The sequence below is a fragment of the Bacillus sp. HMA207 genome (genome assembly GCF_003402455.1).
Classification (GTDB): domain Bacteria; phylum Bacillota; class Bacilli; order Bacillales; family Bacillaceae_G; genus Bacillus_A; species Bacillus_A cereus.
Genome location: NZ_BEZT01000001.1, coordinates 3,225,312 through 3,340,654 on the forward strand (window position 1 = coordinate 3,225,312; position 115,343 = coordinate 3,340,654).

Sequence of the window (115,343 nt, forward strand, 5' to 3'; positions counted from 1 at the left end):
TAACTTAATTAGCAGTCTTCAACCTTTATTTTGAATGCGATAAAAAAGGCTCCTATAATAGGAGCCTTCACAATCTCTTAAGAATATGTTTCTTCTTTCTGTACTTGCTCATTTACAAGCTCTTTCAGTAACTCTATAATTTCATCATTTTCTTCCTTCAAACCGACAGTAATACGAATACCATCATCGATACCAAATGCAGCACCAGAACGAACGATATATCCTTTTTTCATTAATCGTTCGAAAGCTTCATTACCTGGTATACCGAGTTTTAAGAAAATGAAATTTGTTTGAGATGGATAATAGAATACGTTATATTCTTTACAAAATGCATAATACTGATTTAAACCTTCAGCATTCTTTTGCACACAATCTTGTAAAAAGGCTTGATCTTCTAATGCAGCAAGTGCTACAGATTGGGCTACAGTTGATGTATTGAATGGTAACCTAGCTACTTCTAGCTGTCCGATTAACTTCGCATCCCCAATCGCATATCCGATACGAAAAGCAGCTAAACCATATGCTTTTGAAAACGTGCGTAAAACCATAAGATTTTCATACTTTTCAAGAAGTGGTAATGTTTGCGGATAGTCTTCTGCTTCCGCGTATTCATAATATGCTTCGTCCATAATAACGAGAGCCGACTTAGGAACTGATTCTAAAAATGAAAGTAATTTTTGTTTCTCAACATATGTACCTGTTGGATTATTCGGATTACAAATCCATACAATTTTCGTTTTCTCATCTACTTGCTCTAGCATTGCATCTAAATCGTGAATACCATCTTTAAGTGATACTTCACGAACTTCTGCTCCTTCAATAACAGCATGGTGATGATATTGTGAAAACGTAGGATTCGCCATTACAACGTTTGTTCCTTCATGTAGTAACGCTCGGCTAATCATTTGAATGACTTCATCTAATCCACTACCAAATAGTAGTTGTTCTGCTTTTACACCTAAATGTTCCGCTACTTTTGTCCGAAGTTCAAAGGCATATCCATCTGGATAAAGGGCATATTGGCTCGCTAAAGAAGTTAATGCTTCTGTCACACGTGCTGAGCAACCGAATGGATTTTCATTGGATGCTAATTTCACAATTTTTGATAAACCATATTCTCTTTTTACTTCTTCAATGTTTTTCCCAGGCACATACGCTCTCAAAGTTAACAATTGCTCTTTCACTCTCATTTTTCTTCCCCCAGTCATTTCATTCAATTTGATTACAATACGGTTATAGCCCCTTACTGTAATCTTTTGTCATAACCATCACTATTACGAGAATACCTCTAAATGAGCACTTCACAGCACTTCGCTATCATTTTAAACCATATCTTTTTGAAATGCCTCTAACGCAATATGAACAGTCTCATCTGAAATAGATACGACATTCACTACCCCATATTCCTGCATAAGCACCATATGAATTGCTCCTGCATTTGCTTTCTTATCTTGTTTCATCAATTGAACGAGGCGCTCTACATTCAAATCTCTTGGCATTTTTGGATAGCCGTATTTCAAGAACCACTGCTTCATATCTTCATAAGCAAGATCAACCTTGTACACTTGCTCACTTAAAAATATGGCGAATAACATTCCAACCGCTACACCGTCACCGTGAGTAATATTTCCATACCCTAGCTCTTTTTCAAGAGCATGTCCTAACGTATGTCCAAAGTTCAAATGAGCACGTACACCCTTCTCTGTTTCATCTTGTGACACAACATTTGCCTTTACAGGAATCGCCTTCGTTAATATATGGATTAACTTCTCATCATGAAGATCCGCTAATGTTTGCACTTCTTCTTTTAACCAATGGTATAGCTCCACATCACCGATAAGAGCATGCTTTATCACCTCTGCATAACCTGAACGCCACTCTTTTTCAGGAAGAGACTGTAAAAAAGGTGTATGATATACAACTGCTTCTGGCTGATGGAATGCACCAATCATATTTTTACCTAACGGATGGTTAATCGCTACTTTCCCACCCACTGCGCTATCGTGCGCTAATAAAGTTGTCGGAACCTGCACAAAGCGAATACCACGCATAAACGATGCAGCAACAAAACCAGCTAAATCTCCAATCATTCCGCCTCCAAGTGCAAGAATTAAAGAATTTCTATCTAATTTATTTTCAAGAGCTGACGTATGAGCCGCATAGAAATTTTCGAAAGACTTCTCTTTTTCGCCACTTGGTACAACAAACGAAAACACGTGCTGCTCTACTTGTAATGCATCGATAACTGTCTGTAAATGTAGTGATGCAACAGTTTCATCTGAAATGATCATTACGTTAGATACCGCTGGCTGCATATTTTGAACGATCGTTGTTAAGTTTGACAACACTTCTTTACCAACATGTACATCATATTCTTTTGATTTCGTTTGAATATGTATGTTTCCCATTAAAATCCCCTCGCATATTCATTATGTTTCTCAATATTTTCACGAATTAGTTCCATACGATCTAATCCGAATTGTTCTATTAAAGCTGTCGCTAATTCCCAAGCCACAACCGCTTCTGCAACGACACTAGCTGCTGGCACTGCACAACTATCTGAACGTTCAATGCTCGCTGTAAAAGGCTCTTTCGTATCAATATCTACACTTTGAAGAGGTTTATAAAGTGTAGGTATCGGTTTCATCACACCGCGCACAACAATTGGCATTCCAGTCGTCATACCGCCTTCTAATCCCCCTGCATTATTTGTTCTTCGTGTATATCCATGCTCCTCATTCCACAGAATTTCATCATGAACTTCACTTCCTGGTCTATGCGCTGCTTCAAAACCAATTCCAATTTCGACACCTTTAAAAGCATTAATACTCATAATTGCAGCTGCTAATTTCGCATCCAGTTTTCGATCATAATGCACGTAGCTACCTACTCCAATTGGCATCCCTTCCACAATTACTTCAACGATTCCACCAATTGAATCACCATTTGCTTTCGCATCATCAATCGCTTTCATCATTTGGTTACCAGCTTCGTCATCTAAGCAACGTACAGGAGATGCTTCGGTAATACTCTTTAATTCTTCAATTGAACTATACGTAATCTCCTTAGCTTGTACACCGCCAATTTCAATTACATGGCCCGCTACTTTAATACCAAGTTCTGCTAACACCTTTTTAGCAACCGCACCAGCAGCAACACGCACCGTCGTTTCGCGCGCTGACGAACGTTCCAGTACATTCCTCATATCTCTATGACCATATTTAATCGCACCATTTAAATCAGCATGCCCAGGCCTTGGTTTTGTCACTTTCCTTTTCATCTCTTTTTCTTCTTGCTCAGTTAAAGGCTCCGCCCCCATAATTTTTGTCCAGTGTGCAAAATCACGATTTTCAACAACAAGTGCAATAGGGGAACCTAATGTTTCTCCATGTCTAACACCACTTAAAATTTGCACTTGATCCGTTTCAATTTGCATGCGTCTACCGCGCCCATATCCCTTTTGCCTTCTAGCTAACTCTTCGTTTATATCATCTGCTACTAAAGACAATCCTGCCGGAACACCTTCTATAATCGTTGTAAGTTGTGGACCATGAGATTCACCAGCTGTAATATATCGCATACGTTATTCCTCTTTTCGTATATGTATTTATCTCACTATATTAACTTTTATCATTCTAAAAATATTAAAGAAATTATATCATAAATCGACCATTTTCTTATTCTATATTTCCGATAGTCCTAATTTAAATATCAACATATCATAACAGTTCAAACTTCGTAACTAACTGAAAATAAAAAAGTGCAAGAAGAATACCCCTATTCTCCTTGCACTTTTTACTATTATCACAGTGATTAAAGCGTTTACAAATTATTTCAAAATAATTAGTAAATCCATTCATTCATTAATTTTGAGTAGTCAACTAATTCTTCTTCTTTAAAGAAAATAGCAATCTCGCGCTCTGCGCTTTCTAAAGAATCAGAACCATGGATAATGTTTTTCGCAACAGTTACACCGAAATCTCCACGAATTGTTCCAGGAGCTGCTTCATGTGGTCTTGTTTTCCCCATCATGTTACGAGCTGTATCTACTACACCTTCACCTTGCCATACCATTGCGAATACAGGTCCAGATGTAATAAAGTCTACTAACTCACCAAAGAAAGGTTTTTCCTTATGCTCAGCGTAGTGTTGTCCAGCAATTTCTGGAGTGACTTGCATTAATTTTGCACCAACTAATTGAAAGCCTTTTTTCTCAAAACGAGCTACAATTTCCCCAATGAAGGCACGTTGTACACCGTCTGGTTTTACCATTAGAAATGTTTTTTCCATAAAAAATCTCTCCACTTCTGAATTATGTATGTAATTGTATATCCCCACACACATATTATCACCCTTATCACAATTGTGCAATAGTTTTGAAATAGAGAGATTATTTTATTTTTTAGAATAAACCTTAAAATTTTCGTTTTCCAATATACTTTGCAACATTTTGTAATGCGTACTTTGCTTTTCCACGTGGGAGTGGTTTTATTATTTCTAAAGCTTTATGTAAATAACGTTCACTAAACGCAAATGCTTGATCAATTGCTGTACTATTTTTTACAGCATCAATAATTTCTTGCATTTCACTTGCTGTTGAATTTTCATGTACAGATGTGATTTTCTGACGAAGTACGGGATCTTCCATCGCATATAAAGCAGGAAGTGTAATATTCCCTTGTAGTAAATCTCCACCAGCAGGTTTTCCAAGTTTCTCTTCTGTAGAAACGAAGTCTAAAATGTCATCAATAATTTGATAAGACATTCCTACAAAATACCCATACCAAAATAGACGATTTACCGTATCACGATTAGCACCAGCAGCAATCGCTCCCAATTGACAACTCGCGGCAATTAATAATGCTGTTTTTCGCTTTATTCTTCTTAAATACGTTCTTAAATTTTGGTCATAATTGTATTTATCTTTAATTTGTTCAATTTCACCTTTACAGACTTCTAAAATAGTATGTGATAACGCTTGATGTGCCTCTGGAATTTCGATATTGGTTATACATTCAAGAGACTTAGCGAACAGATAGTCCCCTGTATACATCGCAATACGATCTCCCCATTTCGCATTCACAGTCGCACTGCCGCGTCGTAAAAATGCAGCATCAATAACATCATCGTGAACAAGAGAAGCCATATGAATAAGTTCTAACGCAACAGCAACATGCTTAATCGCATCTAACTTATAATCTCCAAATTTCCCTGCAAGCAACACAAATACAGGACGAATTCGTTTCCCACCAGCTTCAATAAGCTGTAATGCTGCCTCTTCTACTAATGGCTGTTCAGAAGCGACTGTCTTTTTTAATTCTTTTTCTATCACATTAATATCCGATCGTAAAAAAGAGTACATAAGTTGTAACTTCATATTGTTCACCTTAACCTAAAACTTCTTTTTTCTATTTTGATTCTGGTTTAATACCTAAATGCATTGCTGCTACCCCAAAAGTAAATGGTTTCACTTGCACACGTTCAAGTCCAGCTTGCTCAAACATTTGAGCCAATTCTTTCATCCCTGGGAACGTACTAGCAGATTCTTGAAGCCATGAATATTCTTTATAACTTTTCGCAAACATCTTTCCAAATAATGGCATGATATATTTAAAGTATAAAATATACCCTTGTCGAAAACCAATCATTGTTGGTTGAGATGTTTCTAAACAGATTACTTTTCCACCTGGTTTTACTACACGCGTCATTTCTTTTAATACGTGCGTATAATCCGGTACGTTACGTAAACCAAACCCAATCGTCACATAATCAAACGTATTATCTTCAAACGGAAGTTCCATTGCATTCCCATGTAGAAGTTCTACTTGTTTTAATTGTAACGCCTCTACCTTTTGCTTACCGACAGATAACATATTTTCACTGAAGTCTAAGCCAACAACCTTTCCTTGCTCACCTACGGCTCCAGCTAGCGCAATTGTCCAATCTGCGGTTCCACAGCATACATCAAGCGCTTGACTGCCTGGTTGTACATCCATAATTCGCATCGTTTCTTTCCGCCACGCTTTATGTCTTTGAAAACTAATTACAGAATTCATCACATCGTATTTATCAGAAATCTTTTCAAATACGTCATGTACTCTTTCTTCTTTTGATTGTTGCATGCTCGTACCTTCTTCCAATGTAAAATTGCTTATGTCTTCTATTTATTCCTTAACACAGAATTTATTTCATTTATGTCTGTGTGATTTTCTAAAAATTGTTTTTCTTTCTTTCTCAATTCCTTCATCCAACCATTAATCACTACTTCTGCTTTATCCCCTAAAGCATCTTGCATAGCTTGAAAAACAGGTGAATGTTGCTTATCAGCATACAATTGAATTTCTTTTTGAAGGCGATTTCCACCTAATACGTATGTGATAAATGGCTTCCAATGTGATAACTGAAAATGATCACATGTTTTTTGAAGGAGCGCAGACTCAATCGTTACTATGCTTTTCATTATGTCATCCGTCGTTTCATGCGCTTTTTGGTATAACATAATTTTGTGTTCATTTATCTCTTTAATTCCTTCAGCAAGTGCACGAATTAAAACAATATCACGATTCATAGACAATAAATAATAATATAGTCCACTATAGTAATCGCCTGCAAGTACTGTTAATTGACGACATTTATGGAATCCAATCTCTTCCTCGCCTGCTTTATTTGATACCCTTTCATGCGTATCAAGCGCAATTTGTACAAGCATAATTGTTACTACGTAATGCTCAATTTGTTCTATATGTAAGTTTGCACTCTTTAAAGCACCATATAACAATGCTATCTTTTCTTCATCAATAAATGGTTCTTCAATATAGTTTATAAAATAAGGATGGCGTAATTTCTCCATCAATTTTTCTTTTATACCCGCATACCCTCCGTAGATGTCACACACAAAAAATCACCCTTGTTTTCTAATTCATAAAACTTATTATAACACATACACTCTATTTTCTATAACCAAAACTTGGCTACACCTACCATTCATGTAAGCAATCTTTCTAATCTCACTCTGTCTAGTTAAAACTATATCATTTATTTACTAAAAAAAAAAAAGAAAAGCAGTTTCCCGCTTTTCTTTACTTCGTTTTAATAAACGATAAAATTTCACTGCGCGCTGCAGCATCATTTTCAAGCACACCACGCACTGCTGTCGTTACTGTTTTCGCACCTGGTTTTTTCACACCACGCATCGTCATACACATATGTTCTGCTTCTACTACTACCATTACACCATGAGGCTCTAGTACTTCCATAATAGAGTTCGCTACTGTTGATGTAATACGTTCTTGCAGTTGTGGGCGACGTGCAATTGTATCTACGGTACGAGCTAATTTACTTAACCCTGTTACCTTTCCACCTTGCGGAATATATGCAACGTGAGCAACTCCATAGAATGGTACTAAATGATGCTCACACATCGAATAAAATGGTATATCTTTTACTAGTACAAGCTCTTCGTGATCTTCTCCGAATACTTTATGCAAATGCTCTTTCGGATTTTCATGCATACCTGAGAACACTTCTGCGTACATTTTTGCAACACGCTTTGGTGTATCAAGTACTCCCTCACGATTTGGGTCATCCCCAATCGCCTCTAAAATAAGGCGTACTGCATGTTCAATTTGTTCTAAATTAACTTTTGCCATCCGCTAGCCCTCCCGAAAACCTAAAAGTGATACGAACACATTCTAGCATATTTATGTTTTTAAAAGCAAAAAGAAGAGTTCCCAAAAAGGAAACTCTTCTTCCCTGTTAATATGTAAGGATTATTTAACCGCATCTTTTAACGCTTTACCAGGTTTGAATGCAGGTACTTTACTTGCAGCGATTTCAATCTCCTCACCTGTTTGTGGGTTACGACCTTTACGAGCCGCACGCTCACGAACTTCGAAGTTACCGAATCCGATCAGTTGTACTTTATCACCTTGTTTTAAAGCTTCTAAGATAGAATCAAAAACAGCGTCTACTGCTTTTGTTGCGTCCTTTTTAGAAAGGGAACTTGCTTCTGCAACAGCATTGATTAAATCTGTCTTGTTCATGCCATTCACCTCCTCCCAAAGATAAGACTGTATAATGATCATAAAATGAGTCTTACTTTCATTTGTAGGCAATTTTTGCAAATTCTATACTACAAAGATGTAGATAAATCATTATCAACGCCTATATTATACGATTCTCCTTTATAATTCAATATTTTTAAGGAAATTGTTACTCTTAAAATGTGAAAATCTGATGAAACTTGACAATTTACAACAATGTATTAGATAATGACTGTTTATTTTTCTATTTTATAATAAAAAAAAACAAAAAATCCCTCTACAATGAGAGGGATTTTTTCTTATAGTATAATCGCAATTAATCCGCCAGATCCTTCATTAATAATTCTTTCTAGCGTTTCTTTTAATTTATATCTAGCATTTTCTGGCATTAAAGATAATTTCGCCTGAATTCCTTCTCGAACAATCGAGCTAAGTGAACGTCCAAATATATCAGAATTCCAAATTGATAACGGGTCATCTTCAAAATCTTGCATTAAATAACGAACTAATTCTTCACTTTGCTTTTCAGTACCAATAATCGGCTCAAACGTTGACTCTACATCTACTTTAATCATATGAATAGATGGCGCTACCGCTTTTAACTTCACACCAAACCTTGAACCGTGACGAATAATTTCTGGCTCATCTAAGCTCATATCCGCTAATGCAGGTGCTGCTACACCATATCCTGTTTGCTTAACCATACGCAGTGCATCCGCCACTTGATCGTACTCTATTTTCGCATGAGATAAATCGAGCATAAGCTTTAATAAATGATCTTTCCCTCGAATTTCTACTCCTACTACTTCTTTTAAAATCTGATCATATAATTCATCTGGCGCATATAAATCAATCTCCGCCACACCTTGCCCCATATCAATGCCAGCTAGGCTCGCTCGATCAATAAATTCATATTGACTAAACTGCCAAACAACGCGATCCACATCACGAAGACGTTTTATATCCTTCACAGTTTCTTGAACTGCTTCTTGATAACTTTGACGCAACCAATGCCCTTCATTTAGCACCATTACCCAACTCGGAAGGTTCACATTCACTTCTAATACAGGGAATTCAAATAGCGCTTCACGAAGTACATTATATACATCTGTTTCTCTTAAACTCTCCACACTCATTGCAATAACCGGGATATCATATTCTTCTGATAAACTTTGGCGTAATTGCTCTGTATCTGGATGATACGGCTGTACCGTATTAATTATCATAATGAAAGGTTTTCCTACTTCTTTCAACTCATTTACAACGCGTTCTTCTGCCTCTATATAATCTCTTCTTGGAATTTCACCAATTGTTCCATCTGTTGTAATTACAACACCAATTGTTGAATGTTCTTGAATTACTTTACGCGTGCCGATTTCTGCAGCTTCATGGAATGGAATAGGTTCTTCATACCAAGGGGTATTAATCATACGCGGGCCATTCTCATCTTCATAGCCCTTCGCTCCAGGAACCGTATATCCAACACAATCTACTAATCGAATATTCACTTCAAGTCCTTCATCTACTTCGATAGAAACCGCTTGGTTTGGAACAAACTTCGGTTCCGTCGTCATAATTGTACGACCAGCAGCACTTTGAGGCAATTCATCCTGCGCTCTTTGACGGTCAGACTCATTCTCAATATTTGGAATAACTACGAGTTCCATAAATTTTTTAATGAATGTTGATTTCCCTGTTCGAACAGCTCCTACAACTCCAAAATAAATATCACCGCCTGTTCGTTCTGCAATATCTTTAAAAATATCTACCTTTTCCAAGTGATTCCCTCCCTCAAAATTTTTGGGAATAATTCCGCGTTTATAGTCAACTAATACCTTCTCTAACGTTGCCTATAATATCTGATATAATATAATGGTATTCTAGAAGTTCGGACAATATATCATATAATTTTGTCCAATTTCATATGACTATTAAAAAATATCTTTTGTTTGCATCGTAAGTTGTATAACATAAAAAACCTTTCTTCTAGAACTTATTCACTAAAAGAAAGGTTCATGACTTATCATTTTAAAAAAATTGGTTCTCCGTCCTTTACTGTGTACGGTAAAGAATAAGCTGGTACAAACGGGGAACCTTTCGAAAGTATATTTCGAATATCTTCTCCCTCTGTAAACTGCCCTTCATTTTTTTTCAAAGCGTCATATAAGTCGATTCTATAATCAACAAAAACTTCTCCTTTTTCATTAATTACAAAAGGAAGTCCTTTACCAGAATATGGACTTGTCACTTGTGGCACATCTTTATATCCTAGTTTTTTGAAATCCAATTCATATACACCATCTGAAATTACTTTTTTAAAAGGTGGATATTGATGTTCATCACGATACATCCTAAGCTTTAAAGATAGTTCCTGAATTTGTTCAGCCATCCTAACATCAATTAACTTTACTGTCGGATTTGTTTCAACGTCTATTAATACGTATTGATATACTCCTCCACTTTCATACGCATTCCCTGGCGCTTCTTGTATGTAACGCGGGGCAATCTGTTGAAAATCGATTGGATACTTTTGATAAATAGGTGTACTCATATCCCTCGTCTTAATTGGCAATATCCCATCATTTTGCTCCTTAAATGTCACAACAGCTTTTTGAACAACCTGTAGCTGATCTTCATAAGGAACCGCATTTTGCTTCATATTTTCTTTCGGATACAGACACCCCGTTAAAAGGCTCATACAACAAAATATTAAAATAATATGGAATTTTTTCACTAGCATCACCTTTTCATACTAATCTAATTTGCTCCGTATGTAGTATTTTCGAGACCATTCCATTTACTGCTGTACAGGTCCACTAAATACAACAAGAAAAATAACAATTCCTGACACAATCATAAGGGTGTACGCTACTAACGCTGTAATCCCTTTCAAAAATTTATTCTTTATTCTATGTCTACTTAATAAAATAAAACTTACTGCAAAAAACATAAATCCAATTGCCCCTAAAGCCAACCACATTTTCATAAGCCCTTCTGACATATACACACCCCTTTTTATTAATCTATTTTTATACTATTTTAACAAATTAAAATCTTTAAACAAATACAAAAAGAACATTTTACTACAAATCGCGAGTATGTAACTTTAATCAATAGGTTTTCCAGCATTTCTCACCAATCTAGGCAAAAATAAAACCGAAGCGATTGTATCTCTCGCTTCGGTTGACCAAATATGCCCAAAAACAGCTCTATTCCCATTCTTTCATGGCTATCATATGCAATCTCCAAACTCTTTGTTTCTCATAATTTATTTTTTAAACATTTTGCTTAACGAGCCAAAATCTGTTGGCATATTATTATTAATAATCGCTTTTACAATTTGATCCTCTTGCTCTTTCGGCACTTCACGTCCCGCCATAAGAGCCACTTGATGAATTAATTGACGAAGTACAGTTTCATCACGTAAATTCGCATTTTGCACGGATGATGCTAATTTAAAAATATCCTCTTTATTTACTTTCGCTTCCTTCTCAATATTATTAAAAATATTATTATCCATTCTTTTCACCCTCTCCTCAAGTTACTCTTCATCCTATGCAAAAATGAAAAAATGGTGAAAAGACCCAAAAAATAAAAAAGCGACAGAAGTACAAATGTACTTCTGTCGCTTTTCTTTACAGTAAATCAGGTATAGCTTCCACTTCATGTTTTCGAACACGTCCCATCAATGAGCCTACTGCATCTTTTACGTTATTCCCATTGAACAGCACGTCATATAAAGCAGCTGTAATCGGCATTTCAACTTCCATTTTCTCTGCCAATTCATGAGCAGCTTTCGTTGTTCTTACACCTTCCACAACCATACCCATGCTTTCTAACACTTCTTCTAAAGAGTGTCCTTTTCCAAGCATATTTCCAGCGCGCCAATTTCGGCTATGAACACTTGTACAAGTTACAATTAAGTCTCCCATACCAGTTAGACCAGCAAACGTTAACGGATTCCCGCCCATTTTTCTTCCTAAACGAGCAATCTCTGTTAAACCACGTGTCATCAATGCCGCCTTTGCATTATCACCTAATCCAAGACCATCAGTTATACCAGCAGCTAATGCGATAATATTTTTTAACGCACCACCAAGTTCAACTCCAACGATATCTGGATTTGTGTATACACGAAAATAACTATTCATAAATAAATCTTGTACTTCCTCAGCCGCTTCCATACGCTTTGCTGCAGACGTAACTGTTGTCGCTTGTCGTAAACCGACTTCTTCAGCATGACTCGGTCCAGACAGTACAACAACATCTTTAATTAAGTGCTCTGGAATTTCTTCCTCAATCACTTCCGAAATACGTTTTGACGTACCAGGTTCAATTCCTTTGCTCGCATGAATCCAAGTAATTGGTTCAGTAACAATTTCTTTCATCTCTTGTAATACATCTCTGTACGCTTTCGTTGGTACTACTAGCAGTACTGTATTTACATCTACTAATGCTTCTTCTAAAGAAGAGTAGGCTACGATTGTGCTTGGCAATGTAATGCCTGGGAGATATCGACTATTCTCATGTTTCGTATTAATTTCATCCATAAGTTCTGGGCGATTTCCCCAAATACGTACATCATGTCCATTGTCAGCTAATACCATCGCTAACGCTGTTCCCCAGCTACCTGCTCCTACTACTGTGATTTTTGTCATAAAATCACATCCTCTCCATTAGTCTCTTGCTCTAGCGATAATGTGAATCGGCGTTCCTACGAAGCCAAATGATTCACGTAAGCGATTCTTTAAGAAACGCTCATATGAGAAGTGCAATAATTCTGGATCGTTTACAAACACAACAAATGTCGGTGGTTTTACCGCAACTTGTGTTGCATAGAAAATTTTCAGACGGCTACCATTATGAGTTGGCGTCGGATTCATCGCTACCGCATCCATAATTACATCGTTTAATACGTTCGTTTGAATACGGATACTATGACTTTCATTTACCTCATCGATAACCGGTATTAATGTTTGTGTACGTTTTCTCGTTTTTGCAGATAAGAACACAATTGGTGCGTATTCTAAGAATTGGAAATGAGCACGGATATTTTCTTCAAATGCTTTCATTGTTTTTTCGTCTTTTTTCACTGCATCCCATTTATTTACAACGATAACAACAGCTCGCCCTGAATCATGAGCATATCCAGCGATTTTTTTATCTTGCTCAATAATTCCTTCTTCACCATCTAAAACGACTAAAACAACGTCAGAACGTTCAATCGCTCTTAGCGCACGAAGTACACTATATTTTTCTGTACTTTCATACACTTTTCCTTTTTTACGCATACCAGCTGTATCAATAATTACATAATCTTTTCCATCTTTACTATATGGTGTATCGACAGCATCACGAGTTGTTCCTGCTACATTACTAACAATTACACGCTCTTGACCAAGAAGAGCATTTACAAGTGATGATTTCCCTACGTTTGGACGTCCAATTAAAGAGAAACGAATTGTGTCTTCATCATATCCGTCTTCTTCAATCTTTGGAAAATGTTGTGCAGCTTCGTCTAGTAAGTCACCTAACCCTAATCCGTGTGTACCTGAAATTGGGAATGGTTCGCCAAATCCTAATGCATAAAAGTCATAAATGTCACTGCGCATTTCCGGATTGTCCACTTTATTTACTGCAAGTACAACCGGTTTATTTGAACGATATAAAATTTTTGCAACTTCTTCATCAGCTGCTGTTACACCGTCACGACCGTTTGTCATAAAAATGATAACATCCGCTTCATCAATTGCTACTTCAGCTTGTTGACGAATTTGTGTCAAAAACGGCTCGTCTCCAATATCAATTCCGCCCGTATCAATAATGTTAAATTCATGATTTAACCATTCTCCAGCGCTATAAATACGATCGCGCGTTACACCTGGAATATCTTCTACGATTGAAACTCTTTCTCCAACAATTCTATTGAAAATAGTAGATTTCCCTACGTTCGGGCGACCTACTATCGCTATTACTGGTTTCGGCATATACTTTCATCCTTTCAACTTGCTTCTGTTTATTATGTAAAAAACCCTTCTTTGTGCAAGAAGGGATTTGCATTCCAGAATATTTCTCAACGTATCAAAACACCTCACATTATAACACACGTTGCTAATGTTTCACAATAATATATACATTCTCTTGTAAGCGATGTGCAATACCATCTAAAATTGCTTCTAAATTATTTGCAACAAATTCTAGTTCCTCCGTCGATTCGCAAACGAATAAAGGAGCACCACCTGCAAATTTTTCTGGAGTCGTTGTTATAACTGCCAGAATAACACTTTCTAACATCATCTCTTATCTCCCCTTCCTTTTGGGGCTTCCGATGACATATGGACAGCACTTTCTAACGTTGGTACATTTCCTATGACACCTATCGCTTTCTCTGCATCTTGATCTTGCGGCAGGACAAAAATCCCAACCCTGCCATCCTCTAAATCACGCTTTGCTAACGGTACAAGCGCTGGTGTACCAGAATCTCTATAAATCCCTAACGCTACTGAAACATCGTGTAAAATAGCTTGTCGTTGCCCTAAATTTGAGATTGTAACCATCGCATCAATTGATTTCGGCTTTAAAATAAAACCCATACCATATTTCATAATTTCTTCTTGTCTTGCTGGCAATCCAATATTCATAATGTAAATATTGTCAATATAAAGCCCTGCTCCTTCAAAACGAAGCGGAACGTGCTCAATTTCAACAAGATCATGTAGCCTTTTACCAGACATTAATTTTTTCGCGATAAAAAATGCGATTATAGCCATAATTACTCCTGCAATCCATGAACGGAATCCTATATACGCAAACGTCGTTGCAAACGACGTTAACATTGCCAAATAGTTGCGACTTTCAAAAACCAATGCAATTCCTTCAATGTATGTATTTCCACGCGGTACGAGCTCATACCCATCTAATTGTTGAAGCGTATTTCTTTCCATATTACGTACATCACGAAATTGTGTCGCTGCTAATGTAAGAAATGTAATGGCAGAAAAATCTTTTTTCAAAATAGACGGGATTGCAATCGCTCCTAAAGCAGCTGCAATTAACCCCATTGCAATATGAATAATTTTCCCATGTAGCCTCGTCGGATATTGCCGCGTATCCGTCCGAAGCATTAGCACCCTTGTAACTGTCCCCGCTATTACGCCGCATAAAATGGCTGGTGTATATTCAGTCATGTATTACCCTCGCCTTTCTTTTACGTGTTTTTCTCTTAAACCGTTCCATGTATACTGATGCTTTTGCAATCCAAAACAATATTGCCATGAATAATGTAGAAATGGCGACGATATCAAAAAATGCTAAACTACCGTAATCATATGGAAAATTCAATTTCCTAAAAATAAATGTCACTAGCAGCTCTCCTTGTAACATCCCTACATATAGAGAACATAATCGTAATATGCGATCCCCATGCAATAACACCGATGCATACACAAGAGCACTACTTAGCAGAAACACTCTATCCACCACAATCCAAATCGGATCATATATTTCTAACAGATGAAAACTTGTATATAACATTACAATAATAAGTGCCGAAAGTAAGCTATACACTTTTTTCCAGACAGAATATAGCGTGATCCCTATAAAAGAAATAATACAAAGTAAAAGAGCATTTACTGATACCACGAATGAGGCAATCGTTACATGTAACGGAGAGCAAATTATAAAAATCAGTATACAAGCGCCTAACTTCCACCGGATAGGGTCCTTTTTCATAAAAAAGGTTACAATGATCCACCCTATCCAAGCTACAAAATAAAAAGTACTTCCATCCATCAACTTCACCTCCTATGTTTTCCATTATGGGAACTTTTTATGAAAGTTAATCCACTTTATTTACGCATAGTTTTTTCTTATAACAGCAACACTTTTAACAAGGAGGTGTTATTCATTATGGGTAAAGATCGCCAAGAACGAAAACTACGAGAATCACGCCGCGTTGAATCCGATCGTGATCAATCACTACAATATCCAGGTGCAACTGGACTTGATACACCAGAACAGGCTCGAAAACAAAACCAGCACTAATTAATACAAAAAGACGGTTTCTATATTGTACGAAACCGTCTTTTACATAATCAGTTTAATGATTTCTATTTATATTGAAATAATATTTCGCGCACTATATCCTCCCATTACTTCTTTTTACCTTCACCTATTCCCATTAAAAATTAAGTTCTCTCCAGTAATTCGACAACACACCACCTACATTTTTCAACCCTTTTTCAATTACAATTTTTACGAAATGATATTTTTATATAATACTAATTCCATTCTCCACTTTATATTACGAAAAAGAATAGAACAAAAAAAATCAACCGAATGGTTGATTTTTTATCTCCTACTATAATGCGCAGTATCAATACCACGCTGCATTAACCAATGATATGTTTCACCCTTTACAACAAGAGGTACAGATTGCAACTCTTCTATCGTCTTCGCACCAAGAGCTGTCATTATAAATTTCAAATCTGTATGTAGAAGCTCAATTTCATCTACTAACTTCTCGATACCATCTTGCATTAAAATACGTAAAAAATAACCAGCAAACGCAGTTGTATTCGCCCCTAATGCGATTGCTTTCGCTACGTCAAGCGCTGTTTGTATACCCCCAGATGCAATAAAAGAGAGGTTATTATTTGTAGAGGTTGCTTCAATAATCGAGGTTGCTGTTTGTATGCCCCAGTTATTAAAATAAGAAAGCATTCGCTGTCTTCTTTCGTTTTCAACAGCAGCAAAATTCGTACCACCTTGCCCACCAATATCAATTGCTGTTACACCTACGTTCACTAACTGTTGCATTGTTTCCTTACTCATCCCAAATCCAACTTCTTTTACAATGATAGGAACTTTACTATTTAAAACAATTTTCTCAATGCGCTGAAGTACTCCAGTAAAATCACGGTCTCCTTCTGGCATCGTTAACTCTTGTATGACATTTAAATGAATTTGTAATGCATTCGCTTCAATCATATCAACGGCGCGCTCTGCCTGCTCGATAGTTGCCTCACTACCTAAATTAGCAAAGAAAATACCATTTGGGTTTACCTTTCTAATCACCTTATAAGAAGCAGCTTCACTTTCATCTTTTAACGCCGCCATTTGCGAACCTACAGCCATAGCAAGGTTATGATGTTTCGCTACATATGCTAATTGCTCATTAATATGTAACGTTTTCTCTCCTCCACCACCAGTCATCGCATTGATAAAAATCGGCGAACTTAGTGAAAGTTCGCCGATTTTTGTTTCACATGTTATTGTGTCATAATTTGAATTTGGCAAGCTTTGATGCACAAAATCAATATCATGAAAGCCATGCGTACGAGACTGACCAGTAGAAAGAGCGTATTCAATATGATCTAATTTACGTTTTGCCCTTACCACTTGTACCCCTCATTATTTCTTTAATTTTTTCAGTTGTTCACCAATAATATCACTTAATTGGAAAGTAGCAGAATCAGCATTTGGCTCATACTGACTATAATCTTCAGTTACATTATTTTCCTCAAGCGCTTCTTTTATACTTAAAGAAATACGTTTCTCTGCTACGTGAACTTCAAGTACTTTCACTTTTACTTCTTGTCCCATTTCCAATACTTCATTCGGATTTTTCACGTGACGATTTGCAATTTGAGATACGTGTACAAGCCCTTCAACGCCCGGTAAAATCTCAACGAATGCACCAAATGTAACAAGGCGTTTTACTACTCCCTCACGAATATCTCCAGCTTTTATTTCGCCAGCAACGTTTTCCCAAGGTCCTGGTTGAGCTGCTTTAATTGATAAAGAAATACGTTGTGTATCAGCATCAACAGATAACACCTTTACCTTAACCTTTTGACCTTGCTCTAACACTTCAGAAGGTTGCTCTACACGTTCGTGTGAAATTTGTGAAATGTGAACTAAACCGTCCACTCCACCAACGTTAACGAATGCGCCAAAGTCAGTTAATCGTTGTACTGTTCCTTCAACAACGTCCCCTTCTTTTAATGAAGAAATTGCTTCTTTTTTCTTAGAATCTAGTTCTAATTCTACTACCGCTTTATGCGAAAGGATTACACGATTTTTTTCACGGTCTAATTCAACAATTTTCACCGCTAATGTTTTACCTTTATAGTCAGTAAAGTCTTCTACATAATGTACTTCTACAAGTGAAGCTGGAATAAAACCGCGAACACCAAGGTCCACAACTAATCCGCCATTCACAATATCTTTTACAGTAACATCAAATACATGACCAGAAGTAAATTTCTCTTGTAGTTCTACCCATGCTTTTTCTGCATCAACAGCACGTTTAGATAAGACAAGATCATCTTCTTCTAATTTAATAATTTTCAACTCTAGTGTTTGATCTAATTCTACAACATCGCTTGCTTTTTCAATATGAACGTTAGCTAATTCACTAATTGGAATTACGCCATCTGTTTTGTATCCAACATTTACAAGCACTTGTTTCTCTTCAACCTTCGTTACAGAACCTGTAACAACGTCACCAACTTGTAATTCTTTTGAATCCATAACTTCTTCATTCATTTTCTCTACCATGGAAATACCTCCCTACAGAATTGACAAAGCATTTTTTATGTATATACGAAATGAAAACAAAGTTTTCATTTGCATGTTTAAGAATTTCTCATCACATACTCTTTTTCAATAACATTCACAAGAAAATATATTAAACCTATATAAATAGTATACAGCAAAACCAGCTTGAAAAAAGTATGTTTTGAAATATAATAGCGAATATATTCTGACAGTTTCATTCCTCTTTAACTAACTTCTTACAAATCAGCTCATTTGTCAAGGAAAGAGACTCACAATTCACGTATCCTTTACATTTCTATTTAAACAAAAAAAGAAAGAGGACTATCCCCTTTCTTTATTTCGCAAACACTCCAGAAACAATGCTCATAATTTTTTGGACAACTTCTTCAATTGATAAAGAAGTCGTATCTAATTCCAATGCATCATCAGCCTTTTTTAGTGGAGAAACTTCGCGTTCTGAATCTAATTTATCACGCTGAGCAATTTCTTCTTTTAGCTGCTCTAAATTAGAATCGAAACCTTTATTTAAATTTTCTAAATGTCTTCTTTCCGCTCTTTCTTCAACAGAAGCAAGCATAAAGATTTTCACTTCAGCATCCGGTAATACATGTGTACCAATATCACGGCCGTCCATTACAACGCCGCCTTTTTTCGCTAACTCTTGCTGACGACGTACCATTTCTTCACGAACAAGGCGATGTTTCGCTACAATAGATACTCGATTCGTCACATCAGGTGTACGAATTACTTCAGAAACATCTTGTCCATTTAAAAATACAAGCTGTGTATTTTCTCCTTGCTGAAACTCAATATTTACATTCTTTACAACTTCCATTAACTGCTCTTCATTTTCAATGTCTACTTTTTGTTCAAGGGCTGCATATGTAAGCGTACGGTACATTGCGCCTGTATCAATATAAACGTAAGAAAGTTCCTTCGCAACAACTTTTGCCACTGTACTTTTCCCAGCAGCTGCTGGACCATCTATAGCAATTGAAATTCGTTTATCCATTGTAACACCTCATTTTTTCACTTATAAAACAAAACGAAAAGCAGGTGTTCACCCTGCTTCTTCTCATTTGCTTCACGTCATTAAATCCTCAATTATTGTAGCATAATCCTTCATAGAAGAAAATGAAAACTACCTATTCACCTGCAAGATTTCCACTTTGTTTTTTACCATGACACCTTCATAATAAACAATTTTAGATAAATATTTCACTGATGACTTATGTATAAATAACAATTGCACAACAGAAAGACAAATGAATTGTATTATTAATATACGAATAAAAATTCTCTCCATCTTTTTCACCGGAATTCTTCCCTCCTATACTATATTTGCACATTTCGTTTCATGATTTTATACATCGTACATATAGCAGTTAATTTTATTGTCATTTTCGAGGCATACTTTTATACATTTCCATTGTCGAATTTACTCAAAACATGTTATGTTCTAAATGTATTTTTTTACTTGAAAGGGGTATAAGCATTGAAAAGAATCCTAGTTTTACACACAGGTGGAACAATTGCAATGGAGGAAGATAAAGAAACTGGGGTCGTACAACCAGGTGAAAAAAATCCTCTTTTAAAATTCATTCCTGATTTAGAAGGCGATGTTGATTTAATCGTTGAAGATGTGTTCCACCTACCATCTCCTCATATGACACCGAGCGAAATGTTACAATTACAAGTCATCATTGATGAAAGAGTAAAACAAGACAACATTCATGGCGTAGTCATTACGCATGGCACGGATACATTAGAAGAAACAGCTTATTTCTTAGATTTAACAGTACAAGCAACTATTCCGATCGTAGTGACAGGTGCAATGCGCTCTAGCAATGAGTTAGGTGCTGATGGTCTATATAACTTCTTATCAGCTGTAAAAGTTGCTAGTTGTGATGAAGCTGCAGAAAAAGGTGTTTTAGTCGTATTAAACGACGAAATTCATTGCGCTACAAATGTAACGAAAACACATACAAGTAATGTTGCAACATTCCAAAGCCCACAATACGGACCAATTGGAATGGTAACAAAACGCGGCGTTGTCTTCCATCACGCTTTAGTACATCACGAAACATATACGATAAACAAAGTGTCTAAAAATGTAGTTGTTCTAAAAGCATATGCTGGCATGGATGATACATTATTAGCAGCAATCGAAAATCTTCCTGTAGACGGCATTGTTATCGAAGCTCTTGGACAAGGTAATCTCCCTCCAAGAACACTACCTAGTCTAGAAAGATTATTAAATAGAGGTATTCCTGTCGTATTAGTTTCTCGCTGTTTCAACGGTATCGTTCAAGACGTATATTCGTATGAAGGTGGCGGTAAACACTTAAAAGATATGGGCATTGTATTCACATACGGCTTAAATGCACAAAAAGCACGCATTAAATTACTTGTTGCATTAGAGAATACAAATTCTCATGAATCCATTCAAAATATGTTTATGCACGAATAAAAAGGAGCTGTCGAGGTTTTCCCGACAGCTCCTTTTTATTTTTCTCTTGATGCAATGGTTTGCGCAATCGCATCTCCATGAAATCTCCCGTTCTCGATAAATATTTCATTTGCATTATTTCCAGCAGCAATGACACCTGCAATGAAAATATTTTCAGCATTCGTTTCCATTCTATCCTCTGTATAAATTGGACGTCCTGTTTCTTCATCAATCTGAACACCCATCTTCGTTAAGAAGCTATGATCAGGATGATAACCAGTCATCGCAAATACAAAATCGTTTTTGATTGTAAGAGCTTCACCATCAACTGTAAACGTTAATGTATGCTCAGTAATTTCTTTCACATGAGCCCCAAAATGCATTTGAATTGTACCATTTCGTACTAACGCCTCAAATTCCGGCAAAATCCAAGGCTTTATGCTTGGTGAATACTCACTTCCACGATACAGTACCGTTACACGTGCACCAGATTTAACAAGTTCTAACGCGGCATCTACACTCGAGTTTTTCCCACCTATAACTACTACATCTCGATCAAAATAAGGATGCCCCTCTTTAAAATAGTGAGCTACTTTCTTCAATTCCTCACCTGGAACATTCATATAATTTGGATTATCATAATATCCAGTTGCTACAACAATATATTTCGCTATATATATTTCCTTACTTCCGTCACGCTTTGTCGTCTCAACCTGAAAAACTTCTCCATCTTTTTGAACTTTCTCCACTCGCTCAAAAGCATTTACACGTACAGATTTACGTCTTACTACTTCACGATAATACGCAAGCGCTTGATTTCGAACTGGCTTACGATTTTCTGTAATAAAAGCTACATCACCAATTTCTAATTTTTCACTAGAAGAGAAAAATGTTTGATGAGTTGGATAATTATAAATGGCATTTACAATGTTTCCTTTTTCAATTACTAACGGATTTATCCCTACCTTTTGCAACGAAATTGCAGCCGCTAATCCGCACGGACCGCCTCCGATTATAATAACTGTTTCTTTCTGCATACTCGTCCACTCCTAGTCTTCTACCAATACACTATTTATAAAAACAAGAAAAAACCTACTTACAGCAGTAGGCACCTATCTTTATTGTATTCATTTTTCATATATTTGTCATCTAAACGAAACGTACATCCGATAGACATCTGCTAAAAACTGCTGAAATTTAATACCTTGTTTCCCTAATACATTCTCAGGATCAATCTTTCTAGCTGGATCAAGCGTTTTATGTGACACGATATCTTTTTTCGGATTTAAGCCAAAGTTTTGGCATAAATACGCATGATACCATGTAAAACGATTATATGCTTCCCAAAAGTTAACATCACCACCATAACAAAGTTCCACTCCAATGGCCGCCTTATTCGCGTCATAGCCATATAAGTCATTATCCGTCGGCACACCATATCGAACATGATACGCAACTTCATTTATAGGAATAATCTCCAATATTGTTTTATCATCTATAAATGTATGCGCCGAAGCTTTCGGTTGTAATTCATTAAAGTAATCTCGATTCCCTATCGCATTGCTTCCAGGATTCCCCGTATCATGGCTTACAATAAATCTCACTTTAGTCAGAGGAATCCCCGGTCGTGAACTTCCATATCCAATATAGTTGCGCTCTATAGGAAACATCGCCATTGCTACCAACTCCCGCTCTAGAAGATTACCTTACTTCCTTATATATGTATTCGGTAGCAATGTCCTTATCGCATATTTCTTACGCGAAGAGAAAATCGAAAATATTTGAAGTGAACACCATAAACAACAAGATACTTACAGCCACTCCATAAAAACCGTAAAACCAAACACAATCTTCTTTCGTATCTAAACCGAAAAATTTATTTACCGATTGTAATAATGTGCCACGCTTGCTTTGTTTGTTTCGTAATACTTCCACTCGCTCTACAACATCTGCTGGCATCATAAATCTTTGGTCTACTGTCATTTTCATCATTTATCTCTCCTTAAAATCATTTCCGTTTTGTTTATCTAAGGAGAGTATAGCACGTTTGTTCGTATAGAACAAGCGTTCTTTTTATTTTTATTTTATTTTTCAGCAAGCCAAGTAAAAATCGAGATTACAACGGCAATAATCGGCCCTACTACAACCACACCAAATACCAAAAACAGTAGCCCTTCCCCGAACATCCGAACGGTACTTATTTTTCGAGCTTTCATCGTTCTTGCAAGTTCTCCCTCTAACCTCTTAACCTTCTCTTCTAATTGTTCTACTCGTTCCAGCATTTCATTCTCCATATACAACACCTCATTTAATACTTCAACAAAAAAACGTGATTCCCTCGAAAGGAAATCACGTTTTCTCAAGATATAATATTTTATACCCAACCTCTGAAGCGGCTTGCTTCAGCCATTTTACGAACACCAACCATGTACGCCGCTAAGCGCATGTTCACTTTACGAACTTGTGCTGTTTCATAAATAGAATCAAATGATCTTACCATTACTTTTTCTAAACGTTGTTCTACTTCTTCTTCAGTCCAGTAGTAACCTTGGTTGTTTTGTACCCACTCAAAGTAAGATACTGTTACACCACCAGCACTTGCTAACACGTCTGGAACAAGCAAAATTCCGCGATCTGTTAAAATTTTAGTCGCTTCTAATGTTGTTGGACCATTTGCAGCTTCAACAACGATTTTTGCTTTAATATCATTAGCATTTTCTTCTGTAATTTGGTTCTCAATTGCAGCTGGTACTAAAATATCGCAATCAAGTTCTAACAATTCTTTGTTTGAAATTGTATTGTTAAATAGCTTTGTTACTGTACCGAAGCTATCACGACGGTCTAATAAATAATCAATATCTAATCCGTTTGGATCATGTAACGCGCCGTAAGCATCTGAGATTGCAATAACTTTCGCACCTGCATCATGCATAAATTTAGCTAAGAAGCTACCAGCATTACCGAATCCTTGAACAACAACGCGTGCACCCTTAATATCAATGCCACGTTTTTTAGCAGCTTCGCGAATACAAATTGTTACACCTTTCGCTGTTGCTGTTTCACGTCCATGTGATCCACCTAATACAAGCGGTTTACCTGTAATAAATCCTGGTGAATTAAACTCATCAATACGGCTATACTCATCCATCATCCACGCCATAATTTGAGAGTTTGTGAATACATCTGGAGCTGGAATATCTTTCGTCGGACCTACGATTTGGCTAATTGCTCGTACATAACCGCGGCTTAATCTTTCTAACTCACGGAATGACATTTCACGTGGATCACAGATAATTCCACCCTTACCTCCACCATATGGTAAATCAACAATACCACATTTTAAACTCATCCAGATTGAAAGTGCTTTCACTTCGTTTTCTGTTACATTCGGATGGAAGCGAATTCCACCTTTCGTTGGACCAACAGCATCATTATGTTGCGCACGATATCCTGTAAATATTTTAACAGTCCCGTCATCCATACGAACTGGTATTTTCACTGTCATCATACGAATTGGTTCTTTTAATAATTCATATACTTCGTTTGGATAACCCAATTTTTCTAACGCTTCACTAATAACAATTTGTGTTGAATTCAATAGTTCAAAATGTTGTTCCCTTTGTTGTTGTGTTTTTGTTTGAGTTCCCTTTTCGGCTACCATAGTAAGTAAACCCCCTGTAATTTCACTTGTTTAGTAAACCTTCATTGCCTAGTATACACCCTTAAATTTGGAATGCAATAGAAAACGCTAACAAATATATACAAACTATTTTCTGTTGCAAGCGTTTTCACTATTATTATAGTCCTTTTATTACTTTTAGAAAAGTAAAATACTTAAATATTTAAATATTTTTTATTTTCATCAACCACACTCCCATAAAACTGCATATTTTATTTTCAAAAAGTATGTTCGAGTATTTACAATCATCCCTTCCCTTCTCCAAATAAAAACAAAACCTCAGCTATGTTGTATTAGCTGAGGTTTTGTTTTTTCACAAAGTAATTGTGTATTTGTTCTATCGCGTTAACATCCATTAATTCTTTACCGTACTCCATGATGCGATAAATGGTTGCTGTAGACGGATTACCGTATTCCGCTAAAATAGCTATAAAATCCGCCTTTAACAATTGAATTTGTTCCTCTTCTTCCACCCAAAGATAGAAGCGCTCATCCCACGTATATAGCTTTCCGCCAGTTACACCAAGGTTATATAAGCGATTCGACAGGTTAATTACGTCATCTAGAGTAGCAAACTCATATAATATATGCTCACTTTCATCTAGAGTCACTTGCATTTCAATAAACTCGTCACGGAACTCATCATCTGTATCCATTTCTTGATTTTCTTTCGTTACAATTACAACCATCCCTTGTGCTTGTAGAGAAAACACTTCAACTGCAATCGGACCATCTGCTTCAAACCCTAATTCCTTATTTGCTTCTTGCATCATATCACGAAATAATTGCTGTACTTTCGGTGCATTTCTCCATAAATCTTCTTTCGTTAATCCTCGTTCAGATAAATCATCAAATGTTAGAAAAATTTTTATCTTATTGTAATTTAATCGTTCCAGCCTCATCTCATACCCTCCCTACGTAACCAATGCATCTAATTTTTATTATATGAAATAGAAAATAGATGGTTCTTTTCGAACAACTATTCCGACATTTTTAACCATCCATCCCATTCTTCTTTCGTATCACCAATTAAGATTGTTTCAATGTCCAACTGGTTTAGAACGCCTAGCTTTCCGATAAATCCAACAGAAAGAGATTCCCTTTTTTCTTGTAATAAATTTATAAAGTTCATCGTCTTTTTCATTTCTTGTTCGTCAGCAAAAGATATAAATACATATTTCGGCTGTATTTCCTCTACCGCTGATAACATACCATCTTCAGCTAAGCTTGTCCTAATATATATCGCCTCATATCCTTTTAAGCGTAAATAAGTTGAAAAAATAAATCCTTTCAATGCATCCTTTTCTAACACAATAACTTTGTGTAAAGAGGAAAACATTGAGGCATTGTGATACACCATCCCTAGACGCGTTTGTAAAAATGATAGTGCATATTGAAATTGCACCATTAAAATCTCATTATTATTTTTTGACGTTAATAATTTGTCTGTCACTCGAAGAACGATACTGGCAACAACCTTTTCAGTTGAATATATACTAAAAGCTTCGTTTAATAATGCAGCAATTGTAATTTCATCAAATTTTAACAAAGCTTGTAGCAAATCGTCCACTAAAACAACTTCTTTATCGAAATGTATCTCTTTTTGAACTGTACTCTGCAAACGATTCTCTTCTAATAACTGAACTGCTTGTCCAATCATCATACCGGAAGAAACTTTTTCCATTAACCATTTTAAAATTTGAATATGCTCTTCTGTATATAAGCGATGCCCAGCTTGATTCCGCTTTGGGGCAATAATTTGATATCGTCTTTCCCATGCACGAAGCGTACTCGGCTGAACTCCAATTATATTCGAAACGGCTTTTATATTATATTTCCCACTAAAAGTTGGCATCATTTCCCTCCGCACAATGTAATGATATGTGTTTGAGCAGGTGCTCGGAAACGAAGTGGTATCAATGTTGTTCCATACCCATTACTAACAAAGAGAATCGTATTCAAATGGTTATATACGCCACCTTTTAAATATTTTTTAGATGGGAATAATCGGATTTGTCCTCCATGCGTATGTCCACTTAACACAAGTGAAATCTGTTCATTTCCAGACATTTTTTTTATTATATCAGGGTTGTGACTAACTAGGATACGAAAACCATCTTCTTTACAATCCGCCAATGCCAAATCTAGACGATCACGGTGCAATCCAACATCATCTATACCGAGCAAACAAATTTTCTCTCCTAATTCAGACTCAAATACCACTCTTGTATTATCTAAAACTTTTACGTTATTTTCTAATAATAACGCATCTAATTCATGATATTCTATCTCATAATCATTGTTTCCCCACACAAAATATACAGGACCTATCTCTCTTAACTTTTGAATATTCGCAGAGATTTTTGATAAAGAGACACCTTTCTCTGCTAAATCTCCTCCGATAATTACGAGATCTACTTTTCCTTTTACTTGTTCAATTAACAAATTCGAAATGACCCTTCTATGAATATCAGAAATAAAAAACACATTTACTTTTTGAAAACTTTTCGGAAATTCTTTAAATACTAAAGTATGTTCCAACACCGTATTACGCATCGCTTCTTTATACATCACAAAAAGTAATAAAATCCCCATGCCTATGAGAGTACTGAATAATATAATCCATATCATATTTTTGACTCCCTCCTCATAAAGATAATCCTAGGCTTTTATAACAAACTGTGATCGCTTAACTCGCTAGCTTTCTTGCTTTGTGGACTTATCTTTTATCGGAATTTTTAATTCTTGACCCGCACTCACTTCATCTTCTTGCAAGTTATTATACTTTTTAATTACTTCAATTCCATTTCCATCTGAAAAATATTGCTTCGCTATACTTTCTAAAGTTTCTCCCTCTTTCACAGTATGCGTTATTACTTTTTCAGAATGTTTCTGCGACTCAGATTTAGCTGAATCAAAGAAGATTACTTCAAACGCACTTTTTCCAGCATTATTACTATCACCCTTCACCTGAATATATTTATCCGTGTACCACAAAATACTAATCGGCAGCAGAATGAATAGAAATGTTAAAACCCGGACGAAAATGTGATTTATTTTAAACTTTTGTTTTTTCTCTTTATTTCTATGAATTTCACTACGCGGCGGTAAACTTTCTTTTTCTTCCACTCGCTCAACTTCTAATTCCTCTTCAAAATCAGGAATTCGTTTCCTCATGTTGTTCACCACCACCTTCCATTTATTTTCTTAATTGGAGTCCCATTATAAAATCAACAAGAAAGTGTGCAAAGATTGTTATAAACAAATTTCCTGTCCATTCAAATACATAACCAAAGACAAAACTAATGAAACAGACGAAACAAAACAAAAATGGCTTTGTTATATAACGAATATGTAACACTGCAAATACGAAGCTCGCAATTACAATTCCAAAATGAGTCTGTACTACACCTCTAAATAAAAATTCTTCTGCAAAACCAATCAAGAACGTAATAACGAGTAAGTGTAGAACGGACATTCCTCGAAACATCTTATCGTTAATACCACCATCATCAAACCAAGACTCCGGAAACACTCGCATTGCAACATAATCTAATAACACAATACCAATCGCTAACAAACCACCTATAATAAGTATAGATACTGGTTCCCATTTCCATAAATTAAAGACTTCTTTTACATCTTGAAATAATATATATGCCAGTAAACAGCCAATACCGATAATAATTAACTGTGTTATGTATAGATTCAGCCTTATTTCCTGCGGACTCATATCTTCAACATTATGCCTTTGAATGTTCATCATTCCCCCATCTTTTCTAGGCCGAAAAGCTTTTGTAACTCTGTTTCCCAATTATAGTCGAAATCCGATTGTTGCGCTCGTCTTTTTTTATAATCTTCTTTGGTAATACCGCAATAATCGCAGCAATTCATTAACTCTTGCTCTTTCCTATAACCGAACTGTTGCAGCACATATTCACGTCTACACCCTTTAACTTGTATCCATGACTTCATATTTTCTAGCTCACTATATTTATTACGCAACCTTATTTCTACTTCAGCTATTAATCGGTTCATGATTTCATCTGACAAACCTTCTAATAATAATCTTCGTTGTTGTATAATTCCAACCTGTTCGAGATGATAACGAACGAAACGCCAATATTGCTCATTAAATCTTGCTGCATTATAACAAATTTCTTCTACATCTTCTATTGGTAATTCCTTCGTTTGAAACATTCTTTCTTGTAGTAAAGAAAATAAAAATTGTATTTGTGACTTACTTGGCAATTCATCCTCAATGATTGAAATTGGTAAATCATGATCCAACGGACTACATAATAAAATAGCTATACTCGGTTCGCCATCTCTTCCAGCTCTTCCGATTTCTTGTAAGTAAGAGGCTATATTAGTTGGATAATGAAAATGAATAATATATCGCGTATTCGCCTTATTTACCCCCATACCAAATGCACTTGTGCATATTACAAGTTGCAATTGATCGTTCATAAACTGCTGTTGAATTAACATACGCTCTTCATGTTCCATACCACCATGATAAAAAGCTACACCAGTAACACCTTTCCCTCTCAAGTATTCCGTTAACCTTTCTGTCCACGCTCTACTTGAGCAATATACAATCCCCGGCCCTTGTAAATACATCACCTGCTCTAAAAGCGCCTCTTTCTTTTCTTCTATCGTCTCTACAAATTGCACATCCATTGCAATATTAGGACGATCAATAGAGTATACATGTTCCGCGGCATCCTTTAAATTTAAACTATCTGCGATATCCTGCAGTACCCCTTTTGTCGCTGTGGCTGTCAATGCTAATACTGTAGGAGAACCAATATTTTCAATAACTACATTTAGTTTTTTATAGTCCGGTCTAAAATCATAACCCCATTGAGAAATACAATGAGCCTCATCAACAACAAATAATGAAATATGAATTTTCTTCAATTCCCTAATTAATAACTCCGACTGCAACATCTCTGGTGAAACAAAAATAAATTTATATGAAGATAATTTTTTCATCGCTTCTCTTTTTTCATTTAATGTCCGAAAACTATTAAATGCTATCACTCGGTTTTTCACAACATACTTTAATTGTGTCACTTGATCTTCCATTAAAGATAATAACGGTGATACAACAAGCACTGTTCCTTCTCGCATAAGCCCCGGAAACTGATAGCACATAGATTTCCCTCTTCCAGTCGGAAGCATTGCTATCACATCTTTTCCTTCTAATAAATCTGTAATTACTCCTTTTTGACCTGGACGAAATTCAGAATATCCAAACCACTTATATAAATATTCTTCAAGTTTCATTTACACCCTCCATCCGCGCTAATACAAGACGAACTTCAAAATAAGAGATATCTTCTCCAACCGCTTGTTTCAAAACACGTAACTTCCGCGTTTGCAATGCTTCAATTACTTTTATTACTTTGTCTATCTTTTCTTTTTCCATAAACATTTCAATAGAAAAATCTTTTTCTCGCAAAGCAATTTCAACAAAATGATCTTCTATCGTTGCAACCTTTAAATTCCGAATCGTCGCTATTTCTTCTAAAGAACGTCCTTGTCTCCAAAAATTATATGTTTTTTTCGTGGATAAACTAAATAATTCAGCTCTCTCATTTGGATAAGATATAATTTCAGCTAATAGTGGAAATTCATTTTCTTTATCACGAACTTCTTGTATAAAGAAATGTATTGTACCCCAAAATAAAAAATACACCCTGAATATATCTTGTTTCGTAATTTCTGCTAATTGTTGCAATGTACAACCAATGCGTTCATAACCTGTTAATCGATATGTTACAATCGTCGCTTCTATCGCATTACTCTTTTCTAAAAGATTATGTACTTCCGTCCATAGTTTTCTCGCCAACTCACTTCTCTTATATGGCCTTCCTGTTAGAAAACGTTTCACCCACATCATTATTTCTGTATCTTGCTGAATTGGAATAAACCTCGTATTATTCTGTTGTAAATTTGATATGGTTTGAATAATTAATGATAATCTTTTCCAAAATGTTTCACCTAATTCACCATAATGTAAACCATGCAAATGCGCCGGAAAAGCATAAACTTCCTCCCATTTATGTAACTGCATTTTACCCGTAGGTGTTAACACATATGTATTTTCATGTATTTCTTGAATAAAATCCGCTTGCAACAACTTTGCAACTTCACCATCATAGTCATTTCTATTTAATGATTTATATATTCCGAACAAAAAAGAAATTCGGAACATATTTCCATCTTGTAAAGTTTGCGAAGAACGTTTGCCCTTTAGTAAATAATAAATAGAAGAAACGGTTCTTTCACCATTCAATTGTTTTAAACAATGCAACAAAGTATATTGTATTTGCATGACCGCTTCCACCTTCCAATCTTAACTTCATTCTTTTCAGTACAATTACACTATCTACTGTCGCTCATTAAACTTATCATATAAGAACTATATACTTGTATATATTCTATTGTATCAAACGAAATCATATTTACGTATTTTGAAAATCTTATGACATAATTCAAAAATAAGTTGACACTCTAATTGATAAGCATTATCATTATAATTTTATGTTGAAAAGTTTTACAAACCGTTTTACAATAAGGTTATAATTTTTATGGCGAGCTTTTCACATACATATTATCAGGAGGGAAAAAAGATGGCAAAATATACAATCGTTGATAAAGATACTTGTATTGCATGTGGTGCTTGTGGCGCTGCTGCACCAGACATTTATGACTATGATGATGAAGGTATTGCATTTGTAACATTAGATGATAACCAAGGTATCGTTGAAATTCCAGATGTATTAATTGAAGATATGATGGATGCATTCGAAGGCTGTCCAACTGACTCAATTAAAGTTGCTGACGAATCATTCGACGGAGACGCTTTAAAATTCGAATAGTCTTTTATTAACTTCAAAAAATGCCCCTCATATTGATGAGGGGCATTTTTTGTATCTAAACTTTATTTTCCTTAATAAAAAACCATTAGTAGTTTCACACTACTAATGGTTTTAGTATATATTATGCATTTTTCATTTTTGCAAACACCCATACTTTCAGGCGTGAGAATAATGCTACAAATACAATTGTTACAACAATCCCTTTAATTAAATTAAATGGTAAGATCGCCGTTACAACCGTTGTTCTTATAGCTTCGCTAGACATAGCCGGTGAATTTAAAAACCAAGTGTAAGCCGGGAATATGATGATGTAGTTTAATACACTCATAATAAGTGCCATTGTAATTGTCCCTAGCATTAATCCTGTAGTTAAACTCTTCACAGTACGATACTTTCTAAATAAGAAAGCTGCTGGTCCAATAAATAAACATCCTGCAATAAAGTTTGCAATTTCTCCAACTGGTACTCCCGTTAAACTTCCTTGAATCCCGTAATGTAAAATGTTCTTTATCGCCTCTACAATCACTCCTGCTACTGGTCCAAAGATAATTGCTGCAATTAGAGCTGGTACATCACTAAAATCAATTTTCAAAAATGGCGGAAGCCCTGGGAACGGGAAATCCAACATCATTAGTAAATATGCAATACTACTTAGCATCGCTACACTCACCATCTGCACTACACTGTTTTTTTGTTTCATCTTTCTCTCTCCTTTTCCATCGATCATCTCATGGAAAGTGGAAAGGTTCTGCTATGCCTATTTTTTCATAGAACGAAAAAACCCTTTGTGTTTTACACAAAGGGAGAATTTAAGGCACATCAAACAGACGTTCAAATCCATATCTTTTTTGAACGCTTGAACCTCCATCTTCTCCCATCCAGACTATACTGTCGGCTTTGGAATCACACCAAATCCTGCCTTAACGGCTCGCGGGCTTAGAACAAAATCATAAATAGTTCATCACCGCCGGTCGGGATTTTCACCCTGCCCCGAAGATAGACCGATATTCTATTTTCCCCTTCATTATACAACAACCTCATAACATTGTGAACTAAAAAATTGTAACTTATTTAAAATTAGTTATTTATTTTTCGTAACAAAAAATAAATTGCGAGATATTTTACAATACAATCCATATTTTTTATTATTCGGCATTTCTCTTTTGAATTACCTAGTCATATATAATTAAAAGTGATAAGATATTGAATTGTTAAGATAAGAACATTTTCTGAGTTATGGAGGAAATGTCATGAAAAAAGACAAGAGACATTCTATTCGAGAAGCAATGAAAAAAAACTTAAGAAAAGAATACTTTTACTTAAAAAAAGAATTACTTTTCTACTGCCCAATTGATTTAGGCACATTCTCAAACGAGACATACTATGCTACTTTCGATGAAGATGGCATCAGTATTTATCAGTATGATAAAAAAACAGAAAGTAAATTAAAATTGTGTGAGCGTCATCCGTGGAAGAGTTGGAATAAAGTGAAGATTGATCACTATTTGACAACTTCTCAATTTATTTTTCAGGGTGAGCGAAATTGGATCTTATCTCTTTTTCAAAAAGGAAAAGAAGCTCAAAAAATTATTGAAGAGCATACATCTTTACAAACAGAAGTTGTTTCCCGCTCTTTCTTAAAAAAACTTCCTGGTTTTCGTTCTAATACACCACTGAATAAATACATCGGTAGTATTTGTTACACTGCACTTATTGCATTTTTATTAAAATGGATGATTCCATTTCAAGCACCACAAATCGCCCTGTATTCTATTTCGATTGGTTGTATGCTTCTTGGCCTACTTTGTTTGACAATCGGTTTAATTGAACCGACTATCGTACTGTTTCGAACAAAAGAGAAAACAAGAACAAAAGTTTTTTACTTATATAGCTATTTAGCTATTTCTGGATTTATATGTGTCTTTATTTTTTGGTAAAAGAAGCCGTCCCAAAATAAATTTTGGGACGGTTTTCTTTTAGATATAGATGCTCTGATTCACTCAATAGTTCTAGCAAAAGCGCCCATATAATTTCATTTACATTGAATCTTATTTAAAAAGAACATAAATTTGTTCAAAGTTTAATTTTTGAGGCGTTTCCTTTACTTAACATATAATTGTTGATTAGGATAAATTAGCTCTTGCTGCAATCCATTTTTTTCTTTAATTTCCTTAAGTGTCATACTAAATTTCCGTGCAATACTAACTAAAGTATCGCCTTTTTGTACGACATATAATGACGAAGAAACAACTTCATTTCTTTGTTCACTTAAAACAAGCAATGGGTTCATCGCATTCTTTTTCGCCATCGTCCATCTTCCTTGATGAAGTTCTAGATGTAAGTGCGCACCTCGCGATTCTCCCGTGTTCCCTACTTCTCCAATTTTTTCTCCTTTGGAAATATAATCTCCTTGATTCACATATCTCTTATTTAAATGTGCATATACAGCCTCATATTCTCCGTGTTTAATAAATACAACATTTCCATAACTACTTGAATAATAAGACCTCGTTACCTTACCATCTTGGATAGCTGCCACAGGCGTTCCAATCGGCGCAGCTACATCAACACCATAGTGTTTTCCATGCCTTGTCCCAAAATAATCACTTATCTGACCTTCAACAGGCCATGTCCATCGATTTTCTTCTGCATAAACATGTAATTGAGATACAAACAGTATACTCAATAACATGACACCGCATTTTAAAACTTTCATATACATCCTCCGTTTTCTAATTACCACCATACCTTCTCTATTTTGGTATATTACAGAAAAAAGTATACAAAAAAAGAAAGTGAATTACTCCACTTCCTTCTCTTTTTTATCACGAAAAACTAATGCACTACGGTTATACTCCACATCTTTCACTTGTAATCGGGCATTTATTACTCGAGCTATCGCAAACAAATAATCAGATAATCTATTTACATACTTTAATACAACTTCATTTATTTTCACTTCTTTTTGCAATGATACTATAGAGCGTTCTGCTCTCCTTACAACAGTACGTGCAATATGAATAGTAGCCGCCGCCTCGCTACCACCTGGCAAAATAAAGCGTTCTAGTGGCGGGGCTTCTTCTATATATAAATCAATCTTTCTTTCTAAACTTTCAACCATCTCAATTGTCACTTTATAAGGAATTTTTTGTTCCACTATTGCCAAGTCTCCTCCACAATCAAATAGTTCATGTTGAATATTTTCGAGCTCATTGTAAATATCTATAAAAGCCCCACCTTGAAGCTTAGTCATTGCATATCCAATATGAGAATTTGCCTCGTCTATTGTTCCATACGCTTCCACACGGATATCATCTTTATCAACCCTGCCACCTATTACACTTGTCGTTCCTTTATCTCCTGTTTTTGTATATAATTTCATTTCTTCACAGCACCTCTCTTGTTATTCTTTATTCGAGCAACATAGAAAAAAGTTCTACCATTCTTTATTTAATTGAGTTTACAAAAAAATAAAAAACAGCAGAACTTTATTCATTATCAACTTTAAAAACGCATATCTAAATTATACGATTCGGTAAATATACAGAGAATGTAGTTCCTTCTCCAACAACACTTGATACAGAAATTTTACCATCATGGCCTTGAACAATATTTTTCGCAATCGCAAGCCCGAGTCCTGTTCCACCCTTTTTCCCACGTGTTCTTGCTTTATCAGCTTTATAGAAACGATCAAATAAAAATGGAATATCTTCTTCTGGAATGCCTGCACCCGAATCTTGTACTTCAAAAATAAGACCGTTATTTTTCGTATCAATTACAAGCGTTACATGTCCGCCTGCATTCGTATGACGTATTGCGTTATCAATTAAATTCGTCAATACTTGTTCCATACGATCTGCATCAAACGGGTATTGTTCAATTGGATCTTTGAAATCAACCGTTAACGCGACCTCTTTATCCTTTGCAATCCCTTGGAATTTACGACCAATTTTTTCAACAAACGGATGTATATCCACTTCACCAATATGTAACTCTACATGACCGCTTTCCATACGAGCTAAATCTAACAATTCATTTACAAGTTTACCTAAACGAACAGATTCATCATAAATAATTTGAACAAACTCATCTATTTCCTCTTTCGTTTGCACAATATCATCTAAAATCGCTTCACTATACCCTTGCAGCATGACCATTGGTGTACGAAGTTCATGTGATACATTCGCAATAAAATCTTGACGCATCTTTTCAAGACGACGTTCTTCCGTCATATCTCGCAGCACTGCTACAGCTCCACGAATTTTCGTTTGATTGTAAAGCGGCGTCATAAGAACTACATAGTTTCCTTTTTGTAAATTAATTTCAACAACTTGTTGTTGTTCGCTTTCTACAACGAGATGGAATAATTCCACAAGTTCAGAAGGTAATTTTTTACTTAACTCTATCTCTTTTTCTTCTTGCCAAACTTGTAAGAAATGTTCGGCCGGCGGATTGATTACAACGACTTCACCTTCTTGATTTAACGTAATAACCCCATCTGCCATACTACTCAAAATACTTGCTAACTGCTCTTTTTCTTGTTGCAAGGCGTTCATATTAAACTTCAACTGTTTTCCCATTTGATTTAAGGCCGTTGCAAGCTCACCAATCTCATCCTGAGATACCATAGGAGCCTTTGCATCAAACTTCCCACGTGACACTTCAAAAGCAACCTCACGCATTTTACGAAGCGGTGCTGTAATCCGAGTAGATAAGAAGAACGCAAAGAAAGTTGTTAATATGATCGCAATTCCAGCCGATAAGAAAATAAAATCAGTTGTTCTTTCCATACCTTGTATCGGTACTTGTAAAGATTCATATACGAACACTGCACTTTGATTTTTTGATTGCACTGGTTTTCCGACGATCATAATATCATTTTCGGTGTTTTTATTCTTCCTACTATTAGACGCTTTTCTAATATTATTCTTAATTTCTTTTTTGTCTGTAAACACAGCCGATAATTCTTTATCTTCTTTTAAGTCATCCATTGTAAGAGTGACTAACCCTTCTTGTTTCGGTGAAGAAGAGATTTCTTTACCATCTTCTACAATAATAATCCTTGAAAGTGGGTCAGAGAATTTGTAAGCGATATTCTCAATCGTTTTTACATCGGCACCTTCTTCAATTAACTCTGAAACACTTGTTGCAACTTTTTGAAGCCTAGCTTCACTCATATCAACATAATACGTTCTAAAAAACTGTGAAAGTAAAATCGCAACAAATCCAAGAACAAACGAAACGAGAAGTAATATGGTCATCCATAACTTCCCTACTACACTTCTCCAAAGCATCAGTCGTTCACAACCTCAAATTTGTAACCTACACCCCAAACAGTAACGATCATTTTCGCAGCATCTGGTGATTTTTTGCTTAACTTCTCACGTAAACGCTTTACATGTGTATCAACTGTACGTAAATCTCCGAAGAATTCATATTGCCATACTTCTTTTAACAGTTGCTCACGATCGAATACTTTATCAGGAGCTTTCGCTAAAAATAATAGTAACTCATATTCTTTCGGCGTTAAGTTTACTTCATTACCATCTGCAGTAACACGGTGTGCATCGTTATCAATTGTTAAGTGCGGGAATACAGTAACATCTTTTGTCGTTGTATCTTGTGTAAAGAATGTTGTTGGTACAGCACGACGTAATACCGCTTTCACACGTAGTACGACCTCACGTGGACTAAATGGCTTTACAATATAATCATCTGTTCCAACTTCAAATCCTTGTACTCTATTTACTTCTTCACCTTTTGCTGTCAGCATAATAATTGGTGTCGCTTTCTTCTCACGAACCCCTTTACATACTTCAATGCCATCTTTACCAGGCATCATAAGATCTAATAAGATTAAATCGTAATCATTTTGCAACGCCATTTCTAAAGCTGTATCACCATTATCTGCTTCTTCAATCGTATATTGTTCTCTTTCTAAGTACATTTTCAATAAACGACGAATACGATCCTCATCATCTACAATTAAAATTCTTGATTCATTTTCCATCTCTACCCGCTGCGCACTCTCACCTCAGCGGTTCACACCTACCCTTCTTTAACTATTATGTTGCGCTATTCTTGTTTATTTAAGCAATCTTCTAAATGTTTCACTTCCCATATTATGCTTCACAAGAATAATAAATTTTGTTCAATTTTTTTCCAAAACTATGTATTTTTTTTGAACAGTATATAATGTCCTCGACATCATTTTACAAAATCAACCGCTACTTTGTCATGTTTTTCTCAAAAAAGAAGAAAAGTTGACAAAAATAAAATAGGAAAGTGACATGCACTCCCCTATTTTATTTCTCTATGCATATGAATGTAAACCGGCAATAATTAAGTTTACTACAATAAAGTTAAACATAATGATTGCAAAACCAATTACTGCAAGCCAAGCTGATTTCTCTCCATGCCACCCTTTAGATAATCGTAAATGTAGTACCGCAGCATAAAAGAGCCACGTTATAAGTGCCCAAACCTCTTTCGGATCCCAGCCCCAAAAGCGCGTCCACGCTATTTGAGCCCAAATCATCGCAAAAATTAACGCTCCTAATGTGAACACTGGGAATCCAATTGCAATAGATCGATATCCGATTTCATCTAGTAGATCACTATTCGTATTCTTTACTAACGGCTGAAGTGCCGCCGATACTCGCTTCCGTAAAACAAGTCTTAATACAATATACAGTAATGTTCCAACTAACACTGACCAAATAACAGTATTTAATTTTTTCGCATTTACAATTGCTGGAACTTCAACTGCCGGTTCTAATTTATTTTCTGTCAGTAACTTCCCTTCATGCGGTCCAACTAAAGCCGGAAGATTGTACTTCATTTCCGCTTGCTGTTCATTTTTGTCAATCCATTGAAACTTCGCTTCATATTTCATACTAGAAAATACCGTTGTTACCCCAATAAATCCAACTGTACAAACAAGTGTAAATACTACCGTCTCTAGCCAAAATGTACGTTTACTTCTCGTCGATTGATCTACATTTTTCAATAAATACATAACGCCTGTAATAAAACTAATCGCTAAAATGGCTTGTCCTGCTGCTGCAGTCGTCACGTGAATATGTAACCAATTACTTTTTAAAGATGGAATAAGCGGAGATATTTCCCTCGGAAACATACTTGCATAGGCAATTAATAAAAGCGCAACTGGTAATGCAAATAGACCGATTATGCTTACACGGTACATAAAATACATAACAATAAATGCTCCTACAAGCATCATGCCGAAAAATGTACCGAATTCAAAAAAGTTACTAACTGGCGCATGCCCTGATGCAATCCACCTTGTAACAAAATATACTGTTTGTGCTATAAACCCTAAAATTGTAATCGTTATTCCTACATTTGCCCATTTATGACCCTTTTCTTTAATGGCTCCCCCAAAAAATAGAGTCGCAATTAAATATAAAATAAATGCGGTAAAGAGAAAGTTACTACTTATTTGCACCATATCGTTTCCCCACCTTAACTAATTTTTTTATCAATTACTTTATCATTTGGCTGTGGAATTGCTGTACCTTCTATTACTCTTTCAATATCTTTCTTTAAACCGAACCAATTTTTATTTGTATGCCCTGCAATCCACCATTCATCATTAACACGTTGTATCCAAATACGGCGATGATTCCAATACATACCTTGAATGACACCAACCATAAATATAAATCCTCCAATGCCGAGAATCCAAAGCGTTAAATCTTTTCTTACAGTAAGTGCTGTTGCATTTTGCATTTCAACACCTGCAAACGACATTTTATATTTGTTGTTTCCATCTGGTTCTATATTTTGCTGAATACCAACAAAACTCACTTCACCATCTGGTGTTTCAGGTGTAAACATTTTAAATACAAATGCAGGATTGTTTGGTAATTTCGTTTTTGTATTTGGTTTTCCATTCTCATCAAAATAAAAATCAGGAAAATAGCTTAATAGTTCTAGAGAATAACCATTTCCTAAATCATATTTTTCCTTAGGATTCGTTAAATCTACTTTAATTGGTCCCCACTTTTGATTATTTTCTTTATTTTGCAAGTTAAAGGACATACTTTTAAATTCACTTTCTTTATAAGAAACTTGATACACTGCAAATTGATCAAATTTCAGTGGTTCATTCACTCGAATTTCCGCTTCTTTTACTTTTTCTAATTTCGGTTTTTGTCCTGCTATATTTTCTCCTACCGCTTTATATAATACGGCATTCGTTTGGAAGTTTTTCGCAATCATTTTATCGCCTACACGATCAATCGCTTCATCAAAAACTTCCTTGTCCTTACTTTTATCATAAACTTCTTTTATAAATTTCTCGTTTTTTAAGTAGTATTGTCCATCCGTCCCTGGTATTTCTTTCGTTTCACCGTCACGTAACCAAAGTGCTTCGTCTACGTACATACTCGGTAAAAAACGAAGCATCGCACCGAATAAAAAGATAATAAGACCGATATGATTTACATATGGACCCCAACGCGAGAAGCGTCCCTTTTCTGCTAAAACGTTTCCGTCTTCCACTTTCACGTTATAGTTTCTTTTCTTTAAATTCTCTTGCACTCTTTCCAGGTCACCTTCTTGCGGTGTACCAGTCCCATATAATCTCTGTCTCTTTAAAAAACTAGGATGTCTTTTTACGCCTTGCTTTTTTAAAGCTTTATAAAGTGGAATAACGCGGTCTAAACTACATATCACAAGTGAAATACCGATAGAAGCAATCAAAATCATATACCACCATGAACCGTATAAATTATTAAACCCTAATTGATAGTATAATTGTCCTAAAAATCCGTATTCTTGTTTATAATATTCAGCTGGTGCAATACCTGGAGTTATGTACATTTCTTGCGGAAAAATAGTTCCTATCGCTGATGCAGCTAAAGTTATTACGATTAGCCATACACCTACTTTTACAGAAGAGAAAAAGCTCCAAATTTTATCGACTATCGTTTTTGTCTGCGTGAGAGATCTCCGTGCACTCCCCTCATAGCGCATATCCAATAGTTTTGCATTTTCATTGCTTTCAAATGGTTTCCCGCAAGCTTCACAAAAAACGGTTCCTATCGGATTAACATGTCCACATTCACATTTAATTTCTTTCAACACTCTCACCGCCCCTGTATCTATATGTACTATTGTATATTCTAACCTCGAGTTACCGCAATACTCAGAATTTTTAAACCAGAGGCACTATAAACACGCACCCCTTATGTAAAGGCTTTCTTTATTACGGAGTAATTTTCTTTAAATACCCTTCTAACTGTTCTTTCGTTTGTTCCCCTATAATTTGCTCCACTACTTTTCCATCTTTATCAATCAAAAAGCTTGTCGGTAAAGGACCTACTCCATATGTTCCTATAATCTTTTGTCCTTTATCAATGGCAACTGGGAATTTCAAACCATATTGGTTCACAAAGTTCTTTACTGCAATATCCGTTTCATCTGCATCTAACGCTATGATTTCAACGCCTTTTTCTTTATACTTTGGATATAATTCATTCATATAAGGCATTTCTTTTTCACAAGGTTTACACCACGTGCCCCAAAAGTTTAAAAATACACCTTTTCCCTTTAAATCTTTTAGTTCAATTTTCTTTCCTTCTAAATCCGTCACAATAAAGTTAGGTGCTTCTTTTCCGATTTGCATTTTCTCTTTATTAGCAAAGAATCCTTGATAAAGGGTAAATCCTACAGCACCACATAAAATGAGTAGAATAATAACGCGAAATAATAAGCGATTTTTCTTCATATTACCTCTCCTCTCCTCGGCAAGTGTTATGTATTATCTTCTGTAAATGTTGTATTGAATAAATCACCAGCAGAGCACTCCACTGGTGAATTTTTAACTCTATAGCTTATCTTGGCTTTGTAGAAGCAAGCGCGCGTAATTGTTTCACCTCATGTGGTGTCAATTCTCTCGCATCACCAGGTCGCAGGCTTCCTACTTCTAAGAAAGCATAACGTTCACGTTTTAATTTCACTACTTTACAGTCTAACGCTTCAAACATACGACGTACTTGACGATTACGTCCTTCATGAATTGTTAATTGTACAATAGCCATCTCTTTACGCTTGTCCCAAGAAATAATTTTCACACGTGCTGGTGCTGTTTTACCGTCTTCTAACGTAACACCGCGTTCTAACATGCGAATTTTCTCACCTGTTAATGGCCCTTTTATTTTTGCAACATATGTTTTTTCAACTTTATATCTAGGATGCATTAATACGTTTGCGAAGTCCCCATCGTTTGTCATTAATAATACGCCAGACGTATCATAATCTAAGCGTCCGATTGGGAATAAACGTTGTGTAATTTCCGGGAAAAAGTCCGTTACAACACTTCTTCCTTTATCGTCTGATACACTTGAAATTACGCCAGTTGGTTTATATAGTAAAAAATAAACAGGTTCTTCTTTTTCAAGAGGGATATTATTTACTTCTACTTTATCTTGAGGAGTTACTTTTGTCCCTAACTCTTTCACTATTTTTCCATTAACTTTCACTTTTCCTTGCTGAATTAATTCCTCAGCCTTTCTTCTCGATGCAATACCTGCTTGCGCAATCACTTTTTGTAATCGTTCCATTTCTTTTTTTCACCTCGAATTTATCTTACCTTACATTAGAAAGACTTGGCAACCGCATACGCTTTACGGCTATTCGCTTCATCTTACTTAAACAACATAGCGATGATAATAAACATATAAAGGTCAAATCATGTTTTTACCCTTTATTATTGTCCATATTTTTCATATTTCTCACAATAAAAGTTCATCATTTTGTCAAAAATACCACATAAAAAAACCACTATTAAGCTACACCTTAATAGTGGTCGTATACGTATTATAAGCGAAATAGCGTAAAAAATGAATAGTATTACTGAAACAATAAAGAAACGAACACAATTGAGCATATAATCCCGATTAAATCTGCAAAAAGCCCTACTTTTAGTGCATCCCCCATTTTTCTAATCCCAACCGCTCCAAAATATACAGTTAAAATATAGAAAGTCGTATCTGTGCTCCCTTGCATCGTAGAAGCCAATCTCCCAATAAACGAATCTGGCCCATATGTTGCAATTAAATCGGTCGTAATACTTAAACCAGCAGATCCTGAAATAGGGCGTATAAGTGCTAAGGGTACAATTTCTGCTGGAACATGGATCAAATCTAACATTGGCTTCATTACCGATATCATTGCATCTAACGCACCTGAAGACCGGAATATAGAAATAGACACAAGCATTCCAACCATAAACGGTAAGATGGAAATTGCAATTTGAATCCCTTCTTTTCCTCCCTCAACGAACGATTCATACGTCGGTACTTTCTTTATTGTGCCATATAAAAGGATAAAACCAATTACACAAGGGATTACCCATAAGGAAATTGTATTTACAATGCTCATTTTTTCCGCCCCTTTCTACTCCTTCTTCGGTAAAAATAGCGGTCAATCCAAATTGCCCCAATCATAGAAAGTACTTGTGCAATAAATGTTACCCCAACAATTTCAGTAGGATTCGCTGATTCATACGTCATTCGAATGGAAATGACTGTCGTAGGAATTAATGTAATAGCTGATGTATTTAATGCTAGAAACGTCACCATAGAACGGCTCGCCGAATCCTTTCCTCCATTTAACTCTTTCAGTTGTTCCATCGCTTTAATACCAAGAGGGGTCGCTGCATTACCTAGACCAAAAAAGTTTGCCATCATATTTGATAGAATAAATCCCATAGACGGATGATCCTTTGGTATTTCTGGAAACAACCTTTTTACTATCGGCATAAAAAGTGTAACTAATTTTTTTAACAATCCGGCTTCCTCTGCAATTTTCATTAAACCGAGCCAAAATACTAAAACACTAATAAGTCCTATACAAATCGTTACCGCATCTTTTGCTCCGTCAAATACAGCTTTATTCACTTCTTCCATCGTTCCATTTATCATGGCGTATACAATCCCAATGACAGCCATCGCTACCCATACGAGATTAACCATCGTTCCCAACACCTATCATGTAAGAAAAAATTTCTTTCACATTATTCCAGTAAAGTCCCGTTGTAGCTACTAACTTTCGTTTACTATAAAATAAATTCCGTTCTCCAACTTTTTCATTACCAACATAAATGTCTGTCTTCCCAACCTTTACTCCATCCGTAAGTTTTGTACTTTTATCGAGTTCAACTTTTAATACTACGTTCTTTTTTTCTTCTTCAGTTAACGGTACCGAAAAACTATTTTTCGTATAAACATGGTTGGCATACTTCTTTTCATTTATTTCAGCAATTGCTCCTTGTCCTAAAACTTTCGTTTGTTTGAAACGGTCAAAACCTTTATCAAACAAATTCATATGATCATCCCAATCACTAGAGGCACTCAAAGTTACGACAATTAAATCTAGTCCACCTTTTGATGCCGTTGTAACAAGCGTTCGCCCAGCTTTCTTCGTAAAGCCTGTTTTTCCCCCTGTTGCAAATTCATAATAAGACGTTACCAGCTTATGTTTATTTTTCCACGGGTAATCCCAAGAATCTGATTTATATGTTTTGGTTCCAAAGATTTTCTTAAATGTCTCGTTTCCCATTGCATATTTCGTTAATAATGCCATATCGTAAGCCGACGAATAATGTGATCCATCTCCATCTAAGCCATGAGGGTTTGAGAAGTGCGTATCTTTCATTCCAATTTCTTTCGCTTTTTGATTCATTAAATATACGAATCCATCTATACTCCCACCCACACTTTCAGCAATTACTTGCGCTGCGTCATTACCAGATCTAAGCATGAGTCCGTATACTAAATCTTCTAACTTCACTTTTTGTCCAGGCTTTAAATAGATTGCCGATCCTTCCACCCTCACCGCTTCATTACTAACTGATACCATTTCTTTCATCTTCCCTGATTCAGCAGCTAATAAGGCGGTCATAATTTTTGTTATACTAGCAATTTTTTGAGGCTCATGTTCTGCCTTTCCGTATAATACACGACCAGACTGTTGCTCCATTAATACAGCATTTCGAGCACTAACATTGCTGTTCATCTTTGCATATGTAGGAATCGGCATAACGCTTGCATACATCATAAGAAGCGTAATGATTACACAAATTCGTCTCATATTTCCCCCCACGTCCTTTTGGCACTTTTTGTACAAGTGTATGCTTGGCCTTTTAAAATATGAACGAAATCTTCCTTCTACTTCCATTAAAAAAGACGCAGAGAATTTGCGTCTAATATGGTGTCCATTCAATTTGTTTCGCAGTTTCAAACCTTTTTTCTACATCAGGCCAATTTACAACATTCCACCAGTTTTTAATATATTCATCTTTTCGATTTTGGTATTGTAAATAATACGCATGCTCCCAGACATCTAGTACAAGGAGCGGTATCGTATCCCATTGTGTAAATAATTGATGAAGTGTACTTTGCAAAATTTCTAACCTTCCAGACCGGGGTACCCAAACGAGAATTGCCCAGCCTGAACCTTCTACTTTAGAGGCTGCTTCTGTAAAATGTTTTTGGAAACGTAAAAAGCTCCCAAAATCTTGTTCAATTTGTTGTGAAAAAGTTCCTCTTGGACTTCCACCACCGTCTTTTTTCATGTTATTCCAAAATATCGTGTGTAAGTAATGACCTGACCCATGAAAAGCCGCTTCCCTTTCCCAATGCTTAATTAAATCAAATTTATTTGTTTTTCTCGCTTCTTCCATCATCTTCTCTGCTTTATTTAATCCTTCCACGTAACTCCGATGATGTTTATCATGATGTAACATCATAATTTCTTTAGAAATATACGGTTCTAACGCATTATATGGATAAGGTAATGGCGGGAGTGTATGTCCTCCAATTGGGACAGCTCGTTCACTATCCCCTCTTTCATATAATTCATATTCCTCTTCTTCTTGCATAAATACTTCCTGCAAGTGATGCTGAATATGTTCTACATCATCGCTTATTTCATACATAAACTCTGCATCTGTTTCATACTCATGCTCTTTCATACGCTCTAATAACGTCTGAATTTTATAAGCAAGCATATGGACATCATACACTTCCATTGCGCGACTATCTAATACGTGAAGAACACTTTCACACCAATTTTCTACTTCATGAAAGTAATCTGTAAATACACCTTGCTGATTCATGTTGCACCTCCCTAATGCTATCCACTTAACTATATTCAATGAAAATCCCTTATATAACTGTACAAAAGGAAAAGAAGCTAAGTCACCTTAGCTTCTTTTCCTCAATCAATATTTGTGTAACATCTTTGTCTGATAATCCGTCTCATAATATTCTAGTTCTTCACGCATCAATTGAAATTTACCTTCTAAACTCTTCATCACTTGCTCTAAAGATGCAGGTGGTGTTTGTTGAAAAACGATAGAATTTTTCCCTGTATATGCAGACCGACTATTTTCATACCAATGATCACTCTTCGGTGAAAAAAACTCTGCAATTACTTGATGGTAAATCTTATATAAAATTTTTTCAGCTGCTGTTTTTCGAAATGGCTGGCTATTCAACAAAACAAAACATGCATCCTGTCCTTCTTCGCAAAAAACGAGAAGTCGTCTCATTGATGCTAATAACCCTTTATAATATCGCTCATTCCCTGCTGGTGTTTCCTCTAATAAAGAAGGTAACGTATGATAATTTACATAATTGGTTATCAAATTAATAGCATCTTCTAAAAATATAGAAACTTGTTCTGTTTGATTTTCAACCATCAAATTAGACATTTTTTCTCTCTCCTTTGCCATTTCACGCTATTTCTACTCTTTTATTTTTATGTAATTCAGCCAATATTTCTTGTACTTTCGACACCGTTCCCTCATCAAAATATTGTTGAAATTCTTCCATATTATTTAAATACAAACGTTTTTGCGCACGAAGCTCCTTATCTTTCATTAAACAACATATCGCTACAATATCGCGCAAATATATGTTTTGTTCTTCTACTTTATACACTGGATTTCCTTCAAAAGGAGTAATTTCTTGTAAAACTTCTTCAAAATATCGAACGTATAAAACCGAAAAAGTTTTCTCTTTACCATTTAATATATATGTCACTTCAGATCTGTTAAAAAAATCTTCTGATGTATTAGGTTTCTCTTTTTCTAACTCATATCCTACGTAACCTTTTATAATCATATACTCCCCCCCTCACCCTTCTTTCACCTTATTCTAACTTAATTTTCCGATAAACAAAATATTCTTTTAAATATACCTATATAAAAAATAGCTCCCCTATACAGGAAATTACCTTTTTATTTTTCTTGAAGTTTGTCATAATAATATTATTGTCTCAGTTTTCTTATACAAGGAGAGTTGTATTTATGTCGTTTTCATGGAAACGTTTCTTACAAATCGGGAAAATTATCTTCCCATTTGTTGTATTAACAATTGTATTCTTTCAAGCAAAAAAAGAATTAGCGGGCATTTCTTTTTTAGAAGCGATTGATACAATTAAAAACATTCCAACTGGAGGAGTCTTTTTAGCAATTACACTTGGTGCATTCGCTGTATCAACAATGTTCTTTTATGACTATGTTATGCTTCGTTACTTAAAAGCTGATATTCCTGTCCAAAAGATTTTCCGTATCTCGTGGATTGCTAATACTTTAAATGGATTTATCGGGTTTGGTGGTCTTGTTGGAGCCGGCGTACGCACAATGCTTTATCGTCCATATATAAAAGAAAATGGAAAACTTATTAAAAGTATCGCTTGGATGACAACTGCCTTTATTAATGGATTAGCCATTCTTTCATTTCTTGGTCTTATCGGAATATTAGACACGAGATTTATTTTGCATGAAAAACCATGGCTATGGCCTGTTCTTATCTTCTTCGCTCTTTTCGTCCCTATATATATCGGATTTTCTAAATTAAAAAATAGAAAAGCGACGCAAACAGAGGAACAAGAAGAAGAGGAGAAAAACCCAACTGTTTTATACTCATTAGTTTCATTAGTCGAATGGGTATCTGCTGGTATTGTTATGTACGTCATATTACTATTATTTGGCATTGAAATCGAATTCCAAAAGTTTTTAGGCGTATATGTTATTGCTGCTTTAGCTGGTGTCGTTAGCCTTGTTCCTGGTGGCCTTGGATCATTTGATCTTGTCTTCTTAACTGGGCTTGGGCAATACGGCATCGATACAGGTGTTTTACTCCCTGCTATGTTATTATATCGTCTCGTCTATTACATCTTGCCCTTCTGCCTTGGTCTCATTTTTGCAGCTTTTGAAATGACAGGAGTAGCCATTAAAAAGTTTGAAGATAAACCTTTTATTGCGCCTGCATTAGAGACAACTGGTGTTATATGGACTTTGCAGCGTGACTTTCTAGGAAAGTTAGGTTCTTGGGCATCTGCTGCTTTAACAGTATTTGCTGGCTTAATGGTTATTTTATCAACCATTCTACCGACAAGTATAAATCGGGCACACGCCTTACATATTCTAGCTCCAAAACATCTTATTCAATTTTCTTTTAGCTTATCCCTAACATTCGGTATTCTCCTCCTCATTCTTTCGCGGGGGATATATTACGGAACAAAACGTTCTTATTATATGACGATTGTTTCTTTAATTGGAGCGGCTATTTTTAACACACTAAAAGGAATTGATGTTGAAGAAACTTTTATTTTATTAATCGTACTCGCTGTATTGTATATGCTTCGTAAAAGGTTTGTACGTGAGAAAATGGAAGTCTCACTTTCCGATATCGTAAAAGTTTTTATATTCCTACTTGTAACGTTATATTTATATAAAAACTTAGGTATTTTATTTGCAGGTGCAAAAGAAGCTTTCAAACCTGATTTTGTCGTTCGTAATATTACACAAGTGAAACGAAGTGCATTAGCAGCTGCCTTTTTTGTTCCTACTTTTTTACTAATTGGTTCACTCATTGCAAATCGTTATCGAAATGAATTTCCGGGGCAACCAGCTAATGATAAACGATTACAAAACTTCTTAGATGAACATGGTGGAAATGTGCTTAGTCATTTAGGTTTTTTAGGAGATAAACAGTTCTTTTTCAGTAGTGATGGAAAAGCACTCATTCTCTTCTCAATAACTGGAAAACGGCTTATTGTACTAGGTGATCCAATTGGGGACCCTTCCTCCTATCGTACTGTATTGCAAGAGTTTTTAGCTGAGGCTGATCGATTTGGATACATTTGTGTATTCTATCAAATTGAAAGTAAATGGATGAGTTTATACCACGATTTTGGTTATAACTTCTTTAAGCTTGGTGAAGAAGCTGTTGTTGATTTAAATACCTTTACAATAACAGGAAAGAAACGCGCTGGCATGCGAGCTACTTTCAACCGTTTTGAAAGAGAAGGCTATACATTCTCTATTCATGAGCCACCTTTCTCCGACGAATTATATGAAGAGTTAAGAAAAGTTTCAGATGCATGGCTTGGTGGAAAAAAAGAGAAAGGTTTTTCACTCGGATACTTCGATCGTGAATATATTAGTCGCGCTCCTATCGCAACATTATCTGATGCGGATGGAAAAATTATTGCATTCACAACATTCATGCCTGTATATCAAAACGGATCATTATCTGTCGATTTAATGCGATATTATCCAGATGCGCCTAGCGGCATTATGGACGCAATTTTCATCCACTTATTCCAGTGGGCAAAAGAAAATGAATACCACTCCTTTAATATCGGTATGGCACCACTTTCAAATGTTGGTTTATCCACACAGTCTTTCTGGTCTGAACGAGTGGCTGCTGCAATCTTTAATAACGTTCGTTATACGTATAGTTTCAGCGGATTACGACATTTTAAAGAAAAATATAAACCAGCATGGAGCGGTAAATATTTAGCATTTAGGAAGAATCATTCTTTACCAATTACAATGCTCTCTGTAACAAAATTAATAGGAAAAAGAAAAAACAGCTAAATTCTTAGCTGTTTTTTCTTTTTTGAACTTGTACAATAAATTCTTTTTCATACTTCTTACCATTTATATAGAAATTCCCCCACATTTTATACGTGCCCTCGGCAGGAAATGTAATTCGGTATTGTAATTGCTCATCCGTATCTACAGGCATAGCGTATAAAAAATTCTCCTTCGTTTCATCCACTATATAGAGTGACTCTACTTCTCCTCTCTCTGAATGCAATTTCAATTTTTCACCCTTTTTCGCTTGAAACTGAAATGTTAACGTAACTGGTTCATTCGGATGTAATGCGCCAAATAAAAGAGAAACTTCATACTCTCCTATTTTTTTTGTAAGTACACTGTCGATTGGAAATTTCACTTTTTTCTTATTGTTCTCCTCTTTCGTTCTACCAAAATCTTTCTTAGCGAATGACTCTACGGACTTATTTTTGTCTTCGTATAAAAATATTGTATATTCTTCGTCTTTCGCTATTTTGGAAGATAACTTATATGACCCGTTCCCTGCAAATGTGGGTTTAATTTGTTGTATGTTTTTTAACTGTCCATCTACAATCACTGCCCGCATTTGATCATTTACACCACGAATTTCATTATTCTTGTTGTTTAACAACTGAAATACAATATCTACTTTCTCATTTCCCTTTCCATTTGAAACATCCCACTTTACTTCCTGAACATCTCCTACAGTCTCTTCATTTTCTTGATATTTTTTTATGTAAAATCCTCCTGCCACAATAAGTACTAACGCAATAAGCCCAATGACAAGATTTTTCAAAACATCACCTACCATTTTTATTGTCTCTATTCATACAAAACTTCTTAAGATATATATTCTAGATTATGATTTATGAAATCCTCCTATTTTGCACATATTACAAATAATAAAAAGATTTTAATTGAAAGGATTCGTAGTGTATAATGCAAATGATATTGATTTCTATCAATACATTATAAGGAGGACTTTTTTATGAGTGTACATATCGAAGCAAAACAAGGCGAAATCGCTGAATCTATTCTATTACCTGGTGATCCATTACGTGCAAAATATATCGCTGAAACATTTCTAGAGGACGTTACTTGCTATAATAATGTGCGTGGTATGTTAGGTTTCACTGGAACTTATAAAGGAAAACGTGTATCTGTTCAAGGTACAGGTATGGGTGTTCCTTCTATTTCTATTTATGTAAACGAATTAATCCAAAGCTACGGAGTTAAAAATTTAATTCGCGTTGGAACTTGCGGTGCAATTCAAAAAGATGTAAAAGTTCGTGATGTTATTATCGCAATGACGGCTTGTACTGATTCTAATATGAACCGTTTAACATTCCCAGGATTTGATTTTGCACCAACTGCAAACTTTGACCTTTTAAAGAAAGCTTATGATGCTGGAACTGAAAAAGGATTACACGTTCGTGTCGGTAACGTTTTAACAGCAGATGTGTTTTATCGTGAAAGCATGGACATGGTTAAAAAACTTGGAGATTACGGTGTATTAGCAGTAGAAATGGAAACAACTGCTCTTTACACATTAGCAGCGAAATACGGTGTAAATGCATTATCTGTATTAACAGTTAGCGATCACATCTTCACTGGCGAAGAAACAACATCTGAAGAGCGTCAAACTACATTTAACGAAATGATTGAAATCGCTTTAGATGCAGCAATTCAACAATAATACACTAAAGAACTTGTCATACGTCTGGCGAGTTCTTTTTATGTGACTTTTTATAAATAACTACTTTATAAAGAGACAGATTTCTCCCCTCTACTTTCTTGTAACGTTTGTTATAATGAAGTGAAACTTTAATCAGTGGAGGTTTTTTCCATCCCCCACTGATTATTAGTTGAACCAATCGGATTTTACGGGCAATTGATCTCCCGCCTAACTCCCTTGTATTCGCCGAATTTTGAAGTGGGAGTCTTATTGCCCGTTAAAGCGGGATAAAGAAATCATTTACAGTATTTCTCATAAGAGGTGACGCAGTGAAAAACAGAAGTATCGTCTTTAAACTATTTTTATTAACATCCACTTTATTTACAATCATATTCCTACTTTTTTTCCTAGGACAATCTCTATTTTTAGAGAAATTTTATATTAATAAGAAAGTAAAAACAGTCCAAACTGCTTTTGAAAAATTCGTAGATAATTATGATAAAAGTGATAAAAGTTATGAGCAGGTTAGAAAACTAAAACAAGAATTTCATGATAAAACAAATGCCGATATGCAGTTTTTGGATTCTAACGGTATTATTAAAAGTGATAACAATTACTATATCGATGTATTTAATCCCAACAATAATAAACAGTATTCCATTCCACTCAATAATCTTTTAACACCAGAAGAATATAATAAATTCGAAAATTTAGGTTTAAAAAAAGATGTAATAATCAATGTTGATGGAGTCGTACAAGAGAATAATATAATCACACCACAAAAATTAGGAACGAATTATAATCAATGGCAGAACGAACATTTCTATTCGGATTTTCAGTCAATTAATGGTAACCCTTCTAAGAACAGACTTGCAAGCCGATACAAATCTACAACTCGAATCGTCTTTACAGGTGTTATAACTAAGTTACAGCTCCCATCCAAAGCGGAGGTTCGTCTTGCAAATGATATTGAAACATTACAAGCCGTTCAATATTTTGCAGATATGATTAGAGAGGGAACTTCTAACTCGAACCAATTAAGTACTTTCATATTAGATGGTGGAGAAAATATAAAAAATAGTATCTTTGTAAAACCGATTATAGAAAATGGAAGGATTACAGAATACGCTTTTGCGATAGCATCTTTGCAGCCTGTTAATGAAGCGATGCTCGTTTTAAAAGATTATTATGTCTATGCCTTAATCATCGTGTTTCTCGTAATTATTTTGTTATCCTTCTACTACTCAAAAATCATTGTTAAGCCATTAATTAAAATAAATCGTGTTACAAAAAAAATGGCTAATTTTGATTTCAGCGAGAAATTACCTGTTACAGCTGACGATGAAATTGGCGGGCTTTCTGGCAGTATCAATACATTATCTGTAAATTTAAAAGATCGCATCGATCGATTAAATGTTGCTAATACAAAGTTACAACAAGATATTGAACGTGAACGTCAATTAGAAAAAACAAGAAAAGAATTCATTTCTGGCGTATCACACGAATTAAAAACACCGCTAAGTGTAATTAGAAGTTTTGCAGAAGGAATTAAAGATGGTGTTAGTAAGGATACTTCGTATTATACTGATGTTATTTTAGAAGAAACAGAAAATATGAACAGGCTGATTGTTGAAATGTTAGAATTAGCAAAGTTGGAATCTGGTACTTACAAACTAGATATGACGACGTTCTCAATCGGTGAATTAACGCAACAAGTCTACACAAAATTATTATTTAGCATGGAAGAAAAACATTTACAAGTGAACATCGATGCAGACCCTTCTATACTTGTTAAAGCAAATCGCAGTCGCATTGAGCAAGTAGTTGTGAACTTACTAAGTAATGCAATCCGTTATACGCCAGAGGGAGAAAAAATACAAGTCTCCATTATAGAAGCAGAAGATACCGTAAAAGTCGAAATCGAGAATACAGGAAACCCTATCCCTGAAGAAAGTCTTGAAAAAATTTGGGATCGCTTCTATCGTCTAGATGCATCACGTAGCCGTCACACTGGAGGTACCGGTCTCGGATTATCTATTGTAAAAAACATTTTAGACCTCCATCATGCCGAGTATGGTGTGTATAATACGACTAACAGTGTTGTATTCTATTTCAATTTACAAAAAGTAAAAGAAGTCAAATAATTTGTCTTAATTTCACTAGGAGTTCACATGAAATTCACACTCTCCCTTTATAGTAAGAAACAAGTTAATCCTTTCCTTTACACATATAAAAGAGGAGAGTGCGTGAAATGAAACAAGCAGGACAACCTATTCAAAATGAAAAACAATTAGAAACTATCAAAAATATACTTTTACAATCTTCGAAACGTGATGGCTTATTATTCGTATTAGCTGTAAATTCTGGCTTAAAAGTAAGTGAAATCTTACAATTAAAAGTTAGTGATGTAATCGATGAAAATGAAAATGTTCGCCATTCCATTTTATTTTACAATGAAAAAGTGAAGAAACATAAATGGTTTGCTGTAAATGAAGACTTACAGCACGCAATCGAAGACTACATGAAAGAACGTAAAACTTGGAAACGTAATGAACCATTGCTAAAATCTCAAAAAGGAACAAAATCTATTACGAGACAACATGCATGGTACATTTTAAACAAAGCTGCAAAAGAAGTTGGATTAGAAGGGATTAGCTCACATACACTTCGAAAAACTTGGGGTTATTGTGCATACAAATCAGGTGTTGATATTGCGTTTTTACAACACTTCTTTGATCATAGTACTCCATCAAAAACTTTAAAGTATATCGGTATTGCTTAATAACTCTTATACATAAAAAAGGTTACCATTTGAAAATTTGGTAACCTTTTTTATATTTCATATTCTCTTTTCTTGTCTCTCCTATACTGTAGTGGTACTCTAATAATAAGGGGGAGAAATTATGAACACACTTACAATTGAATTACCAAAAGAAACGGCTGAAAAACTTGATTTATTAAAACAAGCTTATGAAAAGAAAACAGGTGCTTCTATCTCTGAGAGCACTCTCGTTCAAACACTTATCTCAAAAGAATTTATCCAAGCGATAACTCCTTTTGATTTACAACAATTCGTCAACGGAAAAGAACAGCATTAATGCTGTTCTTTTTTTATCTCTCTTTAAAATATACAAAGTTTTTAATATATTTTTAGAAAAACCATTGACAATGATAATGATAACCATTATCATTTATTATGAAGCCAACAATTGATGAATCAACCAAACGCTCAGTAACATTGTTACCCCTCTTTTTCATATAGAAAGGCACTGTACATTCCCCCTGTTTGTACAGTGCCTTTCTTGTTTATTATCATTCAAAAAAATTTAATTGCTCCGGCTTCGGCTCACCATATGTAATGTTCATCATTTTCATAAGCTGTTTCGCATTATCTGCTGCATCCCCACCTGAATTGTTGTTAAACAGTACGTATATATCCTTTGTTTTCTTTTTTAATTGCTCTAGTCGTTCAACCCATTCTTCCAGTTCTTTATTGTTGTAGCGATATAAACAGCGAACCGCTCTCCAATTTTCCCCTTTATCAAGCCAACCATGAACATTTCGACCGTGAAAACGTATTAATGCCATGTCTGAATTCGTAACCTCTAACACGAGTGGCACAGAACCTATCCCAGCCTGTGGTTCATCACAAATTGTATGAACCCATTTCTCCTGTTCTAGAAACTGTAACGTCTTATCTCTCATTTCTGGATAAAACCATGTTTGATTTCGAAATTCTATCGCACACGGCAAACCTTCCATTTTTTCTTTTGTATATCGGAGAAAATCTACATTTTTCTTTTTGCAATCAAACCATGGTGGATATTGAAATAAAATTGTTTTTAATTTATCAGCTTCTATTAAAGGAAGAATAGACTGTTTATACACATCAAACATCTCATCGAACGTAGAAAAAGGAATTTCACCTTTCATATGTCCCGTCATTCCTTGATACGCTTTTACGACAAAAGAAAAATCTTTCGGCGTTTCCATTGCCCATTTTATATAATTTCGTGCAGGTTGCATCGCGTAAAATGAACTATCCACTTCCACAATAGGAAAATACTCGCTATATGTTCGTAATTTATTTCTATTTTCATAGGGATTTATGTATAAAGAATCATGATCTCCCCATCCTGTCACTCCAATAAACAGCACATATACCTCTCCCTTTTTAACTTCATCTTCTATTCACTTTCCAAACACTTTGCATCATGTAGCCTTTTCTTTAAGAGTATCCTTATAAAAATATGATATACTATATGGAAGAATTTTTAAAATGAGGGGTTATTTATTTATGCTTCCAAACGATGCTACTGTATCTCATGAAAAACGAATTGAAGAACTAGAAAATAAAGTACGTTTTTATGAAGAACTTGTGAATCAATTACCACATCATTTCACATACAAAAATCCACATATTGGTTTACGAATAAAGAAAACTAGAACAACCCATTCCATTCAAGAAATACCAAAAGAGAATAAAGAGGCTCATTTTCAACTTACTTGTGATTCATTATTTTTATTTGAACAACTCGAAAAACACTTTGTACATATTTTTGATGCCTTTTCACATCATGTAACCTTTGTCGATAGTAAAGGGAATATTACTTTATGTAATCAAGTTGCTGCAGATGATTTCGGTGTAATACGAAATGATATTATCGGAAAACCGATTCAACAATTACTAAACTTGCCGGAAGAAAAAATTAAAGCGATTGAAACATTAAAAACGGGAACAGAAATATATAATGAAGAAGTTTTAGACAAAAACTATGGCATTATAAATAACCGAATTATTCGCGATTATAACGGGGAGATTTTTAGAGTTATTAGTGTCTTTCATTATTTAAATACAGAACGTGATGCAGAGAAGTTTTCGTTAGCAGGGCGAATCGCAGCTGGAATTGCACACGAAGTACGAAATCCTCTTACAACAGTACGAGGATACTTACAATTTTTACAAGAAAGCGTTTCTCCATCAAATAAAGAGTTATTTAAAAATTTGCTTATCCCTGAATTAGATCGTGCAAATAATATTATTACAAAATTTTTAGCCATTTCAAAAACACGGGAATTTACAAGAGAACCGTTTCCCATTAATACATTTTTACGTGACTATATTCAACAGTTACTAGTTAGTGAAGTTTCCTTGCATAATATTTCAATTGATTATAACTTCTCTAATGAATTAGATGATATTTTAGTCAATATTGATCGACATGAACTTGTTCAAGTGTTTTTAAATCTATTTCAAAATGCCATCGATGCTCAAGGCGACAAACCTCTTTCTATTCAAATTACTAGTTATCGCCTTGATAACTTCGTTCGGATTACTTTCACAGATAATGGAATTGGTATTCCTCCAGCTATTCAAGAATATATCTTTGATCCATTCTTCTCAACGAAGGATTCGGGAACAGGACTAGGCTTGTCAGTAACAAAAAAAATCATCCAAAATCATAACGGCACGCTCAAAATGACTAGTGCTTCAAACGGTACAACTTTCACTATTTCTATTCCAATCTTACCTAAAACAACCCTTGAAAAATTAAATCAATGTAAATAAAGGACTAATGCACGAACTACATGCCAATTGTTAAACACTCCCAACAATTAGCATGTAGTTTTTTATGTTGCACTTTTCTTCTTTACATTATATAAACCTTTCTCTATATCTTACTTATTTCTTTCTAGGTGGGCCAATTTCTTATTTTTTTAGAAATGGTAGTTTGTCCATCACGAATTTAGTATAAATTTCATTTTAATATATAGTAATGACTAATGATTCTATGAAAGAAAAGAATGAAAAGATGAACAATAAAAAATAAAGGAAAAGTATTTTATGGTAATGATTGTTGCGAAGTAAGAGCATGTAGCCATATTAACATCCCTAAGTCAGAACTCACAGAATTTGTTAGACTTCTTCAAACTCTTGGTCAAGCTATTCTAGTTCAATATGGATCTGGTTGCCTAGGCGGAGGAACTACGGGGACTACTGGTGCTCAAGGGGCTCAACAAGGACCTGCGGGCGATACAACTGCGACACTATCTGTCTTCCGAATTTACTAACCACAATTTCCGAAAATATTTTGGGAGGACTAAGCACATTTATAAGTAATAGATGTGATTTTGATTGACTATTAAATCTCTCTTTTAATAAAAAGGAGCACTTGTTTGGGAGGATAAGTGCTCCTTCTTTACGTTTCTTTACCTCAAATTTACTCTATCTTAATCCTCATTTTGTATGATAAATAATGAAGTCAAAGATATGAAAGAGGGATGAAAAATGAGAGTTATGTCACCGATACGCATTTGGATTGCTCTTATGATATGCATTATTTTATGTGTAGGATTTTTTTTAACTCTAAAATATTCCACTATTTCAAAAGCAGAGAGAAAAACAGTTCCATACACACTTTTGTATACGAAACAAAACAACATCCTTTATTCCAATTCCACAAATAATGAAAAAAAAGTTATAAAAGGAATGCTTATTACGGAAGCTCCTAGTTACGAAACTCTACTTCAAATTGCTGAAACGATTAAAAATCAATATATAAATAAAGGAATTGATGAAATCACGCTGTCTATCCATAATGAAAATAATGGTAGTTATGAAGAAGAATTACTATACGAACCGATTAGTAAAGGAACAATAATCATCACATACGATTCCCAATCCTTTGGCAGTACGAACATTACTCTTAATGAATAGTAGCATTTACCTCACAAATTATGAGCAAACTTTATTTTTCACATGAGAAAGAGGCGAATAACGAAATTCGCCTCTTTTTTTACCATAATGATGGAATCCACTCTTTCACTTTATTAAACCACTCTTGCTGTTCTTTTTTCCTTTGTTGTTCTTCTTCTTGCCTTTTCTTTTCTTCTTCTTTTCTTCGCTTTTCTTCTTCAATTGTTTGCAATTGTTTTTTATAGTCCGTTTCAGATATTAACGACAATTGGAACGCTTTTTGGGCTGGGTTTGCATTTGCTTTTTTCATGATATCCCGGAACATCGTCGTTGTAATTTGACTACCACCTGGAACATAATGCTCGCTATCTGTTTTGTCATATCCTACCCAAATCGCACCTACTAAATCTGGTGTGTATCCTACAAACCACGAGTCCTTTGCCCCTACGCTCGGACCATTTACAAGTTGAGTAGTCCCTGTCTTTCCTGCTGTATCAACATTAGTAACTTTCGCTTTTCCACCTGTTCCCTTTTCTACAACACCTTTTAATAAATACGTCATCTTTTGAGCAATTTTCTCACTCGTCACTCGTGTCTCTTTCTTATACCATTTCCCTATTATTTCTCCTTCAGCATTTTGAACTTCTCTAATTGCATGAGCCTCTACTTGAACCCCATCATTAGCAAATGTACTATATGCTTGGGCCATTACAAATGGTGATGTCCCTACATGCATCCCACCTAAAGCAATTGGATACGTACGGTCTTCTGGTACTAATGGAATACCAAATCGCTCTAAAGATTTCAATCCTTTATCTAATCCTATTTGTTCTAATAGCCACACAGCGGAAACATTATACGACTTTGCTACCGCTTCATACATTGTCACATTACCATGAAAAGCCTGATCACTATTTTTCGGTTCATATTCTTTAATATGAAATGGTTCATCCTTTAATATATCGTATACTTCATACCCTTGTTCTAAAGCGGGTACATATACAGCTAGAGGCTTTAACGTTGAACCTGGTTGTCTTTTTAATTGCGTAGCATGATTAAATTGTAAAAACTGATATGGTCCTCTACCACCAACTAAAGCTGGAACACCGCCTGTTTTGGGATTTATAAGGACTACACCCGTTTGCATAAGTTGATCTGAGCCACTATCTTTGAAATAACTATCATTATTCACAACGTCTTCTACAGCTTGTTGTTTTTTCGGGTCAAGCTCTGTATAAATACGATAACCACCCGCTAAAATTTCATTTTGTGTTAATTCGTACTTTTCCATCGCTTCTCTAACAATATAGTCTACATATTGAGAGTATTTTCCCTTGTATTTATCATCAACGCCACGTTTTAACACAAGTCCGCTCTCTTTTTCTTTATTATACTGTTCGTCAGAAATATACCCTTGCTCTTTCATTAAACTTAATACGACATTACGTCTTTCAATTGACTTGTTAAAGTTTTTATAAGGTGAATACGCAGATGGTGCTTTAATCAAGCCCGCAATCGTTGCAGCTTCTGAAATTGTTAAATCTTTTACATCTTTATCAAAATAAGATTTAGCTGCCCTTTTTATACCCCAAGCACCTTCACCAAAATAAATTTGGTTCATATACATTTCAATGATTTCATCTTTCGTATACGTGCGCTCTATTTTTTTCGTTAAAAAATATTCCTTTATTTTTCGGGAGTATGTGCGGTCTTGTGTCAGAAATACATTTTTCGCAAGTTGTTGTGTTATTGTACTTCCCCCTGCTACAACTTCTCCTGCTGTAATATTTTTAAAAACCGCACTTATAATTCCACTATAATAAATACCATGATGGTTAAAAAATTCCTTATCTTCTACTGCAACAATTGCCTGAACCATAATATCAGGAATATCTTTTCTTTTAACGCCTTCTGTTTTCGAAGAAGCTAATTTAGTTGCGACCTCATTATTTGCATCATAAATTAAAGTCGGTTGTGGAACAGCTTGTTTTAATTCAGATATGTCTTGAATGGAAATTATTATATTTACAGCAATAAATAGAGTAACGAATACACTTCCCAATACAATTAATGAATTACGAAGTTTCTTCCTCTTATTGAACCACTCAAGCATTTTTTTAAAATGAGTGTTCTTCAATTTCATTCGTTCACTTCCTTCATTTATTTACACTCTTCTTTTTAAAAGGAAGAATATACCGCCTTTTAAATTTATTATAATAACGTAGTCATTCCTATAGTGTAAAGCTTTTCTTTTGCATTCATACTTTTTGCAAGAAAAGGACATTCTACAAGTAAGATATTCACTATTGGATATTAATATTATTAATAGAACAACGAGAGTTATGTTAAGTTTTTGTAAACTTTTCGATAAAATGTTTTAAAAAACGACAGTTTTTTGTTAGAATTGATTAGCCAATATATTTTACATATATTACTTTTGTGGGGGTAACAATAATGGTCTTTAAATCAAAAAAAGATAAATTTTCTGAAATGCTAATGAATGTTTCCGAAAATTTAAAAGAAGGCGCGCAGTTTTTCGTGGAGTATAAAATTAAAAATGCTAGCGATTTAAAAGAGTTTTCTATGCGCATGAAAGAGTATGAGTCAAAAGGTGACTCATTTATTCACGAAATCATTATGGAGTTAAACAAAGCGTTTATCACTCCGATTGAGCGTGAGGACATCCTACAACTTGCAATGAGTATGGATGATGTATTAGACGGATTAGATCACAGTGCTGGTCTGTTCGAAATGTATTCTATTACAGAAGCTGATGAATACATGATTAAATTCGTAGAAGCAATTAATCAATGTGCGATTGAGATTGCAAACTCTGTTGAATTAATGTCTAACAAAAAATTAGTCGACATTCGTACAAATGCGATTAAAATTAAGGATTATGAATCACAGTGTGATGATATTCGCCGTCATGCGATTAAGAACTTATTCTCTCGTGAAAAAGATCCGATTAAGATTATTCAATTTAAAGAGATTTACGAAGAGCTTGAAGAAGTAGCTGATAGCTGTCAAAGCGTTGCAAACGTATTAGAAACAATTATTATGAAGAACGCGTAAGGAGTTTGATCATGGATACACTCTTGATACTGACCGTTTTAGTAGTCATTTGCGCTTTAGCTTTTGACTTTATCAATGGATTTCACGATACAGCAAACGCTATTGCAACGGCTGTTTCAACGAAAGCTCTAAAGCCTAGACATGCCATTATTATGGCGGCTATTATGAACTTTTTAGGCGCAATGACATTTACAGGTGTAGCAAAAACGATTACAAAAGATATCGTTGATCCATTCGCCTTACAAAATGGTTCTCTTGTAATTTTAGCTGCTTTGCTTGCGGCAATAGCTTGGAACTTAATTACTTGGTACTACGGTATTCCAAGTAGTTCTTCGCATGCAATTATCGGCTCAATCGCAGGTGCAGCAATTGCGGCCGCTGGGATTAGCTCGCTAAATCTTAAAGGATTTATTAAAATTATTGAAGCTTTAATCATTTCACCGATTATCGCTTTCGTTATTGGTTATACCGTATACAGTATTTTTAAAGTAGTATTTAAAAACTTTAACTTAACAAAAACGAATAAGAACTTCCGTATATTCCAGATTTTCACTGCAGCATTACAAGCCTACACACACGGTACGAATGATGCACAAAAAGCAATGGGAATCATTACGATGGCTCTTATGGCTAATAACTATCATACTTCTAGCGATATCCCGTTCTGGGTACAATTATCTTGTGCTATCGCAATGGGGCTTGGTACTTCTGTCGGCGGATGGAAAATTATTAAAACTGTCGGTGGACAAATTATGAAAATTCGTCCTGTAAATGGTGTAGCTGCCGATTTATCATCATCACTTGTTATTTTCGGTGCAACATTCATTCACTTACCGGTTAGTACGACGCACGTTATCTCTTCTTCTATTTTAGGGGTTGGTGCTTCTCACCGTGTGAAAGGGGTAAAATGGGGAACTGCAAAACGCATGTTAATTACATGGGTTATTACACTTCCTATTTCAGCTTCTTTAGCTGCTCTGTTTTACTACCTATTACATTTTGTTTTCTAATCAAAAGTCGTCTTCCTTATTTTTCTAGGAAGACGACTTTTTTGTGAACAAGCCTATTTCTCATTAAAAAGCGTGTATAATAATTGGTGGATAAGTTATTTAGAGGAGTTGGCAATTTTGGAATACATCATGTTACTTTTCATCGGACTAATCGCCGGAACAGTCGGCAGCCTAGTTGGGCTTGGAGGCGGAATTATTATTGTTCCGTTATTAATTGGATTACACAGTTTATCACCACAACTTGCAGTAGGGACTTCTATGGTAACAGTCGTTTTCACAGGACTATCTTCCACCCTTACTTACATGAAGCATAAGCGAGTAGATTATAAAAGTGGACTTATTTTATTTATCGGAAGCGGCCCTGGTGGTATTATCGGATCATGGGCAAATAAATTTTTAAACCAAGACACATTTTCTTTATACTTTGGGATTTTCCTTATATTCGTCTCAATTCTACTTATGCTTCGAGACAAATTAAAACCTCTTTCCCTCTCAAATACGTCTGTAATTAAGCGTTCTTTTACAGATAATGATGGAAATACTGTACACTACCAATTCCCACCGTTTCTTGCTATCTTTATCGCCTTTATAGTTGGGTTTATATCTGGATTATTTGGAATTGGTGGCGGTGCCTTACTTGTTCCAGCAATGATGCTTCTTTTTGCATTCCCAGCACATATTGCAGTAGCAACTTCAATGTTCATCGTATTTCTATCAGCAATTGTAAGTTCTGCAACTCACATCTCACTTGGAAATGTCAGCTGGATTTATGCATTAATCCTGATTCCGGGTGCATGGATTGGCGGAAAAATCGGGGCTTACATTAATACAAAACTAAGTGGTAACGCCGTAATTAATTTATTACGTATTACGTTGATTATTCTTGGAACTAGATTAATCATTATTTCCCTTTTATAACGTATTCTTTTTAGAATGCGTTTTTCTTATACACATGAATATAAAAATCCTCCGAGGAGAACAAATAAAATTAAACAAACACATAATAACATATAATTTGAAATATGTACTTTCTTCAAGTTGACCACTCCTATAACTGCGACTGTTATCTTTATGATAGCGAAAAAATAGTTCACTTGCAGTTACAGAGTGCTAACAATGCAAAATCAATTATTACAAATTTTATCCTTATATTTCATTTCTTTGTATATTCTATCGATTTAATAAAAAAAGATGTCATATTGACATCTTTTTTAATGAAGAAGTGACCACCCCATGAAGTCTTCATGTACTTGGCACGCCCTCTTATCGTTTCGATCATATAATTCAGCATAGCTATCTGTTTCTTCATCATAAGCCATCGTATAAATAATTTGGCCGTCTACTTCAACGGATAAAACGACTCCACCTTTCATCTCTTCTACATGAATGATAGCATTCGCCGGAATTCTCATATCCGTCATTCTCATCGCATCTAACAATATACTAAACCCCCTACAGCGTATTCATTGCTAGTACTATTACACACTAAATAGTATACTACTGTAATAGCATACATTTCGTCAATGAAATTGCTGTTGAAATAGCATATTGTCTATATACATATACGCTAAAATAGAAGAAATAGAAACATATTAATGGGGGGCTAACATTGATTCTACACAAAGGAGATGTACTATTCCGTCAAGGCGAGGACGGTCCTTTATACTTTATAAAAACAGGCTTATTAAAAGTAGTTCGGCTAGAAGAAGACGGAACACCATTTTTATTCAACATTATCGTTCCAGGTGAAACGATACCTCATCATTCTTTAATTTCACCGAAAGAATATCACGGTACAGCTATCGCTTTAATAAAAACAGAAGTGGAACCGATCACTAGTAGTGAATGGTACGAGAGACTTCAAGCAAATCCCGAATCGTATGCTAACATCGCTATGGAATTGCAATCTAAATTAAGAATGATGCAACAACGAATTGATCAATTGACAACCGTCTCTCCGAAAGAACGTCTTCATCGTTTACAAGAATGGTTCACCCTATATTTAGGTGACATTCCTATATATGAAATATTAACACAAACCGAAATTGGTCAACTGATAGGTATACGTCGTGAAACAGTAAACCGTTTATTACGAGAACAAATAAAAAACGAGGTAAAATAAATACCTCGTTTTTTTGCTTATTGTAAGCTTGTTGCTGGGCCGAAAAATTCATAATGAATATGCTCTTGTTTCACACTTAAATCAGTTAGTGCAGCATTTATATGCTTCATAAATGCTACTGGACCACAGAAATAAAACTCTGCTTCAGTTGTCGGAATAATAGTTTTTAACCATTCACTTTCAATGAAACCTTCTTTATCAAAGTTCTTCATTTCTAAATCTTTTTCAGTCGGTGCAGAATAACAAGTATATGCTTTAACTTGTTCATATTCATTTTCTACTGTCTTAACGTGTTCTTTCATTGCATGTGTATTACTATTTATTGCTGCATGAACAAAATATACATTACGTTTTGAATCTTGTTCAATTAACGTATTTAACATACTCATCATCGGTGTAATCCCTACTCCACCACTAATTAGTACAACTGGTAATGTTGAATCCATATTTAACACGAAATCTCCCGCTGGTGCACTTACTGGTAAAACATCTCCTTCTTTTACATGTTCATGTAAGTAATTAGACACTTTACCGTCTGGTGTATCTACACCTTTTTCTTTTTTTACACTAATACGATAATATTCTTTCCCAGGAGCATCGGATAAACTATATTGACGATTATGTGTATATGTCTCACCTTCAATATTGATTTGAATCGTTATATATTGACCTGGGATGAATGAAGAAACTTTCCCTCCATCTTCAGGTTTCAAATAAAATGACGTAATAACATCGCTTTCCTTCACTTTTTTAACAATCACAAAGTTGCGGAAGTCTTTCCATCCACCTTCTTTATGTGCAGCTTCTTCATACATCTCTGCTTCAATGCTAATGAATGCATCAGCAATGACACCATATGCTTCTCCCCATGCATTTAAAACTTCATCAGGTGCACCTGCGACCTCTTTAATGGCACGTAGTAAACATGTACCTACAATCGGATAATGCTCTGCTTTAATACCTAAACTTCTATGCTTATGACCAATTTGTTTTACAACTGGAATAATAGCTTCTAAATTATCAATGTACGTTGCAGCTGCATAAACAGCATTCGCTAACGCTTGTTGTTGTCTTCCCTTTTTCTGATTTGTATGGTTGAAAATATTCAATAACTCCGGATGTTCCGAAAATAAAATTTCATAAAATCTCGTTGTAATTTCAACGCCTTTTTCTTGTAATAATGGTACTGTTGACTTTACGATTTCAATTGTTTTTGCACTTAACATTGTATCCCACTCCTCTATTTCCTTAACTGTTTTTAGTTTAACTGAATCTTATAATGCAGATTGTGATTTTAATCACTATTAACACGGTGTTTTTGTGAATAATATATGAACATTGCATTTACAAAAGAAAATAAGCTAACTAGAATTCTAGCTAGCTTATTATTTTATTTGTATAGCTTGTTCGATTACTTTTATATCTTTCCCATCGCCAAACTCCGTATACCCCCAGATATTCGTTTCACCTCTATATTTATTTACGATAATATCCAAGTCATGATATACACGGTGAGCATACACTACATACTCAATATTTTGAAGTTCCACACCTTTTTTTACAATTTCATAGCTTCTATTTACATCGCGTTTTATTTTTTCATTCTTTATTTCCGTATGTATATTTTTTAAAGATTGTTCTTGTTGTTGAAACCATTGCTTAAATTGATTCCAATCCCCATCTGTATAATTCTCTGCTTTACCATAATTTAAGAAATTATTATAGCTTTCATGTGTCATTCGAATAAAATCTAGCACTTTTGTCTCTTCTTGCACATCTTCTATTTGAGCTATTGTATTTACCTCAGCAGGCTTATTTGCATAATGTAACAGCACTTTCATAAGACTATAACTCGCAATGATCATCACGATAATAATACCTAATACATTTAACAATTTCTTCATACACAGAACTCCTTCTCTACTAAAAATATTACAACGTATGACTATACTTGTAACATTCTCTCGTAGAAATATAATTCCTGTATTAATTCTTCCTATCATTTCGACAATATTTTTCTATACATTTCTCGTTGGCAAATGTTCTTGTAAAACAATATATCCTTCATAAGCTGTGTAACCGAGTATAACCATTAATCCGATATAACAAGCAAATACTGTCCATTTCGTTTTCGCATCCACTTTATAATAGTTTTCTTGTTGTTCCTTTTCTGTTTTCCATTCATTTAATTTTCTTTCTGACGCTTCAAATGCTTCCCTTATGTAAATTGTATACTCATCTTTTTCATCTTCATATGGAACATAATCTAACGGTTCGAACTTCGGTAAAAGATACTCTAACACTTCCATTTTTTGAAGTTCACCTATTTGTAACTCTTTTTCCCGTTCTCTTTGTCTTAATGCATTCATCTCATGATGCATCACGTATATAGTCCGATGTACAGCACCCGTTTCTTTTAATTCCTCTTCAAGCCTAGTAACATATTCTTTCATCCCATCAATTTTATGCCCTAATTCCTTAATCGGCTCATCTCTCTTTATTACTCTATATAACTCCATACAACCGATAATAACAATAAATCCTCCCAAAATACTTTTAAAGTAAATTGAATAGCCAAGTAATAAAATAAGGCCTGCTCCCCAAATTTTAGTACTGACAACTGAAATAATTCGCCCACCATCTAGCGGTGAAACGGGAATTAAATTAAAGAAATTAATCATACTTCCAAGCAAAATAACAAGCGCCCAAAATGGCTCTTTCGTCATTATATAAAGCGGTATCGCCGGTAAAAATGACAGAAGTCCGAAAAGCGGACCCATATAGGCAATGTAAGCTTCCTCTTTCGCATTTTTCGGCATCTCTTTCATTCCAATAAGAGCCCCCATAAATGGAATAAAGATTGCTGGCGATGTTGGGATCCCCTTTCTTTTCGCAGCCCATAAATGGCCCATTTCATGAACAAACAACAAATAAATGAGCGCTACTCCAAATTTCCAACCATATAGAACTGCGTATGCGCCAAGCGATAGAAACATACTAAATACCGTTGAAAACTTTGCTAATTTAAAAATTGCAAATACCCACTTTAACTTAGACAGTAAAAATAGACCTATCGCAACAATAATTCCCCATAATCCTTTTTTATTATTTTTCATATTCCTCTCCTTTATCTCTCATTAATGAATCATATCATTCATCAAAGCTTGTTCTTTTCTCTATTATGACATATTTTTTTCTATTGTTAGAAATAATGTTTATATAATCCATTTTCAGCCAAAAATATAAATAAAAGGAGGTGTACACAAATGAATTTACAATCTCTTATAATAGGTGCTCTATCGTTTTTAGCTTCAACTCTTATTTTTTATACCGTTAGTTACGTATTATTATTAGATTTGTTGCCCAATCACGTATTTATTGCCCTTGTCATCCTTTCCGCTCTTATGATTTCTTTTCTTATTACACGAAAATCAATGAATGAGCCATCTACAAAAGCAAAGTAATAGAGAGGGGTGCTTTCCCCTCTCTATTATCATTTCCTAGGAAAGGTCATATAGATTTGACGAGTTTACATTCATTCCAATCCGTAAGGGCTAATTAAAGTCTCACTTTATCTTTGAAAATTCATTTTTTCACCATAATCTTTAACAATCTGAATTATATTTTGAAACACACCTATTTTTTCTTTTTCACTGTTTAATATTTTCAAATCATAATTTTCGTAATATGTTTCTAATGATTTTAATTGTGATTCTGAAGCGCTTTTTATCGGAACAGTAGCATGCAATTCATATTGCTTATACCCTTCCTTTACTTTTTCACCTAAAATTATTTCACTCTCTTTTGCTCCAATTAATTTTTGAACTTTTTCTGGAAAATTGAGTTGCAAATAATATTCTTGCTCCTTCACTAACTTATTGTATAGTGATTGTGAAATCGTATACCGTACCGTATAATTCACGTTTTGATCGCCTGTTTTAATATGAAATGCGGTAATCTGCAAATCTTTTTTTGTTACTTCTGTTAAAGGACTTACCTGCATCTCATCTTCTTTTTGTTCTGAGACATTTGGAAATATATCCAAAAGCTTTTCCGTATCTTTTTCATTCAACATATACATAGCTTTCTTATATTGCACCCATCCTCGTCTATCTTCTCCCCTTAACCATGCATAATAAGTTTCTTTTTTCCCATCTCTACTAATTTGTATTTCATATTCAGGTTCACCGAAGCTTCCTGTTATTTCTTGTTTCTCAGCTTTATTCAAAATGTCTATTACTAACTTCGCTTCTGATTCCTGCAACTTTTTCTCTTTATGTTTTTTTTGTATAACGGTTACCCCTATTGTTTCTTTCACTTCATTCACCGTCTCTTCTACTTTTTTTGTTTCTTTTTTCGGCTCAACTTGACCACAAGCTGCTAGTAACATAACAAACAACAACACCAATACATATTTCCCTTTCAAATTAATCCTCCTCTTACGATAAGAAATCCTTATAATCTTCATACATAAAACAAAAACGTGACATCCTATTAAATACGCTATACTAATCATTGAAAGGAGGTCTTTATCATGTCCATTAATTTTCATGATGAAAATAATAAGTACACATATGCAATAAGAAACGCTCATATTTCTTGGGCTGAAATGGTAAAAAACATTACAGAAATACAAAACAAGCAAATAATTGATATCGGCTGTGGTGGTGGGATTTATACGAAAGAACTCGCTCTTATGGGAGCCAAAAATGTTGTGGGACTTGATTTTTCAAAAGAAATATTACAAGCTGCAAAAGAAAATTGTAACAACTTTTCAAACATTTCATTCATCCACGGTGATGCACATAATATCCCATACCCTAATGAAACATTCGACATAGTTATTTCGCGTGCAGTTATTCATCATTTACAAGACATTCCTACATTTTTACGTGAAGCTTCTCGTATATTAAATAAAAACGGTGTACTTATTTTACAAGATCGAACAATTGAAGATTGTACAATTCCAGGAAGTCCCGAACACATTCGCGGATATTTTTTCTCTCTATTTCCAAAACTTATTGAAATAGAGTCAAAAAGACGTCCAAAAACCAACACTATACAGACAGAATTACAAAAACATTCTCTTCATGTACTTCCCGCACAAACACAATGGGAAATACGAAAAATACATGATTCTGTAGAAGCATTATTGCAAGATTTATCTCCTCGAACAGGTCGATCCATTCTATATGAGTTAACAGATGATGAACTTTCTCAACTTCTACAACATATACAGACCGCATTACAAAACGTCTCTCCTATTATTGAAAGAGATCGATGGACAATTTGGAGCGCCATGAAGTTGTAAGGAAGGAAGCCTCACAAAATAATGTGAGGCTTCCTTTCTTTCATAATCTAATTTTGCAACACTCTTGATATCCTCCACTTCTGGCCTGTGCACTTCCACACTTCGGACATACTAAATATCTAGACTGATTTGTCAACAAACTACCTTTTTGAAAGAGTAAAACTTCTGCTTGTTTAAACGAACGCGAATAATATAACCACATAAAACCAATTATAGCAATAATGCCAAATAATACTCCCATCGCAAGCATTTCAGTCACCTCTTTTGGTTTGTTCTTTCCAGCAAGTGGATTGTTGTATTATTCTCTGTAAATTCAAATAATCCCTTCTTTACTCCTATAAATATCAACTTTCTCTATAAATTTTACAATTCTCCGCAAATTTTTACTCCTATTTTACAATTCATTATTCCTTTTGCAACAACGAATATCACTTTCGATATTTCCGTATATAAATATATCTTTCAAAAAACATATTGACTTTCTAAAAAAAACATGCAACAATACTGTCAGAATACTTGAATAAAAATTCATTGACGAGAACGAGTACGTTATAGAACTGTTCCCCAGAGAGTTGGCGATTTGCTGAAAGCCAACGTTCAGTGCGTAACCGAAAATCATCTCCGAGAAGTAGAACCGAATGTTACAGTAAGTTCTTACCGGCCGTCCCCCGTTACAAGGAACACGTATCATGTTGTACGTTGCAAAGCCGTATACATATAGATTTATTTCTACATGTGTAAATTAGGGTGGTATCGCGGGTAAATATAACTCGTCCCTTTCTTTAGGGACGAGTTTTTTGTGTTCTTACAAATGAATGAAAAAGGAGGAAAAACAATGAACACTGTATCAAAAAAACATATTTTTTTCACGGGTCTTATGCTATTTTCTTTATTTTTTGGGGCAGGTAATTTAATTTTCCCTCCCATGCTTGGCCAAAACGCAGGTGAAAACTTTTGGCCAGCAATGATTGGATTTTTACTAACAGGAGTTGGCTTACCACTACTAACTGTTATCGCAATTTCTCTATCAGGAAATGGAATGCAGCAACTTGCAAGTCATGTTCATCCATTATTCGGAATTTTCTTTACAGTAATTGTATACATTGCTATCGGTCCATCTATGGGCATCCCACGTGTTGCAAATGTCGCTTATGAAATGGGTGTTAGTTCTTTCTTACCAGAAACAATCCGCTCTAGCAGCCTAGTGCTATTTGTATATACAATCATCTTCTTTACTATCGTATTTTGGCTGAGTTTGAATCCATCTAAACTTGTTGATCGTATTGGAAATGTATTAACACCTATTTTATTACTCTCTATTTTCTTATTATTTGTTAAAAGTGTATTTACACCACTTGGGCAATCAGGACCAGCAATGCCAGAGTATCAAACTTCTCCAATCTTCAAAGGCTTTATGGAAGGCTACTTAACAATGGACACTATTTCAGCACTTGCATTCGGAATTATCGTTGTAAATGCAATTCGCTCTAAAGGTGTGAATGATCGTAAGTCCATTGCCATCGCCACAGCAAAAGCAGGGCTTATTGCCGCTACAGGGCTCGTACTTGTATACGGTGCACTCGGCTGGCTTGGGGCAACTAGCGTCTCGCTCGGATATGCAAAAAATGGCGGACAGCTACTTACTGTTATCGTACAACAATTATTCGGTCCATACGGTTTGCTCCTATTATCTCTTATCGTTACACTCGCTTGTTTAACGACATGCGTTGGACTCGTATCTGCGTGCAGCCAATATTTTTCAACATTATTGACTACATTTTCATACAAAACGTTCGCGAGTATCATTTGCGCATTAGGATTACTAGTTGCCAACTTAGGTTTAACGAAAATTATCGCAATCTCTGTTCCAATTCTACTTGTTGTGTATCCAATTGCGATTGTACTCGTACTACTATCATTACTTCATAAATACTTCGGTGGATATCGCTCTGTTTATGTAGGTGCTTTAATTGGAGCAGCTGTAGTGAGCGTATTTGATGGATTAAAACAAGGTGGTATTTCAGTTTCATTTATCACACCATATTTTGAATTTATTCCTTTATATAATGAAGGAATCGGCTGGCTAATACCAGCATTAGTAGGAGCTCTTATTGGTCTTGCAATGGCTAAGTTAAGCGGTACGAAAAAAGTTCCATTAGTAACCGAATCTCACGAAGTAAAAGCCTCCTAAAAAAACTCCCAAAAGGGAGTTTTTTTACATTTGATACGCAGTATGATTAAAACTGCTTATTTTATAAGCCTTCGTATAATATTCAATATTCGTATCAACTGTTTCTACCTTGACAACATCATAGTGCTCTTCTTGCTTTACTAAAAATAAATAGTATTCCTCTGTAGCCTCAATAATCGCAATTTTATCTGTTTCAACATTATATTGTTCACAAAGCGCTTGTAATGCGTTCACATAATCCCCTAATTTTTTAGACTTATCCATTCCGAATATAGTTTGAACTAACATATACATTCTCCCCTTTATATGTACTGTTAACACCTCAATGATAACGCTTACATTATTTGTCGTCAATAAAAACATTCAATTGTTTTAACGCCAAATCTATATTGCATCGAGCCAATAATCAGCGAGGAATTCCCCGCCAATTAAAGTTTTACTTTATCCCGCATTAACTGCCCGTAAAAGTCCGATTGGTGAGGGCTGATAATCAGTGGGAGAGGAACAACCTCCCCACTGATTAAAGTTTCACTTTATCACTTCGTTAATTGATGCCTAAATGCATAAATAACCGCCTGAGTACGGTCACTTACATTCAATTTATTTAATATATTACTCACATGTGTCTTTACCGTTTTCAGTGCAATAAATAACTCGTCCGCAATCTCTTGATTACTTTTTCCCTCTGCAATTAATAACAAAATCTCAAACTCTCTTTCCGTTAAATCATCATGCAAAGGTTGCTCTTTCTTTTGACGCATACGGGACATCATTTTCCCGGTAACTTTCGGCTCTAATACTGTTTCTCCATCATAAGTAGCTCGTACAGCATCAGCAATATCACTTGCTCTTGATGTTTTTAATAAGTAACTGGTCGCCCCAGCCTCAATAACAGGATACAATTTTTCGTCATCTAAAAAGCTTGTTACAACTACAATTTTTGCTTCTGGCCATTCTTGAATAATAGCACGTGTTGCTTCGACACCATCCATCTCATCCATAACAAGGTCCATTAAAATAATATCCGGCCTTAATTGCAATGCTAATTCTGATCCTTTTCTTCCATTCTCAGCTTCCCCTACTACTTCAATATCTGGCTGTGTTGATAAATATGCCGATACACCCATACGAACCATTTCATGATCATCGACAAGCAATACTTTTATCATACTTCTCCCCCTCTCTCAATCATAATCGGTACTTTTACTTCTATTTGTGTACCTTTGGCCGGGAAACTAAGTACCTTAAGTGTCCCACCAATTTCATGAACACGCTCTTGCATCGATCTTAGGCCATATGAACCAGCCTTATTAACCCCTACTTCAAACCCAACGCCGTCATCAATGATTTTTAAAATCGCATATTGATCAATTTTTCGAAGGCGCACTTCTGTTTTCTTTGCCTTCGCGTGTCGCAACGTGTTTGATAGCGCTTCTTGCACAATACGGAATAAATGATCTTCTACACCTTTTTTTAATTCTATTGGCTCAATAAGCCATTCAATTTTCATATGTTGTTTTCGCGATAATTCCGTTAATAATTCCTCTATACCTTCTGTCAGTTTCTTACCTTCCAATTGTACAGGACGTAAATGAAGGAGCAATGCTCTCATTTCTGATTGAGCATTTACAACCATATTTTCAACAAGTTGCAATTGTTTTTTTGTCACATCTGGAAATTCAGTTATTTGTTCATTAATCGCTGACATCATCATCGACATTGCGAAAAGCTGCTGACTTACTGAATCATGCAACTCCCTTGCTAAACGATGCCTTTCTTGAGAAATCGCTTCTTGTCTCATCTCTTCATTCCAATGAGCTCGTTCATTCGTTACTTTTTGAAAGAGTCCAGCTTGCTCCTCTAATCGACGAGCCAGAACGATTACTTTTCGTTCCACTTCATGAAATTCATCATCTGCAGTAAACGAAACATCGCTCGGAAAATTCCCTCGCTCTACTTCAAATAGAAAAGTATTTAATCCTTGTATACGCTGCTCTATATAATAACCGATTGCATATCCTACAATTCCCCCGATAAGTAAACTTGTAGTCATAATAAACAAGCCAATTGGAACAGAAGCGATGGATTCCTTCCATAATAAATCATACACTTGTTGCTCGCTTTTCCATACATATACAATTGTACAAATGAGTGCGATACTAACAGAGGACAACATAGAATAACGAATATACATCCACGAAATATTTTTTTGTTTCTTCATTATACTTTCCTCACTTCCGTGTCGCCTACGACAAGCGAAGAAATAATTTTAATACGTCGAGGAGCCTCTTTATACTGCTCTGTTCTAAATGTAACATTGCGGTTAAACCCTGTCTCTTCATGACCTGGCAAGAGCACACGTCCGACAATAACAGAATGATTTAAAGAAAGTTCAATATCATACGGCACATATAAACGAATATTACCAACGACACCCCGAATAACAATTACCGTTTCCCCTTCTGGAATCATAGCAGTTGTTAAATCTATTTCCACATCACAAGCACCATATTGAACATTAATATCCTCAAGTTCATAAATATGATCCATCATTCGTACATTGCCTACAAACATATTTTTCAAATATGTTTCTGTACGATATATTTGCTTCTCTTCGTCTATAATCCCTTTTTCTTTAATTTCAACCTTCATTGCTTTTTGCTGATGTCCTTGTTGAATCAATTGATAACCAATTAAAGCTAAACAAGCAAATACGACAAGAACAAATGCTGCTGATGAAAATAAGAAGAATAAAAATACGATACCACCAACAAATAAAAATACATTTCCCCGTACATAACGATTCTTTTTACGATAATGCCTTCCAAACATAAGCATAATAAATGCAAAAATGAGACCACCTGGTTCAAAATGTCCAAGTATCATATCAAGAAAAAGACCGAACCCAAATATGATGAGGAGCATCCCCATTAATTGTGTCTTTGAAAAATGTCTCTTCATTTCAGCTCCCCCCTTCTTGTCACATATACATAGAAGAAAAGGCATTGCTTTCCAACACCTTTTCTCCTATCACTATATCATAAGCCTGTTTTATAATATACTACTATTATTTTGTTAACTCTTTCGTTAACGATACATCATTCTTTTCTTTCATTTCACGCTCAAGTTTTGCAATTTTCATATCAAATGTATCACGCTCATGCTCTTCATTCATACGAGTTTCTAAGTCACGAATGTGATCTTCAATTTCTTCAAATCGTAAGAACGGATTATTTTCATCCATTTTATGCATCGCAGTATTCATACGACGATTTGCATGTGCCATATTTTCACGTGCCATTAGTTCCATACGCTTTGCGTGCATTTCTTTTAATTTATTTTTCATTTCAGAAAGACGACGCTCTAACTCATCAATTTGCTCTACAACACCTGCATACATTTCTTCTAATCGAGTTACTTGACCTTCATAATAAGCTACCTCTTCTAACGCACGTTCGTGCAATTGCAATTCGCCTGCTTCTTGAGCAATGATAGCTTGCTTTGATCTTTTATTAACGAAATAACGTGCTTGCTCAAGCTCACGAGCAAAGTTAGATTTTAATGTTTTATGACGCTCAATTAACTTCTCAATTTTTGTTATTTCACGCTCACTATCACGTAAATATTGGTTTAACATCGCAATTGGATTTTTTCTTTCCTTCTCATCTAACACGTTATGAAAATCAGCTAAAATTGCATCGCGTACACGTCCGAATAAAGATTGTTTCATTATAAATCTTCCTCTCTTCTACTTTAATTATAATTTGATTTATTGTTTTAGTTTTTCATTAATTTGTTCCACTCATCTTCAAAGTTGCTATATGGTTTAGAACTTTCTGGAGCAGATTCAACAACTACATCTTTTTCTTTTTTCCACTCACGGTATCCGTAGTATAAAACCACTAAAGCAGCGATACCGATTAATGCTGGCGAATGAGAAAGTGCAATGGATAAACCGATTAAACCAACAATCCCCCAAGCTAACTTTCCAAAAAATGATTTAGCTCGCACAAATGATTTATAGCTCCAATATACAACTCCTGCTCCGATTGCAAATCCTACAATACCAGCAAGACTACCAAGAGCAATTAAAGCCAAAATACCGGCTGCGATAAACGCTAGAAATTGTTTCATCTTGTGCTTGCCTCCCTTCGATTTGATACTCTTATCTTAACTATTTTTTCATCTTTCCATAACGAGCTTAAGAACCGTTTTTAACTCAGACTTAAGACCGAGTCATATTCAGCCCTTTACGCAAAAAAACGTGCAGAGTCTATCCTCTGCACGTTTTTTAATTACTAACATTCATATTAAATTAAGCTGTTTTATGATACTCTTTTTTCTCAGCTACTTTCGAAAACCTTGGAAACCCAATTAAAATAGAAGCAATCCCACATACTCCAACTAAGATTGGATAAAATGCATATGGCAACAATTCAACCGGAGATAACGCTGCAAATCCTGCTGCCGTTAACATTTGGGCACCGTACGGAATTAATCCTTGCACACAACATGAGAAAAGATCTAATACACTCGCTGATTTACGAGGGTCTATTTCATATTGATCTGCAATATTTTTTGCAAGCGGGCCTGTAAAGATAATTGAAATCGTATTATTCGCTGTACACATATTCGTCATACTCACTAAACCAGCAATACCAAATTCCGCTCCTTTTTTCGAACGAATATTACGTGTTAATACATTCATTAAATATTGAATACCACCATTATATTGGATTAATTCAACCATACCGCCAATTAATATAGCAAGTAATACTAACTCCATCATACCGCCCATTCCAGTCGTTACACTTTTAAAGAAACTTTCTAACGTGTAACTTCCATCTATAAGGCCGATAACACCAGATAGTACAGTTCCACCAGTTAATACAATAAGTACATTCCAGCCAAGTAGCGCTGTAATAAGTACTCCTGCGTACGGTAAAATCTTTATCCAATCAAAGCTATGTGCTTTAATCTGCGTGTCACTTCCTGAAGTAACTATTACTAATAGTACAATTGTAATAATAGCCGCTGGTAACACAATTAAAAAGTTCGTTTTAAACTTATCTTTCATTTCTGTTCCTTGTGAACGAACAGCTGCGATTGTTGTATCTGAAATAAATGATAAATTATCACCAAACATCGCTCCGCCAACAACAGTAGCCATTGCAAGCGCAATTGAGATATCGGTTTGACCACTAATACCTACAGCAATCGGCGCTAATGCTGCAATTGTTCCCATTGAAGTTCCCATCGCTAATGAAATAAATGCACCAATAACAAAGATTCCAGCTACGATAAATCCTGGCGGTAAAATAGTTAACGCTAAATTAACAGTTGAGTCTACTCCGCCCATTCCTTTAGCAGTTTCAGAAAATGCACCTGCAAGCACAAAAATTAATACCATAATCATGATATCCGGATTTCCTGCACCTTTAGCGAACCGCTCTACTTTCACATTAAAACTTTCTTTACGATTCATCACTAAAGCGACTCCTACAGCAATTGAAATCGCTACAAGTATCGGCAATTTATAGAAATCACCTGTAATAATCCCAGAACCAATAAATAGCGCCAAAAATATCCCAAGTGGTAATAAAGCTAAACCATTTCCTCTCGTTTCTTTCAAAGTACCATCTCTCCCTAGTTTCAACCTTTTTCTAATGAATAACAAAAGACCTCTTCCGATGAGAAGAGGTCTTATACATCTATAAGAAACGCTCTTCTCATCTTTCAAGCACACGCTTGCTGGATTTGGCACAGCACTCTGAAATCGAGTCCGCTGCCGAGGCATCGTAGGGCCAGTCCCTCCGCCTCTCTTTATAAGAAGGTTTCATATTTATTTTTTAATAATAATTTCTTCCCTAACTTTACTCGCTTACAAAACAAAAGTCAATTATTTTTTGTATAGATTTTTTTGGTAATTATACAAAAATTTGAATAAAACAATCATTTTAACCTTTCTATTTCTTCTTTCAATATTGAAATCCAATAAAATTCACTATTTTTTATTGTTGCTAATATCCATTTCGTAGTGTACCAAGCTAACTCATACTCTTCCTTCGTGACATCACCACTTTTATAAGCATCCTCTAGCTCCTCTTCATCTAATATATACACCTTACCGCTAGGTAATAATACTACATCTAAATATAAATCATCAAAATACGGTAAACCACGATCGTCTATTTTATATTCTTTCGCCACATCGATATAATATTGCACTAATTTTTTCTGATCATCTAACATAGCGGTAATCGCAAAGTTTTTCCCGTCTATGAAATATTGAATCCACGTATACTGATCCGCTGCAATACAAAGTTCTTCACCATCATATTCTTTACAACTAGGCTCTCTCACCTTTTTTATATCCAGTATTCCGAGCATTCCCTCTTCCACTTGCTTAACCGTATAACTCTTTTCTATTAGTCTCTTCCACGAAGAACCGTCACCATATTTTCGTTTCATTATGTCTGCTCCTCTTCTATATACAGAAAAGCTCCCACATATTATGTGAGAGCTTGTTCATATTATAATTAAGCCGCTTGACCCTTTTCAGAAATCTCTTTTAAATAAGCTTGTCCTTTTTCAGCGTCATATTGACCTTCCCACTTAGACATAACTACAGCTGCTAAAGAGTTTCCTACAACGTTAACTGCTGTACGAGCCATATCTAAAATACGGTCAATACCAGCAATGAACGCTAAGCCTTCAGGTGGAATACCTACTGTACCAAGTGTCGCTAATAATACAACGAATGATACGCCCGGTACACCTGCGATACCTTTTGATGTAACCATTAATACAAGCAACAATGTAATTTGTTGTGTAATAGATAAATCAATACCGTACATTTGCGCTAAGAAAATAGCCGCAATTGCTTGATATAAAGTTGATCCATCTAAGTTAAATGAATAACCTGTCGGAATAACGAAAGATGTAATTGCTTTCGGGCAACCGAATTTCTCCATTTTCTCCATGATTTTTGGTAAAACTGTTTCTGAGCTTGCTGTAGAATACGCTAAGATCAGCTCGTCTTTTAAAATCTTAAAGAATTGGAAAATGTTAATTCCAAATATTTTCGCTGTAAGTCCTAAGACAACTACGACGAAGAAAATCATTGCTCCATATACGACAATTAGTAATTTCCCTAACGGAATTAATGAAGCAAGACCAAATGTAGAAACTGTAACACCAATTAGTGCAAACACACCAAATGGTGCAAATTTCATAACTTGGTTTGTTACGTAAAACATTGCATCAGCTACACCTTGGAAAAATTGAAGAACTGGTCTTCCTCTTTCACCAATCGCTGCTACACCTAAACCAAATAGTACAGAGAAGAAGATAATAGCAAGCATATCTCCGTCAGCTAACGACTTCATAATGTTCGTTGGAACAATATTTACAAATGTATCTGCAAATGAATGACTTTGTACTTGCTCTGTCGTATGTGTATATTTCGAAATATCTGTCTTTGTTAACTGCTCCATATTTACGCCTTTTCCTGGTTGGAAAATATTCGCTATTAATAGACCAACAATAATTGCAATTGTTGTAATAATTTCAAAGTAAAGAATTGTTTTTCCGCCTAGTCGACCTAGTTTTTTAACATCGCCAACACCAGCAACCCCAACAACAATACTTGCTACAACAATCGGTACAACGATCATTTTAATTAATCGGATGAAAATATCACCAATTGGTTGTAAGTACTTCACAACAGCTGGATTATCAAAGAAAATCGCACCAACCGCAATACCAAGCGCAAGTCCTATTAATATTTGCCATGCAAGTCCTATTCTTTTCATATTTGTTGTAACCCCCTCTTCGATGTGTCACTCTATCTCTCATTCTATCTCTATAAAACTAAGAAATTAAGAGTATTACATATTATTCGACAATTCACTACATTTTGTCCCTGTTAAAAATCATAAATCAAAAATTTAAATCTGACAACAAAATAACTTTGCCCGAACACAAATAATTTTCTTGACAAAAAGCAGACCCATGTTAGAAAACCTAACATGAGAACGATTCCTTACTAGTGTTTTATTAGCTTTCCAAGTAATATTTCACCTCATAAAAACGATTACTTTCCTCCTTCATTCCACAGATAAATCCCAAAATTTACCTTTGTTACACATATGAATAAAATGTAAGCACTATGACAATTACAGTTGAAAAATGATAAATTCCGACAAAACTTAGCAATTTTATAAAATTTTCTTTACATTATGATTACAACGATAGACACCCTTCTTCTTATGATATATAACATTCATAGGGAAAGGAGTCAGACAACAATGAAAAAGAAATTTGCAGCGTTTAGCGTTTTAGCAGCAGGAACGATTTTTGCTTCCCCGTTACTTTCACCCGTATACGCTGAAACGAATCAAGATAAATTATCTAACATTCAATCTGAATTAGAAGGCAAACAAAGTGACTTACAAAATAAATCAGTCGAGAAAGAACAAATAGAAAAAGAAATTCAAGAATTACAGAAGAAAATCGATGAATTAACTACTTCCATTAATAAAAATGAGACTGAATTAAACGATACAAAAAAAGAAATTAGCAAAACACAACAAGTAATTACTGACAAAAAGAAACATATAGAACAATTACAAACAAACATAGATACACGTCAGGAAGTTATTAAACAACGATTACAATCTATGCAAGAAAAACCGCGTACAAATATCATTACAGAAGTATTAACAAACTCTACAAACATTGCTGATCTTGTTGATAATATGTACTCCGTAAGTTTAATATTAAACAACGATACAGATATTGTAAAAAAACAAACATCTGATCAAAATGCTGTAACGACAGAAAAAGAGGCTGTTGAGAAAAAAGAACAACAACTGAAAGACTCTGAACAAAAACTAGAACAAAAACAACAAGAATTACAAAATAATCAACAGCAGCAACAAACTCTTATTAACGATCTACATACGAAAGTAGCAAAAGTAGATTCAGAGATTGAAGGATTAGAAGAATCCAAGGGCATTTTAGAAAATCAACGTCAAGCTGTTCAAAAAGCAATTGAAGAAGAAAAACGGGCGGAAGAAGCTCGTAAAGCGGAAGAAGCCCGCCAGGCAGAAGAGGCTCGCAAACAACAAGCTACTAAATCTGCTCAAGCGGCCCCAACACCACATGATACAAATATCGGTGGTTTTATCAAACCAGCAGCTGGATCAAAAACTTCCGGATTTGGTGTACGTTCTTTAGATAACCATAAAGGAATTGACATCGCTGCTTCGGGAACGGTTCCAATTATCGCTGCTGCAGATGGCGTTGTTATTCGCTCAGAATTATCATCTAGTTACGGAAACGTAGTGTATTTATCTCACCGTATAAACGGAAAAACATATACGACAGTATATGCTCATATGAATAGTCGTTCTGTATCGAATGGACAAACTGTAAAACAAGGCGATCAGCTTGGATTTATGGGGAATACGGGCCAATCATACGGACAACATTTACACTTCGAACTTCATCTTGGAGAATGGAATGTCGGCAAGACAAACGCAGTTGACCCATCTCCTTATATCGGATTATAAAAAACCTCGGTGCCTACCGAGGTTTTTCATTTACACTTCACACAATATAGGCGTTCTACATAGACTATAACTAAATGCCTATAGTTGACGAGGTGATCCATATGAATACGCAATTACAACAAAAAATAGAAGAAGCTAGAGGAACGTATATTGGCCGAATATTTACATTTGGCGGCTCAGTTTTATTTTTAATCGGTTCATTCCTCGCAGTCACCACAGCCTATAAAGCGTATAATCGTCTATTACATTCATCAACATAAAAAAAGACGGGAGATCCCCGCCTTTTTTTTATGCAAACATTTTAAATACACCTATCGCATTTAAAAATACAATTATTACAGTTACCGGAATAACATAACGAAGTAAGAAGAACCAAATGTTAAATAACGTTTTCCCTTTCGTTTCCGTCACTTCTAATTCTTTCATCAACAATTCTTTACTCATTTTATTTGGTACAAATAATGAAATAGCTAGTACTCCTAACGGTAGCAATACGTTACTTACCGAAAAGTCGACTAAATCAAAGAACGTTTTCCCAAATATTTTCACGTCACTCATAATCCCAAATGATAACGCTGATGGAATACCGACTGCAAAAATAAGAATACCAATTAATAATGATGCTGACGGACGCTTCTTCTCATTACCTTTCGCAACAGATGCTACTACAATTTCAAGCATTGAAATTGCTGATGTTAAAGTCGCAAAGAAGAATAAAATTAAAAACATAATAAAGAAAAATTGACCAAATGGTATTTTTGCAAATACTGCTGGAAGGACGATAAACAGTAATCCTGGTCCTTCAGTTGGTTTTACTCCTAATGCGAAAATCGCTGGGAAAATTGCTAATCCTGCAAGTACTGTAACAAAAACAGTTAAACTTACAATAGATGTTGCTGATTTCGCTAAATGTTCCTCTTTCTTTAAATACGAACTATACGTGACCATTACTGAGGCACCTACTGTTAGTGAGAAGAAAGATTGTCCCATCGCGTATAAAATCGTATCTGCTGTAAGCTTTGAAAAATCTGGCTTTAAGAAGAACTCTACTCCAGCAAAAGCACCATCGAGTGTTAACGCACGAACAATAATCGCAATAAATAAAATAAATAATAGCGGCATCATGTACTTACTTGCCTTTTCTATACCTTTCTCTACACCTTTACTTACGACAAAAATTGTACAAAGCATAAAGATAAATTGTGCTCCAATCGCACTTAACGGATTTGAAATCGTTTCACCGAACAATTGCCCATAATCAGCTGCTCCATTCCAGAAACTTCCTGTCACACTATAATATAAATAAAGTAAAATCCATCCACCTACAACACTATAAAAAGATAGTACACTAAAACAAGTAACAACTCCCATACGACCAATCCAAGGATATACTTTGCTATTTGGCACTAGTACTTTATAAGCTGTAACGGCCTCTTTTTGCGTGCTACGTCCAATAACAAACTCCGCTATTAAAAGAGGCATACCTATAAATAAAGTTAATAGTAAAAATACAAGGAAGAATGCGCCTCCCCCGCCATTACCTGCAACATATGGAAATTTCCATATCGCACCAAGACCTACTGCGGCTCCGGCTGCTGCGAGTACAAAGCCTATTTTCGACGTCCATTGCTGTGTTTCTTTCATCATAATTTCTCCTTTTCTGAATATTTAAACTTTTGTTAATTATACACTTTCATTTCATACTCGCACACCTCCTTTAGAAAATAAAAAAGTCCCCTACACGCAAATATGCATGTAGAGGACGATATATGTAATGTAAATACCGTGGTACCACCTCAATTGGATTGATAAATCCCACTTGTTCAAGTACAGGAATAATTCCGATACTCTATCCTTTTAACGGCGGAACCCGGGTTGCCTACTACAATGTTCAACATACCTCTCGCAAGCCCATTCTGTATATTTTATCGTACCGGGCTCCCACCTAACCCCAGCTCTCTGAACGCATCAAATATACGTACTCTTCTTGCTCATCGATTTCATCTATTGAAGTTACTTGTGATTATAAATTATATTTTTATATTTGTAAAGCGCACTTTATCTTTTATTATTTTAAAACCTTTTCCTCTAACTCACGTAAAAAACTTTCTCTTTTCCCCTCATTTTGCACATATACTGATTTCAACACTTCTTGGAGCAATATATTTCGTTCCCTCTTTTCTAACTGTAAATCTTTTAACTTCAACCTTACTTCATATAAAAAATCTAAATACGATTCATATGTCTCATCATATTTATTTGCAATATCATCTCGAATTTTTTTTGCGAGCTTCGGGCTCGCTCCCCCAGTAGAAACTGCTATATTAAGTAAACCACGATGAATCGCTGCCGGAAAATGAACATTACCACTTTCCGGATTTGTAATAATATTTACTAATTGATTCTCAGCGGCATCTTCAGCAACTTGTTCATTTAATATTGAATCACTACTCGCTGCAACAACTAAAAAAGCACTTTTAATATCACTTTTTTCATATTCTCTTTGATACCAACGAATTTTCTTTTCTTCCACAAGTTTTACTAAATTCGCATCTAATTCTGGACTTATCACAACTATATCCGCACCCTGTTTGAGTAAAGGAATAATTTTAAATCCTGCAACTTTTCCCCCGCCAATAACAACAACGCGTTTCTCATTAACTCGCACTGTAAGTGGATACATACTGATCTCCTTTCAATAACTCCGTCGTTTTCTGAATTAACATATCTTGAAACGCTTCATTCTTCCCTAAATATGGACTGATTTTTATCTCTTCCACTTCATATTGGCGCACTTCTTTCTCAATATGTTTCATAAGTAAACCTGTAAATAACAAGTAAGGCAGTACAACGATGTTCTTTTCTTTTCGTTCTACAACTTCCTTTAACTTCTCCTCAAATTTTGGCTCTGCAGCCGCTAAATAACAAACTTCTACTTTTTTAACCTTCTCTTTTGTTTGAAATAAAGAAGCAATCCAGTTTATATCTCTTAATACTTCAGGATCACTGCTCCCTCTTGCAACAAGAAGTAACGTCACTTCATTTTTATCTTCCTGTTCGATGCCACTTCCGCTATACACCGATTTAACAAGTGTTTCTGATACACCAAACGGATTACCATAGGTCACTTTAACATCCGAAAATTGATTAGTTAACTTTTCCAATTCAAAAGGGATATCTTTTTTTACATGACCTGCCGCTAATAAAAAAACAGGGATAGCAATAATCTCAGTGGCCCCACGCTTCACACATGTACGAAAACCATCTTCAATAGAAGGATTCGCTAACTCTAAAAAACAAACTTCTTGAATAGTCGCTTCTATACGGCTCATGCATGATGTAATAAATTGAATCGCCTCTTCTTTCGCTGTCTTCAAACGACTTCCATGACATATATATAAGACGGCTTTCATTTTACAACACTCCACTTACTTGATAAGCATTTTCTGTCTGCTTCTCAAACCAATGAATTTTTTCTCTAAAACGGACAACCTCTCCAATTACAATCATACTCGGATTTTGAATTTGCTCTTTTTTCGCAACATCTACAATTGTCCCTAACGTTCCAACAACTGTGCGTTGCATAGACGTCGTCCCCTGCTCAATAATAGCAGCTAGCGTACTTTTATCTTTTCCATGCTTCATAAGTTGCTCACATATGTAGGGCAAATTACTAACCCCCATATATACCGCTAAAGTCTCTACACCTTTCGCTAAACTTTCCCATTTCACTTCTTCTTCAGCACCTTCTTTCCTATGCCCAGTCACAATAGCAAAACTTGCACTTGCATCACGGTGCGTCACTGGAATGCCCGCATAAGCAGGAGCAGCTATTCCAGCTGAAATACCAGGAATGATTTCAAATGGTACACCTTGCTTTGCTAATGCTTCAGCTTCTTCTCCCCCTCTACCAAACACAAATGGATCGCCGCCCTTAAGCCTCGTTACAACTTTTCCTTTTTTCGCATACTTAATAAGAAACGTGTTAATTGTCTCTTGCTTCATCGTGTGATAATTCGGGAGTTTTCCGCAATAAATTAAATCCGCGTCAGGCTTTGCGTATGAAAGCAGCTCTTTATTCACAAGTCGGTCGTATAAAATAACATCTGCCTTCTCAATACATTTCAACCCTTTAACAGTAATTAAATCTGGATCGCCAGGACCCGCTCCAACAATATAAACCTTTCCCATCATCTCTCCTCATTTCTTCTATTAAAATGAAACTTCCATTCGTATATAAGAATGGAAGTTTTTATTTTTTCGTATTACTGATCTCTACTCATGGATAACAAATGCCCCACCTTTTCGAATCTTCTTTTTTTCAAACAAAGAAATCTCTTTTACCTCTGGCAACGGTAAAAAATGCTTTTCAAGCTCAATCTCCGCAAGCTTAAATGCCTGTTCTTCACTTTGAGCAACAACAACAATCGGAACAATACTATTTACTAACACAGCTTCAAATCGATATAAATCCATATCGTCCCTCCTAAGACGCTATTACTTCTTCTAGCACGTTATTTAACGCTATTTGTAATGTATCTACACCAACACGACCTACAAAATCATAAAATGTTTCGGCTGGTAATTTATTCTCTTTGAAATAACTTATAAATGATGCGAGTACATCAGGTAGATCCTCGCCATCTATTTTTCCTTTTAACTTTTGATTGTAGGCACCGCCATCTAACAATGTTCCACCTACGTATATTTCAAACGCTTCAACAATACCTTTTTCCTTCGTTTTCATTTTCACCCCTTGTAACCCAATGTCAGCAATTTGACGTTGACCACATGAATTCGGGCAGCCTACCATATGAATTCGAACTGGAACATCGAGTGCAATTTGTGTATCTAAGTATTCTGCAATTTTTCGTAATCTTTCTTTCGTTTCTACTAGTGCAAGATTACAATATTCAATACCGGTACATGAAACCGCATGACCAATAAATGATTTCGGGCTAGCAGATATCGCTTCAAACAGCGGTTCACTAAGTAATCCTTTTACATTTTCTGGATGAACGTTCGGAATAATGAAGTTTTGCGAGTTACATGTACGAATTTGTCCATTTCCATATTGCTTTGCGATTCTTGCAATCTCAAACATTTCTTCTGCATGTAAACGACCTACCGGTACATTAAAACCTACATATTTTAATCCCTTTTGTTTTTGGTCTTGAACACCATAAAAATAGCCTGCATTCCATCCTTTGAGTGCACTTTCCCCTTTACTTTGTAAAGGCCCTGTATACTCTATTAGTTTCTCTTTAAATTTCTCTGCTCCCCAGTCCGCAACAAGAAATTTCAACCGAGCTAAATGACGTTTTTCACGATATCCAAAATCACGGAATATAGTAGCAATCGCAATCGCCACCGCCTTCACTTCTTCTGGTAAAACGAATACATCTAATTCATCAGCTAAATACGGTCGAGCTGATAATCCTCCACCTACTTTTATATGAAAACCAACTTTTTTCTCACCATCTATTTCTTTCGTTGCAGGCGTAAATGCAACACAGTTAATTTCTGCGTTTGCTGAATTATAAATATTAGAACTAATAGACATTTTAAATTTACGTGGCAAGTTAGAAAACTCTTCATTATGTTGGAAGTAATCATATACTTCTTTTACAATATGCGTTGTATCGAATAGTTCATTTGCATCAATACCAGCAAGCGGATTACCTGTAATATTCCGCGTTATATCACCACAAGCCCCCGCTGAAGATAACCCAACTCTTGCTAATCTTTTAAAAATATCTGGAATTTGCTGAATTTCTAACCAGTGAAACTGAATCGCCTGTCTCGTCGTAATATCTATTACATTACGTCCATAATCTTCAGCGATAGAAGCAAGTACTTCTGCCTGTGCATTTGTAATAATCCCTGACGGAATATTTACCCGCATCATAAAATAACCAGCTTCTTTCGGTCTTTGTAAATACAAGCCTGCCCATTTAAAGGCATCCCACTCTTCTTTCGGAATAGATTCGAAACCATTTTCCGCATAGTAAGGAATATCATTAAAAATTTCTAAGCCATCTTTTTCTAATTTATTTTTCTCGGTCTGATTTAATTTTTCATTGTTAGCCCATACTTTTTCATAACTCATTGTTTATCCCCCTATATAAAACTACGCTCTTGTAAGTACTTCACGATTTGTTCTGCACATTCTTCAATAGAATATTTGTGCGTTTCTACAATTAATTCCGCCTGCTCTGGCTCTTCATAAGGCGAATCAATACCTGTGAAATCCTTAATATCACCTTTTCTTGCCTTTTTATAAAGTCCTTTCGGATCACGTTTCTCACACTCTTCAATCGGACACTTCACAAAAATTTCAATAAATTCATCTGCCGCTAATAAATCTCTTACTTGTTTGCGGTCTACTCGAAATGGTGAAATAAATGCTGTAAGGACAACTGCTCCTTGGTCTACAAATAACTTTGCCACTTCGCCAATACGTCTTATATTTTCCATGCGATCACTTTCAGAAAATCCTAAGTCTTTATTTAAACCGTGGCGAATGTTATCCCCATCCAGCACATAATTTCCAATATTCTTTTCAAACAGTTTACGAGCGACCGCATTCGCTACTGTAGATTTACCCGAAGCTGATAAACCAGTAAACCAAATTACAAAACTATGATGTCCATTCTTCACTCTTCTCTCATCTTTTGAAACCGAAGCTGTATGCCAAGTAATATTCGTATCCATCTCGTTCTCTCCCTATTCTGTTACTACTTCTTTTTTCAAGCCTTTAATTAGTACTTCCACTACTTCTTTACGACTAAATGTACTTGGCGGAATCTCACCGTTTCTTAATAATTCTCTTACTTTCGTACCCGATAAAATAACATGATCTTCTTTTCCGTGCGGACATGTTTTCGTTGAAGCCATCGCTCCACATTTCGTGCAGTAAAAACTATGCTCAAAGAATAGTGGTGTAATTCCTAACTCTTCTATCGTAAAATTTGTGAAGATTTCTTGCGCTTCATACGTTCCGTAATAATCTCCTACTCCAGCATGATCACGCCCTACTATAAAGTGGGTACATCCAAAATTCTTTCTTACTAACGCATGAAATATCGCTTCCCTTGGTCCTGCGTAACGCATGGCAGCAGGAAATACACTTAAAAAGACACGATTTTTCGGATAATAGTTTTGAAGAAGTACTTCATAGCTTTCCATTCTTACATCAGCAGGAATATCATCCGATTTCGTTTCTCCAACGAGCGGATTTAAAAAGAGACCATCTACAATTTCAAGAGCAGATTTTTGAATATACTCATGGGCACGATGTACCGGGTTTCTCGTTTGAAATCCGACCACTGTTTTCCACCCACGTTTTTTAAATGCTTCCCTCGTTTCAATTGGGTCTAAATGATAAGAAGGAAATTGATTATTTTCAAAGCGTTTTGTTAGAATAATAGTTCCTCCAACGTAAACATTTGGTCGTTCATATAATTTTTTCACTCCTGGATGAGCCTCATCCGTTGTTTTATATACAAGTAACGCTTCTTTTTCTTTATCTGGTACAAAAATATCTTCTATTTGAATGACACCGTATATATTTCCATTGTTGACAAGCTTTACTTCCTCTCCAGCCTTCAGGCTTTCTGCGACTTTTTCTGTTACCGGTAATGTAATCGGTATACTCCACACACTACCATTTGCTAAACGAAGCGTTTCTACAACAGAATCATAATCTTCCTTCCCTAAAAAACCAGTAAGGGGGCTATATCCACCTGTCGCCAATAGTTCTAAATCACTTAACGCAATATTGTCTAATTTAATTTCTTTTTCAATTTGTGATACATCATATGTCTCATCTATACGGTTTACTAATTCGTTTACTATGCTCATTTTTCTATATCCTCTCTTAGCTTTATTTCAAGATTCATCTTATTGGTAATGAAGACCACATTCAGTTTTCACTTTTCCAGCCCATCTACCATCTCTTGAATCGCCACCATCCCCTACAGGTAACGTACATTTCTCACACCCAATACTTGGATAGCCAACATCATGCAACGGGTTATACGGCAAGCTATGTTTGTATACATATCGCCAAACTTCTTTCCACGTCCAATGAATGAGTGGACAAACTTTAATAGATTGAAAACGATGATCTTGATTTATAAACTTTGTATGCTTACGTGTTTCTGATTGTTCCCTTCTTAAGCCCGATATCCATGCTTTTTCCACGACTAATGATTTTTCTAAAGGTAAAATTTTTCTAATCTTACAACAAAGATTCGGATTGCTCTCCCACAGTTTTTCACCATGCAACTTCGCCTGTTCATCAAGTGTAAGTTCTGGCTGTTTTTCTATAATATTCAATGAAGGAAATCGTTCCCGCACTTTTCGAATTAATTCATACGTTTCTTGAAAATGAACATTTGTATCCAAAAATACAACTTTAGCAGATGGATTTACTTGGTTTATAATGTGCAGCAATACCATACCTTCCACCCCAAAGCTACATGCGTAGACAACCTCATCTTTATATTCTTTATAAGCCCAATTTAATACTGATAACGCACCTTTTGTTTCATCTTCTTCCGAAAACGAAACAACATTTTCTTCCCACGTTTCATACGTCAACATGTTTTTTCCCCCTGTAAAAGCAAAAAGACGGTTTTAACCTAATGAAAATAGGTTAAAACCGCCTCTAGTTTTTCTAGTCAGCGCTTTTCACTTTAAACGTACTTTTTCACTTTTCTCTAACTGAATTACTTTTCCATCTTGCACAACAATTGTAATTGAACCATATTTCATATCAGCAAGCATCGCTTCAATCTTCTCGGATACTTCATCAAAATGTTCCCGTACACTCACGCGAACAGCCCCCCCTTTTTATTCATAAAAAAAATCTTTCCCATTTCGAAAAGACTGTTCGGTAATATATTTTACCTTATCTTTCAAAATGGATCCCATTTTGCTGGATTTAGCACCTTGCTTTCTATAAGCAGGTTGCCGAGCTTCTTCGGGCCAGTTCCCTCCGCTTCTCTTGATAAGCTTTGTATTTGTATTTTATCACAATTCTGATTTTTTTCAATCCTAGTTTTCCGATATATTTTAATTATTTTATTTTATAAAAAAGGAATTGCCCATTCGAACAACTCCTTTTCCTATTTAGACAAGCTCTTTAATACGTATGCGATCGTTCCCAATAATATTTTCATATGTTTCGCGTTCCACAACTACTTGCGATGTTCCGCCTTTTGCAAAGACAACGGCTGGTCTTCGAATCCGATTGTAATTATTCGCCATCGAGTACCCGTATGCTCCTGTACAGGAAACTGCTAGTAAATCAGAAGCAGCGACTTTCGGTAAATGAATATCCCAAATCAACATGTCTCCACTCTCACAGCATTTCCCGGCAATCGAAACGAGTTCCTCATTCTCATCATTCGCTCGATTCGCTAACATCGCTTCATAACGCGCATTATATAAAGCAGGTCTTAAATTATCTGTCATTCCACCATCGACTGATACATATTTCCGAATACCAGGAATATCTTTCACAGATCCAACTGTATAAATTGTTGTCCCAGCATCACCTACAATGCTACGGCCTGGCTCAATCCATATTTCTGGCAATGGATATTCACATACAGTAAATTGTTCTCTCACTGCACTTGTTACAGCTCGCACATATGTCTCAAGAGTTAATGGTGTATCTGACTCTGTGTAACGTATTCCAAATCCCCCGCCTACATTTAACACTTTTACTACATAGTTTGTTTGCTCTCTCACTTCTTCTAAAAATTGGCGAAGAACTTCAATTGCTCGAACAAAACCAGCTGTTTCAAATATTTGCGACCCAATATGTGAATGGATCCCTAGCACATTATAATTTGATTTTTGTAAAGCAAATCCAATTGCCTGCATCGCTTGACCGTTTGAAACACCAAATCCAAATTTCGAATCATCTTGACCTGTTGTAATATATTCATGTGTGTGCGCCTCTACTCCAGGCGTTACACGAATTAATATGTTCACAAATTTCCCATGTTGCATCGCTAAATCGTGTAAAACTTCTAATTCAAAGAAATTATCTACGACAAAACAACCGATATTCGCCTGAAGAGCCATCACTATTTCTTCTTCTGTTTTATTATTTCCATGAAAATGAATACGTGATGCCGGAAATCCTGCTTGGAGCGCAGTATATAATTCTCCCCCAGAAACAACGTCTAATGACATACTCTCTTCACGAGCTACTCGGCACATCTCCATGCACAAGAACGCCTTGCTTGCATATGCTACTTGATAAGAGAAACCACTTTCTTTAAAAGCACGATGAAATGCTCGGCATTTTCCTCGAATAGACTCTTCATCGTATACATAAAGTGGTGTTCCGTATTGCTTTGCTAGCTGCGTCGTATCGCACCCTCCAATTTCTAAGTGTCCTTGCCCATTAATTCGGCTTGTGCCGTGTAAATACATTTAAATTCCTCCCTTATTTCCTCTAAAACTCATAACCCCAATCTTCTATTCATTGCAGCACGCTTTTAGATAGACAAAAAACGCGCGGAACAATGTTCACACGCGTTTCTTATTAGGAAAAATATATATTGAAAAAATAAACGAGTTGTTATCTCCTCAAAATAAGAAACCGCATCAACATCTCCAAATAGCTCTCCATAAAATAAATCTTATGACAGTACTACATTTATTCAATGCAGTCCCAATATATGAATAAGATGGTTATTCTTATATTTCGGCAATAGTCCCTTTCAACCTATGATCACAGATTCCATTAAATCTCCCATAGCTTACTCTTTCCTATCGCGGCCTCTACCTTTGAGAGTAGATGAGGTAAGTCTATTTAATTTTCAAACATCTAATTGTTGCTATTAACAATACCAAAGGACCATTTTATTTGTCAAACAATTTTTTATATTGTTTTTTTACAGTTTAGTTTCGTATCATTTGGTAAGCGCTTTACTGAAATCTTTGTCACTTCCCATTCGCCTTCTTCGTTATTAAATGTAATCGTTACCTTCTCAAATGGTGGAGCAATTTTCCCAGCAACACGTTCATACTTTGTCACTTCAATACTTGCTTGAAATAAATATGTACCGCTATACACTTTTTTTAAACTAATAATTTTAGGACATTGATAAGGTTTCAAACTTCCATATTGTTTTTCAATTGCTTTATTTATTTTTGGAAATAAAACAGAATAAAGTGCATCTTCCATAAGAGGTGCATCATATTGGGCTACCGACACACTCGGTGAAGTAAAAAGTATAACACTACTGCATGCTATAAAATATAATAATTTTCGCATTATAACCTCCGTATAATCACGCGATTCTTTCTGCGTACGATAATTATCATACATAGAAATTCTGTTTTATTGTCTCCCACCACTCTTTTTCTACTCGATTATTATAAAAAAGCCCACAACCTTCTTTTATTTTCGTATAATGATACTCATAGTATAATAATCATAATAACAAAGGACTGTTCGTATATATAAAATGAGTCGTTAAGCAAACTGACTCACAAGAACTGTCATGCTTTTTAGGAGAGGAGTATATTATGCTACAACATCTGTTTCCAAAACTGCGATTTGCACTCGTTGCAGTCGTTTTACTATGGATTAAAACATATATTGTGTACAAGCTAGCATTTGATATTAAAATTGATAATTTCTTTGAAGAATTCATGCTTTTTATCAATCCACTAGCTGCGTTACTTTTATTTTTCGGCTTAGCTTTACTTGCATCTAAGCACCGAAACCGAATTATAATTGGAATCAGTTTTATACTGTCATTTATTTTATTTGGAAACGCAATGTTTTATGGGTTCTATAACGATTTCGTTACTTTCCCGGTTTTATTCCAAACAAACAATATGGCTGATTTAGGGACAAGTATAAAAGAACTCTTTACGTACAAAACATTACTTTTATTTGCAGATGCAATTATTTTAATGTTTATTTCACGTAAATTCCCATCATTTGGTGACAAAACACCACTTTCCCGCTCAGAGAAGCGAACTTTCTTTAGCGGTGTAACAGCTTTATTAGCACTACAAATTGTTGTATCAGTTATTTATAAACCACAAATGTTCTCGCGCTCATTTGACCGTCAAACTGTCGTGAAGAATTTAGGTTTATACACATACCATCTATTTGATATTACGCTTCAATCCAAGTCTTCAGCTGAGCGTGTATTTGCAAGTGGGGATGGGTTTTCTGAAATTAAAAACTATACAGACTCAAAAGACAAACAAGTTGATAAAAACTTATTTGGAGCTGCAAAAGGTAAAAATGTAATTTTAATTTCAATGGAATCTACACAAAACTTTGTTATTAATAAAAAAATAAATGGAAAAGAAATTACACCATTTTTAAATGAATTTATTAAGGATAGTTTCTATTTCGATAACTTCTATCATCAAACTGGACAAGGCAAAACTTCTGATGCTGAATTTATCGTTGAAAACTCACTTTATCCGCTAGATCGTGGTTCTGTATTCTTTACTCATGCAACAAATGAATACACAGCGACACCAGAACAATTAAAGAAATACGGATATTCTTCTGCCGTCTTCCATTCAAACGATAAAACGTTTTGGAATCGGGATGTAATGTATCCTGCGCTTGGATATGATCGTTATTTTAATTTAAATGATTACGCAGGAACGGAGCAAATGTCTGTCGGTTGGGGATTAAAAGATAAAGAGTTCTTTGAACAATCTATTCCAAAGTTAAAATCTTTACCGCAACCGTTCTATACAAAATTTATTACATTAACAAATCATTTTCCGTTTCTTCTAAATCCGGAAGATCAATATGTTGATGAATTCAACTCGGAAAGTGGTGTTGTAAACCGCTACTTCCCAACTGTTCGTTACACAGATGAAGCTCTTAAATTATTTATTCAACAATTAAAAGAAGAAGGATTATATGATAATTCCGTTATTGTCATTTATGGTGATCATTACGGTATTTCCGAAAACCATAACACAGCTATGGCACAGTTCCTAGGAAAAGATACTATTACACCATTCGATTCTATGCAATTACAACGAGTTCCTCTTATTATTCATGTGCCTGGCCAAGAAGGAAAAGTTGTTTCTAAAGTATCCGGTCAAATTGATATTAAGCCAACGCTCCTTCATTTACTTGGTATTAAAACAAATAAATCCGTTGAATTTGGAACTGACTTATTTATTAAAGAGAAAGACCCGCTTATGGTAATGCGTGATGGTAGCTTTGTTTCTGAAGAGTATGTTTATACAAAAAATATGTGCTACAAAAGAAGTACGGGTGAAGAAGCTGACATGACGCTATGTCAGCCGTATATTGAAAAAGCAAAAACAGAATTAAAATTCTCCGACAAATTAATTTATGGAGATTTATTACGCTTCGATCCTAATAATCGATATAAAACTGGAACGATGACAACGAAATTTGAATAGTAAAGGAAGCAACTTTATACAAGTTGCTTCCTCTTTTTATTTTCACTTAATTTTCAAACCATCCTTCTATGAAATCTTTCACAAATTGGTAATTTCTTTCGTATGAGGAATAAATTTATGGTATGATAAAATAAGTAAACTTTCATACACTAATTAAGAATTTATTACAGAAAGCAAGGGATCAGATTTTGTATAGAGCAGCTATTCCAAACTTATTTACGCTCGGAAATTTATATAGCGGATTTTTATCAATCGGCTATGCATCTTTAGGATATTATAAATCAGCTGCTATTTTAGTACTTATCGGGATGATGTTAGATAGTCTTGATGGTCGTGTTGCTCGTTTATTACGTGTTGATTCACAAATGGGAAAAGAGCTCGACTCGCTTGCAGATGTCGTAACATTTGGTGCAGCACCAGCTGTTTTAATGTATTACACATCTTTCTCAAACTACGGAATCATCGGATTATACATAGCGGGATTATTCCCTCTTTTCGGAGCATATCGTTTAGCACGATTTAATGTAACACCATCTTCTACTTCAATGAAATATTTCACTGGAGTACCGATTACAGCAGCGGGAGGGCTTGTTGCTTTCTTAACATTATTTTCACATACCATTCCAAAAATCGTTCTTATTACCGTATTTGTAACGTTCGCATTTTTAATGGTGAGCCGCATTCGTATCCCAAGTTTAAAAGATGTACCAATTCCACGATATAGCATCATTATTACACTATTTTTAGTTGGAATCATTATTACAATGTATCAAACAGGATTTGGAAATTTTTCTGTTTTCTTATTCATTGCCATTCCACTATATATTTTGTACATGTTATCTCAATTCATTAGACAAAGACCGTCTAAAAAAGCGAATAAAGAAAAATAAGAAAACCTTCCAAGTCCGGAAGGTTTCTTTTTATTTTGTAACTAATACCTTTTGATTTACAGGTGTTACTGGCTCTTCGCCGTTTAATACAGCTAAAATATTTCTGACAGCCATTTCAGCCATCGCATCACGAGTTTCAAATGTTGCATTCCCTACATGTGGAGCAAGTACTACATTCTTTAATTCTTTTAGCTCTTCTGTAATTTTCGGTTCAAATTCAAACACGTCAAGAGCTGCTCCTTCAATTTCATTTGTTTTTAATGCATGAGCAAGTGCTGCTTCATTCATAATTGGTCCACGTGAAGCATTTACAATATACGCTGTTTTCTTCATCATTTTAAACTGCTCTTCATCAATCATATGATGTAATTTTGGATTATAAGCACAGTTAATTGTAATAAAGTCTGCTGTTTGTAATAATTCTTCCAACGTCACATACGTTGCTCCCAGTTCACTTTCAGCTTCAAGCTTACGATTTGGCCCTGTATATAAAACATCCATTCCAAATGCTTTCGCACGTTTTGCAACAGCCTTCCCAATTTCTCCAAGACCTATAATTCCGATTGTCTTACCATGAACTTCTCGTCCTAAGAAAAATAACGGTGCCCATCCGTTAAATCCAGTCGTACGACATAACGTATCCCCTTCAGGAATTCTACGCGCCGCTGCTAAAAGAAGTGCAAATGTTAATTCTGCAGTCGCTTCCGTTGATACTTTCGGTGTATTCGTAACTGCAATTCCTTTTTCGCCCGCATACGTGTAATCAATATTGTCGTAACCAGCACCATAGTTTGCAACAATCTTTAAATGAGGCGCTGCATCAATAACTTCTTTTGGCACCTTTGTCGAAAGTAAACTTAACAATGCATCTTTATCTTTTACACGCTCTGTTAATTCATCTATAGAAATTAACTCCTCTTTATTGTACATTTCTACATTATGATCTTTTAATAGTTCTAATCCAATTTCCGGAATTTTTCCCGCTACTAATATTTTTGCCACTACTAACACCTCTTCTATAGAAAATAAGACATCTCTTATATTTCATTGTAAGAAATCCACATATAAAAACCAAGGAATTTGATTATAGTTTTGAAAATCGACACTTTTCCATGAAAAAAGAGGAGATGCAACTCTCCCCTTTTCTTACGCTTTTTCCTGCGATTCTTTTCCGAGCTTCACATCAATAGTTCCTTCTGCAACCGTATCGCTAATTTGCTCCTCAATAACCGATTGAGATGCAGCATTCGTTTCAGAAGTATAAGCTTGTTGCTGTGCACCTTGTACATTTTGTTTATTTTGTTGTTTCGCCATTTCTTACCCTCCTTTTCATTCTTTCTTATTTTGAACAAAAAGGACCGTTTTCATCAAAAAATTGCGTTTCATTTTGAATTTGTTACTTCTTCTTCAAGCGACCTCATTACTCTTGCTCGCTTCGTAAATGTTGCAACCTGAGTAACACCGTGAGCTCGTAATGTTTGTACATTTTCTTGTACATAATTCCCTAAATCATTTGGGTAATGGGCATCCGAAGAAATCGTAATTGGAACACCATACTTAGCTAATACTTGTAAATATAGTGGACTTGGGCACATTTCACGAACAGGATAACGATAGTATAATCCTGCATTTATTTCTGTTGCCGTATTCGTTTCTACTAACGCACAGGCAATTTCCTCATAATAAGAAAGCTGTTCATTCTCATCCAATCGATAATTAAATACCTTTATATTATCAAGATGAGCGATAATATCAAATAACTCGGTACGAATCGCACTCTCAACTGTTTTAAAAAACATATCATATAATGCGCGTAGGTCATGCACCTCAAAATATTCTTTCGTATCTGGATTATCAAATCCCCAGCCATTTAGAAAATGAACGGAACCAATTACATAATCAAAGTCTCCTAGCGCTAATAATTCTTTTAACTCTCCTTCACAACCAATAAAATAATCCGCTTCAATTCCAAGTTTAAGTGTGACACCTCTTTTCCCCCATCGTTCTTTCGCCTCTTCAATTGCCTTTGTAAAATCATACAGTGAAACTACCCTTACTTGATCCAACCATTCTTTCTGTATACGACCGAGCTTAGAATCACTAATATCTACATATTTTTCATAATATCCTTTTGCTTCATGAAAACGATATAGATGATCAACAATTCCCACTTCTTTTATTCCTTTTCGTACAGCTTCTTCTAAATATAGATCTATCCATTCTGTTGTAAATGGCCCTTCCTTCACACGCTTTTGCAAACGCTCTTGTGTTTTCATAAGCCAATCAATAGAATGTCTTTCTTGAAGCGGTTCATAACATTCCAACGCTTCATTTATTTTAGCAAGCCATCCTATTGAATACGGTCCTTCTTCTAAGTGAAGATGATAATCTACTTTCATATACATTCCCCCTTATAATGTATCTATTTCCCTTCTATCCCCAACTCTCGAAAGCTTTCCATTTCGTTCTTTCACCTCTCGCATGACATCTTCCAATGCAATATTTTTTTCAGCTAATAAAACGAAACAGTGATAAAATACATCAACCATTTCTTTCACTACTTCTTCTTTATCATTATTTTTACATGCGATAATTACTTCAGCACACTCTTCACCAATCTTCTTTAAAATTTTATCTTCTCCTTTTGAAAATAAATAATTTGTATACGATTCAGGAAGTGGGCTTCCCTTTCGTTCTTCAATTGTTTTATACAGCAACTTAAAGGCATTTTCCATATGTATCCCCCTATATAATTTGATAGTGAAAACATGTCTTCTCTCCCGTATGACAAGCAGGTCCTACTTGTTTCACATTCACAACAATTGAATCTTGATCACAATCTAAATATAAAGATTGCACATATTGAACATTCCCTGATGTTTCCCCCTTATTCCATAACGACTGCCTCGAACGAGAATAAAACCATGTTCTTTTCGTCTCTAACGTTTTTTCATATGCTTCTTCATTCATATAAGCTAGCATTAAAACGTCTTTCGTACCTTCTTCGATGACAATTGCCGGTATTAATCCTTTTGAAAAATTAGGTTTCATAACCGCACCTCAATATTTGCATCTCTTAATTTTCGCTTTACACTATGCACTGTCGCCTCCCCATAATGAAAGATGGATGCCGCTAACGCTGCATCAACTGTTGTCTTTTGAAAAACTTCTATAATATGATCCGTATGACCACAGCCCCCTGATGCGATGACTGGAATAGAAACACTTTTTGAAATTTCTTCTGTTAAACGAAGGTCATATCCGCTTTTCGTTCCATCTGCATCCATACTCGTTAACAAAATTTCACCTGCCCCAAGTTTAACAACACGATTCGCCCATTCTATGGCATCCATTCCTGTGTCAACTCTTCCGCCGTTGACGTATACGTTCCATTTATCTTCTGCTACTTTTCTAGCGTCAATTGCCACGACAATACACTGTGATCCAAAGTGTTCTGCGCCCTCTTCTATTAGCTTCGGGTTTCGCACTGCCGCTGAGTTTATTGAAACTTTGTCTGCTCCAGCTCTTAGTAAATTGTACATATCTTTCACACTTGAAATCCCCCCGCCAACCGTAAGAGGAATAAATACTTTAGCTGCTGTTTTTTCTACAACATCTATAATCGTTTTTCTTCCTTCATGAGTCGCTGTAATATCTAAAAATACGATTTCATCTGCCCCTGCCACGTTATATGCTTCAGCTATTTCAACCGGATCACCGACATCTTGTAATCCTATAAAATTTACACCCTTTACGACTCGCCCTTCTTTCACATCTAGACATGGAATAATTCGTTTCGCTAACATAACTTCGTTACCTGTAACACTTCTTCTAAATCAATCGTTTTCTCGTAAAGCGCCTTTCCAATTATGACACCATATATATTCATATCATTTAACTTTTTCACATCTTGAATAGATGCCACTCCTCCAGAGGCAATGAGACGAATGCCCACACTTTTTTGAAGTAACGCCAATTGTTCAAAATTTGGCCCTGCAAGCGTCCCGTCTTTCGAAATGTCTGTAAACACAATCGTTTGAACACCTAAACTTTCCATTTGTTTCGCTAAACTAATATAAGAAATTTCAGACAGATCAAGCCAACCTCTCGTTGCTACGAAACCATTTTTCGCATCAATTCCAACAATGATTTTCTCTTTATATAGACGAACTGCTTCCTCTAAAAATGACTTATCATAAAGAGCTGCTGTTCCTAAAATCACTTTTTCTACACCTACTGACAATAACTTCTCCACCGCTACAAGTGAACGAATTCCTCCTCCCACTTGCACAGGAATACGTACCGCCTTGCAGATTTTTTCAATGACGGGCAAATTTAACGACTCGCCAGCAATTGCACCGTCTAAATCAACAATGTGTAGTATTTCCGCTCCAAGCTTTTCAAATATGATTGCCTGCGCTACCGGATCTTCATTCATCACCGTTTCTTTACTAAACTCTCCTTGATAAAGTCTAACGCATCGTCCTTCTTTTAAATCGATAGCTGGGAAGATTTCCATGCTTCTACCACCCCTTGAAAATTTTTTAATATTTGCATGCCAATTTCACCACTTTTTTCTGGATGAAACTGTGCACCAAATACATTTCCTTTCGCTACAAACCCTGGTACTTGCATTCCATAATCACTTACTCCGCATACAATTTCATCTGGACAATCCGCGTAATATGAGTGAACATAATACACGAAAGAACCATCCACTAATCCATTCCAAAGCGGAAATTCTCTTTCCTTCCTTAATTCATTCCATCCCATATGAGGAATTTTATACGAAACTTTTAACTTACGAATTTCCCCTGGTAGTAAACCTAACCCGCTACAATCTTTTAGTTCCTCACTTCGTTCAAATAAAAGCTGCATGCCCAAACATATACCGAGGAGTGGTTTTCCTATATCACAAACCTCTTTTAGTACACACACTAAATCTCTTTCTTCTAATACGTCCATCGCTTTCGGAAATGCACCTACTCCCGGTAAAATCACGCCATCGCTTCTCAATATCTCTTTTTTATTACTCGTTACAATGTACTCTGCGCCAATATATTTTAATGCTTGCTCTACACTGCGAATATTCCCCATTCCATAATCTATAATGGCAATCAATTACAACATCCCTTTCGTTGAATTTACACCAGTAATGTTGGCATTTTTTTCGACCGCTTCTCTAAGCGCTCTACCAAAAGCTTTAAATAATGCTTCAATTTTGTGATGCGTATTACTTCCGTATAGAACGCGCGCATGTAATGTAATATTGGCAGCATGTGCAACTGCTCTAAAAAATTCTTCCGTCAATTCTGTATCAAAATCCCCAAGCTTCGGATTTGTTAATTCCCCTTGAAATACACAATATGAGCGTCCACTTATATCAATTGCGACAAATCCTAAAGATTCATCCATCGGTACATACGCAGAACCGTAACGATTAATTCCCTCTTTGTTTTGCAATGCTTCTTTCAAGCAATTTCCGAGTACAATTCCAACATCTTCAACGGTGTGATGTGCATCGACAAATACATCACCTTCTGCTTCAACTTGCAATCCAAATCTTCCATGTCTAGCAAATAAAGTAAGCATATGATCGAAAAAACCAACCCTCGTTTGAATAGATACATTTGTACTTTCATCAAGCTGCAAACTTAATTTAATTTTTGTTTCTGTCGTCTCACGTACTTGACTGGACTGACGCATTATTGTTCCTCCTCAAACCTTATTTGGATTGCTCTCGCATGTGCATGTAACCCTTCTTTATTTGCAAGCTCTACAATATGATGCTGTACATTTTTTAATGCTTCCTCCGTATAAGAAATAAAACTTGATTTTTTCACGAAATCATCGACTGATAACGGAGAAAAAAATCTTGCCGTTCCGCTCGTTGGTAATACATGATTCGGTCCCGCTAAATAATCCCCGAGCGGTTCAGGTGCATATGACCCAAGGAAAATAGAACCTGCATGTTTCACATAATCTAGAGCATTCATCGGTTCTTTTATATGTAACTCTAAATGTTCTGGAGCAATTTCATTTGATAACTTTAGCGCCTCCTCTAAAGAAGGAACGATAAAGATGGCTCCATTTCTATTTATTGATTCACGTGCAATTTCACTTCTTGGTAACGTTTCTAACTGTCTTTCTACCTCTTTTTCTACTTCTTTAGCTAGTTCTATATTCGTTGCAATACAAATCGCCGTTGCTCTCTCATCATGCTCTGCTTGCGATAATAAATCCGCTGCGATATATTTTGCATTACCTGTTTCATCCGCGACAACTACAATTTCTGATGGACCAGCAATCATATCGATATTTACTATTCCGTATACTTCTCGTTTCGCTAGAGCGACGTACAAATTTCCCGGTCCAACTATTTTATCCACTTTCGGAATCGATTCCGTCCCGTATGCTAAAGCAGCAATTGCTTGTGCGCCACCTATCGTATAAATTTCATCTACTCCCGCAAGATCTGCAGCAGCTAATATATGCGGATCAATTCCTCCTTTCCTCGGCGGTGTTACCATTACAATCTTTTTCACACCTGCGAGTTTCGCCGGCAATACATTCATTAATACTGAAGAAGGATATGAGGCTGTCCCACCCGGTACATATACACCTACATTTTCTAACGGCCGAATGAGTTGCCCTCTAATTATCCCTTTACTTTCACAATCGAATATTGAGTGCTTCTTTTGCTTTTCGTGATACGAAACAACGTTTTTCTTCGCCTCTTTTAAAGCTTCTAAAAATGAATTCTCTACAAACATACTCGCTTGCTGTATTTCTTCTTCACTTACACGAAAATCTTTCATCTCTACACCATCAAACTTTTTTGTATAGAAAGATAAAGCCTCATCTTTCCCTTCCCTTACATGTCTAATGATTTCTCTTACACTTCTTTGAACAGTTTCTTCTATTATATTAGCGTTTTCTCTTAGCACTTTTATTTTAGATAATGCCTCCTTAAATTCTTCATAAATGATTTCCATTTTAAATCCTCCTATTTCCTTGATAAGATTTCTTGCTCCATCATATTTATAATGCTGAATATTTCGTCTTTTTTAGTTTTTAAGGCTGCCTTATTTACAATCATCCGAGCCGATATAAAGTACATTTCCTCAAATACAATGAGTCCATTCTCTTGTAATGTTTTTCCTGTTTCAACAATATCTACAATCGCATCTGCCAATCCAAGAAGAGGAGCGATTTCTACAGAACCTTCTATCTTAATAATTTCTACATCCTCTCCCTTATCATGATAATAAGTAGAAGTAATATGGGGGTATTTCGTAGCGATTCTTTTCTTCCGGTAACTCTTCGGATTATACGTAGGAATAGAAGCAACACAAAACTTACAAATCCCCACTCCTAAATCCAGCATTTCATAAATATCTTTCTCGTTTTCCATTAAAATATCTTTTCCAACGATGCCAATATCAGCTACCCCATGTTCTACATAAGTAGCAACATCAATCGCTTTTACTAAAATAAATGAAACATTTGTATTTTTACTTTGAAATACAAGCTTCCGACCTTTATTTTTGAGCTCGGAACAATCAATTCCAATCTGCTCAAAAAGTGGAATGACATGTTTTTCTAATCTTCCTTTCGTTAACGCAATTTGAATGTTACGCATGAAGCCTCTCCTTCTTTCTGGACTACCCATTTCTCATTCCATACATATTCCACTAAGTATTCATTCTTTGCCTCAACGACCGTTCCTATTTTATTTTTTCTTGCAAATTGAAAGGTATCGCTTAAATTAGAGAATAGAGATAACCAAGCATTTTTCCCATCCTTTCGAAGTAAATTTCGTAGCCTTTCTGCTTCCGCTAATCTATTTAACTCATAATGAATCACAATATCAATTTGATTTCGTTCATATGGTTCTTGCTGCTCTTGCAGCGCCTTCACAATTTGATTTACTTGTACCGCGAGTCCAACAGCTGGCAGCATTTCTCCAAAATTCCCAATTAGCTCATCGTACCTTCCGCCACTAACGATTTCTTCTCCAATTTCATATATATATCCTTTGAAAATAACACCCGTATAGTAATCTAAGTGTTGAATCATGCCCAAATCAATTGATATGTAAGAACCATATCCTAACATTTCAATTGTTTCATACATTTCTTTTACTCTTGCAATTGCCATTTTCATTTCATTACTTGAAGCAAGCTTTTCTGCTTCCTCAATAACTTCTAAATTTCCAAATAGCCTTGGCAATTTCTCAAGTAATCTTACTGTCTCATCGCATCGATCTAATTTCTTTTCTCCGATAAAATTTGAGAGGGCTGCATAATTTTTACTTTCTATATACGTTCTAAGTACCCTTTCTTCTTCATCCTGGATGGAGAGTTTTTTTACAATACATTTATATAACTGTACTTGCCCAATCTCAATTGTAAAAGATTGCACCTTCAACTTTTGAAGTGCTTGAATGACACTTATTACACATTCAATTTCAGCTCTTACATTATCAATCCCGATAACTTCAATACCACTTTGTACGATTTCATTATATTTTCCAGAATGGGATTCATTCGCTCGAAATACATTCCCGCTATACGTCACTTTAAGTGGCGTATCCCATCTCTGTGTTCCAATAACTCTCGCTAAAGGAATTGTCATATCTGGACGTAAAACGATAATCCTTCCCTTTTCATCAAAAAATTTATACATCTTCTCTTCATCTATCGGTCTATTTTGAAATGCAAAAACATCATAAAATTCAATTGTAGGTGTTCTTATTTCCTCATAACCTCTCTCTAAAAAAGTAAGCCTTAATTTTTGTTCTACTTCTTCAATTAACGTACATTCTTCGAATAAATAATCTCTCGTTCCATTCGGGTTTGCTCGTTTCCATTTTGTCATCTAAATTTTCACACCTTTCCCCTTCTAATGTATGCCTATTTCATTCCCCTAAGCCGAAAATAAAAAGAGCCTTGTAGACAAAATACCTACAAGGCTCTTCAGTAGAGTGTAGGTACAACGGGAATAACCCTTGTACCTACACGTTTTCACGCTAGGTTCAAGGGTTTCATGTATGATGATGTAGTTGTGTAAGCATTGTAATAGATTGCACGATATTCATAATACTTACTCCCTTTCTCCTCTGATTTTCACATAGTATATAACAGTTAATTTTGAATGTAAATACATTTTTAATATTCCGTCATTTTTTTTAATGTAAAGCCACTTTTCTTTCATACTCTTTTATTTCTTGTTCATATTGCATTGTAATACTAATTTCATCTAAACCATTTAATAACTTCTCTTTCCACATTTTCTCGATCGTAAAATGGAATCTATGCGTATTCGTTGTCATTATTTCATTTTCTAAATCAACTGTAATTTGTTCCCTCGCATCTGTTTTAGCAAGTTGTTCACGCATATCTTTATCCATTACAATCGGTAACATGCCATTCTTCATACAATTCATATAAAAGATATCGGCAAATCCTCCAGCGATAATAACGCGGAAACCATAATCAGCAAGTGCCCATGGAGCATGTTCTCTTGACGAGCCACATCCAAAATTATCACCTGTGATTAATATGCTGGCTCCTTTTCTTTCTTGTGCATTAAGCGGGAAATTAGGGTTTTCTTGGCGATTATTATCATATCGCCACTCATCAAATAAAAACTTCCCAAACCCAGTTCTTTCAATTCTCTTTAAATATTGCTTCGGAATAATTTGATCTGTATCAATGTTATCATTCATCAGTACTGCGGCAGTACCTTTATGAATACGAAATGGCTCCATCATAACTCTCCTTTCTAATATCAACAAAATGACCATATAACGCAGCCGCTGCCGCCATTGCCGGGCTAACTAAATGCGTTCGTGCTCCCTTTCCTTGTCTTCCTTCAAAATTGCGATTGGACGTAGAGGCACAATGTTCTCCTTCAGGCACTTGATCTGGATTCATACCTAGACACATTGAGCATCCGGGCTCTCTCCATTCAAATCCAGCTTCTTCAAATATGCGATGTAATCCTTTATGCATCGCTGCTTCTCTTACCCTTTGAGATCCAGGTACAACAAGTGCTCGCACACCTTCTTTTACTTTTTTACCTTTCACGACAGATGCAGCAATTTCTAAGTCAGAAAGCCTGGAATTTGTACAAGATCCAATGAAAACATGTTGAACTGGAATGTCATACGTACTTTGTCCGGGACTCAATCCCATATAAGAAAACGCTCTTTCATCATTTGCATCATGCTTTTCTGGCAATTTCTCATCGATCCGAACACCCATACTAGGATTTGTTCCCCACGTAACGTACGGCGCTAAATCCGTAACATCTACTAGAATATGTAAATCATAAACTGCATCTAAATCTGTATAAAGTTCTGACCATTTTTTCTTAATAGATTCATAGTCTTTCGGTGCATATTTACGCCCTTTTACGTAAGCAAACGTTTTTTCATCTGGTGCAATAATGCCAGCCTTTGCTCCCCCTTCAATTGCCATATTGCAAAGCGTCATCCTCTCTTCCATATCCATAGCATGAATGGCCTCTCCATAAAATTCCATTACGTAACCTGTTCCAACTGCTACTCCGTACTTTGAAAGAAGGTGTAAAATAATATCTTTCGCATAGACACCTTGCGGTAACTTCCCTTTTAACTCAATGCCCATCGCTTTCGGCTTTCGTTGCCATAACGTTTGCGTTGCCAATACATGTTCCACTTCACTCGTACCAATACCAAACGCTAGTGCGCCAAAAGCACCGTGTGTTGCTGTATGACTATCACCACAAACAATCGTTTTTCCTGGCTGTGTGAGTCCAAGTTCTGGTCCTATTACATGAACGATCCCTTGCTCTTCATCTCCGATATCCGCTAATGGCACCTGAAATTGTTTACAGTTTTGCCGAAGTGTATCTAGTTGCTGCTTCGCAATGCGGTCGGTAATATTCCAAACATCTTTCGTTGGAATATTATGATCCATCGTTGCAAATGTTAAATCTGGTCTGCGGACTGTTCGATTTGTAAGCCGCAAGCCTTCAAAGGCTTGCGGTGACGTTACTTCATGAACAAGATGTAGATCGATATATAATAAATCCAATCCATTTTCATTAGTCGCAACTACATGTCTTTCCCAAAGCTTATCTAGTAACCTTTTTCCCATTATCTCCCTCTCCCTACTAACGCTTGCTCTTCCATTTCTTGAATAACTGCCTTTGTAAATGAAGTTGTCGTTTCAGTCCCCCCGATATCTGCTGTACATTTCCCTGATTTAAGGACTGCAGAAACTGCTTCTTCAATTGCATATCCTTCTCTCGTTAATCCGAACGATTGCCCAAGCATCATTGCAACAGAACGCATCATCGCAATTGGATTCGCCTTATTTTTCCCCGCAATATCCGGTGCTGATCCGTGAATAGGCTCGTATAATGAAGGTCCCTTTTCAGCGTGACTTGCTGATGGAAGCATTCCTAATGATCCAGCTAATACTGAAGCCTCATCACTTAAAATATCACCAAATAAATTTTCCGTTACAATAACGTCAAATCTTCCTGGATTCCGAATTAATTCCATAGCTGCTGCATCTACTAAAATGTGTTCTACTTCCACATTTGGGTAGCGAAGTGCTACTTCTTCTGTCACAGTTCTCCATAATTTACTAGACTCTAAAACATTCGCTTTATCAATAGATGTTACTTTTTTCTTCCGCTTATTTGCTAATTGAAAAGCATACGAAACGATACGTTCAATTTCATGGCGATGATACGTAAGTGTATCTGTCGCCACTTCTTCCGTTCGCTCTTTCGGATAAGAAAAATAAATTCCGCCTGTTAATTCACGAACGACAACGAAATCAATTTCATCAGCGTTTTTTAATGGTGATAAATGTGCAGTTGCACTTTCTACCGTTACAGGGCGAACATTCGCAAATACACCGAGTCCTTTTCTTAATGCTAATAATCCTTTCTCAGGCCTTTCTTTCGCACTATCCCACCTTGGTCCACCTACTGCTCCAAGTAAAACCGCATCACTCGCTAAACAGGCGGCAAGTGTTCGCTGTGGTAATGGTTGCCCAGTTAAATCGATAGCAACACCACCAAAGTACTCATCTTGCAAATGAAAATGATGTCCATATAGCCTTTCTACCATATGCAATACTTCCTTCGCACTCTCCATTACTTCTGGACCGACACCATCACCAGCTAAACAAACGATACGTTTTTCCATTTTTAACACTCCTTTTAACCGAATTTTCAGAACTTTAATTTGATAGGTGAGGAAAGCTTCTCTCACCTATCAATTATTTATTTCACAAGCGCTATAAGAGATTTTAATTTCCCTGCTGCATGGACATAAGCTCTCGCCGACGCTTCCAATACGTCTTGCGCAACTCCGAAACCTGATATTTGGTGACTACCTTCTTTTAATTCAACATGAACGTGAGCAAGTGCATCTTGACCTTGTGTAATAGATTGTATGCGATAATCTGCCAATTCACATTCTAATCCTAAAATTCTTTGAATCGCATTGTATATCGCTTCAATACTACCAGAACCAGTGGCTGCATCTTCATATACATTTCCTTCCTCATCCTTCAACACAACTGTTGCGCATTGTGTACTATTTGATACGAAATGCACTTGTAATTGCGTAATGTTATATTGCTGAGCTGCAAATGCTGCTTCACCAAGCATAAGTGCGCGTAAATCTTCTTCAGTAATTTCCTTTTTACGATCAGCCAATTTTTTAAATGCTTCGAATGCCGCATCTCGCTCTTCATTTGTAAATTCATAACCAAGCTCTTTCATTTTTTCCGTAAACGCATGACGGCCAGAGTGTTTCCCAAGTACAAAGAGATTTTGAGATTCTCCTATAAGCGCTGGTTCGATAATTTCATAAGTTGTTACTTCTTTTAAAACCCCGTCTTGGTGGATGCCCGATTCATGAGCAAATGCATTCGCTCCAACGATTGCTTTATTTTTCGGTACAACCATACCCGTTAACCTGCTTACTAATATACTCGTCGCCTTAATTTCTTTTAAAGTCATCGAAGGCTCTGCTTTATAAAAATCTTTTCTAATATGAAGAGCTACCGCAACTTCTTCTAACGCTGCATTCCCTGCTCTTTCTCCAATGCCATTAATCGTTCCTTCTACTTGCAATGCTCCCCCTTCAACCGCAGCTAACGAATTTGCTACTGCCATACCAAGATCATCGTGACAATGACAAGAAAAAATCGCTTTTTCATATGATGGAACGGATTCTTGTAAGTATTTAAAAAGAGAATAATACTCTTCCGGATTTGTATATCCAACTGTATCCGGAATATTAATTACATTCGCTCCTGCTCGAATCGCAATTTCTACTGCTTCAGCTAAAAATGCTCTCGATGTTCTTGTCGCATCTTCTGCAGAAAATTGTACTGTCGGAAATAATGATTTTCCGAGCGTAACCGAGCGATGAATACTATTTAACACATCTTCTTTTGACATACAAAGTTTATATTTCATATGAATATCACTCGTAGCTAGAAATACGTGTAGACGAGGAGATACAGCGCCTTTCACAGCTTCATATGCTCTTCGAATGTCACTTTCTTTCGCTCTAGCTAAACTCATAACCGTAGCATTTTGAATTGTATTCGCAATACGTTTTACCGATTGGAAGTCGCCTTCGGAAGCTGCCGCGAATCCAGCTTCCATTACATGAATACCAAGCCTCTCTAATTGCCTAGCAATTTGTAATTTCTCTTGTTCATTTAAATTTACTCCTGGTGATTGTTCGCCATCACGAAGCGTTGTATCCATGAACAAAACCTGCTTCATATTATTTAACCCCTACCTTTACTCGCGGCTGTACGAAAGGCATCATTTCACGTAATTTACGTCCAACTACTTCGATTTCATGTTTATTCTCTTTCTCATTTGTCGCATGGAAATTTGGTCTTCCTGCTTTATGTTCTGCAATCCACCCTCTTGCAAATGTACCATCTTGAATTTCTGCTAATACTGCCCCCATCGCTTTCTTCGTATCTTCAGTCACAACGCGTGGTCCTGATACGAAGTCTCCCCACTGCGCTGTATCTGAAACTGAATATCTCATATTTTCAAGTCCACCTTCGTACATAAGGTCAACGATTAGCTTCAATTCATGTAAACATTCAAAATATGCAAGTTCAGGCTGATATCCCGCATCAACTAACGTTTCAAACCCTGCTTTTACAAGTGCAGTCACTCCGCCGCAAAGTACAGCTTGCTCTCCAAACAAATCTGTTTCTGTTTCTTCTTTAAACGTCGTTTCTAGTACACCAGCTCTCGTTGCTCCAATTCCGTCAGCATAAGAAAGTGCTTTTTCAGTCGCAACTCCTGTTGCATCTTGATATACTGCAAATAATGCAGGAACAGCCCCGCCCTCGGCGAACGTACGGCGTACGAGATGCCCTGGTCCTTTTGGCGCTACTAGAAATACATCTACATTAGCTGGTGGTTTTACTTGATCAAAGTGAACATTAAATCCATGTGCGAACACGAGAGAGTTTCCAGCCTGTAAATTTGGTGCAATTTCAGCTTCATATACTTCTGGTTGTAATTCATCAGGCAATAGAATCATTACTACATCAGCTTTTTCCGCAGCTTCTGCTACTGTATATACAGAAAACCCATCTTCATTCGCTTTATCCCAAGACTTACCTTTTCTTAAACCTACTACTACATCAAATCCGTTATCACGTAAATTTTGCGCATGCGCATGACCTTGCGAGCCATATCCGATGATTGCTACTTTCTTTTCCTTTAATACATTTACTGTTACATCTTTCTCATAATAAACTTTTGCCATTTTCATTTCCCCCTATATTTAAATGATTATTGAATTAACATAACTTGCTTATCTTGTTTTTTCATACTACGTGTAAATGCTGTTACACCTGTTCTAGCAATTTCTTTCAAACCGTATGGACGAAGTAATTCAATTAACGCTTCTACTTTATCTTGCGTACCTGTTACTTGCACAACTATGGAATCCTTCCCAACATCTATTACAGCGGCTCGAAACGGTTCAATTAAACTATATAATTCTGCCCTCGCTACAGAAGTTGCTACTTTAATAAGAGCAAGCTCTCTAGCAATCATCGCTTCTTCTGTAATATCTGATACTTTCAGAACATCAATTTGCTTATGCAGTTGTTTAATTAACTGCTCCACTTGCTGTTCACTTTCAACGTGTACAACAATCGTCATTCGCGATATATCTGATGATTCTGTATGACCTACTGAAATACTTTCAATATTAAAATGTCTTCGTGTCATAACCCCTGTAATTCGGTTTAACACACCACTTTGATTTCGAACTGTCGCTGTAACAATTCTCTTCACCCTTTTTCCACTCCCTCCATTTGGTGAACACCTTTTCCTGGCGCAACCATCGGCATAACCTTCTCTGATTGAAGTACACGACAATCAATTACGACTGGCTCTTGTAATTCGATCGCATGCTGGATTTGCTTCTTTGCAAGAAGTGGATCGTCAATACGAACACCTTTTATGCCATATGCATTTGCAAGAGCGACGAAATCTGGTTGGCATGGTAATAAAGAATGTGAATATCTTTGATTGTAAAATTCATCTTGCCATTGTCTTACCATTCCTAAAGCTTCATTATTTAAAATAAATACTTTAACGGGTAAAGCGTGTTCTTTTAATACACTTAATTCTTGCAGAGTCATTTGAAACCCAGCATCACCAACAATTGCAATAACTAATTCTTCAGGCTTTGCAATTTGCGCACCGATTGCTGCTGGAAATCCGAACCCCATCGTTCCTAATCCACCAGAAGTTACCCATTTATCTGGATTTTTCAGTGGATAATATTGCGCTGCCCACATTTGGTGTTGCCCAACGTCTGTTGTTACAATCGCTTCTCCCTTCGTAATTTCATATAGCATATCAATCGCATATTGAGGTTTAATACTTTCAGAATTTCTTTTATAAGAGAATGGATATTTTTCTTTTCTATTCTTTAATAAAAAGAGCCATTCATGATGATTTTCTTTCTTTCCTTCTGATTGAAGCAATACTTCTAACGCCTGCTTAGCACTTGCAACAATAGGAATCTCTGTTGGCACATTTTTCCCGATTTCTGCTGGATCAATATCGATATGTGCAACAGTCGCCCCTTTAGCAAAAAAAGCTAAATTTCCAGTAAGACGATCATCAAATCTCGCGCCTATATTAATGAGTAAGTCGCATTCATATAATGCCATATTGGCTGTATAAGAACCGTGCATTCCCCCCATCCCTAGAAATAGTTCATCATCTGGTGGAAAACCACCAAGTCCAAGTAATGTATGCACAACAGGGATTTCATATTTACGAGCAAAACTTGTCAATTCTTTCGAAGCTTTCGCATGCAATATACCCGCTCCAGCTAAAATTAACGGTTTTTTTGCGGTTTCAATTACTTTGAGTAATTTGTTTATTTGAAGTAGATTCGGTTCATAATTAGGGTTATATCCTGGTAAATCCATTTGTACATTGCTACATCGCTCACCTTTCTCGACTACCATATCTTTCGGAAGGTCAATAACGACTGGTCCTGGTCTTCCTGTTTTAGCAATATGAAATGCTTCTTTAATAATTCGAGGTAAATCTGAGGCCTTTCGCACTTGATAGTTATGTTTTGTCACTGGCATCGTAAGTCCCATAATATCTGCCTCTTGAAAAGCATCGCTCCCAATTAACGTTGTTGCTACTTGGCCTGTAAATACTACAAGTGGCAATGAATCAATCATCGCATCAGCTAGACCCGTAATTACATTTGTAGCACCTGGTCCACTCGTTGCAATTACAACCCCTGGATTCCCTGTAATTCTGGCATACCCTTCAGCAGCGTGAATTGCCCCTTGCTCATGCCTTGTTAAAATATGCGGAATTTCACAATCATACAATGCATCATAGAGAGGTAAAACGGCACCACCCGGATAACCGAAAATCACTTCTACGCCTTCCTTTTCTAGCGCTTCTAACAATAGCTGTGCACCAGTTTCCAGTTTCTCTTCCGTTTTTGAAGACATTGTTCTTATAAGCCCCCTTTTTCAACCTTTTATACAATAAAAAAATCCTACGTCCACACTCCAGCTATGTGCTGAAGGGACGAAAGATTTCGCGGTACCACCCTTCTTTGCAAGAATACTCTTGCCTCAGTGATCCATAAATGGATCTAGCTAATAACGGAGCTACCGTCTAAGCCTAGACAAATGCTTTAGCTTAGCACTCAAGGGCGATGTTCGTCGACGTGAACCATCGGTTTTCAGCAACCACCGACTCTCTGTGAGGCTTCACAATCAACTACTCCTCCCTATCAACGCTTTCTTATGTTAAAAAAGTTGTTATCCAACTTTATTTTCTTCGTAAATTTTCTCTCCATCTTCTACAACTAACTTACGAAACTCTTCTAATAAACGGTTCGTATGTGGACCTGTTTGCCCTAAGCCAATCTTTCTACCATCTACTGTCGTAACAGCAATCACTTCAGCAGCTGTTCCTGTTAAAAACACTTCATCAGCTACATATACATCATGTCTTGTAAATAACTCTTCTCTTACGTCATACCCAAGTTTTTCGCCGATTTCTAAAATGGCGTTTCGTGTAATACCTTCTAACGCTCCAGCAGAACTTGGTGGTGTAATTAATTTATTTCCTTTAACAATAAACACGTTATCTCCTGATCCTTCAGCTACATATCCTTGATCATTTAACATAAGCGCTTCTTGTACTCCAGCTAATTTCGCTTCAATACGAACTAAAATATTGTTTAAGTAATTTAAAGATTTTACTTGAGGGGATAAAACATCGGGACGATTTCGGCGCGTTGCAACTGTTACAACTGGAATCCCTTTCTCATAATATTCTTGTGGGAATAAAGATAATTGTTCTGCAATTACTACTACATTCGGCTTCTTACATGAATCGGGATCCAATCCAAGATTTCCTGCTCCTCTTGATACAACAAGGCGAATGTATCCATTAGATAATTTATTTTGTCGAATCGTCTCAACAACAATATTTGTTACTTCATCTAATGAATATGGAATTTCTAAAAGGATTGATTTTGCTGATTCATACAACCGGACAAGATGCTCTCTCAAACGGAAAACATTACCGCTATAAACTCTAATTCCTTCAAACACTCCATCGCCATATAAATAGCCATGATCATATACTGAAACTTTTGCCTCATCTTTTGGAACAAATTCTCCATTTAAGAAAATCCATTGCTCATTCACTAGAAGCGCCTCCTATGTTCTATGAATTTTTTATTGTTTCCTAGTTTACTCTCCTTTCTAAATAAATCAAGTGAATTTTTAGAAAATTTATAATTTTTAATCATACGTACTTCTTTACTTATACTGATTTAACAACATTGTTAACGTTTACAAAAAGTCAAAAAATTTTTTTCGCCAATTTCCACTAAAAAAATATTTGTTTAAAAGAAGGATTTTCATCAATTGATACGAATCTATTGTATTCAATAAACGGACGTCCGATTTTATAAATCCGGAAATATATAACGACTTTTGCTGAAAAAGGGGGAAAATAACAAAAATAGCGCTGTCTAAAAATAACATTCATATTTTTCATTTCGTAATCATAATCCTATTTTTAAAAAACAATTTGTCAAAATGAAGGAGGAAATAAATATGGCGTGTGTACAAATTAAAGGAACGAGACAAGAGGTAGTAGAAATGCTGCAATTATTTGATCTAATGGATACGAAAGGTTTTTGTAAATTCGATAATTACGTAGAGGTAGAACCAAATACGCAAGAACATAATCATTTTATTGCTTCAATCGACATCCATTCAAATACTTCTTCAGCACAAGATACATTATTAAACGATCAATTCGTTAGTCAAATGCTTACTGGCGTATATAACGACTAAACAAAGATTTACTTCCTACCGTCTTTTCATAAATATATGCAGTGAACTTGAGCATACTAGCAATTAGATGGTAGGGAGGTGAGAATTATGGCTAGAATTGGCGTTGAAAACTCATTAACAGACGTTCAACAAGCTCTTCAGCAACAAGGTCATGAAGTTGTTACACTTAACTCAGAACAGGATGCACAAGGGTGTGATTGTTGCGTTGTAACTGGGCAAGATTCTAATGTGATGGGCATTGCAGATACATCAATTAAAGGATCAGTCATTACAGCTCACGGTTTAACAACAGATGAAATTTGTCAACAAGTTGAAAGTCGCACTTAAAAAATGAAAGAGGACTCCTTTTAAAAGGAGTCCTCTTTTTTATATTCACCTAACGGGAAAGTAACATATACTGGATGAAAGCCCTACCTCTCTCTCATCATTACGGTTCCACTGACCGCTCCTTGATTCACTAGTATACATATATAGCTTACAAATACAATTTATAGGGTTTGTTCACAAAAGTTGTTGATAAAATTACCCGATCTTTCGCAAACTTTTCGTATTGCATTCATAAGAGATATTTACTTTACACTAGCTGTAACCGAGACACGAATTAAAATTCTAACACCAATACAATAACTTGTCAACTTTTTTCCGCAAATTAAAAACAGACATTAACGGTTTGTCTGTTTTAGAATGGAGCTTTTTCTTTTATTACATATACAACAAAGCCGCTTACTAACATGAATAAGCCAACTACTAAGTTTTTGATATTAATCATAAATTCCTCTCCCTTATTCCACACATCATATATATTTACATTTCAATTATTCCGATCATCCTAAAGCGCACTTTTTCTAATATATCATAATTCCTAAAAAATGCAAGTTCACTTTTGACGACCATTCACAAATTTATCTACAGTGC

Annotated in this window: 125 protein-coding genes, 1 pseudogene, 4 riboswitches and 3 other annotated features (1 of these 133 only partly in view); of the genes and pseudogenes, 25 read left to right on the plus strand and 101 right to left on the minus strand. The window is 35.6% G+C overall.

The window, feature by feature from the left end; genetic code table 11:
* Positions 1-77: 77 nt before the first annotated feature.
* The 18 genes from hisC to HMAS_RS16695 all read right to left on the minus strand — a co-directional run bounded on the left by hisC (position 78) and on the right by HMAS_RS16695 (position 15,833).
* Positions 78-1,190 carry a histidinol-phosphate transaminase gene (hisC, locus tag HMAS_RS16610; RefSeq protein WP_001264023.1) on the minus strand — a complete coding sequence of 371 codons (1,113 nt, stop codon included), beginning with the start codon at positions 1,188-1,190 and terminating at the stop codon, positions 78-80.
* A 132-nt stretch (positions 1,191-1,322) separates the two neighbouring features.
* Positions 1,323-2,408 (minus strand): 3-dehydroquinate synthase, encoded by a 1,086-nt coding sequence (gene aroB / locus HMAS_RS16615; RefSeq protein ID WP_116344926.1) that lies wholly within the window; start codon positions 2,406-2,408, stop codon positions 1,323-1,325.
* On the minus strand, positions 2,408-3,580 hold the full coding sequence (gene aroC, locus HMAS_RS16620; RefSeq protein WP_001269384.1) for a chorismate synthase: 1,173 nt from the start codon (positions 3,578-3,580) through the stop codon (positions 2,408-2,410). Before aroC ends, aroB begins: the two co-directional genes overlap by 1 nt.
* Positions 3,581-3,843: 263 nt before the next feature.
* Positions 3,844-4,290: a nucleoside-diphosphate kinase gene (ndk, locus tag HMAS_RS16625; RefSeq protein ID WP_000415883.1), complete on the minus strand. Its 447-nt coding sequence runs from the start codon at positions 4,288-4,290 to the stop codon at positions 3,844-3,846.
* Between the two features lie 124 nt (positions 4,291-4,414).
* A complete protein-coding gene (hepT, locus tag HMAS_RS16630) occupies positions 4,415-5,377 on the minus strand; it encodes a heptaprenyl diphosphate synthase component II (RefSeq protein WP_000776077.1) in 963 nt (320 codons plus the stop codon).
* Positions 5,378-5,408: 31 nt separating this feature from the next.
* Positions 5,409-6,122: a 2-heptaprenyl-1,4-naphthoquinone methyltransferase gene (gene menG / locus HMAS_RS16635; RefSeq protein WP_116344927.1), complete on the minus strand. Its 714-nt coding sequence runs from the start codon at positions 6,120-6,122 to the stop codon at positions 5,409-5,411.
* Between the two features lie 38 nt (positions 6,123-6,160).
* Positions 6,161-6,895 (minus strand): heptaprenyl diphosphate synthase component 1, encoded by a 735-nt coding sequence (locus tag HMAS_RS16640; protein ID WP_000332854.1) that lies wholly within the window; start codon positions 6,893-6,895, stop codon positions 6,161-6,163.
* 184 nt (positions 6,896-7,079) lie between these two features.
* A complete protein-coding gene (folE, locus tag HMAS_RS16645; RefSeq protein WP_044306988.1) occupies positions 7,080-7,649 on the minus strand; it encodes a GTP cyclohydrolase I FolE in 570 nt (189 codons plus the stop codon).
* Between the two features lie 120 nt (positions 7,650-7,769).
* Positions 7,770-8,042, minus strand: coding sequence for an HU family DNA-binding protein (locus tag HMAS_RS16650; protein ID WP_001043860.1), 273 nt, complete (start codon positions 8,040-8,042; stop codon positions 7,770-7,772).
* Positions 8,043-8,341: 299 nt separating this feature from the next.
* Positions 8,342-9,820, minus strand: coding sequence for a stage IV sporulation protein A (gene spoIVA, locus HMAS_RS16655; RefSeq protein WP_000416519.1), 1,479 nt, complete (start codon positions 9,818-9,820; stop codon positions 8,342-8,344).
* Positions 9,821-10,065: 245 nt separating this feature from the next.
* Complete coding sequence (locus tag HMAS_RS16660) at positions 10,066-10,776, minus strand: hypothetical protein (protein WP_000713407.1); 711 nt, start codon at positions 10,774-10,776, stop codon at positions 10,066-10,068.
* Positions 10,777-10,839: 63 nt separating this feature from the next.
* Positions 10,840-11,043 (minus strand): DUF2768 domain-containing protein, encoded by a 204-nt coding sequence (locus HMAS_RS16665; protein ID WP_001289008.1) that lies wholly within the window; start codon positions 11,041-11,043, stop codon positions 10,840-10,842.
* A gap of 267 nt (positions 11,044-11,310) precedes the next feature.
* Positions 11,311-11,562, minus strand: a complete 252-nt coding sequence (locus HMAS_RS16670) for a stage VI sporulation protein F (protein ID WP_000369754.1) — start codon at positions 11,560-11,562, stop codon at positions 11,311-11,313.
* Between the two features lie 115 nt (positions 11,563-11,677).
* Entirely contained in the window at positions 11,678-12,700 is a 1,023-nt protein-coding gene (locus tag HMAS_RS16675; protein WP_000161763.1) for an NAD(P)H-dependent glycerol-3-phosphate dehydrogenase, read from the minus strand.
* 18 nt (positions 12,701-12,718) lie between these two features.
* Positions 12,719-14,029, minus strand: a complete 1,311-nt coding sequence (der, locus tag HMAS_RS16680) for a ribosome biogenesis GTPase Der (protein WP_001125893.1) — start codon at positions 14,027-14,029, stop codon at positions 12,719-12,721.
* Positions 14,030-14,153: 124 nt separating this feature from the next.
* Positions 14,154-14,339 carry a capping complex subunit for YIEGIA gene (locus tag HMAS_RS16685; protein ID WP_000979059.1) on the minus strand — a complete coding sequence of 62 codons (186 nt, stop codon included), beginning with the start codon at positions 14,337-14,339 and terminating at the stop codon, positions 14,154-14,156.
* Entirely contained in the window at positions 14,336-15,229 is an 894-nt protein-coding gene (locus tag HMAS_RS16690; RefSeq protein ID WP_000141596.1) for a YIEGIA family protein, read from the minus strand. The genes HMAS_RS16685 and HMAS_RS16690 overlap by 4 nt, the downstream gene beginning before the upstream one ends.
* Entirely contained in the window at positions 15,222-15,833 is a 612-nt protein-coding gene (locus tag HMAS_RS16695) for a YphA family membrane protein (RefSeq protein ID WP_116344928.1), read from the minus strand. Before HMAS_RS16695 ends, HMAS_RS16690 begins: the two co-directional genes overlap by 8 nt.
* A gap of 117 nt (positions 15,834-15,950) precedes the next feature.
* Here HMAS_RS16695 and HMAS_RS16700 point away from each other — a divergent pair, with 117 nt between their 5' ends.
* Positions 15,951-16,085: a YpzI family protein gene (locus HMAS_RS16700; protein ID WP_000513900.1), complete on the plus strand. Its 135-nt coding sequence runs from the start codon at positions 15,951-15,953 to the stop codon at positions 16,083-16,085.
* 306 nt (positions 16,086-16,391) lie between these two features.
* Here HMAS_RS16700 and HMAS_RS16705 read toward each other — a convergent pair whose 3' ends face one another.
* From HMAS_RS16705 to HMAS_RS27715, 4 genes are all read right to left on the minus strand, one after another.
* Entirely contained in the window at positions 16,392-17,441 is a 1,050-nt protein-coding gene (locus tag HMAS_RS16705; RefSeq protein WP_000251036.1) for a type 2 isopentenyl-diphosphate Delta-isomerase, read from the minus strand.
* Between the two features lie 12 nt (positions 17,442-17,453).
* The gene (rpsA, locus tag HMAS_RS16710; protein WP_000229559.1) at positions 17,454-18,602 is read right to left on the minus strand and encodes a 30S ribosomal protein S1; all 1,149 of its coding nucleotides are present in this window, start codon (positions 18,600-18,602) and stop codon (positions 17,454-17,456) included.
* A gap of 334 nt (positions 18,603-18,936) precedes the next feature.
* Positions 18,937-19,614, minus strand: a complete 678-nt coding sequence (gene cmk / locus HMAS_RS16715) for a (d)CMP kinase (protein ID WP_000361252.1) — start codon at positions 19,612-19,614, stop codon at positions 18,937-18,939.
* Between the two features lie 129 nt (positions 19,615-19,743).
* Complete coding sequence (locus HMAS_RS27715; RefSeq protein WP_000738057.1) at positions 19,744-19,917, minus strand: YpfB family protein; 174 nt, start codon at positions 19,915-19,917, stop codon at positions 19,744-19,746.
* A 180-nt stretch (positions 19,918-20,097) separates the two neighbouring features.
* Between HMAS_RS27715 and ansA the strand changes: the two genes are divergently transcribed.
* The gene (gene ansA, locus HMAS_RS16720; protein WP_000822010.1) at positions 20,098-21,072 is read left to right on the plus strand and encodes an asparaginase; all 975 of its coding nucleotides are present in this window, start codon (positions 20,098-20,100) and stop codon (positions 21,070-21,072) included.
* 35 nt (positions 21,073-21,107) lie between these two features.
* On the opposite strand, the gene HMAS_RS16725 is transcribed toward ansA, so the two are convergent.
* The 12 genes from HMAS_RS16725 to HMAS_RS16780 all read right to left on the minus strand — a co-directional run bounded on the left by HMAS_RS16725 (position 21,108) and on the right by HMAS_RS16780 (position 31,073).
* Entirely contained in the window at positions 21,108-22,088 is a 981-nt protein-coding gene (locus HMAS_RS16725; protein ID WP_001168524.1) for a YpdA family putative bacillithiol disulfide reductase, read from the minus strand.
* A gap of 108 nt (positions 22,089-22,196) precedes the next feature.
* Positions 22,197-22,727 (minus strand): peptidoglycan recognition protein family protein, encoded by a 531-nt coding sequence (locus HMAS_RS16730; protein ID WP_001240655.1) that lies wholly within the window; start codon positions 22,725-22,727, stop codon positions 22,197-22,199.
* Positions 22,728-22,806: 79 nt separating this feature from the next.
* Positions 22,807-23,043, minus strand: coding sequence for a DUF3961 domain-containing protein (locus tag HMAS_RS16735; protein WP_001983018.1), 237 nt, complete (start codon positions 23,041-23,043; stop codon positions 22,807-22,809).
* A gap of 92 nt (positions 23,044-23,135) precedes the next feature.
* Positions 23,136-23,345: a hypothetical protein gene (locus HMAS_RS16740; RefSeq protein WP_000426763.1), complete on the minus strand. Its 210-nt coding sequence runs from the start codon at positions 23,343-23,345 to the stop codon at positions 23,136-23,138.
* Positions 23,346-23,425: 80 nt separating this feature from the next.
* Positions 23,426-24,712 carry an NAD-specific glutamate dehydrogenase gene (gene gudB / locus HMAS_RS16745; RefSeq protein ID WP_000225173.1) on the minus strand — a complete coding sequence of 429 codons (1,287 nt, stop codon included), beginning with the start codon at positions 24,710-24,712 and terminating at the stop codon, positions 23,426-23,428.
* Positions 24,713-25,023: 311 nt separating this feature from the next.
* Complete coding sequence (locus HMAS_RS16750; RefSeq protein ID WP_001235402.1) at positions 25,024-25,632, minus strand: genetic competence negative regulator; 609 nt, start codon at positions 25,630-25,632, stop codon at positions 25,024-25,026.
* Between the two features lie 77 nt (positions 25,633-25,709).
* A complete protein-coding gene (locus tag HMAS_RS16755; RefSeq protein ID WP_116344929.1) occupies positions 25,710-26,585 on the minus strand; it encodes a MerR family transcriptional regulator in 876 nt (291 codons plus the stop codon).
* Positions 26,585-27,361 carry a metallophosphoesterase gene (locus tag HMAS_RS16760; protein ID WP_000637791.1) on the minus strand — a complete coding sequence of 259 codons (777 nt, stop codon included), beginning with the start codon at positions 27,359-27,361 and terminating at the stop codon, positions 26,585-26,587. The genes HMAS_RS16755 and HMAS_RS16760 overlap by 1 nt, the downstream gene beginning before the upstream one ends.
* Positions 27,362-27,427: 66 nt before the next feature.
* Positions 27,428-27,907, minus strand: a complete 480-nt coding sequence (locus HMAS_RS16765; RefSeq protein WP_001231553.1) for a LysM peptidoglycan-binding domain-containing protein — start codon at positions 27,905-27,907, stop codon at positions 27,428-27,430.
* A gap of 22 nt (positions 27,908-27,929) precedes the next feature.
* Positions 27,930-28,493 (minus strand): CPBP family intramembrane glutamic endopeptidase, encoded by a 564-nt coding sequence (locus tag HMAS_RS16770; protein ID WP_001025780.1) that lies wholly within the window; start codon positions 28,491-28,493, stop codon positions 27,930-27,932.
* On the minus strand, positions 28,493-30,022 hold the full coding sequence (recQ, locus tag HMAS_RS16775; protein ID WP_000762971.1) for an ATP-dependent DNA helicase RecQ: 1,530 nt from the start codon (positions 30,020-30,022) through the stop codon (positions 28,493-28,495). The genes HMAS_RS16770 and recQ overlap by 1 nt, the downstream gene beginning before the upstream one ends.
* Positions 30,012-31,073 carry a helix-turn-helix domain-containing protein gene (locus HMAS_RS16780; protein ID WP_001167004.1) on the minus strand — a complete coding sequence of 354 codons (1,062 nt, stop codon included), beginning with the start codon at positions 31,071-31,073 and terminating at the stop codon, positions 30,012-30,014. Before HMAS_RS16780 ends, recQ begins: the two co-directional genes overlap by 11 nt.
* Before the next feature lie 298 nt (positions 31,074-31,371).
* Between HMAS_RS16780 and HMAS_RS16785 the strand changes: the two genes are divergently transcribed.
* Complete coding sequence (locus HMAS_RS16785; RefSeq protein WP_001151993.1) at positions 31,372-31,620, plus strand: ferredoxin; 249 nt, start codon at positions 31,372-31,374, stop codon at positions 31,618-31,620.
* A gap of 121 nt (positions 31,621-31,741) precedes the next feature.
* On the opposite strand, the gene HMAS_RS16790 is transcribed toward HMAS_RS16785, so the two are convergent.
* Positions 31,742-32,320, minus strand: coding sequence for an ECF transporter S component (locus tag HMAS_RS16790; RefSeq protein ID WP_000810856.1), 579 nt, complete (start codon positions 32,318-32,320; stop codon positions 31,742-31,744).
* Positions 32,321-32,482: 162 nt separating this feature from the next.
* Positions 32,483-32,622: riboswitch (FMN riboswitch) on the minus strand.
* Positions 32,623-32,870: 248 nt separating this feature from the next.
* On the opposite strand from HMAS_RS16790, the gene HMAS_RS16795 reads away from it, so the two are divergent.
* Complete coding sequence (locus HMAS_RS16795; RefSeq protein WP_000710837.1) at positions 32,871-33,557, plus strand: hypothetical protein; 687 nt, start codon at positions 32,871-32,873, stop codon at positions 33,555-33,557.
* A gap of 164 nt (positions 33,558-33,721) precedes the next feature.
* Here the strand turns inward: HMAS_RS16795 and HMAS_RS16800 are convergent, their stop codons facing one another.
* From HMAS_RS16800 to HMAS_RS16865, 14 genes are all read right to left on the minus strand, one after another.
* Positions 33,722-34,336 (minus strand): peptidoglycan DD-metalloendopeptidase family protein, encoded by a 615-nt coding sequence (locus HMAS_RS16800; RefSeq protein ID WP_000866123.1) that lies wholly within the window; start codon positions 34,334-34,336, stop codon positions 33,722-33,724.
* Between the two features lie 84 nt (positions 34,337-34,420).
* Positions 34,421-35,002 (minus strand): cob(I)yrinic acid a,c-diamide adenosyltransferase, encoded by a 582-nt coding sequence (locus HMAS_RS16805; protein WP_000781266.1) that lies wholly within the window; start codon positions 35,000-35,002, stop codon positions 34,421-34,423.
* 136 nt (positions 35,003-35,138) lie between these two features.
* Positions 35,139-36,914: a sensor histidine kinase ResE gene (gene resE / locus HMAS_RS16810; RefSeq protein ID WP_000964687.1), complete on the minus strand. Its 1,776-nt coding sequence runs from the start codon at positions 36,912-36,914 to the stop codon at positions 35,139-35,141.
* A complete protein-coding gene (resD, locus tag HMAS_RS16815) occupies positions 36,914-37,630 on the minus strand; it encodes a DNA-binding response regulator ResD (RefSeq protein WP_000426861.1) in 717 nt (238 codons plus the stop codon). The genes resE and resD overlap by 1 nt, the downstream gene beginning before the upstream one ends.
* Positions 37,631-37,933: 303 nt before the next feature.
* Complete coding sequence (gene resC, locus HMAS_RS16820; RefSeq protein ID WP_000250079.1) at positions 37,934-39,091, minus strand: cytochrome c biogenesis protein ResC; 1,158 nt, start codon at positions 39,089-39,091, stop codon at positions 37,934-37,936.
* A gap of 14 nt (positions 39,092-39,105) precedes the next feature.
* Positions 39,106-40,731 carry a cytochrome c biogenesis protein ResB gene (resB, locus tag HMAS_RS16825; RefSeq protein ID WP_000910523.1) on the minus strand — a complete coding sequence of 542 codons (1,626 nt, stop codon included), beginning with the start codon at positions 40,729-40,731 and terminating at the stop codon, positions 39,106-39,108.
* 121 nt (positions 40,732-40,852) lie between these two features.
* Positions 40,853-41,374, minus strand: coding sequence for a thiol-disulfide oxidoreductase ResA (gene resA / locus HMAS_RS16830; RefSeq protein WP_000742192.1), 522 nt, complete (start codon positions 41,372-41,374; stop codon positions 40,853-40,855).
* Between the two features lie 106 nt (positions 41,375-41,480).
* Positions 41,481-42,209: a 23S rRNA pseudouridine(2605) synthase RluB gene (rluB, locus tag HMAS_RS16835; RefSeq protein WP_000440556.1), complete on the minus strand. Its 729-nt coding sequence runs from the start codon at positions 42,207-42,209 to the stop codon at positions 41,481-41,483.
* Positions 42,210-42,498: 289 nt separating this feature from the next.
* Positions 42,499-43,029 (minus strand): spore maturation protein SpmB, encoded by a 531-nt coding sequence (gene spmB, locus HMAS_RS16840; protein WP_000029514.1) that lies wholly within the window; start codon positions 43,027-43,029, stop codon positions 42,499-42,501.
* Entirely contained in the window at positions 43,026-43,622 is a 597-nt protein-coding gene (gene spmA / locus HMAS_RS16845; protein ID WP_000247811.1) for a spore maturation protein SpmA, read from the minus strand. Before spmA ends, spmB begins: the two co-directional genes overlap by 4 nt.
* Positions 43,615-44,739: a D-alanyl-D-alanine carboxypeptidase DacB gene (gene dacB, locus HMAS_RS16850; RefSeq protein ID WP_001252638.1), complete on the minus strand. Its 1,125-nt coding sequence runs from the start codon at positions 44,737-44,739 to the stop codon at positions 43,615-43,617. The genes spmA and dacB overlap by 8 nt, the downstream gene beginning before the upstream one ends.
* A 112-nt stretch (positions 44,740-44,851) precedes the next feature.
* Positions 44,852-45,766 carry a superoxide dismutase gene (locus HMAS_RS16855; RefSeq protein ID WP_001075741.1) on the minus strand — a complete coding sequence of 305 codons (915 nt, stop codon included), beginning with the start codon at positions 45,764-45,766 and terminating at the stop codon, positions 44,852-44,854.
* A 105-nt stretch (positions 45,767-45,871) separates the two neighbouring features.
* A complete protein-coding gene (locus HMAS_RS16860; protein WP_000067557.1) occupies positions 45,872-46,363 on the minus strand; it encodes a YpuI family protein in 492 nt (163 codons plus the stop codon).
* Positions 46,364-46,385: 22 nt separating this feature from the next.
* On the minus strand, positions 46,386-46,775 hold the full coding sequence (locus HMAS_RS16865) for a hypothetical protein (protein WP_000584367.1): 390 nt from the start codon (positions 46,773-46,775) through the stop codon (positions 46,386-46,388).
* 185 nt (positions 46,776-46,960) lie between these two features.
* Between HMAS_RS16865 and mprF the strand changes: the two genes are divergently transcribed.
* Entirely contained in the window at positions 46,961-49,540 is a 2,580-nt protein-coding gene (gene mprF / locus HMAS_RS16870) for a bifunctional lysylphosphatidylglycerol flippase/synthetase MprF (protein ID WP_000010848.1), read from the plus strand.
* Between the two features lie 4 nt (positions 49,541-49,544).
* Here the strand turns inward: mprF and HMAS_RS16875 are convergent, their stop codons facing one another.
* A complete protein-coding gene (locus tag HMAS_RS16875) occupies positions 49,545-50,333 on the minus strand; it encodes a hypothetical protein (RefSeq protein ID WP_000232606.1) in 789 nt (262 codons plus the stop codon).
* A 177-nt stretch (positions 50,334-50,510) separates the two neighbouring features.
* Here HMAS_RS16875 and deoD point away from each other — a divergent pair, with 177 nt between their 5' ends.
* The 4 genes from deoD to HMAS_RS16900 all read left to right on the plus strand — a co-directional run bounded on the left by deoD (position 50,511) and on the right by HMAS_RS16900 (position 54,295).
* Positions 50,511-51,218: a purine-nucleoside phosphorylase gene (gene deoD, locus HMAS_RS16880; protein WP_000110709.1), complete on the plus strand. Its 708-nt coding sequence runs from the start codon at positions 50,511-50,513 to the stop codon at positions 51,216-51,218.
* A 308-nt stretch (positions 51,219-51,526) separates the two neighbouring features.
* Positions 51,527-53,341 carry a sensor histidine kinase gene (locus HMAS_RS16890; protein WP_000797516.1) on the plus strand — a complete coding sequence of 605 codons (1,815 nt, stop codon included), beginning with the start codon at positions 51,527-51,529 and terminating at the stop codon, positions 53,339-53,341.
* A 107-nt stretch (positions 53,342-53,448) separates the two neighbouring features.
* Positions 53,449-53,979: a tyrosine-type recombinase/integrase gene (locus HMAS_RS16895; protein ID WP_000806236.1), complete on the plus strand. Its 531-nt coding sequence runs from the start codon at positions 53,449-53,451 to the stop codon at positions 53,977-53,979.
* 121 nt (positions 53,980-54,100) lie between these two features.
* Positions 54,101-54,295, plus strand: a complete 195-nt coding sequence (locus HMAS_RS16900) for a DUF3924 domain-containing protein (RefSeq protein WP_001094860.1) — start codon at positions 54,101-54,103, stop codon at positions 54,293-54,295.
* Between the two features lie 214 nt (positions 54,296-54,509).
* On the opposite strand, the gene HMAS_RS16905 is transcribed toward HMAS_RS16900, so the two are convergent.
* Positions 54,510-55,355: a DUF72 domain-containing protein gene (locus HMAS_RS16905; RefSeq protein ID WP_016122170.1), complete on the minus strand. Its 846-nt coding sequence runs from the start codon at positions 55,353-55,355 to the stop codon at positions 54,510-54,512.
* 139 nt (positions 55,356-55,494) lie between these two features.
* Here HMAS_RS16905 and HMAS_RS16910 point away from each other — a divergent pair, with 139 nt between their 5' ends.
* The 3 genes and pseudogenes from HMAS_RS16910 (at position 55,495) to HMAS_RS16920 (ending at position 57,915) form a co-directional block, all read left to right on the plus strand.
* On the plus strand, positions 55,495-56,766 hold the full coding sequence (locus HMAS_RS16910; protein ID WP_116344930.1) for an ATP-binding protein: 1,272 nt from the start codon (positions 55,495-55,497) through the stop codon (positions 56,764-56,766).
* Between the two features lie 223 nt (positions 56,767-56,989).
* A pseudogene (locus tag HMAS_RS16915) lies at positions 56,990-57,269 on the plus strand (hypothetical protein).
* A 217-nt stretch (positions 57,270-57,486) separates the two neighbouring features.
* A complete protein-coding gene (locus tag HMAS_RS16920; protein ID WP_025709316.1) occupies positions 57,487-57,915 on the plus strand; it encodes a hypothetical protein in 429 nt (142 codons plus the stop codon).
* 79 nt (positions 57,916-57,994) lie between these two features.
* Here the strand turns inward: HMAS_RS16920 and HMAS_RS16925 are convergent, their stop codons facing one another.
* Positions 57,995-60,037, minus strand: a complete 2,043-nt coding sequence (locus tag HMAS_RS16925; RefSeq protein WP_025709318.1) for a transglycosylase domain-containing protein — start codon at positions 60,035-60,037, stop codon at positions 57,995-57,997.
* A 311-nt stretch (positions 60,038-60,348) separates the two neighbouring features.
* On the opposite strand from HMAS_RS16925, the gene HMAS_RS16930 reads away from it, so the two are divergent.
* The 3 genes from HMAS_RS16930 to HMAS_RS16940 all read left to right on the plus strand — a co-directional run bounded on the left by HMAS_RS16930 (position 60,349) and on the right by HMAS_RS16940 (position 62,897).
* Positions 60,349-60,969, plus strand: a complete 621-nt coding sequence (locus HMAS_RS16930) for a DUF47 domain-containing protein (RefSeq protein WP_000231449.1) — start codon at positions 60,349-60,351, stop codon at positions 60,967-60,969.
* Positions 60,970-60,980: 11 nt separating this feature from the next.
* Positions 60,981-61,979 (plus strand): inorganic phosphate transporter, encoded by a 999-nt coding sequence (locus HMAS_RS16935; protein ID WP_000380273.1) that lies wholly within the window; start codon positions 60,981-60,983, stop codon positions 61,977-61,979.
* 117 nt (positions 61,980-62,096) lie between these two features.
* A complete protein-coding gene (locus tag HMAS_RS16940) occupies positions 62,097-62,897 on the plus strand; it encodes a sulfite exporter TauE/SafE family protein (protein WP_000455762.1) in 801 nt (266 codons plus the stop codon).
* Between the two features lie 293 nt (positions 62,898-63,190).
* Here the strand turns inward: HMAS_RS16940 and HMAS_RS16945 are convergent, their stop codons facing one another.
* Positions 63,191-63,418: a hypothetical protein gene (locus HMAS_RS16945; protein ID WP_000883009.1), complete on the minus strand. Its 228-nt coding sequence runs from the start codon at positions 63,416-63,418 to the stop codon at positions 63,191-63,193.
* A 170-nt stretch (positions 63,419-63,588) separates the two neighbouring features.
* Here HMAS_RS16945 and HMAS_RS16950 point away from each other — a divergent pair, with 170 nt between their 5' ends.
* Positions 63,589-64,101, plus strand: a complete 513-nt coding sequence (locus tag HMAS_RS16950) for a Crp/Fnr family transcriptional regulator (RefSeq protein ID WP_116344931.1) — start codon at positions 63,589-63,591, stop codon at positions 64,099-64,101.
* A 17-nt stretch (positions 64,102-64,118) separates the two neighbouring features.
* On the opposite strand, the gene hmpA is transcribed toward HMAS_RS16950, so the two are convergent.
* The 3 genes from hmpA to HMAS_RS16965 all read right to left on the minus strand — a co-directional run bounded on the left by hmpA (position 64,119) and on the right by HMAS_RS16965 (position 67,217).
* Positions 64,119-65,327: an NO-inducible flavohemoprotein gene (gene hmpA, locus HMAS_RS16955; protein ID WP_116344932.1), complete on the minus strand. Its 1,209-nt coding sequence runs from the start codon at positions 65,325-65,327 to the stop codon at positions 64,119-64,121.
* 159 nt (positions 65,328-65,486) lie between these two features.
* Entirely contained in the window at positions 65,487-66,005 is a 519-nt protein-coding gene (locus HMAS_RS16960; RefSeq protein WP_065223958.1) for a hypothetical protein, read from the minus strand.
* 114 nt (positions 66,006-66,119) lie between these two features.
* Entirely contained in the window at positions 66,120-67,217 is a 1,098-nt protein-coding gene (locus tag HMAS_RS16965) for a site-2 protease family protein (protein WP_000794498.1), read from the minus strand.
* Positions 67,218-67,367: 150 nt separating this feature from the next.
* Here HMAS_RS16965 and HMAS_RS16970 point away from each other — a divergent pair, with 150 nt between their 5' ends.
* Complete coding sequence (locus HMAS_RS16970; protein ID WP_001053357.1) at positions 67,368-67,565, plus strand: hypothetical protein; 198 nt, start codon at positions 67,368-67,370, stop codon at positions 67,563-67,565.
* A gap of 107 nt (positions 67,566-67,672) precedes the next feature.
* Here HMAS_RS16970 and HMAS_RS16975 read toward each other — a convergent pair whose 3' ends face one another.
* On the minus strand, positions 67,673-68,527 hold the full coding sequence (locus HMAS_RS16975; RefSeq protein ID WP_000677062.1) for a hypothetical protein: 855 nt from the start codon (positions 68,525-68,527) through the stop codon (positions 67,673-67,675).
* Between the two features lie 108 nt (positions 68,528-68,635).
* On the opposite strand from HMAS_RS16975, the gene HMAS_RS16980 reads away from it, so the two are divergent.
* Positions 68,636-69,412, plus strand: a complete 777-nt coding sequence (locus HMAS_RS16980) for a class I SAM-dependent methyltransferase (RefSeq protein WP_000026272.1) — start codon at positions 68,636-68,638, stop codon at positions 69,410-69,412.
* A 40-nt stretch (positions 69,413-69,452) separates the two neighbouring features.
* Here HMAS_RS16980 and HMAS_RS16985 read toward each other — a convergent pair whose 3' ends face one another.
* Entirely contained in the window at positions 69,453-69,662 is a 210-nt protein-coding gene (locus HMAS_RS16985) for a hypothetical protein (RefSeq protein WP_000880630.1), read from the minus strand.
* A gap of 272 nt (positions 69,663-69,934) precedes the next feature.
* Positions 69,935-70,193: a binding site (T-box leader), on the plus strand.
* Between the two features lie 54 nt (positions 70,194-70,247).
* Between HMAS_RS16985 and brnQ3 the strand changes: the two genes are divergently transcribed.
* The gene (brnQ3, locus tag HMAS_RS16990; RefSeq protein WP_116344933.1) at positions 70,248-71,603 is read left to right on the plus strand and encodes a branched-chain amino acid transport system II carrier protein BrnQ3; all 1,356 of its coding nucleotides are present in this window, start codon (positions 70,248-70,250) and stop codon (positions 71,601-71,603) included.
* Positions 71,604-71,627: 24 nt separating this feature from the next.
* On the opposite strand, the gene HMAS_RS16995 is transcribed toward brnQ3, so the two are convergent.
* The 9 genes from HMAS_RS16995 to gltP all read right to left on the minus strand — a co-directional run bounded on the left by HMAS_RS16995 (position 71,628) and on the right by gltP (position 79,417).
* On the minus strand, positions 71,628-71,966 hold the full coding sequence (locus tag HMAS_RS16995) for a DUF3922 domain-containing protein (protein WP_002023642.1): 339 nt from the start codon (positions 71,964-71,966) through the stop codon (positions 71,628-71,630).
* A gap of 173 nt (positions 71,967-72,139) precedes the next feature.
* Entirely contained in the window at positions 72,140-72,772 is a 633-nt protein-coding gene (locus tag HMAS_RS17000) for a response regulator (RefSeq protein ID WP_000598707.1), read from the minus strand.
* Positions 72,769-73,824 (minus strand): sensor histidine kinase, encoded by a 1,056-nt coding sequence (locus HMAS_RS17005; RefSeq protein WP_000744326.1) that lies wholly within the window; start codon positions 73,822-73,824, stop codon positions 72,769-72,771. The genes HMAS_RS17000 and HMAS_RS17005 overlap by 4 nt, the downstream gene beginning before the upstream one ends.
* Positions 73,824-74,564 (minus strand): cell wall-active antibiotics response protein LiaF, encoded by a 741-nt coding sequence (liaF, locus tag HMAS_RS17010; protein ID WP_000820355.1) that lies wholly within the window; start codon positions 74,562-74,564, stop codon positions 73,824-73,826. Before liaF ends, HMAS_RS17005 begins: the two co-directional genes overlap by 1 nt.
* Before the next feature lie 106 nt (positions 74,565-74,670).
* Positions 74,671-75,333 (minus strand): PspA/IM30 family protein, encoded by a 663-nt coding sequence (locus tag HMAS_RS17015; RefSeq protein WP_000814127.1) that lies wholly within the window; start codon positions 75,331-75,333, stop codon positions 74,671-74,673.
* 47 nt (positions 75,334-75,380) lie between these two features.
* Positions 75,381-75,737, minus strand: coding sequence for a hypothetical protein (locus tag HMAS_RS17020; protein WP_000808640.1), 357 nt, complete (start codon positions 75,735-75,737; stop codon positions 75,381-75,383).
* 181 nt (positions 75,738-75,918) lie between these two features.
* Entirely contained in the window at positions 75,919-77,235 is a 1,317-nt protein-coding gene (locus tag HMAS_RS17025; RefSeq protein WP_000665494.1) for a Na+/H+ antiporter NhaC family protein, read from the minus strand.
* 94 nt (positions 77,236-77,329) lie between these two features.
* A riboswitch (SAM riboswitch) is annotated at positions 77,330-77,435 on the minus strand.
* 120 nt (positions 77,436-77,555) lie between these two features.
* A complete protein-coding gene (locus tag HMAS_RS17030) occupies positions 77,556-78,074 on the minus strand; it encodes a DUF402 domain-containing protein (protein ID WP_098272770.1) in 519 nt (172 codons plus the stop codon).
* A gap of 68 nt (positions 78,075-78,142) precedes the next feature.
* Positions 78,143-79,417, minus strand: a complete 1,275-nt coding sequence (gene gltP, locus HMAS_RS17035; RefSeq protein WP_000821130.1) for a glutamate/aspartate:proton symporter GltP — start codon at positions 79,415-79,417, stop codon at positions 78,143-78,145.
* A 495-nt stretch (positions 79,418-79,912) separates the two neighbouring features.
* Here gltP and HMAS_RS17040 point away from each other — a divergent pair, with 495 nt between their 5' ends.
* Both HMAS_RS17040 and HMAS_RS27720 read left to right on the plus strand, forming a co-directional pair.
* A complete protein-coding gene (locus HMAS_RS17040; RefSeq protein WP_000726086.1) occupies positions 79,913-81,178 on the plus strand; it encodes a murein hydrolase activator EnvC family protein in 1,266 nt (421 codons plus the stop codon).
* Between the two features lie 101 nt (positions 81,179-81,279).
* Positions 81,280-81,438, plus strand: coding sequence for a hypothetical protein (locus HMAS_RS27720; RefSeq protein WP_001096006.1), 159 nt, complete (start codon positions 81,280-81,282; stop codon positions 81,436-81,438).
* A 28-nt stretch (positions 81,439-81,466) separates the two neighbouring features.
* Here the strand turns inward: HMAS_RS27720 and HMAS_RS17045 are convergent, their stop codons facing one another.
* The 12 genes from HMAS_RS17045 to HMAS_RS17100 all read right to left on the minus strand — a co-directional run bounded on the left by HMAS_RS17045 (position 81,467) and on the right by HMAS_RS17100 (position 92,477).
* Positions 81,467-82,822 (minus strand): sodium-dependent transporter, encoded by a 1,356-nt coding sequence (locus HMAS_RS17045; RefSeq protein WP_000665440.1) that lies wholly within the window; start codon positions 82,820-82,822, stop codon positions 81,467-81,469.
* A 111-nt stretch (positions 82,823-82,933) separates the two neighbouring features.
* Positions 82,934-83,182: a binding site (T-box leader), on the minus strand.
* Positions 83,183-83,246: 64 nt separating this feature from the next.
* Positions 83,247-83,861 (minus strand): NAD(P)-binding protein, encoded by a 615-nt coding sequence (locus HMAS_RS17050; RefSeq protein ID WP_000283353.1) that lies wholly within the window; start codon positions 83,859-83,861, stop codon positions 83,247-83,249.
* Entirely contained in the window at positions 83,836-84,591 is a 756-nt protein-coding gene (locus HMAS_RS17055; RefSeq protein ID WP_000648887.1) for a sirohydrochlorin chelatase, read from the minus strand. The genes HMAS_RS17050 and HMAS_RS17055 overlap by 26 nt, the downstream gene beginning before the upstream one ends.
* 1 nt (position 84,592) lies before the next feature.
* On the minus strand, positions 84,593-85,369 hold the full coding sequence (cobA, locus tag HMAS_RS17060; RefSeq protein WP_000521261.1) for a uroporphyrinogen-III C-methyltransferase: 777 nt from the start codon (positions 85,367-85,369) through the stop codon (positions 84,593-84,595).
* Positions 85,370-85,453: 84 nt separating this feature from the next.
* Positions 85,454-85,654: a DUF3906 family protein gene (locus HMAS_RS17065; protein ID WP_000366914.1), complete on the minus strand. Its 201-nt coding sequence runs from the start codon at positions 85,652-85,654 to the stop codon at positions 85,454-85,456.
* Between the two features lie 10 nt (positions 85,655-85,664).
* The gene (locus tag HMAS_RS17070; protein ID WP_025709336.1) at positions 85,665-87,287 is read right to left on the minus strand and encodes a nitrite/sulfite reductase; all 1,623 of its coding nucleotides are present in this window, start codon (positions 87,285-87,287) and stop codon (positions 85,665-85,667) included.
* Positions 87,288-87,298: 11 nt separating this feature from the next.
* On the minus strand, positions 87,299-87,892 hold the full coding sequence (cysC, locus tag HMAS_RS17075; RefSeq protein WP_000380499.1) for an adenylyl-sulfate kinase: 594 nt from the start codon (positions 87,890-87,892) through the stop codon (positions 87,299-87,301).
* A 12-nt stretch (positions 87,893-87,904) separates the two neighbouring features.
* Positions 87,905-89,041, minus strand: a complete 1,137-nt coding sequence (gene sat, locus HMAS_RS17080) for a sulfate adenylyltransferase (RefSeq protein ID WP_098272522.1) — start codon at positions 89,039-89,041, stop codon at positions 87,905-87,907.
* Between the two features lie 39 nt (positions 89,042-89,080).
* On the minus strand, positions 89,081-89,785 hold the full coding sequence (locus HMAS_RS17085; RefSeq protein WP_000959022.1) for a phosphoadenylyl-sulfate reductase: 705 nt from the start codon (positions 89,783-89,785) through the stop codon (positions 89,081-89,083).
* 87 nt (positions 89,786-89,872) lie between these two features.
* Positions 89,873-90,016: a YezD family protein gene (locus HMAS_RS17090; RefSeq protein ID WP_000116158.1), complete on the minus strand. Its 144-nt coding sequence runs from the start codon at positions 90,014-90,016 to the stop codon at positions 89,873-89,875.
* Between the two features lie 73 nt (positions 90,017-90,089).
* Positions 90,090-90,198: riboswitch (SAM riboswitch) on the minus strand.
* Between the two features lie 115 nt (positions 90,199-90,313).
* Complete coding sequence (gene lysA, locus HMAS_RS17095; RefSeq protein ID WP_000280675.1) at positions 90,314-91,630, minus strand: diaminopimelate decarboxylase; 1,317 nt, start codon at positions 91,628-91,630, stop codon at positions 90,314-90,316.
* Between the two features lie 180 nt (positions 91,631-91,810).
* A riboswitch (Lysine riboswitch) is annotated at positions 91,811-91,992 on the minus strand.
* Positions 91,993-92,081: 89 nt separating this feature from the next.
* Positions 92,082-92,477: a DUF3888 domain-containing protein gene (locus HMAS_RS17100; protein WP_001228823.1), complete on the minus strand. Its 396-nt coding sequence runs from the start codon at positions 92,475-92,477 to the stop codon at positions 92,082-92,084.
* Between the two features lie 254 nt (positions 92,478-92,731).
* Between HMAS_RS17100 and HMAS_RS17105 the strand changes: the two genes are divergently transcribed.
* Entirely contained in the window at positions 92,732-94,618 is a 1,887-nt protein-coding gene (locus HMAS_RS17105; RefSeq protein WP_000939079.1) for an LTA synthase family protein, read from the plus strand.
* Between the two features lie 188 nt (positions 94,619-94,806).
* Positions 94,807-95,508: a CDP-diacylglycerol--serine O-phosphatidyltransferase gene (gene pssA, locus HMAS_RS17110; protein WP_000285417.1), complete on the plus strand. Its 702-nt coding sequence runs from the start codon at positions 94,807-94,809 to the stop codon at positions 95,506-95,508.
* Between the two features lie 30 nt (positions 95,509-95,538).
* Here the strand turns inward: pssA and HMAS_RS17115 are convergent, their stop codons facing one another.
* From HMAS_RS17115 to ilvE, 20 genes are all read right to left on the minus strand, one after another.
* Positions 95,539-96,510 (minus strand): NAD(P)-dependent oxidoreductase, encoded by a 972-nt coding sequence (locus tag HMAS_RS17115; RefSeq protein WP_001062858.1) that lies wholly within the window; start codon positions 96,508-96,510, stop codon positions 95,539-95,541.
* A gap of 144 nt (positions 96,511-96,654) precedes the next feature.
* A complete protein-coding gene (locus tag HMAS_RS17120; RefSeq protein ID WP_001118878.1) occupies positions 96,655-96,822 on the minus strand; it encodes a YozQ family protein in 168 nt (55 codons plus the stop codon).
* A gap of 68 nt (positions 96,823-96,890) precedes the next feature.
* Positions 96,891-97,907 carry a histidinol phosphate phosphatase domain-containing protein gene (locus HMAS_RS17125; protein WP_000861838.1) on the minus strand — a complete coding sequence of 339 codons (1,017 nt, stop codon included), beginning with the start codon at positions 97,905-97,907 and terminating at the stop codon, positions 96,891-96,893.
* A gap of 12 nt (positions 97,908-97,919) precedes the next feature.
* A complete protein-coding gene (gene hisE / locus HMAS_RS17130; protein WP_000426358.1) occupies positions 97,920-98,243 on the minus strand; it encodes a phosphoribosyl-ATP diphosphatase in 324 nt (107 codons plus the stop codon).
* A gap of 10 nt (positions 98,244-98,253) precedes the next feature.
* On the minus strand, positions 98,254-98,559 hold the full coding sequence (gene hisI, locus HMAS_RS17135) for a phosphoribosyl-AMP cyclohydrolase (protein ID WP_000803955.1): 306 nt from the start codon (positions 98,557-98,559) through the stop codon (positions 98,254-98,256).
* Positions 98,556-99,314 carry an imidazole glycerol phosphate synthase subunit HisF gene (gene hisF, locus HMAS_RS17140; RefSeq protein WP_000880112.1) on the minus strand — a complete coding sequence of 253 codons (759 nt, stop codon included), beginning with the start codon at positions 99,312-99,314 and terminating at the stop codon, positions 98,556-98,558. The genes hisI and hisF overlap by 4 nt, the downstream gene beginning before the upstream one ends.
* The gene (gene hisA, locus HMAS_RS17145; RefSeq protein WP_000402296.1) at positions 99,308-100,027 is read right to left on the minus strand and encodes a 1-(5-phosphoribosyl)-5-[(5-phosphoribosylamino)methylideneamino]imidazole-4-carboxamide isomerase; all 720 of its coding nucleotides are present in this window, start codon (positions 100,025-100,027) and stop codon (positions 99,308-99,310) included. Before hisA ends, hisF begins: the two co-directional genes overlap by 7 nt.
* Positions 100,000-100,629, minus strand: coding sequence for an imidazole glycerol phosphate synthase subunit HisH (gene hisH / locus HMAS_RS17150; RefSeq protein WP_000560361.1), 630 nt, complete (start codon positions 100,627-100,629; stop codon positions 100,000-100,002). The genes hisA and hisH overlap by 28 nt, the downstream gene beginning before the upstream one ends.
* On the minus strand, positions 100,630-101,214 hold the full coding sequence (gene hisB, locus HMAS_RS17155; protein WP_001249960.1) for an imidazoleglycerol-phosphate dehydratase HisB: 585 nt from the start codon (positions 101,212-101,214) through the stop codon (positions 100,630-100,632).
* Complete coding sequence (hisD, locus tag HMAS_RS17160) at positions 101,214-102,503, minus strand: histidinol dehydrogenase (RefSeq protein ID WP_116344934.1); 1,290 nt, start codon at positions 102,501-102,503, stop codon at positions 101,214-101,216. Before hisD ends, hisB begins: the two co-directional genes overlap by 1 nt.
* A gap of 11 nt (positions 102,504-102,514) precedes the next feature.
* A complete protein-coding gene (hisG, locus tag HMAS_RS17165; RefSeq protein WP_001244488.1) occupies positions 102,515-103,150 on the minus strand; it encodes an ATP phosphoribosyltransferase in 636 nt (211 codons plus the stop codon).
* Positions 103,126-104,388, minus strand: coding sequence for an ATP phosphoribosyltransferase regulatory subunit (locus HMAS_RS17170; RefSeq protein WP_000170296.1), 1,263 nt, complete (start codon positions 104,386-104,388; stop codon positions 103,126-103,128). Before HMAS_RS17170 ends, hisG begins: the two co-directional genes overlap by 25 nt.
* Positions 104,389-104,698: 310 nt before the next feature.
* On the minus strand, positions 104,699-105,280 hold the full coding sequence (gene leuD, locus HMAS_RS17175) for a 3-isopropylmalate dehydratase small subunit (RefSeq protein WP_000433189.1): 582 nt from the start codon (positions 105,278-105,280) through the stop codon (positions 104,699-104,701).
* Entirely contained in the window at positions 105,258-106,652 is a 1,395-nt protein-coding gene (gene leuC, locus HMAS_RS17180; RefSeq protein WP_000518111.1) for a 3-isopropylmalate dehydratase large subunit, read from the minus strand. The genes leuD and leuC overlap by 23 nt, the downstream gene beginning before the upstream one ends.
* Positions 106,652-107,716 (minus strand): 3-isopropylmalate dehydrogenase, encoded by a 1,065-nt coding sequence (gene leuB, locus HMAS_RS17185; RefSeq protein WP_000415384.1) that lies wholly within the window; start codon positions 107,714-107,716, stop codon positions 106,652-106,654. The genes leuC and leuB overlap by 1 nt, the downstream gene beginning before the upstream one ends.
* Before the next feature lie 77 nt (positions 107,717-107,793).
* The gene (leuA, locus tag HMAS_RS17190) at positions 107,794-109,314 is read right to left on the minus strand and encodes a 2-isopropylmalate synthase (RefSeq protein WP_000815753.1); all 1,521 of its coding nucleotides are present in this window, start codon (positions 109,312-109,314) and stop codon (positions 107,794-107,796) included.
* 1 nt (position 109,315) lies between these two features.
* Entirely contained in the window at positions 109,316-110,326 is a 1,011-nt protein-coding gene (ilvC, locus tag HMAS_RS17195) for a ketol-acid reductoisomerase (protein ID WP_001151741.1), read from the minus strand.
* Positions 110,327-110,352: 26 nt separating this feature from the next.
* On the minus strand, positions 110,353-110,862 hold the full coding sequence (gene ilvN / locus HMAS_RS17200; protein WP_000822952.1) for an acetolactate synthase small subunit: 510 nt from the start codon (positions 110,860-110,862) through the stop codon (positions 110,353-110,355).
* Positions 110,859-112,559 carry an acetolactate synthase large subunit gene (gene ilvB / locus HMAS_RS17205; RefSeq protein WP_000095876.1) on the minus strand — a complete coding sequence of 567 codons (1,701 nt, stop codon included), beginning with the start codon at positions 112,557-112,559 and terminating at the stop codon, positions 110,859-110,861. The genes ilvN and ilvB overlap by 4 nt, the downstream gene beginning before the upstream one ends.
* Before the next feature lie 72 nt (positions 112,560-112,631).
* Positions 112,632-112,859: a binding site (T-box leader), on the minus strand.
* A gap of 15 nt (positions 112,860-112,874) precedes the next feature.
* Positions 112,875-113,771 carry a branched-chain-amino-acid transaminase gene (gene ilvE, locus HMAS_RS17210; protein WP_116344935.1) on the minus strand — a complete coding sequence of 299 codons (897 nt, stop codon included), beginning with the start codon at positions 113,769-113,771 and terminating at the stop codon, positions 112,875-112,877.
* A gap of 414 nt (positions 113,772-114,185) precedes the next feature.
* Between ilvE and HMAS_RS17215 the strand changes: the two genes are divergently transcribed.
* Both HMAS_RS17215 and HMAS_RS17220 read left to right on the plus strand, forming a co-directional pair.
* A complete protein-coding gene (locus tag HMAS_RS17215; protein WP_000752513.1) occupies positions 114,186-114,428 on the plus strand; it encodes a DUF3911 family protein in 243 nt (80 codons plus the stop codon).
* Positions 114,429-114,515: 87 nt separating this feature from the next.
* Positions 114,516-114,755, plus strand: a complete 240-nt coding sequence (locus HMAS_RS17220; protein ID WP_000101022.1) for a YkuS family protein — start codon at positions 114,516-114,518, stop codon at positions 114,753-114,755.
* Positions 114,756-115,107: 352 nt separating this feature from the next.
* On the opposite strand, the gene HMAS_RS17225 is transcribed toward HMAS_RS17220, so the two are convergent.
* Both HMAS_RS17225 and ytfJ read right to left on the minus strand, forming a co-directional pair.
* Positions 115,108-115,197, minus strand: a complete 90-nt coding sequence (locus HMAS_RS17225; RefSeq protein ID WP_000608227.1) for a hypothetical protein — start codon at positions 115,195-115,197, stop codon at positions 115,108-115,110.
* 108 nt (positions 115,198-115,305) lie between these two features.
* Positions 115,306-115,343 carry the final stretch of a GerW family sporulation protein gene (gene ytfJ, locus HMAS_RS17230; protein ID WP_000204234.1) on the minus strand. Its footprint extends 430 nt past the window's final position, so the window shows 38 of its 468 coding nt (coding positions 431-468); its start codon lies beyond the right edge, outside the window; its stop codon occupies positions 115,306-115,308.

What these genes read in the sequence shown, in the direction of transcription:
- hisC (WP_001264023.1), bottom strand. Translation starts at nt 1,190, where the DNA reads ATGAGAGTGAAAGAGCAATTGTTAACTTTGAGAGCGTATGTGCCTGGG.
- aroB (WP_116344926.1), bottom strand. Translation starts at nt 2,408, where the DNA reads ATGGGAAACATACATATTCAAACGAAATCAAAAGAATATGATGTACAT.
- aroC (WP_001269384.1), bottom strand. Translation starts at nt 3,580, where the DNA reads ATGCGATATATTACAGCTGGTGAATCTCATGGTCCACAACTTACAACG.
- ndk (WP_000415883.1), bottom strand. Translation starts at nt 4,290, where the DNA reads ATGGAAAAAACATTTCTAATGGTAAAACCAGACGGTGTACAACGTGCC.
- hepT (WP_000776077.1), bottom strand. Translation starts at nt 5,377, where the DNA reads ATGAAGTTACAACTTATGTACTCTTTTTTACGATCGGATATTAATGTG.
- menG (WP_116344927.1), bottom strand. Translation starts at nt 6,122, where the DNA reads ATGCAACAATCAAAAGAAGAAAGAGTACATGACGTATTTGAAAAGATT.
- folE (WP_044306988.1), bottom strand. Translation starts at nt 7,649, where the DNA reads ATGGCAAAAGTTAATTTAGAACAAATTGAACATGCAGTACGCCTTATT.
- HMAS_RS16650 (WP_001043860.1), bottom strand. Translation starts at nt 8,042, where the DNA reads ATGAACAAGACAGATTTAATCAATGCTGTTGCAGAAGCAAGTTCCCTT.
- HMAS_RS16665 (WP_001289008.1), bottom strand. Translation starts at nt 11,043, where the DNA reads ATGTCAGAAGGGCTTATGAAAATGTGGTTGGCTTTAGGGGCAATTGGA.
- HMAS_RS16670 (WP_000369754.1), bottom strand. Translation starts at nt 11,562, where the DNA reads ATGGATAATAATATTTTTAATAATATTGAGAAGGAAGCGAAAGTAAAT.
- HMAS_RS16675 (WP_000161763.1), bottom strand. Translation starts at nt 12,700, where the DNA reads ATGACAAAAATCACAGTAGTAGGAGCAGGTAGCTGGGGAACAGCGTTA.
- der (WP_001125893.1), bottom strand. Translation starts at nt 14,029, where the DNA reads ATGCCGAAACCAGTAATAGCGATAGTAGGTCGCCCGAACGTAGGGAAA.
- HMAS_RS16685 (WP_000979059.1), bottom strand. Translation starts at nt 14,339, where the DNA reads ATGATGTTAGAAAGTGTTATTCTGGCAGTTATAACAACGACTCCAGAA.
- HMAS_RS16690 (WP_000141596.1), bottom strand. Translation starts at nt 15,229, where the DNA reads ATGACTGAATATACACCAGCCATTTTATGCGGCGTAATAGCGGGGACA.
- HMAS_RS16695 (WP_116344928.1), bottom strand. Translation starts at nt 15,833, where the DNA reads ATGGATGGAAGTACTTTTTATTTTGTAGCTTGGATAGGGTGGATCATT.
- HMAS_RS16700 (WP_000513900.1), top strand. Translation starts at nt 15,951, where the DNA reads ATGGGTAAAGATCGCCAAGAACGAAAACTACGAGAATCACGCCGCGTT.
- rpsA (WP_000229559.1), bottom strand. Translation starts at nt 18,602, where the DNA reads ATGGTAGAGAAAATGAATGAAGAAGTTATGGATTCAAAAGAATTACAA.
- cmk (WP_000361252.1), bottom strand. Translation starts at nt 19,614, where the DNA reads ATGGATAAACGAATTTCAATTGCTATAGATGGTCCAGCAGCTGCTGGG.
- HMAS_RS16725 (WP_001168524.1), bottom strand. Translation starts at nt 22,088, where the DNA reads ATGCAGAAAGAAACAGTTATTATAATCGGAGGCGGTCCGTGCGGATTA.
- HMAS_RS16730 (WP_001240655.1), bottom strand. Translation starts at nt 22,727, where the DNA reads ATGGCGATGTTTCCTATAGAGCGCAACTATATTGGATATGGAAGTTCA.
- HMAS_RS16735 (WP_001983018.1), bottom strand. Translation starts at nt 23,043, where the DNA reads ATGATGAAAATGACAGTAGACCAAAGATTTATGATGCCAGCAGATGTT.
- HMAS_RS16740 (WP_000426763.1), bottom strand. Translation starts at nt 23,345, where the DNA reads ATGGAGAATGAAATGCTGGAACGAGTAGAACAATTAGAAGAGAAGGTT.
- gudB (WP_000225173.1), bottom strand. Translation starts at nt 24,712, where the DNA reads ATGGTAGCCGAAAAGGGAACTCAAACAAAAACACAACAACAAAGGGAA.
- HMAS_RS16750 (WP_001235402.1), bottom strand. Translation starts at nt 25,632, where the DNA reads ATGAGGCTGGAACGATTAAATTACAATAAGATAAAAATTTTTCTAACA.
- HMAS_RS16755 (WP_116344929.1), bottom strand. Translation starts at nt 26,585, where the DNA reads ATGCCAACTTTTAGTGGGAAATATAATATAAAAGCCGTTTCGAATATA.
- HMAS_RS16760 (WP_000637791.1), bottom strand. Translation starts at nt 27,361, where the DNA reads ATGATATGGATTATATTATTCAGTACTCTCATAGGCATGGGGATTTTA.
- HMAS_RS16765 (WP_001231553.1), bottom strand. Translation starts at nt 27,907, where the DNA reads ATGAGGAAACGAATTCCTGATTTTGAAGAGGAATTAGAAGTTGAGCGA.
- HMAS_RS16770 (WP_001025780.1), bottom strand. Translation starts at nt 28,493, where the DNA reads ATGAACATTCAAAGGCATAATGTTGAAGATATGAGTCCGCAGGAAATA.
- recQ (WP_000762971.1), bottom strand. Translation starts at nt 30,022, where the DNA reads ATGAAACTTGAAGAATATTTATATAAGTGGTTTGGATATTCTGAATTT.
- HMAS_RS16780 (WP_001167004.1), bottom strand. Translation starts at nt 31,073, where the DNA reads ATGCAAATACAATATACTTTGTTGCATTGTTTAAAACAATTGAATGGT.
- HMAS_RS16785 (WP_001151993.1), top strand. Translation starts at nt 31,372, where the DNA reads ATGGCAAAATATACAATCGTTGATAAAGATACTTGTATTGCATGTGGT.
- HMAS_RS16790 (WP_000810856.1), bottom strand. Translation starts at nt 32,320, where the DNA reads ATGAAACAAAAAAACAGTGTAGTGCAGATGGTGAGTGTAGCGATGCTA.
- HMAS_RS16795 (WP_000710837.1), top strand. Translation starts at nt 32,871, where the DNA reads ATGAAAAAAGACAAGAGACATTCTATTCGAGAAGCAATGAAAAAAAAC.
- HMAS_RS16800 (WP_000866123.1), bottom strand. Translation starts at nt 34,336, where the DNA reads ATGAAAGTTTTAAAATGCGGTGTCATGTTATTGAGTATACTGTTTGTA.
- HMAS_RS16805 (WP_000781266.1), bottom strand. Translation starts at nt 35,002, where the DNA reads ATGAAATTATATACAAAAACAGGAGATAAAGGAACGACAAGTGTAATA.
- resE (WP_000964687.1), bottom strand. Translation starts at nt 36,914, where the DNA reads ATGCTTTGGAGAAGTGTAGTAGGGAAGTTATGGATGACCATATTACTT.
- resD (WP_000426861.1), bottom strand. Translation starts at nt 37,630, where the DNA reads ATGGAAAATGAATCAAGAATTTTAATTGTAGATGATGAGGATCGTATT.
- resC (WP_000250079.1), bottom strand. Translation starts at nt 39,091, where the DNA reads ATGGTGCAAATAAGTAGTAACTTTCTCTTTACCGCATTTATTTTATAT.
- resA (WP_000742192.1), bottom strand. Translation starts at nt 41,374, where the DNA reads ATGAAGAAAAATCGCTTATTATTTCGCGTTATTATTCTACTCATTTTA.
- rluB (WP_000440556.1), bottom strand. Translation starts at nt 42,209, where the DNA reads ATGGAACGATTACAAAAAGTGATTGCGCAAGCAGGTATTGCATCGAGA.
- spmB (WP_000029514.1), bottom strand. Translation starts at nt 43,029, where the DNA reads ATGAGCATTGTAAATACAATTTCCTTATGGGTAATCCCTTGTGTAATT.
- spmA (WP_000247811.1), bottom strand. Translation starts at nt 43,622, where the DNA reads ATGGTTAATCTCGTATGGGTAGCGATGGCTGTCATTGGGATTGTATAC.
- dacB (WP_001252638.1), bottom strand. Translation starts at nt 44,739, where the DNA reads ATGAGACGAATTTGTGTAATCATTACGCTTCTTATGATGTATGCAAGC.
- HMAS_RS16855 (WP_001075741.1), bottom strand. Translation starts at nt 45,766, where the DNA reads ATGAATCAGCAAGGTGTATTTACAGATTACTTTCATGAAGTAGAAAAT.
- HMAS_RS16860 (WP_000067557.1), bottom strand. Translation starts at nt 46,363, where the DNA reads ATGTCTAATTTGATGGTTGAAAATCAAACAGAACAAGTTTCTATATTT.
- HMAS_RS16865 (WP_000584367.1), bottom strand. Translation starts at nt 46,775, where the DNA reads ATGATTATAAAAGGTTACGTAGGATATGAGTTAGAAAAAGAGAAACCT.
- mprF (WP_000010848.1), top strand. Translation starts at nt 46,961, where the DNA reads ATGTCGTTTTCATGGAAACGTTTCTTACAAATCGGGAAAATTATCTTC.
- HMAS_RS16875 (WP_000232606.1), bottom strand. Translation starts at nt 50,333, where the DNA reads ATGGTAGGTGATGTTTTGAAAAATCTTGTCATTGGGCTTATTGCGTTA.
- deoD (WP_000110709.1), top strand. Translation starts at nt 50,511, where the DNA reads ATGAGTGTACATATCGAAGCAAAACAAGGCGAAATCGCTGAATCTATT.
- HMAS_RS16895 (WP_000806236.1), top strand. Translation starts at nt 53,449, where the DNA reads ATGAAACAAGCAGGACAACCTATTCAAAATGAAAAACAATTAGAAACT.
- HMAS_RS16900 (WP_001094860.1), top strand. Translation starts at nt 54,101, where the DNA reads ATGAACACACTTACAATTGAATTACCAAAAGAAACGGCTGAAAAACTT.
- HMAS_RS16910 (WP_116344930.1), top strand. Translation starts at nt 55,495, where the DNA reads ATGCTTCCAAACGATGCTACTGTATCTCATGAAAAACGAATTGAAGAA.
- HMAS_RS16920 (WP_025709316.1), top strand. Translation starts at nt 57,487, where the DNA reads ATGAGAGTTATGTCACCGATACGCATTTGGATTGCTCTTATGATATGC.
- HMAS_RS16925 (WP_025709318.1), bottom strand. Translation starts at nt 60,037, where the DNA reads ATGAAATTGAAGAACACTCATTTTAAAAAAATGCTTGAGTGGTTCAAT.
- HMAS_RS16930 (WP_000231449.1), top strand. Translation starts at nt 60,349, where the DNA reads ATGGTCTTTAAATCAAAAAAAGATAAATTTTCTGAAATGCTAATGAAT.
- HMAS_RS16935 (WP_000380273.1), top strand. Translation starts at nt 60,981, where the DNA reads ATGGATACACTCTTGATACTGACCGTTTTAGTAGTCATTTGCGCTTTA.
- hmpA (WP_116344932.1), bottom strand. Translation starts at nt 65,327, where the DNA reads ATGTTAAGTGCAAAAACAATTGAAATCGTAAAGTCAACAGTACCATTA.
- HMAS_RS16960 (WP_065223958.1), bottom strand. Translation starts at nt 66,005, where the DNA reads ATGAAGAAATTGTTAAATGTATTAGGTATTATTATCGTGATGATCATT.
- HMAS_RS16965 (WP_000794498.1), bottom strand. Translation starts at nt 67,217, where the DNA reads ATGAAAAATAATAAAAAAGGATTATGGGGAATTATTGTTGCGATAGGT.
- HMAS_RS16970 (WP_001053357.1), top strand. Translation starts at nt 67,368, where the DNA reads ATGAATTTACAATCTCTTATAATAGGTGCTCTATCGTTTTTAGCTTCA.
- HMAS_RS16980 (WP_000026272.1), top strand. Translation starts at nt 68,636, where the DNA reads ATGTCCATTAATTTTCATGATGAAAATAATAAGTACACATATGCAATA.
- HMAS_RS16985 (WP_000880630.1), bottom strand. Translation starts at nt 69,662, where the DNA reads ATGCTTGCGATGGGAGTATTATTTGGCATTATTGCTATAATTGGTTTT.
- brnQ3 (WP_116344933.1), top strand. Translation starts at nt 70,248, where the DNA reads ATGAACACTGTATCAAAAAAACATATTTTTTTCACGGGTCTTATGCTA.
- HMAS_RS16995 (WP_002023642.1), bottom strand. Translation starts at nt 71,966, where the DNA reads ATGTTTTTATTGACGACAAATAATGTAAGCGTTATCATTGAGGTGTTA.
- HMAS_RS17000 (WP_000598707.1), bottom strand. Translation starts at nt 72,772, where the DNA reads ATGATAAAAGTATTGCTTGTCGATGATCATGAAATGGTTCGTATGGGT.
- HMAS_RS17005 (WP_000744326.1), bottom strand. Translation starts at nt 73,824, where the DNA reads ATGAAGAAACAAAAAAATATTTCGTGGATGTATATTCGTTATTCTATG.
- liaF (WP_000820355.1), bottom strand. Translation starts at nt 74,564, where the DNA reads ATGAAGAGACATTTTTCAAAGACACAATTAATGGGGATGCTCCTCATC.
- HMAS_RS17015 (WP_000814127.1), bottom strand. Translation starts at nt 75,333, where the DNA reads ATGAAACAATCTTTATTCGGACGTGTACGCGATGCAATTTTAGCTGAT.
- HMAS_RS17020 (WP_000808640.1), bottom strand. Translation starts at nt 75,737, where the DNA reads ATGAAACAATTTCTAGCGTTTATCGCAGCCGGTATTTTGGCTTTAATT.
- HMAS_RS17030 (WP_098272770.1), bottom strand. Translation starts at nt 78,074, where the DNA reads ATGAAACGAAAATATGGTGACGGTTCTTCGTGGAAGAGACTAATAGAA.
- gltP (WP_000821130.1), bottom strand. Translation starts at nt 79,417, where the DNA reads ATGAAAAGAATAGGACTTGCATGGCAAATATTAATAGGACTTGCGCTT.
- HMAS_RS17040 (WP_000726086.1), top strand. Translation starts at nt 79,913, where the DNA reads ATGAAAAAGAAATTTGCAGCGTTTAGCGTTTTAGCAGCAGGAACGATT.
- HMAS_RS27720 (WP_001096006.1), top strand. Translation starts at nt 81,280, where the DNA reads ATGAATACGCAATTACAACAAAAAATAGAAGAAGCTAGAGGAACGTAT.
- HMAS_RS17045 (WP_000665440.1), bottom strand. Translation starts at nt 82,822, where the DNA reads ATGAAAGAAACACAGCAATGGACGTCGAAAATAGGCTTTGTACTCGCA.
- HMAS_RS17050 (WP_000283353.1), bottom strand. Translation starts at nt 83,861, where the DNA reads ATGTATCCACTTACAGTGCGAGTTAATGAGAAACGCGTTGTTGTTATT.
- HMAS_RS17055 (WP_000648887.1), bottom strand. Translation starts at nt 84,591, where the DNA reads ATGAAAGCCGTCTTATATATATGTCATGGAAGTCGTTTGAAGACAGCG.
- cobA (WP_000521261.1), bottom strand. Translation starts at nt 85,369, where the DNA reads ATGGGAAAGGTTTATATTGTTGGAGCGGGTCCTGGCGATCCAGATTTA.
- HMAS_RS17065 (WP_000366914.1), bottom strand. Translation starts at nt 85,654, where the DNA reads ATGGATTTATATCGATTTGAAGCTGTGTTAGTAAATAGTATTGTTCCG.
- HMAS_RS17070 (WP_025709336.1), bottom strand. Translation starts at nt 87,287, where the DNA reads ATGAGTTATGAAAAAGTATGGGCTAACAATGAAAAATTAAATCAGACC.
- cysC (WP_000380499.1), bottom strand. Translation starts at nt 87,892, where the DNA reads ATGGATACGAATATTACTTGGCATACAGCTTCGGTTTCAAAAGATGAG.
- sat (WP_098272522.1), bottom strand. Translation starts at nt 89,041, where the DNA reads ATGAGCATAGTAAACGAATTAGTAAACCGTATAGATGAGACATATGAT.
- HMAS_RS17085 (WP_000959022.1), bottom strand. Translation starts at nt 89,785, where the DNA reads ATGTTGACGTATGAAACGTGGGAAGAAAATGTTGTTTCGTTTTCGGAA.
- lysA (WP_000280675.1), bottom strand. Translation starts at nt 91,630, where the DNA reads ATGTATTTACACGGCACAAGCCGAATTAATGGGCAAGGACACTTAGAA.
- HMAS_RS17100 (WP_001228823.1), bottom strand. Translation starts at nt 92,477, where the DNA reads ATGCGAAAATTATTATATTTTATAGCATGCAGTAGTGTTATACTTTTT.
- HMAS_RS17105 (WP_000939079.1), top strand. Translation starts at nt 92,732, where the DNA reads ATGCTACAACATCTGTTTCCAAAACTGCGATTTGCACTCGTTGCAGTC.
- HMAS_RS17120 (WP_001118878.1), bottom strand. Translation starts at nt 96,822, where the DNA reads ATGGCGAAACAACAAAATAAACAAAATGTACAAGGTGCACAGCAACAA.
- HMAS_RS17125 (WP_000861838.1), bottom strand. Translation starts at nt 97,907, where the DNA reads ATGAAAGTAGATTATCATCTTCACTTAGAAGAAGGACCGTATTCAATA.
- hisE (WP_000426358.1), bottom strand. Translation starts at nt 98,243, where the DNA reads ATGGAAAATGCCTTTAAGTTGCTGTATAAAACAATTGAAGAACGAAAG.
- hisI (WP_000803955.1), bottom strand. Translation starts at nt 98,559, where the DNA reads ATGAAACCTAATTTTTCAAAAGGATTAATACCGGCAATTGTCATCGAA.
- hisF (WP_000880112.1), bottom strand. Translation starts at nt 99,314, where the DNA reads ATGTTAGCGAAACGAATTATTCCATGTCTAGATGTGAAAGAAGGGCGA.
- hisA (WP_000402296.1), bottom strand. Translation starts at nt 100,027, where the DNA reads ATGGAAATCTTCCCAGCTATCGATTTAAAAGAAGGACGATGCGTTAGA.
- hisB (WP_001249960.1), bottom strand. Translation starts at nt 101,214, where the DNA reads ATGCGTCAGTCCAGTCAAGTACGTGAGACGACAGAAACAAAAATTAAA.
- hisD (WP_116344934.1), bottom strand. Translation starts at nt 102,503, where the DNA reads ATGGAAATCATTTATGAAGAATTTAAGGAGGCATTATCTAAAATAAAA.
- hisG (WP_001244488.1), bottom strand. Translation starts at nt 103,150, where the DNA reads ATGCGTAACATTCAAATTGCGTTAACGAAAGGAAGATTAGAAAAACAT.
- HMAS_RS17170 (WP_000170296.1), bottom strand. Translation starts at nt 104,388, where the DNA reads ATGACAAAATGGAAACGAGCAAACCCGAATGGAACGAGAGATTATTTA.
- leuD (WP_000433189.1), bottom strand. Translation starts at nt 105,280, where the DNA reads ATGGAGCCATTTCGTATTCATAAAGGTACTGCCGCAGTACTGATGAAT.
- leuC (WP_000518111.1), bottom strand. Translation starts at nt 106,652, where the DNA reads ATGGGAAAAAGGTTACTAGATAAGCTTTGGGAAAGACATGTAGTTGCG.
- leuB (WP_000415384.1), bottom strand. Translation starts at nt 107,716, where the DNA reads ATGGAAAAACGTATCGTTTGTTTAGCTGGTGATGGTGTCGGTCCAGAA.
- leuA (WP_000815753.1), bottom strand. Translation starts at nt 109,314, where the DNA reads ATGAAGCAGGTTTTGTTCATGGATACAACGCTTCGTGATGGCGAACAA.
- ilvC (WP_001151741.1), bottom strand. Translation starts at nt 110,326, where the DNA reads ATGGCAAAAGTTTATTATGAGAAAGATGTAACAGTAAATGTATTAAAG.
- ilvB (WP_000095876.1), bottom strand. Translation starts at nt 112,559, where the DNA reads ATGTCTTCAAAAACGGAAGAGAAACTGGAAACTGGTGCACAGCTATTG.
- HMAS_RS17215 (WP_000752513.1), top strand. Translation starts at nt 114,186, where the DNA reads ATGGCGTGTGTACAAATTAAAGGAACGAGACAAGAGGTAGTAGAAATG.
- HMAS_RS17220 (WP_000101022.1), top strand. Translation starts at nt 114,516, where the DNA reads ATGGCTAGAATTGGCGTTGAAAACTCATTAACAGACGTTCAACAAGCT.
- HMAS_RS17225 (WP_000608227.1), bottom strand. Translation starts at nt 115,197, where the DNA reads ATGATTAATATCAAAAACTTAGTAGTTGGCTTATTCATGTTAGTAAGC.